The organism is Microcoleus sp. M2_D5, assembly GCF_036701935.1.
In the GTDB taxonomy this organism is placed as follows: domain Bacteria; phylum Cyanobacteriota; class Cyanobacteriia; order Cyanobacteriales; family Microcoleaceae; genus Microcoleus.
Genome location: NZ_JAUBRP010000009.1, coordinates 1 through 115,343, shown reverse-complemented (window position 1 = coordinate 115,343; position 115,343 = coordinate 1). Strand labels below are relative to the sequence as shown.

Sequence of the window (115,343 nt, the reverse complement as noted above, 5' to 3'; positions counted from 1 at the left end):
TGTGGCTGGCTTTTTTCCCAGCGATACGCCTTCTACTCTAGGAGGGTTGAGAAAGTGGCGATACTCTGACTGCCAAGCAGTATACAGAGAGGGAATTTGGGGAGAGGCAGGTAGTTGACCAGGAAGGGAGGTGTCGAAGCTCGCACCCTCTTCCCCAATGTACAATGTCACTGGAAAACCCAGTTTAAAGTCGCCGTCCCCAATTTTGATAACTACTAACTTTCCCATAGCTCGTATTTTGTAATCACTGATACCCAAAAAAGGGCGATTATATCAAACCTGATGCCATCATAATTATAAAGTGGGGCGGGCAGGAAAGCCCGCTATCCCTACAGAATCGCGGGCTTTCCTGCCCGCACCACAAAATACATAATTCCCATGTATTCGGAAATGATATTATCCCATATTCAGAGGTTTTCTCCTAGACTTCTACCATAGCAGATAATTACAGCAGAAAGCCCCAGAGGAAGAAAGGCTTTCCTCTGGGCGCGATCGCATCACCTTACGCTATTCTTAAGAACGAGCAGCGTTCAATGCAGCCCGAATTCCATCAGCTTGCACACTCTGTAACGCGATCGATCGCGGGTCAACTCGATGGTGTACAGTACCGCAGACGGGACATTCCTCTCGACTCTTTGCCGTTAACCAAACGCTTTGATAAGCGTACTGTCCGGGGGTATCTCCAAACACACCTGGATAAAACCAATAATTCGGAACCATCGACAGCGTGAGATAATTTAACCCCGCATCGATCGCCGGATTCAAGAAACCTTTAAGCTTCACCTCAGCATCCTCCGGCAACAGCAGCGACAGAGCCATTTTCACCGCCACACTGGTAACATGGTGAATATCCGCCGCGATCGCAACTTCACCCATCACTCGACCATTGTTGCCGTAATCCCCATCCGCACTCACCCGTCCCAAATCTGCTTCTGCTTTATGGCGGTTGGCCGTAGCACAAAGATAGCAGGGAGTTCGATCTGGGATAGTCACAATTACCTCTCCTCCTTCGGCACCTTTGTAAAGCCCCACAAACAAAGCAGGTTTGCCGTGAAAATAAGCAAAACGATTGAGAATGCGCTGGGCGGCGGGGTCATCGGTAGTAGCAACTATCAAGTCGGCTTGTTGCACCAAAGCATCAAAGGTTTCAACCTCATAATCCAACAAACTTTTAGGCTGTACGGTTAGTTCCAGCAGCGGGTTGATGTGCAGCAGCCGCTTCGCCAGCGCTTCCACTTTGGGACTACCCAAATCGGTAAAATCGTAGGTAGTGCGGCACAGATTCGCTGTTTCAACGGTTTCTGGATCGATGAGAGTAAGAACACCGACACCGCTGCGAACCAGTTGTTCGGCGAAGTACGAACCGACAGAACCCGTCCCCGCAATCAACACCCGTTTGCTGCTGATGTGCTGGCTGAGAATTCCTTGACTGCGCGCAAATAATCCTTGCTGGATTTCGGCTGCGGCAATTTTGGGGTCAACGCCCGAATACCAACCACTCCAGCCAGCCAAGCGCGCGCGATCCGCGTCGGCTGTAATTGGGGACTTTCCCAAAGGGCCGTACACCTTCTGGTAGGGGCCAGAACCTGCGATCACACTTTTGACTGCTGTTAGCAAACGGTCTTCTGGTGGCGTTTGCAGCGACCAATCTAACTGAATTTGCTCTGTGTTTCCTCCTTCTGGTGTCACCATCAGCAGAGGCGGCGTGACGGGATAAGACTCGCTGACGAGAAACAGCAGTTCCAAACCGCCGTCGAGAATAACGCGACCGGCCGGCATCGCCTTTCCTTCCATTTCGGTGATAAATACTTCCGGTGGTTTACTGCTACCAAAAGTACGGCAAAGTTGCTGTAGGTTTTCCAACAGCGGTATGCGTTTGGGTGCAGCCGTCGGTTCTAGTGTTTGCAGGATACGGGGTAAATCGCGATCTGACACTTCCTTGACTGGCAGCATTTCTACTCGCAAATAATTGCGATCGCGGGAAGCGACATAACAGGAAATTTTACCTTGTGCCATCGGCAATTCATGTTCGCGCAATTGCCCCCAAGGACGCTGTAAAGTGACGATCGGGGCTACAAAGTAGGGAATGTGAGGATTGAGGTTCAGCCCTTCTAGCATCGCAGTTTCATCGGGGCCGGAAGGTCGGTCTAGACCGCCTGGGTGCGAGTGGATAACGCCTTTAAACTCCAGTCCTTGATTGAGTTCTAGCTGCTGCACCCGCTGAGTTAATTGCGGGGATGGCAAGTAGCTAGCACCGCTGGTATGGGCTTCTTCGTCCAAAAGAAAGCGGGTGATGATTGGCTGACCTACGGGGCCTAGAATGGCTCCTCCGCGTTCGGGAGGATGGTTGGCGATCTCAGTTTCAATGTCGTGCAGAACTGACTGTGAAATGTATAACATCATGGTTTTAAGTTGAGAGTAGGTAAATTTTGGGAACCCAGAAACCGGGTTTTTGGCTAAATACTTCGTTGCAGCCGACAGATGCGGTAAAAACCCGGTTTCTTTGGTCGGAGTGGGTCGGCTGCGATCGCCCTTTTAGAGGTTGTTGATGGAGAATGGGAATAGATCGGTACGCAGATAACTGCTGAAGCCAGTTGCCCAGAGGACTGATTTGGCAAAGGCTTGTTCTAATGTAGGCAAGCCGCCTCCATCGCCGAAGCAGATGCGACCATCGCTAAACAGGTGGGCATCGTGGACATTGAACTTACCGGCAACTGCTGGGAACAAAACCATCACTTGGTATAGGCTGCCGTCGCTGTAAGCGAACATGGTATACTGGTCGCCGAGTTCGCTGGTAATGCTGTAAACCCAGCCTGTAACGCCGCTGACGGACATTTCCTGGGTGTTGTTCGGGAGTTTTTGAGCTACGATTTGGCGATCGGCTGTCACAGTGGCTGCGAAGGTTTTCTGGGGAACGCGGGATAGTTGGCGTTCGGTTCCGGGTTGGGGGCGGAGGATGATGTTACCTTCGGAGTCTACAAACACGCTGCGATCTGTTGAGTTGGGCAAGTCGGTGCCGCTGTGTTGGTTGGTGAGTACGCGGTTTCTGACTTCATTGAGATCTACTTGGTTCGTCATAAGTACCTCTGGATTGTTCTCTGTTATTGAGTCCTGTGGAGTTTTCAGTTTTATGCAGCGTTAGCCTGGTTTTGTTGGGGCTAGTTGCTGTGGAATCGCCTGATATTGCTTTATCGCTGGTGGGTGGGGGAGTTATGCGAAGTGGGGGGAATTTTTTGGGGTGCGATCGCCACTTGCTGCGATGATATGATGGCGGAATAGTAATTAATAGCGATTGGTTAAGCATTTTCGTGGCTATGATATGTCAGCTAAAGATATTTTTCACAATGCTGTTCGTTCAGCTTTAGAAAAAGAGGGATGGATGATCACTCACGATCCTTTCTTTATCAAGGTAGAGTAACTTGATTTTTTTATCGACTTAGCAGGGGAGAAAATTTTAGCAGCAGAGAAAGATGGCTTCAAAATCGCTGTAGAGATTAAATCTTTTATCGGTGCATCAGATTTAGCCAGCTTTTATATAGCTTTGGGTCAATTTCTCAGCTATCGTTCTGCCCTGAGAAAAAAGCAACCAAATAGAATTTTGTATTTAGCAATAAACCAAGATGTTTATAACGATTTTTTCAGCAATCGTTTTATTCAAGAATTAATCGCTGAACATCAGCTCAAATTACCCATTTTTGATGCTATTCAAGAAGGTATAATTTTATGGAAAGAATAGATTACAAAGAATTAATCCAAACACTTCTCTCTCAACACTCAAGGAATGACTTGGATACTGCAACAGAAGTTCAATTACTTTTTGATACCGAACGAGAGCATTATCATGTCGTTCATTTGGGCTGGGACGAGCAAAAACGGGTTTATGGCTGTGTGATTCACGTCGATATAAAAGATGGTAAATTTTGGATTCAGAGGTATAGAACGGAATCAGGAATAGCGAATGAGTTAATAGCCGCTGGGGTTCCCAAGGAAGATATTGTTTTGGCTTTTAAATCTCCTTATGTGCGTCAATTTACTGAGTTGGCAATCGGGGAATTGGGATAGGGAGGATTTATTTTTTTATCAATTAGGTATTTGAGAGCGATCGGCTATCGATACTAATACGAAGGGTTGGCGAGCTAGTGCCATCATAAGTTTTTATGTTTTTCAAGTGTAGATTGAATCAAATTTAATTTATTTTTTAGGGTTATCTTTTCACTTTGGTCAACGGACTTTTCTATGTCTTTATTTAATTCTTCAAGAGCCGTAGTATTCCAAATCTTTGTTTTTACCGGGATAAGCAAACCATAAATAGTTTCAGATTTTAATTTTCCTATTTCTCCTCTTGGGTTATGATAGTAAACTACAATACCAATCAAATCTCCTACGCTGCCTACATTCCCACTGACAGTATTATGATAACGCAATAAGAAAGATCTGCTTTCTCCTGGTTTTATTTCAAAAGTGCGATTTTGTTCTATAAAAGGTTTATCAGGCGATATCTCAACAATCTCTCTTTCCGTAGCTGATACTGCTGTTTGGTTGCCAAGACCGTAACTAACTGTTTGCAAGTTAAATATCTTTATTGGTATATTTTCATTGTTATAAATAGTAAACCTTATTTCCAAATCAGAACGCTCTATTTCTCCAACTTTTTGACCATTTACAATATTACTAAAGCGTGTATCTTCAGTTAAAAAAAATATTTTACTGTTCTGGACAAACAATTTTTCCCGTTGTTGTTTTTGAGCTCGATTGTAGTTAACATAAATATTCCTATAAAAAGGAATAATAAATGGATTTGTATGTTTTAAAAATAAGTTAATAGAAAACCAGATAATAGCTCCACTTACAATTAATGGAAGCCAATATTTTTCTGCTACAGACTGTAACAAGCGGTTTAGCGGTTTTTTAAGACTTATATGTTTTACATCTCGAAGAGAGAAAATAACTGGCATCCAACTAGCACAGGGAAACTGACTTTCCAAACTTTGCAATCTTTCCCGCGCCTCCCTTACAGCTAAATAAAAAGACTGACCCTCCGAAAAAGAACGAAGAAAATATTTTAAAAATTCCTGTGCTACTTTGTCAGGAACAGGCTCTCGCATGACAATCATTTGAGGTAGATTCAAATCAGCTAAATCCTGAGCCAAACCCAAACCATCACAAGAGTTAAAAATAGCCAGTTGCAAACCTTTTTCGATTGCTTTTTTTAACGCATACCTTAAATCAGGGATAGTTAAACTCTCAGTTTTATTAATATATATGATTCCTGTCTCTCCTTGCGTGCAGCTATGTCCTGCAAAAAATAGAATTTCCCAAGACTGTTCCCATAGTTTGTTGGTCACTTTTTCGCGATTTGGGTTAACCAAAAACTCAACTTTAACCCCCGGAAGAGAATTTAAAAGTTTTCTATCTTGTTCAACATTAATCCCCTCAGAATCGCCCAAAATTGCTAAAATATTCACTTGATTATTAACAATTTTGGCTGATGTGACTTCTTTGAACTTGGGTGCACTGACACTAATTTCTGCTTTAGGATAACGTTCCAATATATCCCAAAGATGCCAGGGAAGTTGCCGTAGCTGAATATTTGAAGTTTGGATAATCAACCGCACTTCATCATCTTGTTTTAAATGGGCAACCAATTCTTCTCTAACATGACTAAACTGCTGCGATTTTAACCATTGATTAAAGTTTTGGCTCAAGTTCTTAGCTTGGGCATTAACCTCACCAATTGAAAAATTAGTAGTTTGTGCAACTTTTGCTTCTAATTTTCTAACCTTTACTCCAATAAACCCATAATAAGTTACCTTCCAACTGGTGTAGGAGTCAACCAGTTCTGGGTTTGGCGGTAAAGATCCCATTTCCTGAAGAGTCGCAGGTTTCCCCTCCTCCCCTAGTTGTAATGTGACCGAAAAACCTTTCTTGTCCAAGTCCCCTTCTGCAAAAGTCAGCACCACTAACTTCCCCATCACTTTCTCCTGATTAAATTAGATAACAAAATTTTCCACGATACTCGCATCACCTAAAGCTACTTTAACACTAAACCGCTCCCCAGGCTTACCGCTGAACTCCATCCAATTGAATCCAATTATCAGATTACCCCGATGATCCGATCGCACTTCCAGAACAAACTACCAGTATTATCTAGTATAATCAGCGTAGTGCTTTTAATCTATGAAACCTTTTGAACAAACCCTCTTCATATTTTCTCAATTTATTTCCCTGCCAAACGAACTTGCAATAACTTATGGATAAACTGATAGCGCCCGCCAACTCGTTGCAAAAACTTTCGTTCGGTAGCATAATCTAAGAAACGCGCATAGTTCCAAGGTATGTATCCATTGCACCAAAGAATTAAACGCAAGGTGAAGTGTTGAATGCCTGCCATCCCTGCTTGAGTAAATCCAAAAAGTGTGCCAACAATAATAGCCGATAGCACAATATTTGCCATACCAATTTTATTCTGTAAAACTGATGATTCTACGATCATCGCCAGAAGCTGTTTGCTCATCATCGCTGCTGGTATTGCCATGCTAGTTGCACCGATAAGTGCAAATAAACTCGCATTTTTGACTGATTGCCAAATACTTTGATTGGGAATTTTTATTTTCTCGATATTAGAACCACTTACTCCATAAATCAATGCTATAACCAATCCGACGCTCAAGAAGACCATCATTCCTGATAATTTCCAAGTAATTAGTCCAGCTATCAAGCCTCCAATTAAAGATTGCAATAATTTTTGGTACGAAAAAATTAGAGTTTCCACAGGTTCTATTGTTTCAGCTTGCCCAACTGTGATAAAAGCCCAAAGACTAGATGGTAGCATTACAAATAGCGCTAAAGCCAAAACGAGAACCATTCCCCAAAAAGGCTCAAAAAGTACGCCAACTGTTAACCAAACAACGCTGCCAACAATCAGCGCCAGACTTAAACCAAAAATTAGTCCCACTCCCAAAGCATAAATTTGTTTATAACCACACGGCAACCAATGTGGCTGCATTTGTTCTAGCCAATGGGGCTGCATTTGTTCCAGCGAAAATCCTGAAAACTCTGTCTGAGACTTGTCCTGATATTTATTAGCTAGAAATGCCAGCCACTTCTGAGTTTTTTTAGCGGATGGTGCTGTTTGTTGCGAATAAGATACATTTTCAATTTCCTGTTTTAGCATTTGCTGAATATAGACATCCAACAGACTTTCTTCTAGTTCCTGAGTCGATTTGAACGTTACCTCATCTTCAAGTAACATTTCCTGGCCGACTAAAGCCATAAGATTTAGCATCAGTGGAGACTCTAACAATTTCAAGAAAGCGTCAGAGTTTTTAATTTGTTGCCAGATTTTGAGGCACTTGACATCGGCGAAATATTTTTCAACTTCTGCTTGGGCTACTGGTTGCAAACAGATTGCTCCGTTCAGTTTGAGCTTGGCATTAATAAATTCGTATCCTTCCCTGCGACTGCATACAACTAAACCCGGAGGGCGATAGGCACTTTCTCGAAATTGATTAATCGCTTCTACACAGCTTTCTTGCCAGAGTGTTTCATCTAAGCCGTCAAGCAGTGGCAATATGCGGTGATTTTCTAACAATTCCTCAGCAATATTTAGGCTGACATCATATTTAGAGACAAGTTCAGCAATCAGCCACTGGAGTAGAGGTTGCTTTTCATCTTTCCAGGATGAAAGGTTTAACAAAACAGGAATTGCCCGATTTGTGTCGTCTTCCGCCTGGGTAATTAGCTGCTTTGCTAGTTCTAACAAAGTAATTGTTTTACCGTTTCCTGGATCACCTATAATTAATAATTTGCTATCGATATTACTCTGCTGAAAAACATCGACTAATTTTGTTTCTGGACTTAAGAGTTGATTTGGCAAATGATTGAGTCTGACCTCTACACCCCAAGGTGTTTCTACTTGTTTGGGCTGAAGTTCTTTTGGTTGTTGAATAACTACCCGATTGTGCAGTGACTGTGCCCAGCGACTCTCTACTTCATCCTTTATCTTTGCTAGTAAGCGATTTCGCTTCTCTGACTCTTGAGAATCGCGGTTTCTAGTCCAGATTGTTGATCGAGTTTTTGTGCCTGAAGCCCCACGCAACTTATCCCAAGTTGGCATTAACTGACTCGGATTTTGGCAAATGACCGGCAACCAAGAAATACTAGGCGGATGTGCATCTAAATATTGCAACTTTTGCCGTGCTTCATTGACTGATAGATAAAGCGATTTACCGCTGGCAAAAGCATTCAGAAAATACTTTAAAAATGCTTGAGCTACCTTGTCGGGAACTGGCTCTCGCATAACGATAATTTGAGGAATTTGCAAATGTGCGAGTTCTTGTGCTAAACCCAATCCATCACAGGAGTTGAAAATAGCTAATTTGAGACCTTTGTTAATTGCTTTTTCAAGGGGTTCTCTTAGCTCGTTTATTGTTAAGCTATCAGTTTTGTTGATATATATCCGGCCGCTTTTACCTTCAGTTTGACTGTGACCGGCGAAGAATAAAATATCCCAGGAATATTTTAAAAGATGGTGATTGATTTGTTTCCGACTTGGTTGAGGTAAAACCACGGTTTCGACACCGGGTAATTGCTCTAATAATTCTCGGTCTTTTTCGGTGTTAATCCCCTTGCTGTTACCTAAAATGGCTAAAATTCTGACTTTATTTCGTGATTTTTTAGCTGAGGATACTTGACCGTAGTTTGGTGCGCTTAGGGCAATTTCTGCCAAGGGGTAGTCTTTAAACAAATCCCAAAGATGCCAGGGAAGTTGCTGTAGTTGAATGGTTGGTGCTTGAATAATAAACCGTACTTCATCATCGGGTTTCAGACTGAGCACCAATTCCTCTCGAATCAGACTGAATTCCTGGGAGTTCAGCCATTGATTCATGGTTATAGTTAAATTTTCTGCTTGTGCGTTAATTTCACCAGTAGAGAATTGAGACTTTTGTGCTTTTGGTTTGTCTAATCTGGGCGTGCCTACTATATGAGTATGATATGCTGACTGCCAACTTCTATAATAATTGGGAATTTTTGGGTTTGGCGGAAGATATCCATTGATAGGCGTAGACAGGCGTTCGCCCTCTAATCCAATTTGTAACTTGACAGGAAAACCTTGCTGAAAGTCTTCTTGTTCTAGAGTCAAAATAACTAATTTACCCATTGTTTGCTCTCTTACCTTGCATTAGATAACAAAAATTTTTACGATACTGGCATCCCGTTAACTCAGTTCATTTATCCAAGTTTGGAGAGCACCCAGGAGGTTAGGTTGCTGTGGGGGAAAACCGCGCAAAGGTGCATCGAGGGGTGTGTCGGTTATCCAGAGGATGTGCAAACCCAGGTTAGCATCGGCGATTTTGCGGCAGCAGGTGATGAGTGTTGGATGAGGGGTACATTCATGTAGAATTAGGGCTAGGTGGCGTTTTTGCAGTTGGCGTTTTGCGGTGAGAATGTGGCGTTTGAGTTCGGCGAAGTTGTTGGCGGTGGGGATGTCTGTATCAGGGAGTGCGAGGTAGTAAATTTGGGTGCAGATTTCTTGGTAAATAGCATTTATATCTGTTTCGTCTGCTAGGGATTGAATGTCGATCGATAGTGGGTAAGTTTGGGGAGTTGGTTGTAGTTGAGAAAAGTTTGGGGTGATTTGGTTTTCGATAGATTTAGTTAAAATAGTGTCACCAACTGGGATGTTATCGGGTGCTTCTGGATGAGTGCTTGTCAATTGGTGATGCCATGCGGTGTAGAATTGTGGGTAGGTGAGATTTTGAGAGCAGTCCCAAAGAAATTGGTAGCAATCGTGGTAGCCGTTATAATCGCTTTCATTGACATTATCTGATAAGCAATACCTCAGTCCAGAGACGAAATCTTCTAGCAGAGTACGATTATTAATTTGCCTCAAGCTTTTCGCTGCTTTCCAACGAGTATGTTTATCCTCACAAGTGGAAAGTAGTTGAGTCAGAGCATCAATTGCCTCTGCGTTGTCTGGGTTAATTCGCCTCAAGATATGAGCAGCTAGCCTGCGGGTTTTCTCGTTCTGACTGGTGCGTAGCATTTGAGTCAGCTCGACGATGGCATCTGGGTTTGATTCGCCAATTACCACTAATCCATCGGCTATTTCCTCACAAGTAACTTCATTATTACAGGTGTGTAGCAATTGAATCAAGATAGTAATAGCCTCTCGGTTAGATTTGCAAATTTTCACCAAAGCAGAAGCTGCACTGCTGCTTATATTCTTATTTTCACTGGTACGCAGCAGTTCAGTTAGGGCTGCAATGGCATCTGGGTTGCCTGAGCCTATTTCTCCTAAGTTATAAGCAGCTCGGCTGCGGGTTTCCTCATCCTCACAAGTACCCAGCAATTGAGTTAGGACAGCAATGGGATCAGAATTGCCTGGGTCAATTCGCCCTAAGTTATAAGCAGCTAGCCTGCGTGTTTCTTCATCCTCACAAGTATGTAGCAATTGGTTGAGAGCAGCGATTTCGTCTGGATTAGATTTGCAAATTTGCACCAAATTATAAGCTGCTAGCTTGCGGGTTTTATTATCATCATTAATACGGAGTAGTTGAGTTAGGGCAGTAATAGCATCTGAGTTTCCTGAGTTAATTTCCCCCAAGCTAGAAATAACTAGCCTACGGATTTTCTCATCTTCACAGCTATGCAGCAGTTGAGTTAAAGCTGCAATGGTATCTGGGTTGTCTGTACCGATTTTTTTTAAACTCGTAACACATTGCTTCAAAATATATTTATTATTACAAGTACGCAAACAGTCAGTGAGAAGATTAATTATATAAACACTATCATCAAGATGAGATTTTTTTACAGGTAGTAATAAAAAACAAACTTGCCAAATTATAGAATTATCTTGACAATTATGTAGTAAGTTTCTAAAGGCAGCAATAGCATCTAGATTATTGGAGTCAATTTTGTACATACTCTCAGCAGCAAATAAAACTATTTCTTCATCTTGAGAAATGTTGAGCAGTTCAGTGAGAGTCTCGATAGTATCTAGATTACCATTATCAAGTTTCCTATCGTTAGGGAAATTTAGACGATTAATTTCACGCAAACTATCAGCGAGCAACCAACGAATAAACTCATCCTCAGTAGTATGTAGTAGTTTAGTTACGATCGCGCTCGAATCTGGGTTGTCCGAGTTAATTCTACCACCTATAGAAGCTACGAACCAACGAATTGAATCGGTTTCACAGGTATGCAGCCATTCTGCTATGGTATCTGCACGAGCCTGAGCGAATTGAAAATGCCTGGTATGCATAGCGCAATCATTATAGTCTTCACAACAATTCTCCCGATTTGTGAGAATCCAGTTCCATACAGTAAATACTAGGCGAACAATCTCACTTGGGTTACTAATAAAAGTTTGTACCATACCCTCAATCAAAGCTTTTTTAAAAGCTCCGTTATAAAGAAAATTAGTTTTTACCTTGCTAATTAACAAAGCTCTTGTATCAGTTATCCCGTTGGGGTTGGATTTAGCAAGTTGGGCTAACACATTAGACCTTAGCAAAGTTCCTGCCTCTGTATTCAGAAGCATGGCTATATTAATTATGCGTTCATAAACAGCTTGACTGTCAATATTTTTACGATCTAAACGCATAATATCTGCCAGTAATATAAGGCTGTCGGGGGTGTCTATACAAACTTGTATAAAACTATACATTAAATTTTTTTGGGAATCAATAACTTCTTCTTCGTTACCATGAGATGAGATATATAATAGCGAAGCCATTAGGATGTTAAAAATTAATTTATCATACAAAACAGATTTAAAAAGAATTTTTACCTCATAAAAATTATAAGATATAAAGTATTGATGAATTTCATCGCTCTCGAATTCTGGGCTGTCAACATATTTAATTAATTCATCACTAATTATAGCATGATATGAATTTGCTTTCTCTATATCAATTCGCCACAATATATAAAACACTTTGTAACGAGTTTGGAAGTCATGACAGGTGTGCATCGCTTTGATTAGAGCGTCGCTCACTTTTTCGGGATTCATCTGTCGCAATGCTGCCAGCGTCGTCTTTTTAATTATTTCAGGAAATGTAAACCATTTCTGTTGGTCAGGCTCAAAATATCCACACCTCCACTTGACGATTTGTGCTACAATTTTATCATCCAGACTGCAATTTATAAACTCAACAACACACAGTGCTGCCAGAAAATAAGAGCGATATAAATAAAAATTTCCGCAATTATCTTGAAATTTTGTTAAACCATCTATCAACGTTTCTTTAGCTTCTTTCAGCACATCGTCTCGCCCTATCCACAATAAAATTACCTCTTTCCAATGTTTATCAAAAATTCTGTAATGCTTGTATTTACCCGTTTCATCCTTAACAGGTTTATCGACGTGGTTGCGTGGCAAGAAAAAGTCCCAATCATCCACACCCAACGCAGCAAAATACTCCTGAAAAGTGGGATGATAAAACGCATAAACCTGTTCCTCTGGCCTTTCCGCCGCCACACCCACCCGATTAATCCAACCCAACTGCAAAGCTAACTCACACAAAGGCTCATCCGCTTCCCCCAACACCTCCCGCACCCAACCCTGACGCAACCGAAACCGCGATTCTTCTTCTTCCATTCCCCGCAAAGCTAACGTCGCCAAAGCTTTATTTAACTCCCGTCGCTGATGGGAAGTTGTGGGGAATTTCTCGCGCTTCCACTCATACACCGCCTCGGTAAACTGCGCGTATAAATCCGCCTGAGTTTTAGTAGTAAAATCTCCTTGACGGATCTGCCAAGCCAAACATAACAACGTCAGCCGCAAAGGATTTTTCACCGTATCTCGCAACCGCGCATTTTCTGATTCTGCTAACTTATCGCACAACCTTTCCCCTAAATCTGACTGCTGAAAAACACTTCTAATAAACAGGGGAATTTGTTCCTCTTCATCAAAATCCAAATTGCGATAAACATCAAAATCAGCTAAAGTATTTTTCCCCGCATCCCACACATTGTAGCGACAAGTCAACACCACCCGCGCCTCAGCCATCCATCCCCGCAATTGCGATTTAATCTCATCCAAAGGATTGCCCGCGCTCATCTCATCAGCAGCATCCAGTAATAACCAAACTTGATGATTGTTAAACAGCGTCACCAAATCTTGGCGCATTTGAGCCGTGACATCCGCTACATTTAAGGCAACTTTCAGCCACTTTTGCAGTAGATAATCTTCTAAACTGAATTTACCCAAATCCGCTAAGGAAATCCAAACGGGCAGAGCTTCAGTTTCAGCTAACACCCAATCCGCGATTTTTTGCAATAAAGTCGTTTTTCCCGAACCCGGTTCGCCAATAATGCCGATGCGTTTGCCTTGACTTTTATCAGTTTGTCCTTGCTTTAATACTTGCTCAAAAAACTCATCATTTTTAAATGTCTTGGTAATTTCATACTGAGTTTCTGCTCCGTATAATTGGGAACCTTTTTCCGATATAATTTCTGGATCGCGTTTATCTTTCTCCTTTCTCTCCACTAAACCCAAGGGTACATAAACATCATCGACATTCAAATTCAATCCATCATTCGCCACCAGCGAATTACTGGTTAATTTACCTCGATCGGGTATGCTTCTGTGACACGCATCACGCCAATTAATCCCCGGTGCAATCCCCCGTAACTCTTGCCAACTCACGGATTTTTCTGCGGGATTTTGACAGATTACAGGCAACCAAGAAGCACAGGGAAACTCTATTTCTACTCCATGCAACCTTTCCCGCGCTTCTCTGACAGCTAAATCTAAAATCTTACCGCTAGAAAAGGAAGTTAAAAAATATTTCAAAAATTCTTTAGCTACAGAATCGGATACAGGTTCCCGCATCGCGATAATTTGGGGAATCTGCAACTCGGCTAAATCTCTGGCAATTCCCAACCCATCGCAGGAATTGAAAATCGCTAACTGCAATCCTCTTTCGATCGCTTTTTTCAGAGCTAATTTTAAATCTTCAACCGTCAAACTTTCTTGAGAATTGATATACATTTTCCCGGTAGTACCATCAGGTTGACTGCTACTGTGTCCGGCAAAAAATAAAATATCCCATCCCCGATCGTCCCAAAGTTGCTCGTGAAATTCGTGGCTTTTTGGTTCAACCAAAAATACGGTTTCCGCATCGGGCAAACTATCCAAAAACTGCTTGTCTGCATTGATATCGAGGCGGATTCTAGTTCGAGGATCGGGGGGAGAGGAATCGCCTAAAATAGCCAATATCCTCACCTTAGCTTTGGGCTGCACCGATTTGTGAGCGCGATCGAATGTAGGGGAAGAAAGCGCCACTTCTGCGAAACGGTAACTTTCAACAAATAAGTTCCACAAATACCAAGGCAATCGCCGCAACTGGGGATTTTCAGTCTGGACAATTACTCGCACAGTCTCTCTGGTGTTTACCTTTTCCAGGAACTTCTCTTTTATGGGGCGAAATGTCTCGGAATTGAGCCAGTTATTTAACTCGTCTTTTAAAAGCTTGCTGTTTGCGATTAAATCAGTATCTGAACGGTTGCTGACTTGTGCTGGATTTGGTTTCATTCTGCCAGACACCTTTTGGCGGTAATCTGACTGCCATCGATCGTACAATGAATCGATCGCAGATGCCGGGATTTTTCCGAGGAAGGAGGTGTGAAAACCGCCCTCTTCCCACACCTGTAACGTCACGGGAAAACCCCGTTGAAAGTCTCCCTCTCCCAGACTCAAAACAACTAATTTACCCATGACTTACCCTTTACTCTCAGTTAGATAACAAAATCTTCCACAAGACTCGCATCGCCTAAAGCTACTTTAACACTAAATCTTTCCCCAGGTTCGCCGCTAAACTCCAATTGTATCCAATTATCCGCTTGGCGCGATCGCGCTTCCAAAAACACCTCACCAGCATCATCCAATACAATCATCTGCACGTCGGGCGGCAAGTAAGTTTGACCGCCACCTGGTCTTAACTGTAAAAGGATATTCCATTTATTGTTTGATTCAGGACTTAAATAGACAATTAATGCGACCGGATGACCTACTAATTGAATTCCTAAATCTATCATTCTACCCCGTGCTTGGGAAGGTCGATCGCCCTCATTTCCTCCCGATCTATTTTCCCCTCTAGCTGATGCAAAATTGACACCGTGAACTGCCACTAATTCATCCAAAAACAACCACAAGTTAGAATAAATACTTTTAGTCAAATTCACAAGTTTTTGCAGGGCATCTTCCTTTGCTATTCTGCGATTATAAAGCTGTTCCCTCAAATCCTCAACAGCTAACAGCGCCCCCCACTGGGCAAAGGGTATCTTCAATCTAGGTGAATAAAGTGAAGGTTTGCCCAAATCACCTATGAACCTTTCTATTTGGTTATGAGATAATGTCGGTAACGGTTGAATTTCGGCTTTCTCGGCTGGACAAAGTTGCTGAGAAACCCAGAGAGTATTCAGGTTTTCAAACAGATCCTCTACATCGAGGGAATAAGTGCGATCGCCCGCATCATATCTCCCTTCAGTTTTCAGTTTACGATGGGTAGTGAAACCCCACACCCGCAACCATCCATCCTCCAAATTCACCTGCACAGCCAGATAATAATCCGCCGCCAATGCAGGAATATCCACCCATTCTTGAGGCACGGAAAATTCATCAGTATCGATGGTTTCACTGGGAATAATTACTAGGCGACTTTTGCCCAAATTCAAGGCAAAACCAGTCACAAATTCCCACAGGTTTTCTGAGGATGCAAGTTGGACAGAGGTTTCGGATGCGGCTGAAAATTCAGGTAACAAAACTGCCAGGGTTAGCCGATTTAAGAAAGCGCGATGACGTGCTGCTTCATAGGAGTAATCTTGGGTTACAGGCAAAGCTGTTTTCTGTTCGCTTTCGGAAAACTCTAGCCAGAGTTGATCGGGACAGGCGAGGCTTAATTGTGCTAAGGTTAATGTCATTGTAATTATCTCCGTTGTAGTGTTAACAGGGCGTAGGGGGCGTTGGCTAAAAATTGTTCTACTAACAATGCTGATGACTTATCGATCGCGCTGAGAGAACAGGGTTTGAGTGCAAGATTTTGGTGCAACCAATTGTGTAATTCCGTTTGCAAAGTTGTTTTAACTTGCACTAATTTTCCTTGCAATTCAGTTGGTGTTATGTTAAGATTGTGGGCGATCGCTCTTTCGTCTACTCTCTCACATCCATAGTAGCGGCACAGCAGCGTAATTTCCAACTTCAGGGCTGGATGCAGCTTTAACGTGGTTTGCAAGAACTTGTACAGAATTGCATTTTGGCAATACCAAGTCAGCCATTCATCAAGGAGAATTGATAGGCGATCGACAGTTTCTACACTCAAGGTAACATTTGCTTGGGTTTGACTCCACTTCACCAAACTTGTTAACAGATATTTTTTGTAGCTAGTTAACTGTCGCGAAATTTTATATTGCTTGATGCCAAATTCTTTACCGATGTAACTTTGGTTAAATCCAGTAAAGCCATGTTCTAAGATTAACATTTTTCTGGCATCAGGAAAGTCACGAGAGAGGGAGACGATCGCACTTGCTAATTCAGTTGTCATCTGTTGCAGGCGATCGCATTGCTCCATGTCTTGCTGTCTGTTCGATGCTTGCTGCTCGGATTGCTCAGCCGTTTCTGATTCTAAATTCCAGTTTTCTGCATCCAGGGAATCAAATTGAATGTGAGTAGATGCTCGTAGTGCATCTACACAAGTTTGCAAGAATGCTTTGACTTCTGGCACCGTGAATGGTTGAATGGAGTGGGGGAATTGTTGTTCGGTGCAAAATTGGGCGATCGCCTCCCATTGTTCCGCTGTTGGCTCCGGTAATCGCTGATTTATGCCTGCTTTAACTGGGGCATAAACTGCTAAAAAACCTTGCCAAGTTAGGAAGCAACGGGATAAATTTGGCTCTGGAATTCCGAAGTTTTGCAAAGCACTTTTCAGACCTTTTTTCGGGGTACTCCGTAGCAACCCCCAGTCACTTTGCCTTTGTGTTGGTTCGTTTTTACGGACTTGGCTCATAATAGCGTCGCGCAGAGGAGGACTGAGATAGGTTTCGATTTTGCTTTGGGTGCGATCGAACTTAGTACACAATTCTACCGCTCTGTCAACCATATAAAGTTTGGCAATTTGCAAATAATCTGCAAAAGTCAGCTCCGGTGTTTGGAAGGCATCATAAGTGGATTTCGCCGCCGAATAGCAAGCAACATCCACATAAGCAAGTAGATGATATTTCGCTAATGAGTTCGAGTTATTCTTAGCAGCTTGGTTGCAGAAATATTTCAGTAAAACTGTTTCATCATTTAGCTCTGGATGCTGTTGCAGCAAGCGTCTTAGATTTTGTCTTAACCGACAATCCTGCACTGCGTGAGGATGGGAATTGACTTGATAGTAAGTCGAAAATCGATCGATTATGTTTGTCATTCTATGTGTCATTCTAGTGACTACTCCCAGATCAATTTTGAGTGGCTGAAGTTATATCGATCGCGATCGGGAAAATTATGCGATGAGGAATTAGCTGAGGTTTTTGGCGGCGACTTCAGTTTTAGTAAGGATGGGGAGTTGGGGATTGGGAGGGGTATTTCCAGCAGGGGTTTTCCAGAAACCGGGCTATCTGGAGTAGGGTGGCGCATGAGTACCTCGTTGGGGGGCTGTATGGCTTGCTATATATGTATCGTGACGAATTGGAAAAATTATGCAGTTTGGTTGGGAACTTGTTTTTGGGGGGTGTTAGGGATTTTGGAGCGATCGCCATGTCGGGGGCACTTCGGCGGGGTTTTGGCAGATAACCGGCAGCCAAGAAGCACAAGGAAAATGATTTTCTAGACTTTGCAACCTCTCCCGCGCTTCTCTGACTGCTAGATAGAAAGATTTACCGCTGGCGAAGGCGGTGAGGAAGTTTTTCAAGAATTCCTGTGCCACTACATCCGGCACCGGTTCTCGAAAAACAATAATTTGTGGAATGTGCAATTGAGCCAATTGATTCGCTAATCCTAAACCGTCGCAAGAATTGAAAATTGCTATTTGCAAGCCCCTTTCAATGGCTGTGCTGAGAGCATTTTTTAGATCGGGAATACTTAGCTTATCCGTATTATTGATATAAATATAACCAGTGCTACCATCCATTTCGCTCGAACTGTGACCGGAAAAACAGAGAATATCCCAACCTTTTTCATCCCACAATTGTTCATCTAATTCTTGGCGGCTGGGCTTGACAATAAAAGATTTTTCTGCATCTAAGTGTGTTAGTAACTCTTGGTCTTTATTCAGATTAATTCCTTTATCGTCGCCCAAAATTGATAAGATTCTGATTCTGTCTCTGGTAACAGCAGTTTTTAAAGGTCGATCGTAAAAAGGTGAACTTAAAGCAATTTCAGCTTTGTGGTAAGCTTTGAAAAAATCCCACAGATGCCAAGGGAGGCGACGCACATCGATATTTTCTGATTGGATGATTACCTGAACTTCATCATAACGGTTTAATTTCTCACGCAGGATTCGATCTATGAGCCGAAATTGCTCGGCATTAAGCCATTTATTTAGTTTTTCTTCTAACTCTTCAGCTAATTTGTCAATTGTAAATTCAGAAGCATTGGTTACTTGTATGATATTTTTTTGCATTCGAGCTGCTTTTTTTTCTACTTCTATAAAACGGTTATATTGTGAATGCCAAAGATGATAAAAATCAACTAGATATGGTGCTGGTGGCAACTCACCTGGATGTTGAGTAGGCAATCTTTCATCCTCAGTCCAAATTTGAGCGATGACAAAGGGAAATCCTGTTTCAAAGTCACCAGATATCAGTGTGAGAATAACTAAATTAACCGCTGTTGGGCCTTCGGCTATAGCTTGAACTTCAGACTCGTTAACGGGAACATTAAGGGCTGGTTTCGCCAGGATATCAATAATTTTTTCCATATTGGAACTTTGCTGAATCTCTCTCTGACGAGAATCTTCTAGCTGCTGGCGATAAACCGTAATCTGCTCATCTTTGCTTTCTAGTTTAGCTTGATATTTTTCCTCTATGGCTTTGAGTGCAACTTCGTAGTTTTGGGTAAATTCCCTATGAATCTTTTCTTTGTTGGTATCTGGGGGAACGCTGACTCTAACAACCACAACCCCATCGCCTTTGTTTTCGATGCTTTGGATAGTGAGTTCGGTGTCTTCATTCTCAACTTGCACTTGTTGGAAGGCGGGGATAAAGGCTTTCCAGTCAACGCCGTTGCGGAAAATTAAGTCAACAGTCGTGAGAACTTCTTGGAATAGTTTGGTAAATTCTCCGGGTGCAAATTCACCACTGTTGGGACGGCGTTCGCGGTCATCGGTTCCGGGTTTTGAAGATTCTAAAAGATAAATATATCGACAATCGACATTATCCAAATTAGTATTACTTTCTATATTCCAGGCTTCAAGGGAAGCACCTGTCATTTGAGCGCTGGTAAAGTCAGTGCCAATTGCTTCAGTGAGCGTTAAATTTGCCGCTTCTAAATTAGTGGCTTGGAAATTAGCCTCACTGATATTAGCTCCTTTTAGATTAGCGCTATTTAGGTCAGATCCTATCAAATTGGCTCCTTTGAGATTAGCGCCAAGGTAAGATTTTCCAGCACCATTGCCCGTGACGAGTAAGTCTCGAATCAATGGCTTGGCTAAAATAGTGTTATCTGCTTTAGCCCAATCTAGTTTTTGTGCCTTATTAAACCAAGCGCGCGTCAAATTTGCGTTGCTAAAATCAGTATTATTGAGAATAGCTTTAGTAAAATTAGCATGGGTTAAATCGCTTCCTTGAAAGTAAGTACCTTTTATAGCTGCATATTCGACGGCTAGATTTTTTAGCCATAAAAATCTGATATCTTCAGCTTTAGCTCTCCAGCTAATATAAGTGGATATAAAAGTAACACTATAAGTACCAAATAGCATCCCAATTGCAGCCCCTGCCCTCACGTCTGCAAATTGGGGACCAAAAGTTACAAGTAAAAGCCCGATCGCAGAGCCACACAACGTCAAAGTTACAGCAAAAGTAAACTTTTCAGCTACAGCTTCAGCAAAAGTTAAAGCTAATGCTAAAGCAAAGATAAAAGCCAAAATTAAAATTAAAACTAAAGCAAAACCTACAGGCCCAGCTACTTCTACGGACAAACCAAAACTAAATGTTAAAACCAAAACAAAGGTAAAAGCTATGCCCATAGATAAAGTAAAAACTGATTTAACCTCCTTAAAGACAAGAAGGCTGATAAAACCGATGCAGGCTATAAAATAAAATATGCCCGGATAGGTGAAAAACTTTTCATATTTAGTGGCTAGAAAAGAGCCGACAAAAGCGCCCCCAACGGCGGCGGCAAATCCTGCTAAAAATGCGACAACTAATGAAAATGCTAGTAGTAAAAATTTCCATTGGCTTGGTAATCCTGCTTTAGCATGGCTAAAGTTCGCACCTATCAAGATAGAATCAGTAAAATTCGCCCCTCGGATATCTGCATAGGAGAAGTTGGCACCCGTGGAGTCTTGACCTTTAAAATTGCGTCCTCGGAGATTTTGACCAGAGAAGTCTTGAGTCATATTTAGTTACAAATAGGTAAGTAAAACAAGCAGTTATGGCAGCTATTACAAATGAGGCGAGGCAACCAAGAAAAGCGATCGCGCTCTCCAAAACCCACCAGTATCATTCAGCACAATTCATTCCATAATACCTCAGTACAGAGTTAATATTCTTAACGATTGCTACTTGGTGCGGCTCCAAGATATTGTAGAATTTTAAGGTGGTTTACATCCGTGTTAGCCTGCGAAAAAGCAGTTGAGCATTGATAGAGAGGAAATAAATTTGGACAATTGGCCCTTAGAAAGTGGAGTTGAGTTAGCTCATTCATTGAAAATTCGTGGTTCTGGTGTCCTTGTAGGAGTATTAGACACGGGTATAGATGCCGATCATCAAGAATTTCGCGATCGAACAGTAAATTACTGTTATGTTCCCTTGAATTCCGGTCAACCACGGAATGTACGCGGTTTTGATACAGGCGGTCATGGAACGCACGTATGCGGTATTATTGCAGGAAAAAATATCGGTGTAGCACCTGAAGCTAAATTATATGTTGCTTCAGTGATTGAAAGCGAGACGATAGACAGAAGTTTATTGAGAATCATTTCGGGTTTGGACTGGTTGCTGGATAAATTTAACGAGTCGGAAAACTCAGAACCTCCAGCGGTATTAAATATGTCTTTGGGTTTTCCATCAACCAGCACACAATCTTCAGCAAATAGACAAAAACTTGAAATCCTGCAAAACAGGTTAATTAAATGTGTAGAAAAGTTGAATGTACTACCTATAGTTGCAATTGGTAATGACGGTCAAGGTACGTATCATTATCCTGGTGCTTTTAAAGAATGCTTTAGTGTAGGTGCTGTAGATTTCCAAGGAAATATTGCCAATTTTTCCGGTAGTGGTATCTCTGAAGGCAGGGTCAAACCTGATTTAGTTGGTTATGGAGTAGCTGTCTACTCAAGTTTAGAAAGAAAATGTGACGGCCAATTAATCTATAAAAAACTCAGTGGTACAAGTATGGCCACTCCCTATGTAACAGGAATTGCAGCGCTTTATTTGTGTGAACAACCCCAATTGAAAGCTAAGGAGTTGAAAGTAAAGCTGATAGAAACTGCTTTTCCGTTACCAAATCAACCTCCTGAGCGTGTTGGTGGGGGATTGGCTCGATTTGTTCCTCAGTTAACAGATCGAGTTAATTCCCTTAGCGAATAAGTTCTATGTCTTACCCATCAGGTAAAACAAAATCTACTCCTGGGTAAGATTCAATGAGATGGGCAACTTTTTGAGTACATTTGAGCATAACTACTGGAAAAGTCGTTGGAGGTGCGATCGCCTTTACTTCGGACATCGCTCCTTTTTTTCGCAACCAATTCTCCAATTCTCTCTGAAATTGAGTGGTTCTTTCTTTTCCAGCTTGATACAAAGCACGTCTTCCCATCGTTTCCGGTAAATCTTCCTGAGTATCTTTTAGCATTACCACCCAATTTAACATTTTTGATTCAACTCCAACACCCGGTAAATCTTGCCAAGTAAAAGGCAATAAAGATGGATTTTGAAACAGAACTGGGAAACAATTAGCATAGGGGAAAACAGCTTCTATACTTTGCAACTTTTCTCTGGCTTCTCGCATCGCTAAATGCAAAGGTTTACCGTCTGAGAAAGATGAGAAGAAATACTTTAAAAAAACTTGAGCGACAATATCTGGAACTGGTTCACGCATAGCAATTACATAAGGAATGTGCAATTGGGCCAACTCCTTTGCTATTCCCAATCCATCGCAAGAATTAAAGATTGCTAACTTTAGCCCTAGTGATACAGATTTTTTGAGACTATCCTTTAGCTGAGAAATCGTCCTACTTTCTTCGGGATTAATAAATATTTTACCCTGCTTATTGGAGGTTTCTGTCACGCTGTGGCCTGCAAAAAATAGGATATCCCAGCCCCGATAATCCCAAAGTTCCTTGGAAAATTCCTCGGAAGTTGGCTCTGTTAGCATTACTATTTCTATATCGGGTAATTTTTCTAAAATTATGCGATCTTTTTCTAGATCGATTCCTTTACTATCACCAAGAATTGCCAGAAGTCGTCCTTGAGTTCTGAAAGTGAAAAGGTTTCTAGTTGGGAGATTGAACTGAGGAGTGCTAAAAGCTATTTCTGCTTTTGGATATTTCTCAAAAAATTCCCATAAATGCCAAGGTAAGCGTTGTAGTTGTTCGTCTTCAGTTTCTACGATCAATAACACTTCTTCGGAAGTCTCTATTTTAAACATTTTATTTCTAATAGAAATAAAGTTTTCTGTTCCTAGCCATTGATTAAACCGAGCAGCCAAAGTGTTTATCACATCTTCTGGGGCAGATTCTGATACATTATGAGGAATAACGTTTATTTTAGTTAAACGAAACCCCGTTCCAATTATGCTGTTATATCCCGATCGCCATTGGGTATACAGTTGCGGAATTTCAGGTGCAGCAGGTAAACTCCCTCTCAATTGTGTTGTTAATACGCCATCTTCATCGAAGATTTGGAAAGTAATACTCTGAAATCCTTGATGGAAATCACCATTGCCAAAATCTAAAAGAATTAATTTGCTCATAGTCAACCTGTTTATTAAGTTAATTGTCAGCTAAATAACAAAACTATAAGTTAAGCTGTCAATGCCAAGTGCTATTTTGATGGTAAATTTTTCTTCTGCTTCACCCCTGAATTCTAATTGAGTCCAATTGTCAGCATTCCGAGCTGTAGCTTCTAAAAAAACATCATCTGACTCATCTAATACTATCAATTGTACACCTTGCGGTAGATATGTATTCTCACCCACGGGATACAATCTTAAAAGAATATCTCGCGTCTGGTTATTCTCTAATTGACAACTCAGTAGTAAAGCTAAATCTAGCTCTGCAAATTTTACTACTTGAACTCTAGTTGCACTGATCGAAGGTTCTTCCGTTGCGCTGGTGCGAGAACGAGGAGCGCTGGCAAATCGAAAGACTTGATTACCTTCCAGAGAATTTAGAAAATCTTCTAGTTTTCGCCAGCCATGCTCATAAAGAGCATCAAGATTTTGCAACCATCGACTCAAATTAATGATTCCTGGTTGTTCTGTGGTTGTTTCAAATTTCACAATTAAAGGTTCTTCTGACTCTTCGCTTCCCCAAATTTCATCTAACTTTTCTAGCAACTCTCCAGCTAAATCTTGAAACTCTTCTAACTGTCCTAGATTAAATTCTTCTCGATCTACAAATGCTGCAACATTCTGGGAAACCTGTTCTGGAGTTACAAAACTTGCCAAAAAGTCACCGCCTGCATACCGTCGTTCGTATTTGTTATAGGTGCGGTATATCCGCTCCAATTGAGTAGCAATCTCTGAAATTGACTGGTCTACTAATCTTTCCCTAACCTGAATTGCTACCTCTTCATCGCTTTGCAAGAAAAACTGCGCTGATTCCAGGCGATCGATATAATTAATCAATGTTTCTATTGGTTGAAGACGGGAAATTTCTATTGTTTCAGGCGGTAATTGTGGGTCTATTGCTGGATAAAATCCCAACAACTGCACTTCGTTTAATTGTTCCTGAAATTGAACTGCAATATAAGCAATTCTGTCCTCAGTTACTTCGGGTGGTATAGAAATAGCAGTTTGTCCAGGTAAAACCGGACGACATTCGAGTTTACCTAAATTGGGAATTACTAAATCAGCCACATCATTAAAGCATCTGATAACAGAATGCCAACTGTCGCCTGCGCTCAAATCAGTTTCAATGCCCAGCCATTGCAAGAAATGACGAACAGCATAAACTGCCAAAGTATTTGTATAAACTTGTTTGACATTTTCTGGTGTTGATTGTTGAGAAGCAAACTTATGAGCATCTTGGTGAGCTTGCTTAGAGAGTTGAATTGTCAGTTCACAATTATCTATATTTTTCACGTTCTTTTTCCTACTTGTTACTAGATTTTTTTGAAAGCTCTTCTAGACGTTTTTTACATTTTCTATTCCAATGAGCAGTGACTGTTCCATAGGGTATTTGTAATTCTATCGCTATTTCCTTCCATTGCTGAGGCGGGGTTTTCAGCAAACGTCTTTGAATCAGTTCATAGCAAGTACAATGAGGGTATCCCTCTGGATAACATACTAATGTTTTTATAAGGCGTTTTAGTTCTTGTTCTTGCTGTTGATTCTCTTGCAATTCTTCATCGGCAATAAGAGTTCCAATGCCATTAAGACTTTGTTTATCTGGTATAGTATCTTCTATCGTTCCTCCTTGATTGATACCTGCTGGATCGCTCAGGCTCACAGTTCTTGGTCGATTCTTTTGCCCGCGCTTGACATCGTAGCAATCTAGCCTGAGAATCATCATTACCCAGCTAATAAAACGTTTGCGAACAATAGCAGTCTCAGAAGCATTTTGACAGTCTGTAGTTTCCAAGTTCAAGCGGTATATTTGAGGAAACTTATTAATATTACGCTTAACATCCCTTTCTGTCACCGGGAGAGCTTCATCGTAATAGGGTAGCCAACCTTTATCGAGATATCTCTTAACTTCCGGCAATTGGTCGATCGCGAATGCGAGTATCTCTGCCTTTTCAGGAGAGTGTAAAGCTTCTCGGATCAGTTGACATAACGACGCATCATCCATAGGGGCGTGAATCAGAACAAAAAAGGGATGCTCTCAATTATACCAAGAGAACACCCCCCACCTCACCCAATCCCGATTCTCTTAAGCCGCGTCGCCCAAGTCGCCCCCAAATTCCTCATGACCTTCCTTCCAGTTGCGGTAGGCTTCGTCATACCGCTGCTGCGCCGCCATGATGTCCTCCTCACATTGTTTAATTTGCGTTCCGTAACGGTGGGCGATTATTTTCAAATCTTGCCCTAAAATCTCTTCCAACTCAGCGCTTTTCTGCTGCACCCACTGCTGCCGCATTCGATCGACCTTTTGCTGCTTTTCCTTGATTTCGTGAGGTGCACCAATCATTTCAATGTCTGGCGCAACAAAGGCGTTTTCCAGATCGGTTTTGTCGGCGCGAGATTGAAATAACCGCTGTTCGATCGCCCGATCGCGCTCCAGTTCCAACTCTTTTTTGCGATCGCGACCCATGCTAATATCATAGTCCGCTTCCGCCATCGCCATATTCTTCAGCCGCCCATTGCTATCCCCCTCAGCAATGTATTTCATTAAATAGTCCAAAGATGCTTCTTGGCTTTCTTTATCAGCCAGGAGTTTTTCAACTTCCGCTTCTGGCATTCCTTCGCGGGGGAAAACACAGCCAAAATACTTTTCAATTAAACGGGCATACTGTTCTGGTAACTCAAAGCGATCGCTCTGAAAAGCAGCGGCCAACCAAACAATAGTAACAGGCAAACTGGCGGCGATCGCTTCGATTAAAATTCCCCCCGGCAGTCCCATTTGTACTACAATCCACAGCGCTGTTGAAAATTCCGCCGCACTTAGAGTTCCTGCTAAAATGGCATCGATAGCCAACTGTTTCTGTAGATTTTTGCCTTCGACTTGTTGGATCAGTGCCTTTTGAGTGCGGTAAAACAGTTCGTCTAATTCATTAACAGGAGATTGTCCTTGCTGGGCGATCGCGCTAATTTCCTGTTTTGTACCGTGAGCAATTCGCATATTTGTAAATACTTTAGTAGCGCGATCGTCTACTAAAAAACTAGCCAATGCACCGCCTCCCATTGCAGCAGGTAAAGCAGCCGGGCCCAAACGCGAAGTTAGCACTTGCGTTCCCGCACTGAAGGTAAGCGCACCTATTACTACTACCACAAATTTTGTGGCTTGTTTGGTAGTCGGTGAAGATTGCCGGGAGACTATGGGATTCATGTCTTGAATGCGGGCTTCGGCAATCCGAGTTTCTGCTGAGTTGGCAACTCTTTCGCTGACATTTGCCCGCAATCCTCTGGGGAGGCGTTTAACTGCTTCTTGGGGAAATTGCCGCCAGCGATCGACTATTTGCCAGATATGAAGTTGAATTTGATTATGTTCGTTATTCTGCGGTTGATTTGAATTCATGGTCTTTCCTTTGATTTTGCTGACAATGTTTAATCGTTTAATTTGTGAGGAGTTATGCGAATTTTTGAGGAAGTTACTTAGTCCTGGATGCACGGGGGGCAGAAACCGGGTTTTTTATTGAATCTGCGGGATGCAACAAAGTGTTTTAAGAAAAACCCGGTTTCTTTGGTCACATTGGAGGGGCAGAAACCGGGTTTTTGACTGAATCTGCTGGCTACAACCAAGTATTTTGGTAAAAACCCGGTTTCTCGGCTCCTATCGAAAACCCGGTTTACGAGCGGTTTCCAAGGCTAAACTGACACAGTTAGAAATGTCTTTGAAATCGCAAATTTGCACCTTGCCTTCGGATGTTAAATTAGTCTCTAGCTGGTTTTTGAGGGTTTCGTCTTCAACCATGAAGGCGATCGCCCCATTGTTTTCGGTAATGTTGTGGACAACGGTTTTAATCCGCTGAACGTCTTTCGGATTGGGTTGGTTTGGGCCCGGCTCGTCGTCTTGAATGGCGATGGTTACTACGACTGGTTTTTGATTCTTGCGGGCGCGTTCTTTTTGGACTGTGTTTTGGATGCGCTCTAGGAGTAAAATTAAAGAGGTTCCTGGGTGTTTGTTGGCGATCGCCCGTTTTGGATCTTTACACTGGCCGAGTAGAGATAAACTGTTAGAAATGGAGATATTTTGGGTAGTGACAGGGCGATCGGCAAAAGACATAGAAATTGCTACATCACCAGGTTTATAATGTTGAATGCTGGCTTGACAGTGTTGTTGCCGCTGAGCTGTATAAGTTTCAGCCGAATCGGAATTGTCATCAGCCCGGATGTGGATGATGCGCTGGGTGGTAAACTCAACAAATAGGGTAGCACCGACTATGCCAATGCCGAGAAGAATTGCTGATAGAATCAGGGGGGATTTGAACCAAGCTTTGTGAGTCTGGGTAGGTGCGGCTGGGGATTGCAAGCTGCGACTGGTGTAGCGCGTGGGATGATAGTATCGGCTCATGGCTGTTGGTTTGCTAACTGTGCTACTGGTATATCGAACAGAGTCGCGACGGTTATGCCGATTGGTGAAAATGATGAAAATGCCCCCAGGTTTTCATCTGGGGCTATGTTAATTTTCTAGTAAGAATTTGATACTAAATCCAGCTTAAATACCTCCTTTGCTTCTTAGTCTCGCGTTGCGCGGACTTCGTTTGTGTAGACGCGGTTTCAACCGCCGAATCATAAACAAACATTTTTCTCTTCATTTTTACAATTTGATACTAACGCAAACCGGAACAGATGAAACCTGCCCAATAGTAAGGCCCGGCAAAGGGTAATTCTTCTCGACATAATTTTTTTAGGTTTTCTTTGATTTTGAAAATGCGAGAAGCGATCGCCTCCCAATGTTTATATTCTTCATCCCATCGCTGATACTCTGGCGTTCCTTCAAATAACCGTTTACAATTTTTCTTTGCTTTTTCACACTTCTCTATTGCTTGTTGCTGTTGCTGTTGCAAGTGAGTTTCGAGTTCACTTTTGTACTCAGTAGCTAGGATTTTTCCTGATAAAGTCCTGAGTTTGACTTGCGCTTGTTGCAGTGCTTCAGTACGGTTTAAACCTCGTTGACGATACTGATAGTAAAAGATGGAAAATAAGGCTGTAGCCAAGTCATCAACTGCCCATAAGGTACTGACAACACTCCGCGCTCCCGCACATAAAAAGCCAGTGGATAATGATAAAATATCATCAGTAATGCCAGCAACACCGAGGTTTGTTTCGCAACAGGAAAGGAACACATCGGAGAGATAGGGAAGTCGAAAACCGGGACTCATTATTTGACCTAAAGTAATATTCCCATCGGCAAGAATTAGGCGCGATTCTAAGGGATTATCGAGGCGTGATGAGGCGTGATGGCTAGAGTGTAAGACTTGCACTTGTTTTGCAAGTTGGCGATAATTGCTGACTGTAGCTTGGTCACGACCTTTTAAGCGTTGGTTGGCTGGAATGTTGTAGAATTTGGCGATTTTCTCGCATTCAAATTCGGCGTTGGGTAGCGTACTATCGGGGTTTTCCACTGTTCCGTAATTAATTTGAGAAAGTGGGGGACGCTGTTGGCAATATTGCAAGATTTGGCTGCTGGGAACGTAGCGAATGCGGAATTTATCACCTAAGTATTGGGTTGATACTATTTCTGTGTCAGTGGGAAGTGTACCGCTGATAGTTTTTTTCCCTCCTCCCAGTCGGGTGAAGGTTTCGATGACTTGGCGGATCATTCCTGATGACTGGTTTTCCGGTGGCTGAGAATTGACTTGATTGGGAATAGTTAAAGGCAAAGCGGAAAAGGGGATTTGATGCCAAAATAAGTGCGGGATAATAATCAGTTCCTCAATCTCAGTCATATGGTTTTTGACTAGGGTTATGAGTTGCAGTTTTTCGGCTAATTTTTGCAAAAACTCAGAGATTTTTGTGTACCAAATACCGCCATCGTTTTTTTTGTCAAGATAGGGGTTTAACCACTCGTTAACGACTAAATCGCGCAAAGCTTGATAGCCAAAGCCGGTGCAGGTGTGCAGTTGCGGTGCTTTGTCTTTGTAGATGATGAAAATGTGCGTGTCGTTGTCGCTGGTGAAGAAATTGAGAAGGGCGGTTTGGGGTTTGTCGATAAGTTGCTGGATGGTGGGAAAATCTAGGGGGGTTACTTGAATTTCTCCGGCTAAAACCGGATCTAATCGGCGCATTTGTTCCCAAATTTGTTGTTTTTGCGCTTCCAAGTTTGCGATGGTTTCGGTAGCAGCTTCTAAAGCAGCGCGAGTGAGGGAAACAGTGCCTTTATCTGTTTGTTGTTTGCTAGAGTCAGATTGGCGGCGGAGGCGTTCTCGTTCGGCATCAATTTGTGCTTGCAGTTCGTCGTGTTGCTGCAAATATTCCCGGACTTGGGGAGGAATTTCACCGCTTGCGTAGAGGTCGTTACTTGCCATTAAATCTACCAGACGTTTGGAACGAGAACGATCTACATATTCAATCGCCTTGTCAATTTGACCTTGGTTGATGTAAGATTGCACAATATTGGCATAAACTTCAATTGCTTGAGCAATTATTTCCTGGCGGCGATCGTCACTAAGCGCTTGGCTACGACTTTCTTCCACTGCATCAATCGCTTGTTTGTATCCTTCAATAGCAATTTCCCACTTGCCGGCGGTGAATGCTGTTTGACCTAAGTTGTTGCCTGTTCTGAGACACTCTATGGGGAAAGTTGTAGGAGTGTGGATCTCTAGGGCCAATCGCCAATATGCGATTGCCTTTTTCAAATTATCTGCTTGCTCTCCCCTAAGTCTATTTTTGTAAGCAAGTCCCAAATTATATTGAACTCTCGCCCAATTTTGGGAAAATTTGTCTTGTTTTTGTACTTGCAAAGCTAGTTCGTAACAGGCGATCGCTTTTTCCAAATTTTCCGCTTTATCTCCCCTAAATCTGTCGCTGTAAGCACATCCCAAATTATTTTGAACTCTCGCCCAATCTTGGGGAAATTTGTCTTGTTTTTGTACTTGCAAAGCTAGTTCGTAACAGGCAATCGCCTTTTCCAAATTCTCTGCTTGCTCTCCCCTAAGTCTATCCTTGTAAGCAAGTCCCAAATTATTTTGAGCCGTCGCCCAATCTTGGGGAAATTTGTCTTGTTTTTGTACTTGCAAAGCTAGTTCGTAACAGACGATTGCCTTTTCCAAATTATCTGCTTTATTTCCCCTAAGTCTGTTGCTGTAAGCCGTCCCCAAATTATTTTGAGTCTCTGCCCAATCTTGGGGGAATTTGTCGCGAGTGCATTCCAGTAAAGCTAGTTCGTAACAGTTGATCGCCTTTTCTAAATTCTCTGCTTTATCTCCCCTAAGTCTATTGTTGTAAGCATTCCCTAAATTATTTTGAGTCGTTGCCCAATTTTTAGGAAATTTGTCGCGAGTGCGTTCCAGTAAAGCTAATTCGTAACAGTTGATCGCCTTTTCTAAATTTTCTGCTTTATCTCCCCTAAGTCTATCCCTGTAAGCATTCCCTAAATTATTTTGAGTCGTTGCCCAATCTTGGGGAAATTTGCCACGAGTGAGTTCCAGTAAAGCTAGTTCGTAACAGTTGATCGCCTTTTCCAAATTCTCCGGTATATCTCCCTTGAGTCTGTCACTGTAAGCAGCCCCTAAATTAATTTGAATCATTGCCCAATTTTGGGAAAATTTGTCGCGAGTGAGTTCGAGTAAAGCTAGTTCGTAACAGTTGATCGCCTTTTCTAAATTCTCTGCTTTATCTCCCCTAAGTCTATTGTTGTAAGCATTCCCTAAATTATTTTGAATCATTGCCCAATTTTGGGAAAATTTGTCGCGAGTGAAGATATTGAGAACTAATTCATAACCTATAATCGCTATTTCTAAATTACTCGCTATATTACCTAAAGGGAAATGCTGAATTAAAGTGCTAAAATTGACCAAATACACTGCAATATTTTGATCTGGTGCAGGTTCGACTTGTGAGAGAATACTGTTCACCCAATCTGGGTACAATGTAACTAAGGTATCATTCAGTTTACCTTGGTTAGTCGCCAGAATGGGATAAACGACTTGTGGGTTGCCATTACTATGAGCAGTTGCTTGCAATACTTCAACTAAAAAGGCGAAATATTCTTCTGGGGATGCTGCCTCTTCTGGGGATGCTGCCGATGAGGTGTTACCCAAATAAGCTGCTATTCCCTGTGCTAAATCAGTTAAAAATCTGGCATTATTCTCATTCCCCTGTTGCGCTGCCACTTGTGCCATCACCTGCACTAAATCTGCATCGATCAGGTGTGGATGGGTGTTGATAATATTACCCTCTTCCCCATTGGGACAATCAAGTAACGCTTGAATCAAATTAAGATAATCTTGCTGGCGCTGTTCGTTCATGGTTGTATTTCCTCGATAAAGTTGTAAAAACAGGACTTACGCACTTCGCTCGCACAAACTATTTTTTTAACCAAATCTACGAGTTACAACCGAAATCTTTAGTAAAAAAACCAGTTTACGCTACCCCGCACGCAAGTCCTAGAAAATCAAAATTTCTCATCCCTAAACCTTGCAAATCTTCCCCTGAATCTCCTCCAAATCCACATAAGAATCCGCCACATCAATCAATGCCTCACTCGTCATCGATCGCAAACTCACCACCTCCACCCTAGCCCTGCAATCGCTTACCTTATCCAGCGCGCAAGCCAAATCTCCATCCCCACCCACCAAAACCACCGTGTCATATTGCCCCGCCAAACTCACAATATCCATCGCCATCTCTACATCCAAATTCGCTTTCTTAGATCCATCCGGCCGCTGCAACACCGGCTTAGACACCACCCGGAACCCGTGATGCCGCAACCATAACAAAAAGCCCCGCTGCTTCTCATCCGCAGCCTCTGCTCCAGTATAGTAAATAGCCCGAAATAAAGTATCGTCTCCTACTAAATATTTCAGGAATTTGGTATAATCAATTCTGATTCCCAATTCTCCGATCGCATAAAACAGGTTAGCGCCATCAATAAATATGGCTACTCGCCCGCGACCTGTTTTTGCCGGTACGGATGTTAACCGTTTGAGTGCGGCTAGTTGCTGCTGCATTTCATCGAGTTTCTGAGTTCGATCGCCCAATTCATCCGCGCGATCGTCCAAATCAATTGCCCACTGTTGCAATTGCGTAATTTGCTGCTGCAACTGTGCTTGTTCCAAACTCAAAACTCGTTCTTGAATCGAACTAATTTCCATCGCATCAAGCCGATTTTCCATTGTGCGAACAGTCGCTATTTCCGCTGTCGCAGCCGCCAGACGCTGCTGCAAAACTTCCTCAAAACGGCGGCGGTTAATTAAATTCAACCCGCAGCACAAAGATAGGGGAATTGCAACCATTGTCTGTTGGGAAACCGCCGCGATCGCCGCTGTTGCCAAAGTCCCCCAAAACGCCGTCTGTTCCGCGATTTTGAGTTGCTGCGAGCCGATCGCCCGCAACAGCTTTTTACCCCAAAATTCATTTTCCGACAGTCGCAGCCCCTCAGACGGGGCGGTAACAGGTGGGCGCCGAAGTGCGATTAGATTAGCCATTTGATTCACAATCCTGAGTAGTAGTTATGATATTTAATCGACTGGGTACAGAACATTTATGCAAAACAATTCATGCCCAGGCGATCGCAGCAGCCACAGAAATTACCCAAAAAAAACCGGTTTCCACCAAAAATCGTGCATTTCTCCGAGAAATATTGAGGTAGAAACCGGGTTTTTAGGCCCGGATGCGTAAGTCCCGATCCATTTAGCTATCGAGTTGGCGGCGATGGGCGATCGCATCTCCCAGCAAATTCAACAACTCATCGGGCATCCCATCTAAAAGCTGTTCGGCTAAATCTTTTCGCCCCGGATCGACACCCGTTGCTAACACCGCATTTAATCTGGGCATCGCGTTCGAGTCCACCAACTGAATTAAACCGCTCAAACACCGATTAAACAAGCATTCTGTTACGTGGGCATCCTCAATCGGCAACTCAATAGAAGCGCGAACTTCGCCATCCGTAGGATCGTATTCAAACCGCAGCATCTTGACTTCCCAGCTAATAGCCAGCATTGTCTGAAACAGGAGGCCCTTATAAAGGCAGTCTTTCACTGCCAGCAATTGCGGCGCAACGAATTGCAAAAATTCGCCATTTTCGCTAAGCTGGATGAAGATTACAAAATTATCGACATTTTCAGCTTTGACACCAGTAATGACGCGAGTATTATCAGCATCAAATTTGTACTTCCAGCCGCGTTGTTCGAGACAGTGGGCGATAAAAGGGAGTGTGGTAGCCATGAGTTTTGTGTTCCTAATATATAGATGATTTTCAGGTTGACAGCAGCGCCTTTGTGCGCTGCTATTTGTATATCGGTTAAGCAATCAAGAATTATGCGATCGATTTCTGTTACTTGCCCCCAGGTGGAGTTCTTGGACATTCGCATTGCGCTGTAGTAGGGATAATAGATGAAGGGCGATCGCCCGGTGCAGCTACAGCAGCATTTGTTTTCGGTTCTAAGTACATACCGTTAATCAAATTGGCAACTAACACCGAAATCAAAGCTGTTTCTAAGACTGTAAATGGCCTTTGCATAATTGACTCCTACTTCAACAGGGGTAAAGAAACTTGAGGTTTTGCTTCCCTCTGTTTAGATATCGGTACTATTGGGAGTTTTTTATGCAAAGGCGATCGTTTAATATCAAGTCAGCAAGGTTTGCCATCCCACGGTGGGCGGGTTTATTAATAAAACTGAGATATTGCACCCGCCGCCAAAAACTTGTAGGGGCTGGTTCACCAATAGCTTTAAAAGATACCCAAAGACTAAAAAACCCGCCCCCATCCCGCGCGAGAGTCCTTTGGGGATCTAACAGCTATCGCCCCGATTTTTAGCGATCGCGGATAAAAATCTTTGTAAATCAAGGTTTTGGGATACTTGTCACCCCATCAGTCCCTTGAACTTCCAAGCGGTTTTTTGCTTCAATAACCCACTTGTCGAGTTCCGGCTGATATTTTTCCTTTGGAGCGTATTTCAGGCAGCTTTGCCAAGCCGTAAATGCCCCGCTGCGATCTTTTTGAGCTTCTCGCACCCGCGCTAGCAGACAGTACGCAGAAGCCCGATCGCTATCAAGTGCGATCGCGCCATTTAATTGTATTGCCGCCTGCTGATAATCCCCCATTTCCAACAGTGCCCAGCCCATATTCTTGTGCAAAGCCGACTTTAAATCCACTTCTTTGACAAGCAGCAATCCTCTTTTCAGTCGAGGAACAGCAGCCGAATACCGTTTTTCCAGAATATCCAATCGAGCTAAATTATTCAGGGATTTTTCAGGAATATTTTTGATAGAAATTTCATAGTTATTTCGAGCTGAATGAAAGTCTCTATTTTTTTCAAAAATTAAGCCTTGAATATAATGAGACTCCCCCAAGTTCGGATATAAAATAAGTGCTAAATTTAGACAAAACTGAGCGCGATCTAACTGCTCGGCTGTATAATTATCAGCAGCGCAATTATTCAAAGAAACAGCCCACTGAGGTACAAAAAATTTAAAAGTGGTAATTCCCACAAACAGCGATACACCTACCCCTAACCCAATCAGACGATAATTTATCTGATTTAATCCAATGTAAGGGTAAATAAAATTAATTTTACTTGCAGCTTGACGAAACCAGTTTGAAACAGTTAGATGGGCGCAGTCAATTCGAGCTAAACGCTGTAAAACTGTGCAGGAATTTTGAGGACGGCGCTGAGAGTCAACAGCCATCATCTCATCAATTAAATCTGCCAAATTTACTGAAATCTGCGGTGCTAATTCTCGCCAAATTAATTGTCCAGTTGCAGTTATCGCTAAACAATCTGGGTGCTGGTGAGTTAACAAATATACAAAAGTTCGCCCCAAAGCAAACAAGTCTGATTTAGGAATAGCAGCGCATTTTATTTGTTCGGGAGGTGTATAACCGGACGATACAATTAGCGTAGTATCGCTATTTTCATATTTATCAATATAGGTATCCGAAGTAATTTTCGTGGCAGCACCAAAGTCAATTAATACTAAGCTTCCTTCAGGAAGGCACATGATGTTGCTCGGTTTAATATCTCGGTGAAAAAAACCTCTGCTGTGCACCCCATTCAAAATTTTTGTTAGTTGCTTCAGCCAATCAATGGCTTGATTTTCAGAAATTATTCCGTTTTCTTTCAGCCATTGTTTGAGATTTTTACCTTTAATATGTTCCATTGCTAAACAGTGCAGCTTAGTACCATCAATGGTTTCAAAAGTAAAGTATCCTCCAGGGAAAACTTTAGGTACTTCCAGAGATTTCAGACACCGCAATATCAGTTCTTCTTGCTGAAACAGACGAACTACATTGGGATTGCTATCATCGGTTAGCACTTTCAAAATTTTGGGGATATCCCAACCCACTTCCCGAAATTCAAAATCTTCTAATTCAAAAATTTTGGTGCGATAGCTTTGATGTAGCATTCTCACCGCTCGATAGCGGTCGTTGATTAATAAGGACGTGCCACAAGCAAGACAATTCTCGGAACCGCAAGGGTTTTGATTCTGCTGACACCTAGGATTAATGCAGTAGTTAACAAACTCTTCTCCCAACATTTGCTCATCAAAGCTATCCATTATTTCTTCCTCCTAGACTTCCGCTCAAAGAACTCAATATTATTTATGTGACAAGTGATTTATGCTGTTTTTTTCGATCGCCTTGTGTGAGATTTTTTTCGTCTACTTGCATAACTGCTAGCAAGTTTTGGAAGTTATCTTGAATGTATCCTCTTTCTAGCAAAGGCTGATTTTTAAGCAGAGAATAAACTTTATTTAACTGATCGTAGCCTTTGCTATTACTTTTAAACAACTTAGTCAGATGATTCTTGACAGTAATGGCGATGGAATTTTGTTCCATAGCAATTTTCTTGGTTGGAACTAGCTGCGGATTTTTCAAGACCAGATGGCTTGTGAGTAGTTTAATTTTGTTTTCATCAAGTTTGGGTTTTTTAAGGATCTCAAAAATTTCAGTGCAAATCTGGCTCGTCAATTGCTCCGTCACGTATTGCATTAAAACTTGATGCAGCATGAACTCAGTTTGACCGCTGCAAGCATTTTTATCAATCAACTCCCGTCGCAAAAGCGAAGATAAGGCTTCTAAAATCTCCGATTTAGATACCGGAAATAAAAGACAGTCGGCTAACTGCTCTAAAGAAACGGGAGAACCTTCGATAGCCAACCAATAGAGAATCGCTTTTTCTAAATCTTCCAATCGTTGAAACTGGTCGTTCAATAAAGCTTTGATTCCTCCAAATACGAAAGTTTGGCGTTTGATAAATTCGGAAACTTGACCGCTAAATAATTCGCGAATAGCGGGAGCGACAATTTTTAATTCTAAGGGATTACCTTGATAAATATTAATGAGTTCTGTCCATTTATCCTCATTTAACAAATTTTGAGCTTGAAAAATATATCGTGCTTCTGTCTCCTGCAATCCTGTCAGTTTTAAAGCTCGAACTGGCGAAGGATCGCCCACCAGCAGCTCGATCGCTTCTGGCATCTCCCGCGTTACTATTACTACGCAGCTTTTATGCTGTTGTTCTGCCATTCTTTGGATTAATTCTCCATACTTCTCAAAGCCTTCTCGATAATGTCCGGCTAGCTTAGTTGGCTCTAAGATTGTTTCAAAACCGTCCAACACGATCAGACATTTGGAAGAGTGCAAATTTGCTATTAGTTGCGAGATTCTTTCATCCACATCAACTGGTAAGTTAATTTGGGGCGATCGCTTGAAACATTGCATCAGGTCAGTTAACAAATGGGCGAGTGTTGGTGCTTGACGGAGCGATCGCCAAATCACGCACTCAAATTCCCCCTGAAGTTGTTGGGCTAGCTTTACCGACAGAGTTGTCTTGCCAATCCCGCCGACTCCACTCAACACTACCAAGCGGCAATGTTCTGTGACAATCCACTTTTTGATATCTTGTAGTTGTTGAGTGCGGCCGCAGAAAATCGGCACATCTGGGGCTTCACCCCAATCCACTCGCGGGCCTTCAAGAGCGATCGGGCTTTCGCCTGAAACGATCGCAGAGTCGGACGCGGGCCCTGATTGAAGCTGTACTTGTGGTGGGGCTGGTAGCGAGGGCGATCGCCACTGTCGCCCCAGGGCAGCCCGCAAGTTAGCTTTGCTGACTTCCTCTCCCAACACCTCTGAGAGCAACTTCCAAAACTTAGGGCCAATATCTCGCATCAGGTAATTCAGCTTATATTGAGAACCCTCGGCCATTTGCTCGTAGGTCATCCCCAGACAGGCCCCGCGCAGAATCGTTACTTCCGGGTCGCTCAGGTGCCTGTCCGTTTTGACAAAAACGGCTGTATCCACGAGTTTTAGGGTTTCTTCAATATCCATAGCTTGATTTTTCGTTGCGACGCACTGTCCTGACTGACTTCACCATAACCCTAAGTTAACAAAGCTTGAGATTTATGGAATTTTTGTTAACTTATCCGAAAAGTGTATGCTAAAGTATGTTGAGAGCGTTATAAATGAAGTACGTGTGTATGGGCAGCCAGTTAAGGCAGCCAAGTGCTTTTCAGTTGCCCTGAGACTCCTTGCCTGCGATCGCATTATTAACATTCTCTCAAAGCCTGCGGAAAAATGATGAACGACTTGTTGCGGGAAAGTTTATGCAAAATCATTGAACAAGATCCATCTCTGAACGCCGATGCAGGTCGCTGTCGGGGCACGCTCTCCGATGACCTCCGAGGAAAGTATCCTAAAGAGATTCAACTTATAGTTGAAGCTATTAACTATGGTATTCCCGCTAAACTGCTGGCATTAAAAGGTAAAACCTTAACCCAAGTACAGCTAGACAGTTTTAAACAGGAGTTGCAGGACAAGTTGTATCTAGAAAAAGCCGTGGCTCAATGGATAATAGAATCTTGGGCATTGGCACTAGGAGTAATTTTAAATAAAGAGGCTTCTTCCCAGACATCAGGCACTCCTCTTCCACCTACATCAACTATTCGCAAAAAAACATTATTAGGTATCTTAGGATCGGTTACTGCTTTAACATTAATAGCTGTAATTATCGGCTATGCGGCAGACAGAGACAGAGAAACACCCGATCGTTCTGTACCACAACTAACTTCTACCCCGCCGAGCTCTGTTTCTGTTCCCGAGCCAGTTGGAAAACCTCAACCCACAAAAAAACCTAAACCGATCGAAACTCCCGCGCCGCCAACCTCTATTTCTGTCGCACCTACTACCGTTCCCACACCTGAATCTACAGCAACAAAAGAAACTCCTAAACCGATCGAAACTCCCACCTCCCCAACCCCTATTTCTGTCACCCCTATTCCCGCTCCCACCACTCAACCTACCAAAATCAAAAAGACTCCTGAACCGACAGGAGTTCGTCCCTCAATCAGTTCTCCCGCTGTCTCGCCTATTCCTAGTCCCAGCCCTTCAAGAGTCGTTAAATTACCCCCACCACTTCCTACCTCTGATGAAATTAACCAGGCCATCTCTAAATTACAGGCAATGAACCCTAATGAGGTATTGGAGTTCCCTGTAGAAGAAGACCCCAACTACAGGGTAATAGGATTTAGAGATAAAAGTGGTAAATATTACGGTTTGAGTGCAAAAACTGTGGAGGATTTTCTTCAAGATAGCTTGGAGGGCAACGGCAAATTCTCAGAAGCAGAGCGAATGACTCTTATTGTCCGCAATCAGTCAACTAATCAGCGATTAATTTTGAAGCCGATTTCTAAAAATAGTCCCCTCGGGATATTTGTCAGGTCGCTAAATACGAGTTAAGTTCAATCCTTAACTAACTTTGTCCTTGACCATTGGCAACTATAAAAAACACGAAACAAACTAGGAGAATATCGCGTGAACAAGCTCAAATTGTTTAGAATATTAGGATTGCTGGGGCTGGTAATTACAGCTTTTTCTTTATCAGTTTTCTTAGTTCAACCCTCAGATGCGACAATGGCAAAGTATCAAAAACTTATAGAGCTAGGCATAGTCGATGCTGTTGTAACGCCTCAAGAAATAGCGCTCGACTATTTACAGCAGGAACCAATTGAGCTTAGTGCAAACCCGGAACTTTTGAACGCAATTAAGCAAGCAGAGGAATCTGTGTCTGTCATGCCTGAAAATATAGCTTTAGCAATTGATGGAGGAACAAACTCACCTATTCGGGTTGGACAAATACCAGATGATACTGGTACGCCATCAGAAGCAAGAAATGTTGTATTTGAAGGTATTGTTTCTCAAGATGGACAACCTCGCAATCTTACTCCCGGCAATATTTCTCCTATGTTTAACACCGAGCGTAACAACGGCGGAAACTTAGCTAGGATAGCCTCAGCGGAACAGATTTTGTTAGCAGATGCTAGCGGAACATTTTTACAAGCAAAAAGAATTCCTGTTGTCGATTTAATTGTTCGCAGCAATAATCGGCGGTATGTAGTCCGTAATGTGAATGCAAATGCAGTATGTCGAGATGCTCTAAATGCAGTTTTTAACGGTAAGCTAAGGAGAGCTAGCCAAGTATTTAGAAGCTAACTCTGAATTCGATATCGAGCATTAATCGGAAATCCAGATGAGATTACAGCCAAAATAATGAAGTGGAAAGAGCGAGCATTTTAATCTTAAATTATACATTGCTCCTCTAATGATTCAAAACTCCCCTTCTCTTTGGGAGGATGGGAGTTTTTTATCCAAAAACAAAGCAGTCAAAGGATAATCGATCGTGAGAAATATGAATTTATTCAAAAAAAATTTTATAGTGATAATAGCAGGGCTAGCACTCTCACTATCAGTTTTGTTGGCTCAACCATCAGATGCCACAGGTGCTAAATATCAGACGCTAATCGATCGAGGTTTAGTCAATGGAGTCAGAACCCCTCAAGAGCTAGGTCTAGCCTATTTGCAACAAGAGCCTGTCCAACTTATTGCTGATAATAGTATTCTGAATTCAATATATCAAGCAGAAGAAACAGTAGCAATTTTACCTGAAGATATTCCTCTGCGATTTGATTTAGGCACTAATTACCCAATTCGGACTCGACAATTACAAGATGGGGGCGAACTAACAACTAAAACTGGTTATGACGCCGTGGGATATGTTGATCGCTCTGAAAACGTAAAAAGTTTCAATGCCCCTGTTCTGAGGGCCATGTTTGCGGTTGAAGCTCGCAATGGCGGTAATTTGGCAATGACACCAAAAGCACAGCACATTTTAGTTGCTGATGCTAGCAGGAGATTTTGGCAAGCAAGTAGAATACCTACAATTGATTTAATTGTTCATTCAAAGCAAGCAAACCAACTTTTTGTATTGCGTAATGCGAATGCAAATGCTGTTTGTAGAGACGCAGTTAATTCAGTTCTTAACCGAACTTTGCACCAAAATAGAGTGTAAAACATTAAAAATAAATTAAAGGCAGTATGAAAAAAATTCCAAGAATAGCGTTCTCATTGTTGGTAAGTTTTGGTGTCCTGGCACTAGCGCTGACTGTGTTAACTTCATGCTTTTCTCAGGGGCGATCACAAACTGGACCGAGCGATCCCGATCGAGAAACTGGAGAACAAAATCCCCTTCGACAGCGTAGCGATATTCTCGAAAATTATCACAAGGCAATAGAAGCACTATCTGTTATGCCACAAGATATGTCTGTAGAATTTCCTATAGGAATTAACAGTCCTATTCCGAGCGGGCAAATCTCAGATGATACAGGTAAGCCAGGAGAAATTCGAGACAGTGAAATTTATGCTATTGGCTTTGTGAGTAATGATGGAAAACCACAAAAATTTACACCGACCAATCTAACTGTAATGTTCGAGACAATTAGAAATAACGGTGGCACTTTGCCTCCGATCGATATGACACCTAAAGCACAAGAAAACTTATTGGCAGATGCGAAGGGGAGAAAAAGGATTCCTGTGTTTGATTTGATTGTTCGCAAGACAACCAGCAATCGGAAGTATGTTGTTCGTAACGTCAATGCAAACTCTGTCGATCGAGATGCACTTAATGCAGTTTTAAACGGTACTCTAAGGAGAAGCAACGACAAATGAAGCGAGTAAAAGTGAAGTTTAGTTTGGTTTGGTTGCTGATTGTAGTATTTTGTCTGAGCAACAGTCATTCAGTTTATGCAGAGACTTTGGATCGATTCTCGTCTCCCAATTCCTTCCAAATTAAAGACTTGTCTTCAATTATAAAAATAGGAGCTCCGATCGCATTGGAAGAACTAGGATTAGAAGATTGGAATCAAACTCCCAAATCTACACCAACTCAAAATCAATTACTTAGATTGAGCATCCGGTTGCGAGACATAGCCAGATACCTGGGGCCGACGTGGCCGATTGTTGTTGCAATTCCTGATGCTAAGACTGAAAATAACGGGACTGAATCTGACAGTCATGCAAAACGTAAAATTACTGATTTCAGAACAATTGACGGAAATTGGATAACTCTAACATCCGGTCATGCTTTGAGAATGGTTGCACGGGAATTAGAAATTTTAAAAACCTCTAGCAAGCAACCATCAGTCGATTTTTTAGTGAACGATGAAGTCACTGACAGCTATCGCCCGCTGCTAAATGTACCTTTAGTTCAATACTGCTCGGCAATCTTAAAATTGTTTGAGTTATAAATAATTTGATTATGATTTGGGTCGCTCTTTAGTTGCTAACTAATATTTGTCATGACACAAGAAAGCAGAAGGGATGAGTTTTGGAAGCATATTAGAGGATATGTAATTAGCCTAGTTCTGACATTGGTTCTAGGTTCTTTATTTTCCTGTTCAATTTATAGATTTTTGCTCGGCTCGGAATTGAGGTTTGCTAAAGGTTTAGCAGAAGCAATTAAAAATGTATTCGGGAACTCTGGTATCTGCTATGTGGAAGATCCTCAAAGCTGCGAAAGTTTCAAAGCTCCGAAGCCAAGTCGCGAAAAAGTTTTCAGCGCCATTTCTCAGTTGAGAAAGTTAGAAAAACGCCAAACTCTCTCGATCGAGTTACAAAATTGTCCTTATAGAGCGATCGGAACTTTTGAAAATTCCAATCGTTACTATGCCCTCTCGGTGGAAAAAACCATAGGAATTTTGAATGAGTATCAAAAAGGTAATTCAAACTTGACAGTCCGACTGATTGTTAAAAACAGTACATCCAATCAAAGACTGATTCTTAAGCCTTTATCCATCAATGAAATCGTTCCCGAATTAGTTAACTCTATTGAGCGAGAATACTACACAACGGATTAATCATGAAACTCACAAAATACGTGCAAAAAATTTTATTAATGACAGCGATCGCTTTTTTATTTACCTTCGGCAGAAGTGGTTTTGCCTTGGCTCAAAACCAATTAGTAGATGATGCCATCCCTTACCTCAGCGATCGGCTAAAACAACAGGTAAAATTGGCAGCACCCTACGGTCAGGGGCTAGAGTATTTTACCTTACCTGAGTCATCTAATTTAGATAAGATTCCAGCCGACCCGCAAAATCCGCTAACACCTGAAAAAGTGCGGCTAGGGCAACTGTTATTCCATGAAACTGCATTAACGATTAATCCTATAAATCCCCAACACTGGCAACAAGGAAGTTGTGCTTCCTGCCATTTTGCACAAGCAGGATTTCGCTCAAACTTAGCACAGGGACTAGGAGTAGGAGGTTTAGGAGCGAATAAATCTAGACATAGAGATCCTGAGACACCTCCAACAGAAATTGACAAGCTCGATATTCTAGTGCCTTCTGTACTTAATAGCGCCTATCTAGAAGCAGTACCTTGGAATGGCAGAGCTGGTGTAACAGGTCTCAATGCAAAAGAACCTATAATTCAAGAATTTGATATTAATCGATTTCAGGTTCAAGGTTTAGAAGCTCAAGCGATCGAAGGATTAAATGTTCACCGGATGGGAACAGCCGCGATCGCCATTATACCAGAATACCAAGAATTATTTGCTCAGGCGTTTCCCGATCGCCCTTATGTTGGCGCTGAGGTAGAAGATATCAAGAGGGCAGGTCTAGCGATCGCTGCATACAATCGCACCCTACTCGCCGATCAAGCTCCTTTTCAGAAGTGGTTGAAAGGCGATGAAAATGCTATGTCAGCCAAAGAAATCAGAGGAGGAGTTGTGTTTTTTAGTTCCTCTTGTGTTAAGTGCCATACAGGACCCAACTTAGCCAAGGCTGAATTTCATGCAGTGGGATTTGCCGATCATCCTAACGATTTAAGCGGGTTGAATTTAGGCAGAGGAAGCGCAACCAGACGAGCTAAGGATGACTTTAAGTTTAAAGTTCCCCAACTTTATAACCTAGCAGATAGCTCTCCCTACGGGCATGGAGCCTCCTTTAATACTTTACAAGAGGTGGTTGAGTATTTTAATCGGGGAGAACCCCAGAATTTTGCTGCAAAATATTCAGGAAATGTCAGTAGAACGTTTCGACCACTAAACCTAACAGAACAGCAGATCGATGACCTTACAGCTTTTCTGGAAACAGGACTGCGCGACCCTAACTTGACCCGTTATACACCAGAGCGTTTACCTAGCGGGCTCTGCTTCCCTAACAACGATCTCTTGTCTCGAAAACAACTAAACTGTGATTAAACTTGCTTAAGTCTCACAGAACCAGTACCACCTTGACACGACTATGGTCAATATCTGGCATCAGGTAATTCATAATTTATGTAAACAATTCCTAAAAGTAGGTTATTCTAAAGTATGTTAAGTGAGACGACAAAGTTAAGTCTGGCGTTTAGAGTCCCACGTCTAGCAACTCACGATCGCCCTTATTTTTTTTAGTCCTGTCGATCCTAGTAGCCATAGTCTCTGTGCTTATGAGGCTGCGATCGAGCCGATTTATCCAGAAAGCGATCGCAAAAATCGCGTTCGCATTCGCAAACAACCTATTTAATCAAGCTCTTCTAATTAAAAATTCAATACCGACCTCACATTGAAATTCTCAAACTAGACCCCCTTTCAACTCAGCAGGAAAGTTTCTGATATGCAGCTAACAAATGTAGTTGAACCATTCGGTGAAGTCAATGTCTACAAACAAAACAACGGTGAAATTAAAATAGTTACTACCATTCTCACAGTACCTGATATTGAAGGAGCCAGAATGGGTCTAGCACTTGACGGTTCTGCATCAATGAAAAAGATGTACGGAATTAGCGGTGTTGTCGGTGGAGTTTTTGGCAATGCAGCGGGCGCTCCTAACGTTGTCGAACCCGTTACCAGAACGATGGTTAATTATTTAGCTAATTTTTCTTCTAATGGCAAAGTCGATCTAATTTATTGGGCTTGCAGTCCCGATGGATCGCAAGTAGAAGCAGTAGGAGAATTTAGCGATCGCGATATCCAAAATGTAGCAATTATTGGACCCAAAAAACTTGCTTGGGGGAGAGGTACTAAATTACTGCCCCCCTTAAAATACTTCCTTGACAAGTTCAAAGGAGCCGAGGCGCTGGGAGTCAAAAAGCCTGCCGCTATTTGCGTGTTTGTCACGGACGGAATTATCGAAGATTTAGCAGACCTCAAACAATATTGCTTTCAGTATGCTCAAGAAATCACCCAGAAACAAAAACCTTTTATGAAGCTGATCCTAATCGGCATCGGAGACGAAGTAGACGAAGGGCAGATGGAAGAGCTTGACAATATGTTTGAAGATAGTGGCATCAAGGATAGCTTTGGGCAAGATATCGATCTTTGGGATCACCAGTTAGCCAGCGATATGAATAAACTGGAACAGGTATTTAAAGAACTTGTCTCAGAAGACATGATTGTGATTGGGTCAGGTCGCATCTTAAATCAATCTGGAAAAGTTTGTAAAGAATATGCCGATGGAGTCCCTGCTTTACTCCGATTTACTCTGCCAAATAGCTCAACTTCATTTACTTTAGAGTTTCCCGGTGGAAGTGTAACTCAAGATATTTCTGAGGCAGTATCAAAACACTAATTATTTAGATAGCAATGGGTGATAAACATGACTGCACAAAGCCAAAACTACGGGTCATTAAATAAACCTCGAAACCAGCAATTACCTAGCAGTATAGTTGCCAAAGAATTTGGTGAGGTAAACATTCGGAAGGCGGGTCAAGAACTTCAAATAGTATTTACCATCCTAATGGAACCTCAAGGTGCTGTTGCTGAAGGCTGGAAAACAGGTATCGCCTTAGATGCCAGTGCATCTATGAAAAGCTCTTACGGTCGAAAGTTGGAAGGGAAAGTCCCTCCAGATGTGATGGAAGATTACGAAAAAAAAGGATGGGTTGAATCCCGTGTTGAAGACGGAAACCGCGTCAAATCATTTCAAAAAGCAGCCTATGAAGATGCTATTCAGCAAGGGTATTTCAAACCTAGTCCTAACATTGTTCAACCCCTAGCTCAAAATTTTATGGCTTACTTAGCCGATAATTTAGATGCTGATGGGGGAACAACCGTTATTTATTGGGCCTGCGGTAAAGGAACAGAAATCGAATTTTTAGGAGATTTTACCCAATCCCAATGCCACAGCTTAGATGTGAGTGGTCCGGTCAGTGTTAGTTTGGGGTCAAGCACAATACTCATGCCAGCGGTTAAATACTTTGTCGATCGCTTTGTAAATACCAAGCGAGGTATGTATATTTTCATTACTGACGGTCGCATAGATGATTTAGAGGATGTCAAAAAATATACAGTGCAGCTTGCCAAAGAGATTGCATTTGGGAAGCGGAATTATGTTAAATGCGTTCTCATTGGCATCGGGGAGGAAATTGACGCTCACCAATTAGAAGAGTTAGACGATCTGGATACGGGAACTAATGTCGATATCTGGGATTATAAAATAGCTAGCGAAATGCAAGGATTAGTGCAAATCTTTGCCGAGGTAGTGGATGAAAATCAGATAGTAGCACCGACAGGGATTATTTACGATTCGGATGGAAATGCTGTCAAAAAATATACAGATGGGCTGCCCGCTAAAGTATCTGTTTCTCTCCCTTCTACTTGCCAGTGGTTTGAAGTGGAAGTTTACGGTCAAAAAATTCGTCAAACAGTCATTTTTCCCCAAGGATGAAGAGAGGTAATTATGGACGAGCAGGAAGATATGTATGTGATGGCAGATCCGCCGCCTACTAACAGTACACCGATCGCACAGCCGAATCGCGGTTTTAAATTGATCGGTTTGGCAGTAGCCGGCATTATCATTATTGTTGGAGGTATAGCTACTTATGTTGCGATCGCTAGAAAGCCAATCTCAAATCAAGCAACTGTTCCTAATCCTGCTGCTGTAGTTTCTGCACCCCCAGTATCGCTCTCACAAATTCAGCCTGTTCAAAAGGAGAAAACAAGCTCCACATCAAAGCCTCAATCAGCCCCAAGTAAGACTATAACACCTACTCAAGCTGTGACAGAAAAATTTATCATCTATTTTCTCTATGATGATACCCAAATTACTCCGCAGCAAGCTTCTCAAATCAGTTTATTCGGGTCAAAAATTCAGGGAAAAACAGGGACAATCACAGTCGAAGGACACACAGATGATTTTGGGGAAGAAGATTACAACATCAATCTTTCTCAAAACAGAGCAACAGCGGTAGTTAGAGAGTTAGAAACAATGGGTTTTAACAATCAATATCAAATTATCCTTACAGCTAGGGGGGAAACAATGCCAGTAAAAGACAATAATACGGAAATAGGAAGATCCTTGAATCGACGCGCTGTAATTTCTTTTAGTAGTGACAAGTAATTCCATAAAACCGATTATAAACATTGGGAAGATTAGGATTTAATTAAATGAAAACCTGGAATAAAATTGTTATTTTCATTGTCTGGGGCGGTGCTGGTGCTTTTGTAGGTTCTCTCTTAGGATATCCAATTGGAAATAGTCCGCAGGGAATAATCCGCACTTTTATAGGTGTAGGAGTATGGGATGCGCTGATCGGGATTGGCATTGGCTTGGCTTTAGCACTTTCACAAAACAGGTATCTGAGAAGAATTAACGCCGGATACAAAGATATAGCCAAATCAACATTGCGATGTGCCGGAGCCGGATTTGCTGGAGGGATAGCTCTTGTTGCTTGCAGAATTATTCTGGGTTCATCCAACTTTTCTACCACTATAGCTTGGGGATTTGAGGGATTAATGATGGGATATTTTATTGCTCCTCTCATCCCCAACTTGCCCCTAAAAATAGCCTTAATTGCAGGGGGGACATCGGGGATAATGGGTGCAATTTTAATGATTTTATTGAGTTTGGGTTTAGGCGTACAAGCTATTATTAGTGTAGCGATCGGCGATTCTTTGAAAGGAATGCTTTTAGGAGCTATGCTGGCTTTTGCAGAAACTTTAGTTAAAAAAGCATGGCTAGTAGTCCATTGGGCACCCAAGGAAGAATCAATTATTCTTTTAGGACAACAACCTATTCTCATAGGCAGTTCTTCTGACTGTCAAATATATTTGAAAAAGTCTCTAGGTTTTCCCCCTATTGCGGCAACTATAGCCTTAATACAAGGTCAGATTATATTAGAGGATAAGACATCAGGCAGCCAACGATATTTGGCAGATGGAAATAAAGTTCAGATGGGCAATCTATCTATTGAAGTCCGAGCTAAAAAAACTTGAATATTAAGTTTTAGCATGAAAGAGAGTTGTCTCTACTGAGGAATTTACAACATTCCCAAATCAACAAACGGAGTTCTCAGATGCTTGGTCTATTTAATCGCTTTTGGAATGTCATACCCAAGCCTTTATTATTTGGCTTGTTAGCAGCAATTGGATGCTTAATTGGCGCTATTTTAGGAGAAGTATGGCTCGCCGCTACCCAACCTCCCCCCCCACCGCCGCCACCGTCTAATGCAGTGTCTTTGCTCATCGATACTTCTAGCAGCATGAGCGGTGCAAAATTACAAGAAGTAAAGTCAGCAGCTATGCAGTTTATTCAACGCCGCAATTCTTCTAATTTGTCTAATTTGTCGCAAGACAGCATTGCTATAGTAGGTTTTGGAGATAATGCTTATGTAGCAGCAACACTAACAAACAATCTAACAGAACTCGACCAACCAATTAATCAGTTGACGGCTAAAGGAAGCACAAGGATGGATCTTGGGTTACAGGTTGCTTCCCAACAACTTCCTTCTAGTAGTGCTGGAATGAATCGCAGCATTCTTTTGTTTACTGACGGTCAACCTGACGATCGGAAATTAACCTTAGATGCTGGACAATCAGCGAAAAGCCAAGGTATACGCATTGTAGCCGTAGCTACTAATGATGCTGACATAAATTTGCTCTCCCAAATAGCTGCTAATTCTTCTTTAGTTTTTTCAACCAATATTGGCAATTTTGAACAAGCTTTTCAGAAGGCTGAGGAGGCTATTTACCGCGATGTTCTCACCCCCAATGCTACTCCTATCGATCCGAACAAAAAGCCATCTCAGGAAGACTCATTGCGACGCATTGGGGTATGGACAGCCCTGTTATCCTTGGGGGCTGGATTAGCCCTCATCATCAGTCAAAATATTTACTTGCGGAGCCGCCTTTTGAAATTTATCCGACAAGGATCTATTGGCTTTGTAGGCTGCTTGGCTGTTGGTTTTATAGCAGGATCTGGTGGCCAGTTGCTTTACGCAGTCGCGCCTAATTTATTAGTTTTCAGCCCAGGAGAAACCAGCAGAATCATCGTAGCTTGGACTATTTTAGGTGCATTGTTAGGCTTAGGCTTGGCTTTTTTTGTGCCGAATCTCAACCCCGCTAAAGCACTCTTAGGCGGTAGTTTGGGCGGTATTTTTGGCGCTATTGGTTTTTGGTTGGCAGTGGCAGTATATGGCCCCTATGTAGCTCGACTGCTTGGTGCTGCCATCTTAGGATTTTTTATCGGTTTAATGATTGCCCTGCTTGAGTTGGTGCAAGAAGCATCGCTAGTTGTGCATTGGGGGCCAAAAGAAAAAAGCATTATTGGATTGGGAGTGCAGCCTATTATACTTGGCAGTTCAGACCAAGCGCATATCTACTTGCCTAAAGAGCAGAACTTTCCACCGATCTATGCCACAATCTGTTTGAAACGGGGCAAGATAGAGTTTGAGAATAAACTGAATGGGCAACAACAAATGTTAAAAAATGGCAGCAAGTTGAATATAGGTCATTTGACAATTGAGATCAAATCTAGCAAATGAAAAAAGGTGGGCAAGATTGATAAAATTTAGCACTAAAAAATGAGATGAAATTTAAAGAGATCATAAATGTTTATGTTAGGGAGGCAAAGAAGTGGTAAAATACAATCAAGTCTTGATATCTATATCAGGTTCAGAAAATGAGATTCATCAATTAGTTAATCAAGAGAGGAAAAAGCATGGATTAATAAAATTATGCGGTGACAGTAAATTATCTGATATCGCGAGGGGGCATAGCAAAGATATGGCAAAAAGAAATTTTTTCAGTCACGAAACTCCCGAAGGTAAAAATCCTACAAATAGAGGGGTACAAGTAGGTTATAATTGTCGTAATAATTATGGCAGTTACTACACTGAAGGGTTGGCTGAGAACATCTTTAAAAGCCATCTTTACAAGTCGATCGCCTACTACAATGGCGTGCCTTCCTATGACTGGATGATTCAAAGTGAAATCGCTCAGTCTACAGTTAGCGGGTGGATGTCCAGCCCAGGACACCGGAAGAATATACTCACAGCAACTTATGACAAGGAGGGAATCGGTGTAGCAATATCTTTAGAGCGAAATGAAATTTACGTTACTCAAAATTTCTGTTGAAGCCAAAAGTGCATTTGGCTGACCGCACGGTTAACAGTAGGGTTAATCTGTCGCCTTCCTTGGCACAGTTAAAACCCTTTGAATCATCAACAAATTTGTCCCTTTCTTTCAGGAGAAAAACTATGTCATCCCGTCGTTTACCCGTTTATCTCGTATTGGATACCTCTGGGCGAATGTCGGGCGAGCCAATTCAAATGGTTAACCAAGTAGTCAAAACACTCTTAGGAGAGTTGAAAAGCGATCCTCAAGCAATAGAGACAGCCTACCTTTCAGTAATCACCTTTGGTGATGGCGCTCAACAGGTGTCTCCGCTCACAGAACTTGGTGCATTTCAGCAACCTAACCTTGTAGCAGGTGGAGGCGTTGTTCTAGGTGCCGCACTGAGACTTTTAGCAGAGTGCATCGATCGGGAAGTTCAAAAGCCAACTGCTACATCGAAAGGTGACTGGAAACCATTAATGTTCCTCTTTATCAGTCAGCAGCCTACCGATTGTTGGCAGCAAGCGGCAGCCGAACTTAAGCAAAAAAAGCTAGGTAGTATTATTGCCTGTGCGCTTGGCGACAGTGCAGACGAGTTTATGCTCAAACAGATTACCGAAATCGTTGTCAAACTCAAAACCCTACAACCAGATGACCTAAAAAGATTCTTCGAGTGGGTATCTCAGTCAATTAATAACCACATATCCCAGACTGTAGATATATCCCAAAGTGTGGATTAAGTGAGGACAGAAAACCAATCAATCAATCAATCAATCTGTCACTACCACTATCAATGTTTAAATCATCAACAAATTTGTCCTTTTCTTTCAGGAGAAAAACTATGTCATCCCGTCGTTTACCCGTTTATCTCGTACTAGATACCTCTGGCTCAATGTCGGGCGAGCCAATTCAAATGGTTAACCAAGGAGTCAAAACACTCTTAGCAGAGTTGAAAAGCGATCCTCAAGCAATAGAGACAGCCTACCTCTCAATAATCACCTTTGAAAGCACCCCTAAACAGGTATCTCCGCTCACAGAACTCGGTGCATTTCAAGCACCTAATCTTTCCGCTGGCGGAGGTACCTCCTTGGGAGCCGCACTCAAACTGTTAGCGCAGTGCATTGACAAAGAAGTTCTCAAAGCAAGCGAAACCCAGAAAGGTGATTGGAAGCCTTTAGTATTTTTAATGACTGACGGCCAGCCTACCGATAATTGGCAGCAAGCGGCCGCCGATCTAAAGAATAAAAAACCAGCACCCGCTAACATTATTGCTTGTGCTGCTGGCGAGGGTGCAGACGAGTTCATGCTGAAGCAGGTAACAGAGATTGTTGTCAAACTCAAGAGTCTTCAGCCGGACGATCTGAAGGCATTTTTCAAGTGGGTAACGCAATCAATCAAACAGACATCGCAGAGTGTAGCTCAGGTGATGGCAGACAATCAACCAATTAATCTGCCACCGCCACCTCCTCAGATCACCATTATTCCTTAAGGGATGTCCGCTCAAAAATTAGTGTAGTTTAGCTTAACTATTTCTTTGATTAAATAGCTATAATTCACACTAATTTTTGAGATAAAACTTGATAATTACCTTCCAAATTTGCCAGTTTCTTGTTTAGCCATGTTTAGAAAACTTTGAAGCAACAATATCAATAGGAACAATCATGGAAATTAAAAACAAGTTGGAAGAATTGATTAAAGCTGTTTCTTGGAAGCTTTATGTTGAACATCAATCATTGACTCACTATAAAGAAACATGGGATAGTTTTTCTCATGAAAAAAGCTTTCAACAGCAAATGAAAAAACTCTGCTTGAGATTGGAAGAAATTTTTTCTCAAATGTTGAAATATAGGTTGGGTTTAATTTCAATTGATGACCAAGTTGAACGCAAACAAATTGAACTTCTTGAAACTTTGTGGAAGCGTTTTCTAGAGGTAGGGGGTACTATCGATCCTGCTAAAAAAGAGGATTTTAGTAAATTTATTCGGAGTGTGATAAAGGAGGTTTTATCGTCTGAAATCTCCTCCGATTCAGATCAGGCTGCTCCCACGGGTATGGGAACTCAAGAGAGAAAGGATGAAACTGTGACTGACAATCAGGAACAGCCAGAAGCTAAGCCTACATCAGTTAGGGATGAAGGCAATAAGAATACTGAGCCTGTTAATCAAGAGGTTAGCCAAAGAGATACACCTCCACCTCCCTCTCTGTGGAAGTATCTGCCGGTGTCAGATGAGCTTGAGCGGCATTCTGAATACGATTGTAAATCTAACACATCCCCAGATGGAATGAAGCTAATCGGCGCAAGAGTGCGTGGAAAATCACACAAACACGATGGAACTAACTGTGATGATTGGTTCAAGTTCACTGTGAGCAATAATTGGACAATTATTGCGGTATCTGATGGTGCCGGTTCTAAAAAGTTCTCTCGTGTTGGCGCTAGGGAATCTTGTGAAGCCGCCGTTAAGTATTTAGCTGAACAACTCAAACAATGCAACATAGATGAGCGAACTACAAAAGAGCAGTTATCTGCCGATCTCAATCGAAATGCGAATTGGGCTTTTGTAGGGGAAGATATAGAGTCTGTTCAAAAGACATTACACAACGCAATGCAGGTTGCTTATGAAGCTGTTGAAGAAAAAGCTAACGGCTGCCAAAACGAAATATCATACTTCCAAGTTCTTAATAAGGGGGTAAGCGCTGAAAATGGTAGAAAGCTTGAAGTTAGGGACTTTTCCTGCACATTACTACTTGCAGTACATACCACTGTAAAAGTAGGAGGAACTGAATGTAGTTTGGTGCTAACTTGCCAGATAGGTGATGGTATGTTGGCTGCTATATCTCAAGAAGGCAAACTTAAGTTATTAGGCAAGCCAGATAGCGGAGATTATGGAGGTCAGACAGAGTTTTTGACATCTAAAAATAAGTTAGAAAAGGAAAATCTAGTTCAAAAAACTTTTGTATTCCCTGGTAACTTAAAAGCTTTAATGGTGATGACAGACGGCGTGGCAGACGATTACTTTCCAAACGATCCAGGTATGTTGCAGTTATATGGCGATTTAATTCTCAATCAGGTGATTGAAATTAGAAAACCAGAAGAGAGCGAGATTAATAAACAGTTAGAACAGACAGAACTGCGTGATAGCAATGGTGTCAAAGAAGCTAAACCCAAGTTTCAGATACAGGAAGAAGTAATCACCAAAGATGACATCAAACAAGTACGCATCAGCTATGTTGAGCGTTACGCACAAGAACTGGCTCGCCAAATGTTAAACGTTATAGCTTCTCCTGCCCTGTTGTGGGCTGGCGCTTATCTTGGAGAAGTGATGTACAATGAATCCGATAGTATGAAGCCGGAAGAAAAATTACAACTTTGGCTTGATTCTTATTATCGGAGAGGTTCATTTGACGATCGCACCCTAGTTGTCCTTTATCGGGAGGAAATTTAATGAATACACTGACAGCAACTCTCGCCGATGGTAGCACCCTTGACTATCTCCCGCAAGTAATTGGCGAAGGTGGTATGAAGCAAGTCCACTTTACCGCTGACAAATCATCGGTCATTTGCTTCTACAAAGATCAAAGTGCAGGCTTAGATGCTAATCGACTGGAACGGTTAAAAAAAATTTTGAAGGACTACAATCCCACAATCGGTAAAACTGGCGACTATTTTAAGCAGTTATTCTGCTGGCCGACGGGTATTGTAGTTCAACCTCAATTAGGTATCCTAACACCTACTTATCCGGGTAACTTCTTTTTTGTAACCGGCCCATTTGCAGGTAAGGAGAAGGAAAGTACCTGGTTTGTCAGACCAAAACCCCGTTCTATGTTACCGGAAGCAGAACGCGGTACTTGGATTAATTACTTTCAAATTTGCATTCGTTTAGCCCGTGCAGTTAGGCGGATGCACCAAGCCGGTCTAGCCCATTCCGACTTGTCGAATAAAAATGTCTTGATCGATCCGACATCTGGACAATGTGTTGTTATTGATATCGACTCATTAGTGGTTCCAGGATTGTACCCTCCAGATGTTTTGGGAACCAGGGGATACATCGCACCAGAAGTGCTCGCGACAATTCATTTACCCCTCGACAATCCGCATCGGCAGAATCCCTCTGCCGCCACAGACCAACACGCTTTAGCAGTTCTCATTTATCAGTATTTACTGGGCAGGCATCCCCTTGAAGGGCCTAAAATCCATCGAGCAAAATCTTCTGAAGAACAGGAGCGTCTCGAAATGGGGTCGATGGCTATTTTTGTCGAACATCCTGTTGACTTGTCCAATCGACCTTCAGATTTAAAGATACCATATACGACGCTTGGGCCAGACCTGAGCAATCTATTTCAGAGGACATTTGTTAAAAGCTTGCACTCACCTAATGAGCGCCCCGCAGCAACAGAATGGGAGCGTGCGCTAGTCAAAACTTGGGATTTACTTATCCCATGTCACAACAATTATTGTCCCAGTCATTGGTTTATTTTACATGAGACCAATAATGTACAATGTCCTTTCTGTGGGGCAAAACCCAAGGGTACAATACCGATTTTGAGGCTGCGTTCAGAACGTCGCCCCGGTCAGTGGACCCTAGATAAGCAATTGGTTGTTTACAACAATTTATCCTTGTATAAATGGCACGCCTTTGATAACGTATTTCCAGGTGAAGAAGCTGATAAAACTCCTCAAGCTTATTTCGTATTGTTTAATGGACAATGGCTGCTGATCAACCAAAATCTCAGGTCGCTAACTTCTCCAGGCGGTAATAAAGTTGCACCGAGTTCTCAGCCAGGACAGCCCGGGCAAGCTATTGAGTTAAAAGATGGAGTTACATTCAAACTTTCTCAAGAGCCTCACGGGAGGATGGTCGAGGTACAGATGATTAACTTATCTGGCTGAATTGTATTGATTTTTTTTAGATGTACCGGATTTACTACTGCTAATCTATGTTAAAAATAGAGTTACGATCGGGTAAAAAGACTTTTTAAGGTGACTATTAATGGTAAAAGTTGTTGTTCTCAAAATAGGCAATGGTGATTTTGAACGCGGTTTTCCAGTCTCTCTACAAATTGGAGAAGATGGTTTTCATCCTTTTACTGAACCCAGGGGTCAATTACCCCCGGCTCCAGATATTGTCACACATTACACCTGTTGGCAGTCAAGTTATCGGCGGATAGTAGATCCTTTTGGAGTACGACTTGGAGCTGAAGAGGGACAACCAACTAATCCTCAAGAGCTCAACAAACAGAACGCCACAGCTAGCGAACAGTTGGGAGGCAGCCTCAATAAATGGCTAAAATCGGGGGAGTTTAGCTCCATCAGGGAAAAACTCAAACAAGTATTAAAAACAGATGAAGAAGTTCGGTTTATTGTTGAAACTGACGATATTAGATTACAGCGTTTGCCCTGGCATCTTTGGGATTTTTGGGAACAATATCATCAGTCAGAACTTGCTTTGTGTTTACCAGAATATAATCCTATATCAAGAATACCAACAACTACTATTAAAGAGCAAGTGAGGATTTTAGTTGTTTTTGGAGAACTTTCAAATAATAACTTTTTAAAAATGAATACTGAGGCTGATTGGGAAATTCTGACAGCACATTTCCCCGATGCCGACATGATTCGGTTGGATCAGCCAAAATTGGAGGATTTAGGCAATCTCCTTTGGCAAGAACAACTGGATATCATCTTATATTCAGGTCACAGTTCTAGTCAAGCCGATGGATTAAAAAGTTGGCTGGTTATCAATGAACAAGAAAATATAGAAATGCGAGATTTAAAGTACGCTTTTCAAAAGGTAGTTCGGCGAGGATTACAACTAGCAATTTTCAACTCTTGTGACGGCTTGGGAATAGGAAGACAACTGGCTGATTGGCACATTCCACAAGTAATTGTAATGCGGGAGCCTGTACCAGATTATGTTGCTCAGAAATTTTTACAGTATTTTCTTGAGGCATACGCCCGTGAGGGAAAATCTCTCTATCTAGCAGTACGAGTGGCACGGGAAAGGTTGTCGTTTTTAAAGTACCAATGTCCTAGTGCAACTTGGTTGCCTGTCATTTTTCATAATCCAGCAGAACGCCTTCTAAGTTGGCAAGAAATTTGCAGTGTCAGCACTAACAGTAAATCCCAAAATTCATCTTCATCGGCTATAGATAGTGAAATAACGAATCAGGTTGCGGAACAGCGATCGCCAACAGATATTAGTATTGTAGATGATACTCAGGTAGTTGCTCCTACAGGACTGCTTGCAGTGTTTGCAAGCATAGTTCCAGGCTGCTACAAAGTTATCCAAAATCTCAGCAAAACAGGATCTAAATTAATGTTGAAAATTTTAGAGCAAGTAAAGCGTTTTTTTGGCAATACGCGAGTTGACAAAAATGAGGAAGAAGTGCCAAACTTTGAGTCAGATAGAGGGCAAAAAATAAAAGTTACTAGCCTTCAGCAAGAAATTGATTCCCAACCAGATAACGCAACGCTGACATTACGACCTCGCGGTTTTGAATACGAAGGGCCACTTGTCATTAATCGTCCGATTATTTTAGACGGACAGGGTGCAACTATTTCGGTGATTAAAGGGCCTGTGGTATCAATTCAGTCCGATCGAGTCAGCCTGGGAAATCTGAGAATTGAAGTTACAGGAGAAGAAGACAGCAGTAATCCTGAAGAGAATTGTGCCATTTTGGTTAAATCAGGACAAAACTTACAGTTTGATAATGTTGAAGTGCGAGGAACAGTTATGGGATTACTAGCAGAAGAAGGCGAGTGGAAGTATCCAAACCCACTGTATCTTGGGCAACTGGCTCACGGCAGCGAGCACGATTTGCTTCTGCGAATTGTTGTTCCACTTGCTTGTAAAATTGTGTCAGATGTATCGGGACTAGAATTTGAACCACGCAATCTTACCCCAGGACCGAATGAGATTCGGCTTCATATAGAAAAACTTCCCAAAAATACCTTGATCGATGGCAGTATTTTTCTGGTTTCACCATCTTTGAAGCGACGCATCGCTTTAACTGCCCATATTCTCTATTTACCAAACAGTCAAATTTTGCCAATTCCCAATATTGTTTGGGAACCGGAAGATTGGTCAACTTTTGTAGCGGGTCAACTACCTCAATCTTTTGAGCCTGAGCCAATTATGGTCGTATCGCAGCCATTAATCCCTACTTTACCATCCGCTGATATTAGGGTACCCCCAACATATCCTGAACCCGAAGAGAAAGTGCAGTCGAGTCAGCCCTCAGATCCGCAACGACCCAAAATACGTTGGGGCGATCGACCTAATCCTGAGATTTTCAAGTCGCCGGAGCAAAGTGGGGCTTCTGTAGATATCGATCGGGATGTAATCGATACCCCTAGCTTCGAGAAACCGCAAATTTCTGACATATTTATTCAAAATCAAAAAAATATCGAGAGTCAGCCTTTTTCTTCAGAATCTCCCAGCATTTCACAGCCTACTTCACCTTCATCTCGTCGGGTGCGATCGCAACCTATCAACCCTATATTTAACTCAACTCCTACCTCTAGTGTTCCTTTGGAAAAGCCTGGAAGTGATTCGGCTGAATCTGTTGAAGGGTGATAGAAACCCTCACTCCCCCTCGGCAATTACGCCCCGAGATCACCCCTTTAATTCAGGACTTACCCATAAATATCAAAGAAACCGGGTTTTTCACTTTTATTAAAAGCTGCGACGCAGTATTTTCGTAAAAAACCCGGTTTCTGAGCCCCCATGCGTAAGCCCTTTAACTGAACAAGTTATTTTAACCGGCATGAGAACGAAGGTAGAGGAGAGATTTCAAACGGCCGATGAACTCATTGATGCGCTTAAAGGTCACTTTATCACGCCTCTGCACAGGAAATCCCTGGATTTTGTTAAGCAAGGAAACTTGGCAGAAGCTGTTGAGGCTTACGAAAGATGTTTAACTGTAGTTTAGACTAAAAAATGAGCACAGCTAAAAGTAGCCACCTTTGAATCTCAGGCAAGCTGTTGCTCAAAAACTCAAAAAGTAGAAGATTAAACAGCTAATCTTGAAGACTTTTTACGTCGAGAAACCCGTTTTTTGACAGTGGGATAGCACGGTGCCTTGGTACGTACCTTTCCTTTTTCCCAACCGGGAGATTTTCCCCTATGTTTAGGGATTTTTGTTGGAGTCCCAATGTCAACTAAAAGCGAAAACATTGATTGGGCAACACGTCCAGGGGTTAAATTGATACGCTTCAGATTGCCAAGGAAGTCTATTCTCGATTACTAAATCTTGTGCCAACCAGAGTTGCCAACTCATCAACGGCATTAAATCACTCCAACGTTCAGATTGTTCAGGAGTTCTCAAGTTAGGCAATGTCCAATGTAATCGTTGCTTCGCAAATCGATACCAATGATCCACTCCAAAACGTCGTAAATACTTAAACCAAACAGTTTCTAAGGGTAGAGTTCGTTCTCCAACCCAAGCCAACCATAAGGGTGGAAACGGCTGACCGTTTGACATGGGCTTCATTCTTTCCACCAGGATTAAGTTGACTTTTTGTCCAGGGGCGCGATAAAAATGCAAGTCAATCCATTGTCTGACTCGGACTTTTCCCAAATCTGGATGTTCGTCAATTTCAATCGCAGTATCAGCTTCGAGCCATGTGGTTGGGTCGCCCGGTCTCATTTTTTGCCCATGTTTGGGTGGTCTACCGCGACCACTATAGGCTGGTGGTGCTGACCATAAGCAGGCATTCTTTCGGACTCTCATTAAGCAATCAGCTTGAATATCAGAAGAGCGCTAATACCCAGGTTGCATTGCCATATTCTCGATCCAAAACTGCTAAAACTGGGTTGACACTCTGTTCACAGACAAGTTTGAGTTGGGAAGCTGCTTGAAGTATGGGTGAAGACCCACTACTAATTCTTTCATGGAGTAGGGGTAATGCCCAACTTCAAGAGTGCTTCAGGTATCCACGCAATGGTACTGTACCCCTGTCCAATAATGGAGCCCCTCTGATATTCATGAGTTCTGTCTTTTAACGTTTTGGCATCTCGTCTCCCCCATGCAGTGTGGTCGATTGCTACTAATATGTGTTCTGTTGGGGGTGCTTCTTCCTGTAATTGCTTCAGATACAGCAGCATCAGTTTTTTCCGATCAGGTCTACAGTCTTGTAACGCTTCATAGATGCTTGGCCATTGACGCTTGAATAATGGATTGAGTGAAAATTCCGCTAAACATGACGCATTCGGAGTGGTCATCACTGCATCCATCAGCTCGAATGTTGCATCTTTCGCCAGCACCAATAACTCGTATGCTGCTCCCAGGAAAGTCCTTTAATCGTTCACTGTTCATTTAAGGAGTGGATAGGTTTTATTTTTCACCCTCATTCTCTCCTAGCGCGGTGGCTCTAGTTCTTCTTTTGCCACCGTTCTCATCTTTGGTTAGTCTAAACTACAGTGTTTAACTACTGAGCCTAATAATGGTGAAGCAGCGGTAGAATTATCCCTGGTTTTGATTCACCTCAATCACTCTCAAACAGAAGTTGCTGCACAGAGAGCGATTCAATTGAAACCGAACAGCAGTTTTGCCTGGGGTTTTACAGGCTGGAAACAAGCTTTGCAGGGGCTATGGACTGATGCTATTCCTAATTTTGAAAAAGCGGCGCGCTATCCACAAGCCGCTGCTTGGGTATTGAAAAATTTAGGCATTGCTCGCGAACAAGTCCAAAATATTCCTGGTGCTATCCAAGCTTACGAAGCTTACAATCAGAAATTTCCACCCCATGCTTTTATCCAATTTCGTTTAGGTACATTGTTGGGGAACCAGAGACAGTGGCGGCCAGCGCGGTCATATTTGGAAAAAGCGGTTCAGCTACAACCGGACTATGCTGAGGCTCATCATAATTTAGCTTGGGTTTTGTTCAATCTTAAAGACCAAAAAGGTCAAATTGAGAATTTGCGGGCCATGCGATCGGCTTATCGGACAAGTTTTGAACTCTACAGCCAACAACAAAAACAGGCTTTAGCTCAGGGCATTAAACAAGCTTTCCAAATAATCGACGTTGAGATTTAGTGCGATTTTTATCATTTTAAGCTGTCCCGCATCTAAATTGTATTTTTAGGGCGGGCTAGGAGCAACAGAATTAACTTATGGTGAGCATCACTACCAGCATTATTTTTCAGGGCGTATTTGCTTTATTGAAGTTTTGGAATTGTACATATTTTATAAGGCTATAATTCCACGGCGTATATGACATCAGTGCACTTGCAAAACTTGACTCTCACCGATTTCCAGCGACGCGCTATCGCCTCTTTCCTAAGATTTATCTAATTGAGAATGGTGCAAGATATCAGTCCAACCAGCTTTATTCGCGCTACAACATCACGAAGGGAAATTCTCTCTTTGTCCAAAGTCCAATTACATTTGTGACTTGCTTTCCATCTTTTTCCATTACTGTGTTGTGCGAGCGTCGATCGCACCTGGGCAATCTTACTCAGTTGGTTGTTAGCGCACTCTCTCCGGCTCCAACAGTGAGCCAAGATCGGCGAGTTGCGAACAATAAACTGTTGCCCTGGTGAGTGACAACACTAGCGAGGAACGAGTCTGTCTATGTTTCTAGTTGCGAACTCCCGCGTCGAACTCACGTTTTTCAGGTCGCACTGGACTAAAAACGAATCGCATTTTTTGGCAGCGTTCTCACGTCGCTCCTCCATCCGCCAGCTCTAAGCGGCGAGCATAAGTGTGGACGATCGCACCCGAAAGCAACGATTTCACCATCACTTGAGCGCCTGAGACAGCTTTAACCACATATTTTTGAACCTCACCAGCAAACCGCACTAGCGCGCCCACTTTCAATGAGTGTCCTGCGATCGCAGCTTCATCTCCTGGCGGCACACCCTCCGATATCTTTATATCTTTATCCGACCCTGTGCCGCCAGGAATCCCTTCCAAACAAGGAGCCACAGCTTCTGCCAAAGAGATAGCCTTCTCATCCCGCTGCTGCCAAGCCGCAAAAATCGCCGACCTACCGTCGTTGGGGAACTGGAACTGGTAAACTCGAATGCGCTTAGACCTGCCCAAAGCATCTCGTTCTTCCGACCTTTCTTGGCGAACCCGTCGCAGGGTAAAGCCCAGTTTCCCCTTCAAAACGTACTGAACCACCTCCATTGGCTGGGCATTAGGGTGAACCCTGATACCCAGAAAATCCTTCACATCCGCAGAATACTGCTTGACCCTTTGAGCAAAGGCTATCACCTCCGGGTCAGTCCCTCGATACTCCCTGTCTGAGTCAAAGAACTCCATCAGCCCCAACTTCTTGAGAGCTTCCACAGAAGCTTTCAGGAAGCGCAAATCTTGCGGGCAAACCTTCCCTTGACCCCTTTCTTGATGCCCCGCCAAGTGATTTTTATCTCGTTTCCTGACAAACTCTGGGTCATGGGTCAAATAGTAATGCAGGCGAATTTGAGGCAGCCAGCCGTCGTCGTCCTTCAATTTCAGCTCAGGCGTCACCGACACCCCATAAGTCTCTTGCAGTTGATACTTGCGCTCTTGATTGAGTTCGCCCCGAGTCTTGGAGCGCTTGTCCTTCAACTCCAGATACTCAGACAGAGTAATATCAGGAGCATCAGCAACAGCATCCGCTTCTACCCTGCAGTTCTCTCGCTGAATTGACTCAGCCTCTTTCTTAGCCAGAGCAGCTCCAACATTTCGGAGATTTAATTCATTTAACCCAGCATCAACCTTCTGGGCAACCTGCTGCAATAGCTTCCAGTTTTTAACCGCGCTGGCTGCTATTTGCTGCGCTAATCCCTCTAAAAGGAGTTGTTCTAGCTGATTTTCTCGGCACAGTTTTACCTGAAACCCTTCAGCTTTTAGGCTGTACCTAATCGCCTCCCTGTAATGCCACATTCCGGCATTAATTCTAGCAGCCATTTTTGCCCAAGTTCTCAGGTGAACCGGGTCGTGGGCCGCGTCGATGTCGAAGTCAACTCCTTGCAGCAAGCGAATATTGGCTTTGATAACCTTCTGCTGGGAAGCGAGGAGAGCTCGATAAGAAGCGTTGCCGTTGCCAATTTTGCCAATGCCAAAGGGCGCTGTCCAGACAAAGATTGGAACATTTTCATCCCTGACTCGAGCGAGACTTTGCAGGGCATCGTTGACGGCAATTGCTCCTTTAAAAATGCCGAATACCGCTGCAAAATAACCGCGAATGTCGATGCTAACTCCTGTGCCAATGGTGGGGCTAGCGATGATGATATCGTAGTTTTGAATGGTGGCATTAAGATTCTCAACGCAGCCACAAGCGGGGTGGTTGGGGTCGGCTACTGACTCGCTATCAATCCTGAGAATGCGCTTGTTGGGAAATCGTTTTTGCAGTTGTGTTTCTAGGTTGCGACACGACCATTTTCCTTTGACTTTTTGCGAGTCTTCAACAACCATAATGTGGGGCCTGTTTCGATCGAGCGGGCAGCAGAGGGCGCGACTTTCAAGGTCGCAGCCGGTGACTTCTCGCGACAGAATTTGCTCCATTTGAGCGAATAGTGGTGCGGGACTTTGAGTGGCGTAGAAGATCGCGTCCCGCTCTTTTTTAGGTTTCCATTCGTTGACGGCAATCCAAGGTTCGAGAGGGATGCCAGCAAGCGCCTTCAAGTAGTCGATCGCGCAATCAGATAAGTCAGCATCCTGGGCAACGATTAAGCCGCCGGTGGTTAAGACGGTGCGAATGAGTTCTTGCAGGGTTTGCAAGATGGCGACGCGGTTTTCGCGGCAGGTGCTGGAGTTCAAGGCGTGCCAGATGACTTGTTCGCACTCATCAATGAGGACGATCGCCCCAGACCAGTTTTCGGGGTTGAAACGGGCCATTGAGTGGGGGTGGAGGCTGTCTACACACAAGCCGTACCCGAATAATTTGCCTTCCGGCGAGTTCTTGGTTTCGTCGATGTAGTTGATTCCCAACCCGGCGCAGATGGCGCGGCCGAGCTGAATCCTGTGGGTGATGACTAGCACGCGGCGTTCGCCCGTGTTGAGGGCGTGGGAAACCAGGTGGGCGAGGGAGCGGGTTTTGCCGGTGCCTTTGGGGGATTTGATGCAGGCTAAGCCGGCCTCTGGATAGGGGAGTTCTCCCAGATAGCGAGAATTTAGCGTTAAAGACGCGGGATAGGTTAAAAGCCATGATTCCCTATCCTGCCAAAATTGGAAGCCTCGTGCTGCGTTTTTAAGGGCAATGAGCGCATCTTCGCCTCTGGCTACCACGAAATCGTCGATGCCTTTCTCCGGTCCTGGCAGAGTGATGACGCTGACGGAGCATTTGGCGGTCGTGAACAGGCGGCCGAGTTTGTCAATCTCGCGGTTGACGTTGAGGACGGTAGAGTGCTTGCTGTCGCGATCGAAGCCGATGTAGATTTCCCGCCCTGGGGTGGCGAAGTGTTGGAGTTCGGGGATGAGATAGGGGTTGCACTTCTCCCCTAGCGCGTTCTTGGTTCTGACACCCATTGTGACGCCGGGGAGGGCAATGGCCGCGTAGCCCATTGTGAGCAGGCAGGCGGCTTTTTTTACGCCTTCGACGATGGTGACGGGGATGTTGTTGAGCCAAACCCATTCCCAGAATTGAGGCGGGTTCGTGGGGTTGCGGAGGGGCACAGGGGCACAGGGGAGATTTTCATCTTCCGTCTCCCCAGTTCCCGTGTTCCCCATCTCTAAGTCCTCTGGGTTTTCAGGGTTGATGGGGACGCCGTGGCGTTCTGCGACTTTTGCCCAGATGTGGTCTGGGACTTGCAGGAAGAAGGCTCTGGTGGGGCTTTTGGGGGGGTGTTCGTATTTGACGGGCTTGGTTTTACCGTTTGGGTCGAAGCTGTTGCGGGGCTGATAGGGTTTGAAGCAGCCCCAATACATGGGCTGCCAGTTGTTGAGGGGGTCAAGGCCCGAACACCACCAACCACCGTGCTCGATGTGGCTGTAGTGTTTTCTGGCCCACCGCCATTGTGCGTCGGGGTGGACTCTGCCGGAGGCGGCGTTAATTTCGTAGAGGAGGTAGGCGTAGGGGGCGTCGCCACTAAGAGTTTGCACGTTGAGGGCGAAGATGGCGGAGTCTACGCCGCTTTCTTGCCATTCAGTGAGGGCGGACTTAGACAAGACCATAACGCACCCCCATGTTGGCTGTGTTGACCTTCTGGCCTAGTAGCAATGCGAAAGGCACTCCAAGTTGCACCCGAATCTGGCTACCGCCAGAGCGCCTCATGAACGGGTCAGATGGGGTTAAGTGGACTATGAGTCTCTGTGAGGACTGATTTTGAAGGTCAATGCCTGTGCTATCTCGATAAATCTTCACCGGGCTATTCCTTGAGTGGGGAACATCCCTTTGTCTCATGTTCTGAAAATCGCTGCTTGCACGCCGATCAAAGATAATTAATTAATAGTTAATCCGCGCGTAGTAAGGTTCTGAAATGCTTGCTAGTCAAGAGTTTCAAAATTGAGTTGTCACCAGATCCGGGAGTTTTTGTCACCAGATCCGGGTGTTTTTGTCACTAGATCCGGGTGTGTCCGTAGTAAAGTCATAAGCCTTGCCTGGTAAAAGTTTGAAGGTGATTTTGAGGTCATTTTTGCCTTACTACGCAAAACTCCAGCCTTACTACGCTTGGGGCTGGAGTTGGGGTCAAGGGGACGGGAAGCTAGATTGACAATTCTGGTAGCACTTTAGGCAAGATTTTTTTGAGGTGGGCGGCGGTTTTGGGGCTAATTGGCTTGCCGCGCTGAAGCTGTGAGACTAGCTGCTGAGATATGCCCAGCTTTTCGGCGATGACTCTTTGCTTCGTCCAATCCTTTGCTTCACAAGCCTTCTGTATCGGTTCCCACTCTAACGGGGCAGCAAATGCTGATTTCCGTTTCCGGGGCAAAGATGCTGATTTTTTAGCAGCTATCAAGGCAGGAATTTTACCGGGAGGCTTGATGGTGACGCCAGCTTCTAGCAGTAAATCAATAATTCTTTTTTTGCAATCTTTGGGTTTACCTGTTGTACTTCCAGGACGCAACCATTCTGGGTAGGTTTCAGAGTCATATATATATAATCTGCCAATCTAACTCAGCTAGCTGCATTAAGGCTTTATCCCAACGTTGCTTCAGCTTACCAGCGTAGCGATGATCCTTACGGGCTAATTCAATCTCATTTTTCGGCATCACCATCTCTAGCACGGTCTTAACCGTGTATTTCCCATTTGTATGAATGGCGCTTTCTGTTGTTATATTGATGGCAATTAAGAATGCTAGCTCATCATGATACGGGTTCATTTTGAGCGTCGCTTCTGAAATCCAACCAAACTCATATAAGGCAACTGGAGGCCTGGCATTCTTGCCAGGTTTATTAAAGAAAAAGTCAGCCCATCTACCTGCCCGAATGAAGGCTACTATTTCTGTTGGTTCATCAATTTCATCTGTGAAAATGTTACGCTGCCCGTAGCGCTCCACAGCAACGTCCCAAATGAGGGAATTCATATCGCATCCTAGCTTCCCGATATTCCATTTAATGGTAGCGTCCAGCCTTCTCAGAAGCTTCAGGCATTGCTCTATCCTGAGTAACTTCTGGGAAGTGGTCATATCTTTACGCTCACCCCAACCCATTAAGTCTATGAGGTTAGTGCCGCCATTTTTCCCAGTTCCAGCTAGCTTAATTTCAGTTCTCCAAGGCACAGCCTGTTGAAAAACATAGGCAGATAGTAAACAGTGGAGTTTGGCAGTATCTTTCCCCAAATTGCCAAATTCCTCAAGAATTCCCCAGGCTGCCTTGCCTGTAAAGTAAAAATATTCTTTAGTAACTGGGTCTTGATCCTTTAAGGCTAACTTAACAAAACCCGTGCTGTAATTATCTCGAAAAAACACATTTTTATGGGTATCTTCTTGCCAATCCCAAATTCGTAATAAGGACTTGCAAGCCGTTCTAGGAGGGGCTGAGGTGAGTATTTGAGTGATTGTGGTGCTGATAAATAGCTGGGGTTCGGTTGCGGGAACTGTTTTTGAAGCCAGCCCCAGCATAGCGGTTAACTCATCTAGTGTCCGATTGGATAAATCGAGTGGCTCTAGAAAAATTAAAGCTGAATCAAGTGCCACGTTTTTCCATAAATTTTCCTCGGTTCTACCTGCCTGAAGCCAGAGGGTCAGATGATTTAATATTTCCTCTGCTTTTGTCAAGTAGAAAGCATCATCAACTATCTGCTCTTTGAGAAATTTTTTGAGTTCATCAACACACTTATGACTAAAGCCTTCTAATGTTTCATCCCTTTTAGTAATTTCGGCATGAATCCCCATTGCTACATTCAAGGCCAAAGTTTCTAAAAAATTACTCTGGCGTAGCTTCTTGGCGTACTCTTGAATGCGGTCGCCATCTATCGTGGTGGTGGTGGTGGTGGTAGTAGATAACTCCATAGCCTAGCCTCTTTATGCCAATAATAGTTACAGGTTTGATAGACAAATATCTCACTTGCTTTCTCGAACCGTTTTGTAAGGAGTAACCCGAACTTTCCGTACTACCACGCCTTGTATCCCCAAAGCATTTGCGTTCCAGTGGTGGCGAGAAATAATGTGTTTTTCCACTAAGTTCACGATCGAAAGTTCTCCCATATACTTGTCCCAATTCGCTCGTTACTACAGTTTACCATAACGCTATTGTTTTAACATTTTCCAGTAATAATTTCCTGCTAGATCGCTGTTAATTTCTGCCCGAGACTAAGAACTGTTAATACAAGCTATTGTCAAATCTCAATCATCACCTAACCCACAAACAGCCTTCGCACAGAGGGACGTTATGCTTCCGGTTTTTCCACTAATTTCTCCTACAAAGCACATCTCTAAGCGCGTAGCATCGGCATAGTCATAGTTATTAGCATAGGGCGGCGAGGTAATGATTAAATCAGCAAAATCATCATCCGGTACGCCAAGACAAGTCGGAGCATCAGAGCGAACGCTCTTAGCAGTATTAGCGGGTGCATCTCTATGAGTGCAAGGGCGAAGCATTTCGGCAGACAATTTATTAGTGAGAACCAGATATTTACTACCGAAATGCTTCGCCCCTACGAATATATTTGCAAAAATGAGATGCACCCGTATTAGCTGCTGTTTTTCCTGCAATTCTCATGTCTTGAACCTGGGTTTGAACCATTAGCTCAAAAGCTGACATCGGCTACAATACAGATTTTTTATTTTTTGTTAGGTAAGATGTACTGCCAAGGGGCAGTTCCAACGCAGGAAACATGGCAGAGAATGGCTATAATTGTCAGCCATACCAACTCGGATTGAGGAGAATCGTCAGCTAATTGTTTCCAAGCCTGCCACAATCGATTTAAGCCTTCAAGGGAGCGATCGCTAAAACAAGAACGAATCAGAGCCGGATAATTATCTACACAGCCAGGCAAATTTTCGGCACGTATTTTGACCTTTCTGATATGCTCTAAATAAAGAGCGGGGTCAGTTCGATATAACAACTTGGCTGAAGCAATCCTAGCAACGAAGGGATGAGCTTCTACTCCCAAACATTCAACCCCCATTTTCTCAGCAGCAAGCAGCGTCGTCCCCGCACCGGCAAATGGATCGAAGACAGTCGCACTCCGGGAGAACCAGCTAGCTCCGGGTTCGATTGGCATTTCACCCGCACCGGCAAATGGATCGAAGACAGTCGCACTCCCCCGTTCCAAGGCTTTAGCAATAACGGTTTCGACCCAAGAGGCCGAGAAACCCACACGCTCATCTCGCACCAGCGGTGAACGGGCAACTTCATGTTGTCTGTAAAGGTTGAAAAGGTGCTGTTGCCCTCTTGAGAGAGGGGGCGGCGCTAGCGGCAGAACTTCCCCAAGAGGCAGCTTTAATTGTCTGACCATCAAAATTTATGCTCGTTCACTCAATTGCAGCGAGCGCCGCTGCGCCTGCAAGGTTTTGGAGCCCGCCGCTCATCATTAGTACGCTCGCCGAACGGACTGGTAAATTATCCATCTTTTTGCACCCCAGATTCAGGTAATCTGGTCTGGAAAGCCAAATTATCAGGCCGGGTATGGACTTAGAACACGTTACTAATTCCTTTGGAGAGATAGCTTCGACGCGCGACCTAGTGGCAGAGCTGTTAGCTGCCAAGCGCTCTGTCAACACTAGGCGTGCTTATGAGAAAGATTTGTACGATTTTTTTACGACAATGGCGAAGCAGGAACCGCACCCGGCCTTGGTGCGCGAGTTCCTGCGGCTGAACCGCTTCGCCGCTGTCGCGCTGGTTCTCAAGTATAAAGCCAAACTAATCGACAAGGGACTAAAGGAAGCGACGATTAATCGGCGGCTGGCGGCTATCAAAAGTTTGGTGAATTTTGCTCGGAAGGTGGGCGAGTGCGAGTGGAGTTTGGTAGATGTTGAAGGAGAGAAGGTGGTTCCTTACCGGGATACTACAGGGTTTGGCCGAGTTGCTTCTGAGAATGTGGTGGCGATGCAGTCGGTGTTGTCCATTCCTGACCGGAGTACGCCCCAGGGAAAGCGCGACTATGCAGTTCTTCGGCTGCTGTGGGACAATGCGCTGCGCCGGGGGGAGATCGGCGGAGCCAATATAGACGACTTTGACCCGCTAGCCCGAACTCTGAACATTTACGGCAAAGGTAGGGGAACTCAAGCGCAGCTAATTGACTTGCACGGCGCGACGGCAGATGCGATTTCTGATTGGCTGAGCGTGCGGGGAGCTGCAATGCCCCTCGATCCTTTATTTATCGCTTTGACAAAGCGGGAATACGGATTGAGGTTGAGCGGGTACGCTATTTACAAGCTTGTTTTCTCAACTTGCTCTGCTGCGGGAATTCCTAAAAGAATCAGCCCGCACAGAATACGCCACGCTGCAATTACGACGCTGTTAGATGCAAGCAACGGCAATACGCGAATGGCGCAGAAGTTGAGCCGCCATACCAGCTCGAACGTCCTTAATTGCTACGATGATAATCGGCAGAGCTTGCAGCGGGAAGCGTCGGGGCTGCTGGCTGGTTTGGTACGCTAAGTTGAGATTTGTATGTTCGGATGGTAATCGAATACAAGACTATGGGGAAACTCATCGAAACTGTTAACTTTCGTCTGACACTCTAAGATTAGTTGGGTGCGACTGGCTGAACCTTTACCAGTTACAGCAGTGCATAACTGCGTTATTAGCAGGCAAGCTGATAGAAGGGATGCGGGGCAAGTCAACGAGCGACGGTTGCAGATAATGCAGCAAAGCAGTTAGACTAAAATTCAGAAGGCGCTTGTCACCCCCTGAACAAAATAAGATTGAGTAGATTCAGGGAGCGAGAGTTAAGAAAGTAGTTTGCTCTGAACAAACCCCGACGAATCTGCGCCAAGTCATAACTTTTAAAAATCACCCAAGGAAAATCAACGAAGCCATTGCCGATGGGGAGAAAATCAGTAGCGGGGTACAAAGCCTTGACATAACGCTCCAGTAACATACGAAACCTGTGGCTCACAAGCGAGTTTTCACTCTCTTCTGTAAATGAGCGTCGGAGAGTTTCATCAGCGACCAAGAAATGTAGGGGGACAGCGAAATACTGATCGCTGAAATTGCTAGAGTCGCTAAGTTGCTGCGTAGTCTCCTCATTTTGCTTCAGCTTTTGGATGAAATCAAGAGCGAAGTAAATTTCATTTTTTATATCTTGTGGGTAATTTTTGCGCCCGATATTTTCCAAAGCATTTATGAATTCTGGCGTCGCGTATTTACTGACTTGGGAATAAGGATCGAACCTGTAAAGGGAGGTCACTGTGTTATTATTCATTGGGACGAGCAACAGCGAACCATCCACATAAAAAACCTGCGGGCTGAGTTCGATATCCAACAAGTCAGCCATGCAAGAGCATTGGTCAAATAAGAAATCAACGCCCGACTCCAATAGAGACGGTAAGCTGATTTTCTTCCTTGTCTGTTCGTAGGAAACAGCAGAATTGGGTGAGCAAGTAGACTTCTGTATAAAGAATTTCGCAGATTCAAAAAAACAAGGCAAATGTTCGAGAGCAAGTTTAACATCTCGATCCTCTGGATGTAGACGTTGATGGCTCCGCAGCCGCTGCATGAGAGACTTGATACGGGTACTAAACGTCTCGCCCCCCGAATACATCCCTTTTCCGCCAATGGGAATCATTGCTGTGTTGCGTCCGCAGAAATATCCTGCACCCGTAATTCTCGTCATTATCGCTGTTCGCAAGACGAGCAAGGAACCTATCAGATTTGCGACGCGAGCGATCTGACTTTGTTGCTTGCTGGGCACATTGGTGAATACTTTTTCCACAATGTACACCGTCACTTTCTTGGGTTCGCGATCGTTATTTTTTCCCTCGCCCAAATCGCCCCGACCTCGATAGATGGTCTGAATAATTTCCATCAGGTTGTTTTCTATCTGAAACCTAGGTAGCTCGACGATTATGTGTTTTGCATGAGGAAAGGAAATGCCGCGAGAAGCTGATGATGTCATAAATACTACTCTAACCTGGTCTTTACATTCAAGGCGGCTTTCCTTGTCTGGATCTGACAGGGAATGTATTTCCAAATAAGCCTTATTTTTATCGAATCGAGGCCGCCTCTTTTTGACCAAATCTATTAATTGTGTCAGACGTTGCTTGTCCTGAATGTAAACCAGTAATTGGTCTGAATTTGGCTCAGAAACGTGGTGGATTATTTCGGTTACTAGGGACTCGTCCCGCGCTGACTGACCCAGTTTATTTTTAAGAGAGCCATCCTCATTAATTTTACAAGTCTCGAAGAAAACTTTGTAAGTGAGTTCAATAAGTTTTGCTGGATATGAGTTGGCGTTAATAATGGTGGAATCAATAATTCCTCGCCGTGCTGACTCATCAGTAAACGACTGAAAACTAAGCTCTAGTGGCTCTCGCTCATTCTCAACAGGAGAACAGTAAATCTTAGCTGGCTCTGCTTCCCTTGTACCGAGGTGCGGCTTAACAACTTCAACACCTGTTAGGGAAGCGTCAGCAACAATCAATTTAGTGTTAAAACCGTGCGATTTATCGAATAGCTCAAGCTTTTTATCCAACCATTTCTGCATGGCGTGAAACCACTCAACTCCAGCGCTATCGCCCGTGACTTCGTCAATCATAACAATGATGTTCCTTAGGCGGGAGGATAATTTAATCATTTCCTCTGAAATCACTTCACCCTGATTTGTAACCGAACGAAATAGTCTCTGAAAGTTATCTAAGGAGTCGCCGTATTTATTCACTTTACGGAGGGACTGAGTAGAGCAGGTAATCACAATTTTACTCACGCCCTTATTGATGAGAGCGTGACCAGCATCGCACAGGCTCCTAATCACTCCCGTTCCTGATTTTTTATCGTAGCCAAGCGAATTTCCTGAAAGACGACTTATTTCCTGTCTCGCTCTTGTGAGATGCTTTCCCTCATCTCCAACGCCAATAAATGTCACCCCTGACCAATTAGAAGTATTAGTATCGGCATTAGAATAATATTTGACTGTTGGCAAGCCGTTGTTGGTGGCAATAATAGCGTGGCTGGTATAAATGCAGTACAGGTCATCAGCAAACAAGCGCCCCGATTCAGTTCTAAATTTATTGATTGTGTCTTCGTTAACGGATAGTCGCGGACTGACGTAGAACAGCAGGAAGCCCTCGTTAACGCGATCGCGAAGAAAATCCACCACTGTCGTTGTTTTCCCAATACCCGGATTTCCGGTCAGGAACAGATAGCGACAGGCGGATGACAGTTGTTCCTTTATTATTTGGGTATGAGCATTCCTTAGCGTAATTTTCTGAGGGAGGTTGTATTTTGAAGTAATCGAATCATCCAGAGAATCCGATGGATTGTGAAAATTACTAATTATTTCAGTGAAAGACACGGTTCTGTCCGCAGTGGTATTCATATCGCACAGCGAGTCAACAAATTCTTTTACTTTTTGCTCTTGGCGATCGCTCTTGAGTTCGCATTCTCCTGCTGCACTGTTTTCAACGCTAACTCCCATTCCACCAGGTGCGTACAATAAACTATCCGCGACACTTTGCTTGATTAAATTGAGCATCTTAACAAGCGTCCGCTCATAACTATCAATTGAATTCTCTGTGTCAGACTTTTCCTGTCTCTTCATCGACTTATATGCTTCGGCGCAACGATCAAGGATGTCTAAATCTTCCCGTCCGACATTCAGAGTGCTAATTCCCTGCGTCGTGTAACCGATCGCCGTGACTTGGACAGTTGCATCCTTTGGTATCCTGTTCTCTGATTCGAGAAACTTGACAAAACTAGCGGAGTACGATGCCGCCTGCACCAACTTAACAAAGTCCTTGTCGTAATAAGAAAAAGCTGTCAGGTAATCCTTTATGTCACGCCCAATTATTAATTCTCGATTGCTTCCTTCCTTTGTGTCAATTTTTAAGTGATGATAAACACTTTTGGACATTAAGCGGTGCAGTTCCACTCCGAGAGACTCAAGGATTGATAAAGCACTCGATAAATTCCACAAATCGCAATGTTCTCGTTCATCAGTTGCACCCTGATTTTCCCCTTCGTTCAACTCGCTGCTGTCATTGCTATCAACGGTGAATGCAGACAAATCAACGCAGACGATGCGATATTCCTTTTTTCCGCCTCCCTCCCCCTCTTTCGACATCAGCATTAATGTGTCCGCCTTTAAAAATTCCCCCGTTGTAGCGTATTTATTTATGTATGGGAAAACCTTATCTGGGGTAATGCCCAACTGGGAAAGGATTTGAGAATAGCGGTCATGTTCGTTTTTTTCCAGCGTTCTCATGCTGGTTGCATCCGAAAGACAGCACTGCACGTACAGCAATTCCCAATATCTGCTTGTATTAGAGGAGTACCCGAACGCATCCATCAGTTCGTGCCATAAACCCAAACCGCCAAGATGACCCCGCAGAAGTAACAACTTGCCCCATGTTGTCCATATTCGCTGACTCTCCGCGTCAATAAATCCCTCTTTCAATTTCATTTGGACGAGGCTATTGACGACTCCTCGATGATTGAGTTTTTTCAAATCATCGATGAATAAACCCATGTGGGCATATTTCATCCCTGTTTGATGAATCGCCGTCAATATTCCCGCGTTAAATGCTAGCTCGAAAAGATGTCCTTGTGCCTCTCTTATTTGCATTTACAGATCCTCTAAAACTTACAGATCCTTTAAAACGGGACAATATCGCCGTTGCTAATAACCCACCACTGGGGAGCGATTATCGATTCAACTCGCTCCTTAAGCATCGGATTGGAATAGGACTCAACCAAGCAGTCAACATAATGTTGAGGCAGCTCATCGGGAGCGCTTACTTCACGATCTACTAAGTAATTCTTAATTTCATCGAGAAGCAAGAGAGAGGAGTGAGATAGATTAATGTTGCTATTAATCGCATTCTCTTCAGAAATTGGAACGATCAATGCGTTGTACACTTCTGTGAGAAATGCGATAGAATTCATTTGCACCGAAGAGATGCAGTGCCGACTTTTTGCTGCTGACCTGCCAATTGCATTGTCGCCGATAATATCATTTAGGGGGTCGAGTTTGAGGAACGATTTCTCTGCCTTAGTTTGGCTTTTTTCGTATTTTGAATAATGCAAGAGCGTTAACCCAAGCATGAGGTTATTTTTTAGTTCTCCCTCTTTGATGAGACCGTCCATTACCTTATTCACGTCAATTACGTCGCCAGGGTGGGCGTTGAGCAAGGTAGAATAAGTTGTCACAGTGTTGTAGAAAATACGATCTCGCTCTACAGCCTTTCCGGTGAACAAATTGAAAAATACTACCTGGGAGCGATTGGGGTCATTAAATACGTTACTCAACTGGCGCACGTCCTGAACGTACAAAGTCTCTTCTTTCAGTTCCCCATCAATCCGCAAGGCGCTGTAACTGTCGTACAGAACCGGATATATTACCAGATCATCAGCAATCTTGAGGTATTTGATGAGTTCCGGCGACATGAAGAACAATTCATTTTGTTGGTCAGTCACGCGCAGGTGTTCAGAAAAGGGACTGCTAGCTATGTATATAACGTGGCGAAACCCCTTGAGATACATATCGCTAATTGTGTCGCGCAGCACTGCTGGACAGCGATGCAGTTCATCTCCTCTGTAATTTCCCGCCAGAGTTTTCACCATGCTCACTTTTAGGCCTGTTTTTGTAGGCTCCACTGCTACAACTTCACCTGTCAAGTTGGCAATGTAGTTTTCTCCCCAACGTGAGGAACGGGCGTCGCATTTGTTACTTGAAACCATCACTATTAACAATGGCTCTATGGTTCTATTGTTATTGTTCTTAATTTTGTATTCCTGTGGCAACACCGAGTAGAGCGAACACTTGGCATTTGGGATTTTATAACGGTTAATATTCGGCATCACTATTCCTTGAGAATTCATCAACAAGGAGTCGCTCAATACATAACTCCATTCCTCCACTATTTGATGAATCAATGTTTCCTGCTGCGTTGTTTGGGCTTCTGCTGTTTGGTGCAGCAGCCACTGACATACAAATAAATTTTTATTTTTTCGCGCTTGAGATGTCATAATATCTAATATTATGAAGCCAAGCGTCCGCCAAGTAAGCTCGTATATAAAACGCCCCCGTTCTGTGGCTTTTTCTAAAGGTACTTCAGTCACTTTAAACTCTATTAGTGAGCCCGGAAATACAAGGCGACTCATGTATTCCGATGCTTCATCAGCATTTTGGGGCAGGTTACGTTTCCCCCCTAATAAGGGTGCGAGCATTTCGATGTTCTTTTTATCGCGAGCAAATTGCTTGCTTGTATCTTGACTTGCAAAACTATAGAACACGGGAAGCATTTGAATGTCGCCAATTTGATAGCTCATGTCGAACTCGCGCTTCTTACTCGTGCGGTAGAAGTTATCCGTCTCAAATGTCAGCGTTACAGGAAACTGGATGATTGCGTCTTTATTTGCCACCTGTGCCGAGATGAAAACATACTTGAGGCATTCCTTCAGATTCTCCGACAGTTCATTCCCGAAGAATCTACCCGTATTGCTGATTTCGCTCAAGTCTGACAGAAGCAATGTCCGTGACAGCCCTATATTTACCTTTCTTTCGGCAGAAAACCCAAGTTTTTCTTTTTTTAAGTATTCTTTAAGAGCCTTTACCACAGCTTCCAGTTTGTCAGTAACTAAGTATTCACTCATTTCACCAACAAACTTTATCATTAAATTTTTCTTAGCCTCATCACTGTCAAGAGCTTCTTCTTTCAACTGAGGCAATACTTCTTCCGTAAATCTCCCGATTACATCAAAATTTAGAACATCCTCGTAACAATAATTTGGCGCTAGAGGGTTGGGACAGGCAAATGCAAAGTAATAAAGAACGAAAAACTTAACTATTTTCTCAATGTGTTTCTTGCGCCTCTCCTGCGTTAGATCGTCCAAATCTATGTTATGCAACTTTGAATCCGGCTTAATCATCTCAAGCCCATACACAAATGAAGAATCGTAAAGAACCGGATTACTGACGCGCCCGTTTAACTTGAATTTGAGTCCAAAAGTTATTGAGGTAATGCTCTGATGTGGATCGTCTGTTTCTCCAATACAGCCATCGATTTTGCCCAAAAGAGGTAACTCGGAGAAGGCATCCCGCCCAGAGAATAATTCTTGGATGTCTACAAGTACGCCCTGGTATGTTACTTCGTAATAAGCCTCTGGTTTCTTTTTGTCGTTGATAAATTTTTCCAGTGATCTAAGACGCCGGCTGTAGTCCCTCAAATAAAACGAGGCTTCGTCGAGTGATATTCCGCGTGGCTGTTGTTTCCCTTTAAGGGCAAACTGATGTATTAACTTACTTTTTTGCTTCGAGTCTCTAACGCGATCGCAATCTTCACCAATTATATTTGCCAAGGATTCCAAGTAAGTTACTTCCGCCTCTCTTTTCAGGCGACCGATTGTTTCCTGATTAAGTAATTTTTCAAGTTGGCATAATTCATTAGAACCATTAGTTTTGAGCAAATCGAGGCTCGTTCTCACGTTTTTAATTACAAAATCAGGATAATTTGAGTCCTGTTGTATTTTCAAGAATTGAACATAATTTTCCAGCCCAGTCACCACAAATTCGCGGAAGCGAGTTGCACTATTTATCTCTATTGTTACTTTGTGACTCCTGATTGTAGGAGTCTCCACTTCATAATCCAAGGTCAAATCCTGCGAACTCAACCCAGTCATCGAAGGGAATTGCCAAGCAAACAAGGAGGGCTGCTTTGGCATTGATGCCAGGGGTACAAGCATTGACTTGATTAATTCATCAATTGTCACTTCTGAGCTTTCTCCATCAGGCTCTGAGCTTTCTCCATCAGGCTCTGAGCTTTCTTCATCAGGCTCTGAGTTTTCTTCATCAGGCTCTGAGCTTTCTTCATCAGGCTCTGAGCAGTGGGCTTTCCTAATGGCCTCGATTAATCTATTTGATAAAGCCGTTTTGATTTCTTGAATTTTTTCTCCGAAGGTTTCACGGCCTTTTTCAACCATGTTTATTGTCGCTTTATAGGCTTTTTCTCCTGGGTCTAATGGAGGTCTTAATTCTTGATTTTTTGCGAGTTGAAAAGCCAAACAATGAATGTCTATAATTAACCTAAATCTTCCTGAAGGGATATCTTTTTTTAAGCAAAATATTGCTGCTCCGGTTTCTCGATTCAGTTCGTCAATAGTTTTTGCTAGCCAGTCGCTATAATCCAGCCTCGCCAGTTCATTCCTATCTTCTTTTAACTCATTTTTCACGGGAACTAGCTCCTTCTTTTATGAGAAATGGTTGCGGATTGTTCACTGGTTAAGGGGATAAATTATTCTCATACAAGTAGAATGATTCAAAATATCATTTCATGTTCGCCAAAATAAACCATCTCTGGAGGTCGGTGTCGAGCTTACAGTTACAACAGATTGCAGGTGAATAGAGTACACTTTAATCCCAAGCACCCACGAAACTGGTTTACAAACTCGCTATCCGACTCTCCTTTTACCCTCATCTCAAGCAACAGCAGGGTCAGTAACCAACGCCCTCATATAATAGCAAAGAGGTCGGACATTGTGGGGCAAAGAACTGCAACTGAGTAAATCCCGATCTTTGCAGGGGCTTTTCAGCACCCAAGAGCTATCCTCTTTGAGGGTCAAGCCTGTTACGAATGGATCGTGGGAGCGGGAGTCAACATCAGTAGCACTCCGGTGAGACCGGATTGGGGAAGAAAGCGCCGATCGAGCAGGCCGGATTGCGAAAAGGCTCCTGAGCGACTTGCGGTGATGAATGGTTTGGCTCAACTTTGCCAAGAGGAGTCTAACTCGAAGTTGCGGGGGTTTTCCAGTACCCAAGAGCTGCTGAGGGGCTGATATTCATAACTTGAAAAGGGGCAAAAGTCATTAGATATTTGAGCAGTTATATTACACAGCAGGCGAAACTGAAACGGTGTTGGCGGTTGATTTACTCGCTCTACACGCACTTCTACAAAACTAGGATTCCTCAAGAGAAGTTCAAAAATCTCACTATTCAAATATCGCGGACAATACCCGACAATATGGTGGTCTTCTGTATTTAAAGTCAATGCTTTAGAATCATAATGATTTTGAAATTCGTGAGCCAACCACAACTTTTCTCCAGGTTCTAAACAGTTAATTCGCTCAATCGCACATTGTGGCAAGTAGCGCAGTCCGTGCAAGAAAAAGTGAAGGCGATACCGCCCTTCTGAATCTGGTTCAGGAATGAGAAAAACAGTTAGAGTATCTGTTTCTCGCCGCCCACCGCTGCGGGCTAGCATGGCAATTGGATCGCTTTCATCTTGAGGAAGATTTAGCCAGTGAATAAAACTTGGGTAATCGGGGCGATTTTTCGGCATCAGCCGATTAACAAATACGGAAAATAAGTAGGTTGATGTATATACTTCACCTAAGCGCGGAAACGAGGGCAAGGGTTCAAAACCGCACTTCTGTTGAGCTTCTAAAACGCCTTGCGTGTAGGTAAATTGGTAGTTGGTTCCGTCAAATGTTAGCCTGCCAATGGGAAACCAGGAACGGCTGTTTGGATCTTGCCAAGCCAAAAAAAGCGTTGAGTGTGTTTTCACGGTAGCGTTTTCCTCAAGTTAAGCAGTCTGTGTTGATTGAATTCAAGAATTTTTTGGGCAAACTCGGCTGCAATCGGTGAGATACGAGTGTTAGGAATTCGATTAAAAATAAACGCCGTACCCGCAAGGCACAGTGTAGGTAGTTCATGTAGCTTTACTTTAAAATCAGCTTCAATTTTCCAATCCCTCACCCACCAATGCTTCCAGTTCAGCTAACAGCTTCTCTAGTTTCTTTTGCTTTTTGGGATGATCCCAAACCTTAGACTTTTTTACTCGCTGCAAAGCTGCATCTACGCGACTTTTAAGCGATCGATCCGGTGCAGTAGCCTCCTCTAGTAATTGCGAGCGATCGTCGAGATCCTTAACTCGGGCGATCGCTCTGGCTTTGGTATACTCAATCCGTCCTTTCCGCAGCACTCCAATCACATCATCTGGCAGGTTCAGCAAGGGGAGGCGATTGGTTCGGAAACTCTCTGGAGTGTACTTCCCGACGAGTGCAAATATATCGCTTACTATTTGCCAATGCGAGCTGTGGATAACGTTATCCACACCCGTGCGTTCCGGGTGAGCGGCCGCTCCGAGCAAAGCAATAACTGACGAAGAGGTAGAGTTCAATTTCATTGCCAGCAATTGCAAAATTCCCTCGGTTTCCTCAATCGCATTCAAATCTTCCCGCTGCAAGTTCTCCAGCAGTGCAATTTGCAGGGCCTCTGCGTCTGTCAGTTCCCGAATCACAACAGGAATCTCAGTCAAGCCTAACGACGACGCGGCTCGATAGCGCCGTTCTCCCGCTACCAATTCGTACTTGTTGCCATCTATGGGGCGTACCAGGAGCGGTTGCAGAATCCCTAGCTGCTTGACTGACTCCACCAGTTCTTGCATAGCTGTCGGCTCGAAATAGCGGCGCGGTTGCTGCGGTGGCAGGACAATTTTGTGTATTGAGACAAGGGAGGATGCGACATCTTCGCTGTCGCTGGTTCCTAACAGAGCCTCAACCCCTTTGATTTGATAAGGCTGATTGTCGCGTTTTTGATTCATCGATGTTCCCCCGTAGAGCTCCCAACCAGGGACTCACCGACACTTACAACCGCTTCCACAACCCGGACGAACGCCACCCGGATATAATAAAACTGCGCCAACTGCATCAAGAATGCGATCGAGCCGTATCATAAAACATTAAACGCCTACGGTTGGACAGACATCCCCACCGACTGTGAATTCATCCTCGACTACGAAGAAGAAGAGGAAGAAAGCGAAGGAATTAGCAAATGCCAGAAGAAAAAACCTTGGCGTTTCCCACTCGGGCCTATAACGGCATTTTCAGCGAACCTATTGGCGAACTCGCCATTACAGAAATACCCTTAAATTTGGTAGTAATCGATTTAGTTAGAGGCATACGGAGCGATGAAAACGGCGAGTGTTTCCACTCGATCGATTTTAGCAAGCAGACCGATCGAAACTTTGCCGTTATTTCTCAGTATTTTGCTTTAAAACCGCCTCAATTTCCGCCAGCTTTTGGCGCAAAACCTCCTGCAACTCCACAAGTTGGTCAACCTCAGCTTGCTCCAACACTTGAGGTGAGAGCTTTTTCAAATTCCCGGCTGCCAACTTAACCTGCTTGAATTGGCGGGCTGCCCCTGGGAAATCATCCAGATTAGAATTGATAATTTCTTGCACCAATTTACGAGTTTGAGTCACCGACAATTTCTCGGCAATAACTCGATCGGTTGCTTGAACTCTAATCGGCTGCGCTTCTTCCTCTGGCAAGACTAAATTTTTAGCAGAGAGTTTAGAAAGAGCCATTGCATGAACCCCTTTAAGTCCTAATTGCCTGATAGCAGTCTTAAGGTCATCAGCCAAAGACAGCATCGGGAAAATGTTGGCATCGATAGAAGCGGGATTGAGCTGCAAATCCAACAGTGTCCGCAAAACGGCCAACTCTTGTTCATCCAAACCCACAGCGGCCAAACCCTGTTGCTGCTCGTCAGGTGCCACCGTCACCAACTCGGAAACCAAGTTCATTCGTTTTTGCGCGTTCAAGCGTCGCACCACTGTCGAGAGAATGCGGGGGATAGTTGCAGCTTCCAAACCCGTATTTTCAGACAACTCCCGCACAATAGCTTCTGCTTTATCGAGGGGATTGAGATCTTCCCGGTGCAGGGAAGTCAGCAGTGCTTTGCGGTGCAAAGCCGCGGGTTCTGGAACGATCACAGCTTGTAAAGTTTCCCAGCCTAGATTTTTAGCGCTGCGCCAGCGCCGCTCTCCATCGAATATCACCAAATCCCCCCGTTGAATCAAGATAATGGGTTGCAGTTGTCCGTCACTAGCGAGGGAACGGGACATGGACTCGATACTTTCCGGCAAAAATGTCTGTCTGGGTTGTTCAGGATTAGGCTGAATTTGTAAGAGTGAAATGGAGAGGATACCGCTGGCGGATTCTAGTTGTTCTCGCAGTGCAGTCAATTGAGATTCCAATTCCGTTGAACCCGATTTTCGCAGTTCTTCAATTTCTGCTTTGAGTTCCTGAATCTCGGATTCAGCTTCAGAGAGGTGCATTGACTGCTTGGCGGATGAAAAATAATTTCCCAAGTCGGGAGCTTTACGGGTGGCCATAGCGATTTTAGATTTTAAATTGGGGATTGGAAGAAGTCAGTTCATGGCTATAAGCCAAAAACGAAGGATTCGTTTTCGCCGGCGCAAGTTGTGACTGTGAATCAAACACTATTTCTTTTTTTTTCCTTTTTTGGCAATAGCCGGAGCAACTCCATTTCCCATTAAAGTAGCCAGGTGCTTAACAATTTCTTTGAAGTCGCCTAAAGCTGGGTGAAGCGGGCGATAAAGGTGTAATGGCAACCCTTGACCGCTGGCATTGACAAATTCTGCACTGTCCCGAATAGGTGGAAAAACGCGGATATTCATCTGCTCTAGCTGGGCTGGCAATGACTCTAAAAGTTGTCGGTGGACGGCTCGTTTCGTATCGTATTGGTTGGGTACAAACCCTAAGATTTCTGGTTGCGGCTTGAGGCGTAATTGTTTGCAATGGTGGTAGTACCACTCCAGCAGGTGAGCTGCTCCTTGAATTGATTTTGGTTCGAGCTGTACGGGCACTATTATATGAGTGCAAGCAGTTAGTGCCATCAAGGGCAAGGGGCCGAGGGTAGCGGGGCAGTCGAAGATAATTAGGTCGTGATCCATTGGATAGTCACTCAGGCAATCGCCCAGAAGATAAGCGCCACGCTTGTGCAGAACTAACTCGTCTGCTGTTTGCGTCAGCGTCATTCCGCCTTGACAAACGGTTATATTATTGGTGTGGGAACTCCAGCTAGGAGTAAGAGGCCAAGAGCCATTGAAGCTTTCTCGCATTATGGCGGACAGTGTGTGTTCTGGCTCTGGCGGATTTAGACCGCAAAAAAGGGTCAGGGAGCCTTGGGGGTCGAGATCCATAATGGCTACTTTCAAACCCCTTAACCCCAGTTCGTAGGCGAGGTGAACTGAAAGTGTGGTTTTGCCAGTGCCGCCAGCATTGCTGATGACTGCTAGTCGAATTTGCATGGTTTTGAATTAAGTAGATGATTTAAGTATGATATATCGAGAGTCGGCATCAGATATCGATATATGAGAGGGCATCGCCGCTAACCACCGTTCTGCCTTACGTTGATCCAGCAAGTTAATATTTAGTCTGACGAGTAGATTATCGTCAAGTTTAGTACGGGGAAGATTGTTGAAAAGAATTTAAGTTCGATCGCTAGACTGAAACACGGAACGTCATATATCGATATCTGAGGTATAGGATCTAACCGCCGAGTTAACTTCGATCGCAGTCTTGGGACGGTGCGAGCGTACAATGTACTAGGGAACTTCAAAGGCACGGAAGGGTTGGGCGAGTCAACTGAACAATTTGCATTAAAATACCTAGAATTAGTTGAATGTTTTCAATAAAATGCTCTGTTGTTTCAATATAAACCGTCCTATCTTCTAGTTTCATGAACCTCCAGATACTGCCTGTTGTCACTGCACCATAAACACAGGAAATGCTGTTATCTTTTTGAATATTAAAAATCTGGGCTGCCAACATTTCTGCAATGCACTGGGCAATTCCCGATTTGATATTGTCATTCTTGGCTTCGACAAGTGTAAACACGGGAGCATTTAAAGATAATTGTTCTGGTGAATGACTAATCATAAAGTCACAAATGCCATTCAGTCCTTTGACTCGATCAATATTAAATTCCGTACCGGAAAAGAGGCTGATTTGACGATCGCACCGCCTGCGGAGTTCAATCAATACCGGAGCGACTATCATCTCCGATCGCGCTTTTTCCGTGTCAATTCCCAAGGCTAAGGGAATATTTTCGGCTAAGGTTTCCTTTAAAAGCTGACTGGGTGCGATCGGTTCTACAGCCGTAATAACTTCAGAGACTTCTCGAATTGTCAATCCGAGTTTATTTTTAATATCATCTAGGGAAAATTCGCTATAAGACATAGTTCCACCTTTCACTCCGTCGTTCTAACTTTATACTTAGATTTAGATAAACACATTGCCATTTACCTGAATTTTCTCAGTCAGTGTTTTAACCTAAGAGCGTTTTTTAGGAGTGCAAGCATCCTGCTCGCTTGCATTTCTATCTCGCGAAAGAGAACTCCGGCTCGCACTCCTGTTTTTACTAAATTGGGATAATCCTAACAGATACAACAATAATAACCTTTGTTCCCCCTCCCAGTTCGCTCTGAATCTCCAAGTGACGTACTCCCACACTCAATCAAAGACTAGAGTGTGGGCTTCTCCTCCGAGAATTCCCGGATTCGCGTTTTATAGTGAGGCGAACGCCCAACCCCACTTTCTTTATTAGAATTCCAGAGTTCAGGTCACGAGGCATGAATGTACCACAAGAGCATTCATGCCACCTATCACTTAACTCCTTTGAAACTCTGTTGACGCACATTGCACAATGTTGAGATGTTCCAGCAGGATTAACTTTCACGACCAACCGCCCAGCTCTTTCAGCCTTGTACGGAAGGATTTCGTTCAAGAACCCAGCTATCCCCGCATCAGCAAAACTCTTGTTCAACCCGGACTTTGCGGATTGACCATTAGGCAAAAACTTACCCGATTCATCTTGCTTGGGTTTGTTGCGTTTTGCCATATTGGAAACTTTAAGGTCTTCTACAAAGATAACCTCAGCCTTGTTGACCAACTCACCTGCAAGCTCAAAATGCCATTGTTTGCGTTGTCTAGCTACCTGTTGATGTAACGCAAGCAATGCGTGACCCAAGTTTGCGACGTGCAGTAGAACCTTTTTTTCTTAGCTCTCTTTTGGTTTGCAGTTTGGCTAATTTCTCTTCGGCTTGCCGATAAAATTTAGGAGGTTCTACCATCGTGCCGTCTGAGCAGACGGCAAAATATTCCAATCCCGCGTCAACGCCAATACTGTTAGTTTCAGTCGGTTCAATGCCAATAGTAGGAGTGTCAGGGACTGATGCATCTTCTAGAGTCAGTGTCGCATACCAACCATCTGCTTTGAGAGTAACCAATGCTCTCTTAATGACAAAACTGTCAGGAATAGGGCGATGTTGAATGAATTTGATTTTTCCTAGCTTGGGAAGTTCAATTCGATTCCCTTGGATGCAGTCAGACTTCACTCGCTGATAAGCGAAAGTGCGATAGCGGTTTTTGCCTTTAAATCGAGGCTTCCCGCTCCGCTTACCATTGATATCACCTTTGATAAAACGAGCAAATGCCAGGTCTACTCGCTTCACCATGTCCTGCAAGACATCGGCATGGATATCTTTGTACCATTCTCTTTCTGTCTTGAGAGACACAAGTGAGCGTTTCTGTCCGTAATACTCAGGATGTTCCCTTGGGGATGCAATACTGCATACCAGTGGACAGGCATTAACTGAACACCTGTTCATTTCAAACCAATCAAATCTGTCTGCCAACAAAAAATTGTATTGATGCCGTAGCATATCGAGCCATTTGCTCATACGGCGTCTTTGGTCGGACGTTGGCAGTAGTTTGAACTGGTAGGCTAGTTTCATGAGACAATTGTACTGCATATTTAATGTAAATACAATCGTGAAACAAACAGAAACAACAACGTTTAGGCTTACTTCAGAAGAAAAAGAGGTTCTGGTCAAGTATTGCGAGTTAACATCTCGAACCCAAAGCGATGTGTTTAGAGAATTCCTACGAACATTACAAAAGAAATTGTCAAAGAAGGGGGTGTTGAACCCCCCTCTTTGACCCGCATTCCTCTCAACGCTGACCCTAAGAGGGTACAGCGTGAGGCTCCTGCGGCTTTAGCTGAGCGCTAATCTGCTCGACCCGCTGCCACATTCCACCCAGACCAAATCCGCTGACTTGCTACTGCGGATCGAACCCGCATCTGTCGTTACGTACAGACAGGTACAGCCGATAGCAGGGAGTAAACAATCAAGTGAGCGTGAGTTGTTAGCAGATTATCGGCTGTACCTCTGCTCGGCATTGCTCTGTCAAATCGTGCTGCTCTGAACAAAATCGTCCTAATGCTTTGCGAGCTACCGAACGTCATATATCCATATCTGAGGTACGAACTCTAAAAACCGAGTTAACTTTGATCGCAGTCTTGGGATTTGGTGATCGTACAATCTGCCGAACGTCATATATCTATATCTGAGGTACAGACTCTCACCGCAGAGTTCATTTTGATCGCAGTCTTGGGATTTGGCGCTCGTACAATCTGCCGAACGTCATATATCGATATCTGAGGTAGGGTTGTAAACACCCCGTCAACTTTGATCGCAATCTTGGGATGGTGAGTTCGCCTAATCTACCGAAATGCACTCGGTGAACGTCATATATCGATATCTGAGGTACGATTCTCAAAAACGAGTTAACTTTGAGAATAGTCTTGGGATTTGGCGATAGACTAAGGTTGAACTTCATATATTGATATCTGAGGTACGAATCTAAAAACCGAGTTAACTTTGATCGCAGTCTTGGGATTTTGCGATCGTACAATCGGCCGAAATGCAATTCTGAGTCAAATCGCTGATAATATCTAAACTCATATTTTCCACTAACTTGGTCAAAGCCCCAGCAATTTGTTTCTGGGAGCGAGGAATTCGCTCAATCAACAGCCTTACCGCTTGCTCGTCTCCACAAGCGGCTGCTTTATAAAGCTTCTTAATCGACTCCCTCGGCAACACAGACAGCGACTCAGAAGTCAGTTGCACAACAGGCTCATCCTGTTCGGACTTCCTAGACGACTCCTCTTCATAGATATAGCGAACTCCCAAATGAAGCGCCATCTTCTCAAAAATTACTGTTTCTCGGAACGGTTTGGCAACAAAGTCATCGAAGCCATTCGACAAAGCGAGTTTCTTGGTTTCAACAAACGCATTAGCGCTCAAAGCAATAATTTTTGTATTGGAGCCGTCAGGCAGAGAACGAATTTTTCGAGCAGCTTGAAAGCCGTCTAAAAGCGGCATTTTCAAATCCATCCAAATTAAATCCGGCTTGTACTTTTGCCACAATTTAACAGCCTCAGTTCCGTTATCCGCAAACCACAAAAGAAAGCCGGCTGACTTCAATATCTGAGTTAGTAGCAACCGATTTGCAGACTCATCGTCCGCTACCAGAATGCGATAATTTTGTTGGTTGGGTGCCAGTCCATTCACTTGTTTTTGAGGCTGGATGTCACGGACTTCGCTCTGTGTTGCACGACTCACTTTAATGTAAAAACTGAAAACCGTTCCTTTCCCCACAGAACTTTTGACCTTGATATCGCCACCCATCAGCTTGACGAAAGAGCGGCTGATGGGCAATCCCAAGCCCGTTCCCGTTTGTGATTTCCTGCCAGTTTCAGTTTGGACGAACGGCTTGAACAAACGGCTAATCTCTTCAGGCGCAATACCAGGGCCTGTATCCTTCACTGAGAACTGGAGAAAGAATTTGGGTAACGGTTTTTTTGCCAGCGGCTGAAGGCATTTTACAGTCAGCTTCACCCTACCCGCCTCAGTAAATTTAACAGCATTACCCAACAGATTAATCAAAACTTGACGCAGCTTGCTTTCATCAGTTCGGACATATTGCGGTACATCTGAACTGCGTTCAAAAACAAGTTGCAACCCCGACGATTGAGTTTTGAGTTGGAACATCCCTTCTATGTCATTGAGCAAACTGTAAAGGTCAAAAGCATTTGATTCGAGGGTAATTTGACCAGCTTCAATCTTAGACAGCGACAAAATATCGTTGATTAGTTTCAACAAATGCTCGCCACTGCGATTGATAATATCTAAACTCGACTGCTGTTCCGGTGCAGTTTTTTTAGAGTGCACAAGGAGGTGAGCAAAGCCGATAATCGCATTCAGAGGCGTTCTCAGTTCGTGGCTCATATTAGCCAGAAAGGTACTTTTAGCGCGATTGGCACTTTCGGCGGCAATTTTAGCTTGTTTTAGTTCCTTTGTTTTCTGTGCAACTTGCCGTTTTAAATCGCCAGAATATTCTTCTAACCGCTGGCGAGATGCTTTTAACTGGGAATTCATGCGCTTGAAAGCACAGGCTAGGGCTTCGAGTTCGGCAACGCCGCTACCTGAAACTGTTGAGTCGAAGTCGCCACCAGCTATCGCCTCTGTTGCCGAAATTAACCGCAGCAGCCGCTGTTCTATTCTTAGGGAAATGGACAGCAAAAGGCAGATAGAAAGAATCAAAGCCAGCAGTACGAGCAAAATAGTGTTGCGAGTATTGGCCTGAACTTTGTCCGTAAAATCGGTTTCAGGGACAACTGCTACAATCAGCCAGTTTAAGCTTGAAGAGTTTTCAAAAGGTCTGACTTGCAGTAAGTATCTAGAGTTGCTGGCAGTAAAGTTAAGATTTTGGCTGCTGTTAATAGCAGCGAGGCTGCCATAATGTTTAAGCAAATACTCTGTGGAAAGCTGGATTATTTGTTGTTGCAGAGCTTGGGTGCGAACTCGCTGCTGGGAGTCAACAGAAATAGACGGTTTTGGTTCAGTTACCTGGTTCCGAGCAACTAAATGTCCCGAACGGTCTAAGATAAAGACTTGACAGTTAGGGCTGATGTGGAAATCGTGCAAGTTGAACGTTGAGGTTGGGGTGGGAAAAGCAGAATTTGTTTTTTGTTGAGGCAATATTGTTTTTGGAGAGTCTGACTCATTTCTTTTCCCATTTGGTTTGATTGTGACTCCGGCTGTTTGACTTGGGCGAAGTTGGTTCACCGAACCTGTTTGCATTTTATTATAATTCCCTTCTCCTTTCCCAACCCCAACCCGTTCTTTTAAGTAGCTGTCAAGGCGGTCAGAGATGCGGCTCGTTGCTTCTCCCAATAGCTGTGCAACTAAGTCGTTCATTGTCTGCCGCCCTGTTTGAAAAGAAAGCCATCCCGTCAGACATAGTAAAGTCGAAATCAGGAGAGCGTTGGGAACTGTAAGCACAACACGCAGCGGGAGGGCAGACTTTTTTTGAACTGAGCTTTTTGGACGGAACATTGGTTAAAAAAAGGGAGTGGGAATGAGGAAAAAAACGTTCTTCCGAGAAAGTATTACTGCCGAACCGTTCAAAAAATATCTATTTAAGATGTCTATTCAAAACTGATAACTCACCTTCGCGTTGAGTAGGAAGTAGAAAAGTTCTCCCATCCTCACTCACTATCCCTGCTCACTTTCATTATGCTGTTTGACTAATTACTATTATTAATAGCGCAGCTTCAAACCAATCAAAATCAGTCAAAAGCCATAAGTTCTCAGAGCGAGCGGTTAGCGACACAGGCTCCCGCCTGACTCAGCGCGGGCAGTATGGAGGAGATGATTTGCATCTCAACTTTTCGATAATCGGATGGGTAATAGGAAGTTATGAGATTGCCGAGAGCCTCCCCCCAAGCGCTCTTCGGTTATGAGTTATGAGTTAACTACCTTTTTCCCAATTACCTTTTCCTCAACAATTTTGATGAAGCGGAATTTGGAGTGAGGAGACAGTCAGTCAAATTCTCTCCCATTCCCCATTCCCCATTCCCCATTCCCCATTCCCCATTCCCGTTACCTATTCCCGTTACCTATTCCCGCAGCTCCGGCTCCAATCAAAAAGTAGAGCGACTTTTAAGAAGCCGAGTAGTTCGGGCTGTTGGCGGTTGTCGCTGTTGAAATCTTGTTCCAGGGTAGTTGAATTCTTCTCGTGCAATGCGGCTCAGCTCGACAATCACAGACAAGTCTACTCCGGCTCGTGCAGCAGCATCGGCAGCCGATAGATTCTGATTTCTTACCAGAGCTAAAAATTGTCGCACGCTGTAGACTACTGGGTCGTTGGCTGCTGTGTAGCCTTTTTGAATGGCAATCAGCAATCCTTTTTCGACATCTGATGCTGCGGGGGCGCGACCTCTATCAACGTTCACAGTCGGCTCCATTCTCGGAGTTAGGGGAACGATGCGAATTCCTAAGTGTTCTGGTTCTTTGTTGGTAGGAACGATGTTGAAGTTGTAAAGTCGCTGTTTGCCTTTTGAATCTACAGTTTTGATTGAGAGATTGGTGATGGTAGCTGTGGTAGCTCCCGGAAAATTGAGCGCTTGAATGGGACGCAAGAAAACAGTTTTGGCTTGGCCGCTTGCCAACTGTGCATCGGTGCTGAAAACTATTTTTGAGGGGTCGGCAATTAAAACGTAGGCGAGAGCTTCATCGGTTGAGCTGAAGTCGATAGCACTTGCGCGGCCGGGATAGACTAAAATATCGATCGCACTATTGACGGCAATATCTCGACCCACAGTTTGATAGCCTGTTACTCTTGATTGAGCAAAAGCACAGTCGGGGTAGCTTGCAGCGGCGAACACTGCTGTGAACAAAAGCCCTCCGAGGGAAAGCATTATTGGAGATTGGATGCGATTCGTCATGGCAGTTATCGGTTGATGTTGAGAAAATTGTTGACAGTAGAAACGGGGATTTTATTTACTAATCGCAGTCGCGTTGGGGCGACTTAACCGTTTACCAACGCCTCGGTCAACGGTAAATGTTGAGAAAGCTGTTAACAGTAATAGAAACCGGGGTTCCCTTGTTAACCACAGCTACATTAGGGCGGTTTAAAAGTTCTTCAGTTGCTCTATCTGAGCGGCTTTCCATCCGTTTTGCCAGGGGGCTGAAGAAGCCATCGAGGACGGCTGACCAAATTTGGGGGTCTCGACTTTCAACGGTGGTTGTACTGCCCCCAAACCTACTGCTAATACTGCTAGAGCTCCTGACTTTAGGCTCTGCGAACACTTGACCGACTCGTCCAACTCCCGACAGCACTGCGGTGAGGATATCCTGTCCGGCAATATCTGAACCTGGGTCGAAGTAGCCTGAAGCAATCAACGGCCCAGAGCCCTCTCCTGCAATCAAAATTGCGCCTTCTGGAATGGGCTGCTGTTTAATCTGACCGTTTGTATCTGAGTAGACAATCGCCACAGCACTAGCTTGTACCATGCGATTGGTTTTGCTGACGGTGCTGGCTTTGGCAATGACAACTGTGCCGGCTGGAAAAGCAATAAAGCCGTTAGTTGCCGTTACGTTGTCTGTGAGGGTGACGGCAAATTTGTCTCCCTGCTGTTTGTTTGAGCTTTCATCCCACAGCAGGGGAACCGAAACTACGCCGTTGGCTGTGGTGCCCAGGGGAACCTGAGCTGTTTGGGAGGTTGAGCCCGTTTGGGGCGTGCGGTTGAGAATGCCTTTTACCCCTGGAGAGTTGACTTGTTCTGCGGTTGGGGAATTGGTTAAGGCTTCTGTTTCTGGAGCAGTTTCTGGGGAAAGGGTTTGAAATTCTGTATCGGGCAAGGATGTTTCGGACTCGCTCAGTCGAGTCGCAGTCTCGATTGGGTTATCGGTAAAATCGGAACTTGTTTGGGGAGAAAGGGCAGCCGGAGTTAATTGGTTAGTCGAGTTTTGGGAGTTGTCGGTGGTTTCGAGGCTGTCCTCTCCTGCGGGAAACTCCGGGTGTAGCCTTTCCCCGGTGACGTTATTTGGGCGGTTATAAAATTCTTGTGGGATTTGCTCGAAAGAAACGTATGAGGGTTGCGACTTTTGGTTGCCGATATTGACTGTTAGGAATTCAGTTGTGGGAGTTGGGTTCGTACTAGCGGCGGCGGTAGCACTTGTTGTCGCTGGAGTGCTTGGTGTTGCATTCACGGCATTCGCTATTCGGTTAGGGTCAAAATTTCCCCTAATTTGTCCGAGTTGGGCGAGTTGGTTCCACCGCTCAAACGGGTCGATTTTTTCTCCTGTTGGAGTTGGAATTAAAGGTAGGGGTACTAACGGTTTGAGTATGGGGGCCGGTGCGGGTGTTCTTGAGGGTACTCTTTGAGGTATGGGTGCGGGTAGTGTTACCGTCCGCACTACTGTTCTGGGTGCGGGTAGGGGTTCGCGTAGAGGAGTAGGTGGCGGTGCAGCGCTCCGGGTAGCGACTACACGCGGAGTTCGCGGAGTTCGCGGGGTTCTTGACGGTTTGGGCGACGGTTCTGTTTTGGGTTTTGCGGTTTTTTGCGGTTTTGAGGCTAACAGTTTTTGTTGGTCTTGGTAAGCTAATTTAGCCAGCAACTCCGGTTTTTCATCTTTAATGGTGGGAGAAGAGCTTTCTTTTGGTGTTGATTGTGCGATAGGTTCGCGAGGTGATTTAGGCTTGATAAATTGCCAAATCAGCAGTCCTAGCAATAGTATTCCACCAGTCAATAGCAGTATTGTCACTGCTCTAGGAACGCCTCTTTCGGAAACAGGCGGCGGCAGTGGTCTTTCCTCATCTTGAGCGAGTTGATATTGAGTTTCAAGTGTTAGGGGTGCATTGGGGTCAAAGTTAGCCATGAAGTTCTCGTCAATGTCATCGTCAGAAGGGGAAGGATTTGGAGAAGAGGAAATTGGGGAATTGATGTTGCCGTCATCATTATTTGGGGTAGATTCACTTGATGCACTTGCATGATTCATATTGGCTGTAGTGGTGAACTTACTATTATCAGGACTGGTATTAATTGGATTGTGTATTGATCCATTTGTTGGGTTAGTCATGGCTTGATGATTAATTGAATGTGTTGTGTTTGTTTAACTGTACAAAAAAAAGAAAAGATAGAATACTTCAAGCAAAGGGATGGAACATACTAAATGTTTAACTTATTTAGTTTTTACGGAAGGTTTTTAAATTTACCCACTTGCCGATTCGTCCCCTTTCCATGTCTCTTTCCTCTTCTATGGTTTGAATTCGACAATTCGGGAAATTTCTAATCCGGCTACTCTCAAAGAGTGAATAGTCTTCTCTAATTCATTAGCGTTTTGTTTGAGAGGGGATTTGGGAATTTCTACGGCTTTGACGGTGAAGGTTCGATTAAACTGTTCTCGGCTTTCTCCAATGCCTTGTTCCAGCACGACGCGAGTAGCAATTACATCTATTTCCCAAACTCCTCTTTTTATTTCTCTTGGTTCTGAGATGTGAGAGATATAAACTCCTGAGCGGGTTTTTCCTGAATAGATGGTGTTGGGAACGAGTTTGGCCAGTTCGACCAGGGAAGCTTTACCAAACTCTGATTCCATCATCAATGAACCCATCCAAGCAGTTGTAGGAACTTTGGCACTGCCTTTAACTTTAATGCCGGGGTCGGGGTCATTTGTGCCAGGAATTTTGCCTGACCAAGCCCAGGTTAAATTTACCCAACTTGATACGAAAGTTTGGATGATTTTCGGCTCTCTGTACACTTCATCTTGTTCTGCAATTCGTGCTGCGGTTCCGTCTTTTAACTGGACAAAGGTAACTTTTCTTTGAGATAAAGCTCTCAAACTGACTGTATTCACTAAAACAGTAATTGTCAGGAGGAAAACAAAGCTTGTTAGTAGAACAAAGCACAAGGCTAAGGTGTTTTTAGATTCAGGGAGTAAGGGTTGTGATTGTGGAAATTTCATATTATCGAAGGGGATGGCGAGATGGGGGATAGAGAATAGGGAGATAGGGAGGAAATGGATTGGGAAACTGGGTTTGAGTAGTGAGTAACAACTCGGTTCGGTGAAGAAAAAGCTATCGGAATTTCCTTCCCCTAGATCAGTTTTCCAGCAATAACGCCGATCGCGTTACTGGCAATATCTGTAAGTTGTTTGGTGCTATTGGCGATCGCACTATACAAAGCGGTTCCTCCACCCTTGGCAATTAGCACTGCAAGAGTAGGAGAAAACACAGCTAAAAAGAATAAAAAGGCGATGTCTGTAACTAACTCTGCATCGGATTTGACAATGACTACGGCGACTAATCCAACGACGATGTTGTAGCCCAATTGCACTCCAAATAAGGACATAAATCCTATTAACCAAGCCCAGATTGGTTTTCCTTGCAGCGGCAATAGCGACAAGCCCATTGCAATCGGCCCGAATAGAGCTGTTAGCAACAATGCTGCTTCTAAAATATTGACAAATGCCCACTGTACCGATCTAAGAATTAAGCGAATGATGGGCAAGACAGTAGACCTAAAAACTTGCCCTGCAAAATCGCCATTTCCTATATCCTGAAGATTGGCAACATTGCCTAAATTTTCGACAAATCGCTGTAAGCTTTTGAGAGGTCCTCCATTTTGCTGTTCGGCTGCCTGAAGGATTTGTTGAGCTGGCTGTTTTTTGCTGTTCCAACATTCCACTAAAGCCGATCCAACTTTGCCCTGACATTCGCTGTATAGTTTCTCAATTTCTTCTTTGCCAGCACTCGTGAGGTTAACGTCGCTCAGGGCAGTTCTGAAGGTCATTTCTCCGACTTGAATCTTCATAATTTCTTGCACTTGAGTGCTGCCTACAGCTTTGATGAATTTGACACTTTCTGCCAAAACTTTGCCGTTATTGCTCAGAAATACTACAATTACGAGTGGCCAGATAAACATGGCTACTAGCTCAGACCAAGACTGTTTTTCGATGATTTCTTTGCCACTGGTGACAGCGAGGTAAGTAACAGATATTCCCGCCAGAATTAGTCCCAGTTTGACTAAGGCAATCCAGAGAGAGGATTCTTGAGTGTTGAAGGTGTTAAACCAAACTAAATTCCACGATTCAACGGTTTTTTGAGAAACTTCTATGGCATCAGATAGAGTGTCCAGGGCTTGTCCTGCTGTGCTAGTTTGGGCGATTAGTTGTGTCAGCATCGCGGTGTCTCCTTGTTGTGATTTTAGTCTTCGCTTGCCCCCAGGGTGATGCCTCCCGGCATTTGAAACAGTCCGGCTTGAGTAGAAGAAGCGGTAGCAGCCGCAGCATCCTGCCGTCTCTGGGCTGTGTTAATTTCGTTGAGTTCTTCAGCTTGTTGAGCGTTGAGAATGTTGGCAAAACTGCGATCGATTTGAGCTTGCTGGCCCTGCATGACTAAGGCACTTTGATTTTCTGCTGATAAGGCTGCTTGCTTAGCTGCGATCGCACTTTGTTGAGATATGTTTCTCATAATGTTCTGGGTGACATCTTGACCTTCTGAATCAGCACCCAATTCCATTGAATTTTCGCTCTTGCGATTAGTTTGCTCTACGTTTTGCTGAACAATTTCTTTCATCTGAGCTTGCTTTTGTTGAGCTTCTTTACTGAGAGTGGCTTTATTGGCTTCACTAACAGCACTTTCTCTTTCTGCGAGTTCTGCGATGTTCTCTTTGAGGCTGTAAGAATCTTGCGGTCTCTTCTCTAAAGCAGCGGATAGTTTTGTCCCTTCGCTTTCGGAGGTGTTGCCGTCCATTATGCTTTTAACTGCTTCTTTTAGGTCTGGAACTTTCAGTTCTCCCAGGAATGAAGAGAGGGTTGACTCTATTTCACTGCTGAAATTTTCTACTTTGTTTAACAAATTATCCCAGATGCCTGAGATGCTGTCGGAGATGGTGGAGATGGTATCTGAAATTTCGCCTGTTATGCCGCTAATTGTGTTTTCTATACCTCCTATTTCTTTCTGGTTGCTCAAGAAGTTATTAGCTGATTGTTGGATTTGGCTTTCTATTTGTTGATTGGGAACTGTGAAGCTAGAGCGGTTGAAAGTGCTGCTGTTAGGATTGCTTAAGCTGGGAAGCTGTGTAGCAGTCGGATTGCTGTCAGATGTTTGAGCTTTTGCTTCAACAGAATTTAGTATTAAGCTCAGCCAAATTGCAGGAATGCCGAGGGCAAGTTTGACAAGAAATTTCGGTGATTTCATCGGTTTTTATCCGTCTAGCTAGCAATAAGGTCTTGATGAGATTTGTGTTCCTTGATATCTGTGACTGCATTCTTGCCAATATTGGCTAATGAACGTCCTTCTTTAACGGCTTGTACATATTCAGAGGCAAATTGTTTGAGTGCTAGCAATTGCCCTTTTACCGTATTGGGATATTGAGCCATCACTCGCGCACGAGCCATCAATTCAGCTTGATTGTTAGCCACACTTGCTAATATCATTTCGCCTGGATAGTATCGGCTTTGCCAGAAACGACCTCCTTTTTCAATTAGCCAATTTGAATAAAGGTCGGCAGCTCTGGGAAGGAAAGCTTCTGTGGCATTTTGGCTAATAATTTCAGCCGGATATCCCAAACGTTTGATCCAAGAAGTGGCTCCGTTTGATGTCAATCTTCCGGTAATTCGATACACCATGTTTTGCATAATCATAGTTCCCGCACTACAATCGCAAATACTGTCGATATCTTGGGATAGCAAGAGCACTGAAATGCCATTTTTTCTACCCACTGCACAGAGTTCGCCTACTACTTCAGCAAATCCGTCTTTTTTAAACAAAATCGAAAGTTCGTCTCCGATAAATAGGCTTTTAGGGTGAGAAAGTGCGTTGCGGATGCAAGCAGCGTGGGCGTTAATGGCCATTAAATACTGGTCTTGTTCGTTGCCCAGACCGCTAAGGGCAAAAAACTTGACAGCGGGTTCTGGTGAAAATGTACTCGGTCTGCCAATTGCTTTCCCTAAAGGTGAGGCTAGTAATGCGTTGCATTGAGTGATAATTTGGTTGATGGCAATGCGGTCGAAGTCGGTAAAGTTTTGTAGGTTTAGTTGCTCTTTTGTGCAGAATTTCAGGAGGTTTGTGAGGGTTGGCATTTCTTGCCACGCGGTCGATTTCCAGCCTTTTTCAAAGGCAGTATTGTAGCGCTCGATAATGTCTGGGTCTTCCAGAAATTTTTTCAGAGTTAGCAGCAAAATGGCATCGACTCGCTGCGCTAATTTGGGGTCGCGGACTTTACCCATGCTGATAATAGTCAGCGCTTTTCTGATAAACTCTTTCCATTGGTCTAGTCGGCGCGATCGCTCTTCTCGATCAAAACGCCTCAAATCGGGTATTTCGAGTAGATTTGAGCTGCCAGAGGTGATGTCGTAGTACGCACCTTCGTCTCCTAACAGTTTTACTGCTGTCTCAAAGGTGCTGCCGCTTCCTGCTGAGATGTCCATACCGACTACTGGGATATTAGCGGCTAAAGCATCGACCGCAAATCGCCATCCTACAACGCTTTTACCGCAACCAGACTCGCCTGTTATAACGGCGCGGCTAGTTTGGTTGTGCATGAGGTCAACGTACACGGGTTTGCCGCCTTTGGTGATGAATTCAACTCCTTTTGAGTCGATGTCCCTTACAGCAGTTAAGGGCAAAATACCGGGGACAGTTTCGGTGTCTAAGGTGAGGCGGCGTTCGTTAATTAGCGAACTGCTGTGCAGCAGCCAGCTTACAGTAATGGGCAAAGTTTCTAGCCACAGTTGCCAAGCAATGTTGCGCTCTCTTAATACCTTGGCAGAGCCGAAGCTGTGGGAGAGCATTTGGCAAGCGTGTGTTAGTTGCTCCGGCGTTGGTCGGTAGACTAAGAAGGTGACAGCAGCGTGAATTGCTCTTGCACCTTTGTACATTTTTTTCTGGGCTTCAAAGGATTCTTCCTGTTTGACTTCTGCTCCTACATCGCGACCTTGACCTTTTTCTAAAGCGCGTTTTTTGGCACTTTTAGATTGTTTAGCTTGCCTGGCTAAGTTGTCTTGAATAATAAAGTTGGGAGCGGTGCTAATTTCGACAACGGCTTCAGTATCGCGGACGTAGCTGTTGCTCATAATTTTCCAGAGCCATTGCAGTTGCTCTCTGGTATTGAGCCAGCCGCCGGGGCCCTCTTCCATTGTTAGCACGCCACATTCTGCGTTTCTGCCGGGAAGCAAAATGCGTGAGCTAGCTTTTCTGTGTTCTGGGCAGCTCGAACGGCCGCTCATACCTTCAATTAAAATGGTGCAGGCGTGTTTGTGACTGTTGAGGGTTTCGGTTAGTTTGTAGTCGGAGGCGGTTTCTTTTAAGGTGAGAAGTTGGGGAATAGGGGGTACGGGTGCGCTGTTGAATTTTTGCCACAGCCATCCCCACAATGCTTGGGCATTCATGGGTTGAATTTCCAGTCCAATTTTGGTGTTTAGCAAGAGTTCCCACCGGATATAGCCTTGCTCGAAAGCGTCGAGCAGCAGTTGTTTGTAAAAACGTTCAGAGTAGATGCGCTGGTTGCCTGTAAATTGTGCAGCAATGCTGTTGGCTGTGTTGACAATTCCATTGATGAATTTACTCAGAGGGTCGTTGGATTTGGAGCCAGATTGAGCGTTGAATGTCCAAGTGCAGAAAATAGTTTGGTTCCACAGTTGTCTGGTACCCGCTAAGTTGAGTTCTTGAATGCGTTTCTGTTCGTTACGAACAAGTACAGAAATGGGTTTGAGGTGACAGTTGTCAGCCAATTCAGTTAACTGTTGCTGGCGAAGGCAATCGCTGCTGTAGCAGCCGGTGTGAAAGGTCATTTTTTCGCCTGGGGCAATGTCTTTTAGCCCCTCTTCTAAGGCGGTAGCTGCATTATTTACTTCCTGGCGGTACAGGATGTTGTGAAAGCCAGCCGTCTCGAACCCGAATACAATTTGGTATTGACTGCCTTCATTCAGTAAGTAACCAGAAACTTCTCGACCATCCTTTTTGATAGTCACTAAACACAGGAGGTTTTGGTAGTTTTGGAAGGGCATAAGTCGGCTGTTACCTCCTTGTTGATTGGGAGCAACTTTGGGTTTAAGTTTGACTCGGACTTGTGAATCGCTGATTCGGTGGCGAATCGGGTTTGGTCGGTGTTGGGGAACGGGAGAAAGGTATAAAAGATTGCCGTTGTACCACTCGTTCCCCGGCGGAGGTCTAAACCTGTCTACAAAAAGGTGAGGTTTGTTACCTGTCAGGAGCCACCAGCTTACAATTAGCCAGAAAGTAGTGGTGAAAAACCAAGGCATTCCTAAGCTGAATAAGCCGTTGGTGAGGATGTAGGAAATTACAGCGATTAGCATCCACGGAATTAGCTGTTCCGCTGGGATGATGCCGATGCTGGCTTGTTTGCCGAGAATTTTATTGACAGAAATAAAGTCTTTATCTGGGTCTTTGAGCATAATTTAAAGGGTTTAGATTTGAGGTTGAGATGTGGGAAGACAAACCCTTCCCCTTTGGATAATTAAGCTCCACCTCCGCCACCGCCATTGCCAATGAAGAGGAAAGTTATTACGTCAATGGCAATTACAATGGCAAAAGCTAAGGCAACTTGAGTCACAATTGGTCGCCAGTCATTGCCTTGCTGCGCTTGGTTGTAAGCAAAAAGAGACGCGGCTGCTACTAACAAAAGGAAGGCTCCGCGAATTAAGTTGAAAATCAGTTCGATGACTTCGGCATCAATAGCTTCACCTCCTGCGGAAGCCGCTCCTTCTGCTAGCTCAGTCATAAATTCTTCTAAGCCGGAGAGGAAGATGGCGTTGGCGGGGGAATCGAGTACGGAGCACAGTGCAGTGGAGGTAATGATGGCAGTAGCAACGTGCCAAAATCGAATTTTGCAGCCGATATATCGCTCTACAATTGGAATTGCTTTAGCGGTGTGCCACAAACTCAAAAAGACTATACTGGAGCAGCCTAAAGTTGCAATTAAGAGCGGGTCGTGAAGGCTGAAGTAGATGAGTGAGGCCAGGCAAATGCCGATGAAGGGAATGTCGCCCAGTTTGATTTTCTGTTGTTTTAACCAGCGTAATAATGAGTTTTGATTTCGTTCATGTCTTGTTTTGTCTAAGTAAGTAGCCATGTCACTTGCTCGCTAAATTTATTGCTTAAATGCTAATTTAAGCTGCATCTACTGCCTGCAAAATCACCAAAAACGGTGATTTTATACAGTGACAGTGACCCCCTCCAAATGGAGGGTGCAAGTGAAAAAAGTTATTTCAAATCTCCATCTCGGCTTCAGTTTTTCTAGCTTTCTGCTTGTTGGAGTTATGGTTTGGAGCGAGTTGCTGTTGGGAGAGGAGATTTTCTACTTCTTCGGGTGGAATGTCGCACAGAAGAACCTCAACATTACCTTTTTGGAGGCTGGCCTCAAAAACTATCTCGCTGTGAGAGTTAAAGCCTTTGACAGTACCCTTCGACTTGGATTTATCGCTGAATTCGACTTCAAAGTCGAGGCGCGAGCCTTGGGAATCGGTAAAGCTGACTTCATCCTGACCGCTTCTATTTACCATTTCAGCTAGACGTTCTTGGTTGAGAGCTTGTTGAAAAATCTTTAAGCGGTCGAGTTCTTCTTTTTCTTCAGGTTTCAGGAAGTCGTTTGTCACTTTCCATTCTCCAGTTTTATCCTGTACTGCTGAGAACATTTCCTCGCCTTCCTTAGTTTTTAAGCTGACAGCGGTAGAGGAGTCAAGATTCGTGACATAAAGTTTGGCTTCTCCTAAATCAACTCCATCTTCTAATGCAATGCCTTCCGCATTTGCTTCTTCTTCAGCGAGGCTGTAAATTTTTGCCAGTGTTGCTGCAAGTTGGGCGTCCTGAGTAAGATTTTGGGCTGTCACAGTGATTTTTTTAGCAGTAGCGCTAGCGCTGTTGCTAGCTGGGATGGTTGATTCTAATGAAATTTTTTCACCTATTTCTGTTCCGTTTTGTACGAATTGGTCGCTGAGGGATGGAGTTGAGCTGTCGGGCGGTTCTAATTTTGGATCCCCAGCTTGAACGCCTGTCTCGTTTTTTTGAAGAGAAAGTTTGTTCTCTAAAGCTTCTATTCGCTCTTCTAGGGTATCGAGTCGCTTTTCAAGTCGGTTGAGTGCTTCATTTATTTGTACGAGCTGTTCTTCAAAACTCGCCTCTGTGTCAATCTTAATAGAAGCCGTTTTTTCAGAATTGTTGTCTCTCACACGACCGGAAATTTTATCAACTTTTCCGTGGACTTTGCTAACAGCTTTAGCTAAGAGCATACCGGGTGTTGAGACAAATTCGGCATCCGGTTCAGGTAAGATGTTTTGTTCCGGTTCTGGCTTCGGTTCAGCTATTGGTAAAGCTTCGGATTCGACCCTTGCATCTGCAACTGAATCCGCTTCAACCAAGTTGGTAACCCGCTGCGAGAGCGAGTCAGCTCGCTGGCTTTGAGCTTGGAGCCTTTTGACAATACCGGCAACTTGGCGCTCTTTTCCAGCCCCAAGAGCAGCTTCTATAATTTGAGAAGCTGCTTTTTTTCCCATCAGAGTAGCGAGAACCGCAACTTGACCGCTCAGGCCGCTGACAGTTGTACCTTCTACCTCACTTCCAGAAATGGCTGTTCTACCACTAACTTGTACAGCAGCATCGAGGATACTATCGATGTTCTGGTCGTTTGATTTTTTGCCTTGAGGTCGCTGTTGGCTAGTTCTGGTTTTGGAAGGTGTGACTGCTAAGGATTCAGCAATTTCTACCGGTTCATCTGTCTGAAGTTTTCTTTTGGTTTGGGATTTAGCTGATAATTCTTCGTCTTCCAAATCTTCTCGCTCAGAGTTTTGAAGGTGGCTTTTAGTTTGAGACTTATCTTTAGGTTGAGGTTTTTTGACTTCAAACTCATCTAACTCACTTAGCTCATCTCTCGGAGAGCGGCTTAAGGCTTTAGATTTAACCAGTGGTTCTTCCGACTCCAACTCCTCTACGTCATCTTTTCGGGATCTTCTTTTGGTTTGAGAGTTGGGTGATGGCTCGTCGTCATCCGAATTTTCTATTTCATCTTTTTTTGATTTGATATTGGCTTTAGATTTCGATTTGTGCGATGGTTCATCATCTTCTAAGTCATCTAGCAAATCGTCTTTTTTAGACTTGTTAACCGTTTGATATTTCGATCGACGCGAGGGTTGCTCATCCTCTAATTCATCTAGTAAATCGTCTTTTTTAGACTTAGTTGCAACTTTAGATTTAGACTTGGGGGAGGGTTGCTCATCATCCAATTCATCTAGTAAATCGTCTTTCTTAGACCTTGTTTTAGTTCGAGGCGAATCGAGTAATGCTTCAATTCCTGTTTTAGTAAATCGGTTGTCGTCCGGCTCTCCCAAGTGCTCCATCATGTACTTTCCTGTGGTAGAGCCGTACTCGGGTCGATCGCTCAAACTGAGGACGAGTCCGTTGTGCTTGACATCCACGCTAATGCCAGGTTTGCCGTCTGCTTCCGTTAGTTCTTCAATTGCATCGGCAAAATCTTCTACGCTGGTGAGTCCGTTTTCCAGGCAGTAATCTAAAGCTTTCTCGCAGCGATTTCTTAGGTAGTTGAGGATTTTCTTGCCCTCGGCTGTGTTAGGGGTGATGTAGTTTCCCTGGCTTCGGCTTCGGTATGCTGTTTTTGTAGCCATAATCTTTGTGGCGGCGTGAGTGGATATTTCCCATGAAATTCGAGCAGTATGGCTACTGACTTCACTCGGAAGAGCGGTTTTGGGGAGTTAAAATGACCCCCTCCAATCGGAGGGGGAATCGTCGCCCACTAATAATTAAGCTGCTACGCATCTAAAGTCTCTGTTGGTTGGGGAGGGGGAGAAAGAGAGGGGGAGAGGGGGAGAGGGGGAGAGGGGGAGAGGGGGAGAAAGAGAGAGGGGGAGAGACTTTGACGCTTTTCCCACAAAGATTGAAGTATACAATTTAAAGGCGCGACAGCTTATCCCCTGTTTGAAACTCCCTAAAAAACTAACTGTTCGGTCAACGAGCTTTCCTGGTGTTCACACCTACCCGCTCTTAGATGTAGGGTAGTTGATGTTAAAGTTGTGCATCTGCCTCTCTTTTTTGTGAAAATGTAGAAGCTAATTCAGCATCAACCTCTTTGAGGTATTGGATAAACTGAGAGCTGCTATTTTCCGAAAGCTTCTTAATAAATTGACCAGTTTTTAAGTCAGCAGCTAAGACCGGATTATCAGTTTCATCTCTGACTAAACACCTAACATTGTTGCGAGATTTGCTAATAAAAGCTGTCCAGTTTCCCACAGGAATTGTAGTTTCTCCAGTTTGGTTATATGCTTCAGAAATCGCATCTTTCAGCAATTGTGAGAGGTGGGCGGGGCTGGCAGCAATGTTTTCGGGTTGAGACGGCGGTTTGTTTTGGGTAGGAGTTGGCGATACGGATTGCGATCGCTTTTGGGTAGGGGTTGGCGATACAAGCGGTCGCTCTTGACAAGTGGTTGGCGATACAAGCGGTCGCTCTTGACAAGGAGTTGGCGCGACTTCTGAAAGTTCCTCAACTGATTCAATTAGTTGCACAGAGCTAGGGTTGATGTTTAAGATCAAAGCGCTGCCTTTAGGCGAGGGTTCAATAGTGGCCTCAAAGGTAGTGCCGATCGGCAATTTAGGTGAATTAGCAGAGAACATAGCTAATTCTTGTCCGTCAAGGAGGACAATAGGGCTGCCGTCGCGCCTCGAACCGCTACCGCTAACAGAACCCACCTCAAAAGTCAATGTTTTCTGCCTCCATTTGGGACTGCTAAAGTCAACATCTTTCAAGTCATTGTACTTCTGCCCAATCAGTTCAGCTCTGTCAAACTGAAAGGTTTGCAATTGCTGGCAAATTTCATCTGTAAACAAATTGAGAACCAATGCTGCTTTAGGTGTTTGGTTTTGGGACTCAAGCCAAGTATAATCAGCAGGAGCTACAATGCGTGAACTAACATCTTTGGTGCGACCAAGACCATCGCGGTAAGTTAAGTCTAAACTGTCGATGTCGTTGACATTTTCGCAAAACTTCTTCTCAAGAATTCCCACCAGTTTGTCGCTGGGTTCAATTAAGGCAAAATTGACCATTGGCAGGCTCGGATGCAAAGTTGCTTCATATTTAATACCTTTGCTGTCTAACAATTCTTTCCAATGTCCAGCTAAGTCTTTGCCAACTGGCTGTCGCTTCTTATCCCTGACAGTCTTATTGCTGCCGTCGAGTTCAAATTCCTCGAAAGGGACGCTCAGAACGTAAGTGTCTTTTGGCATAGCTTCGTGCAGTCGCTCGTACTCAGATTCAAGGTTGAATTCAATCAGCAGTTGGCGAGAAAGTTCCTTACAAGCTTTGCGAGGAACTTCTAAGTTGGGATTTGCGGTTTCGACGTGCCACATAGCACTAGCAGCTAAAAACCGTTCTTCAGGGTCAGTCCAAGCTTCAGTTACATCGGCTCTTAAGCTCTCGTATAACTTGCTGACTGCTTCTTTAATTGCCTTAGAATCGCCGCCGCACTCCAAGTGAATTTCGCCCATCCTTTCTCGATAGCGTTCCTTAATATCTTGCGCCCACCTGACATAATGTTTCTCCCATTTTTCTCGCTCATCTAAGTCAGAAGGAGACTCAAACAGGTAGCGAAATTCGTCGCGGTGGCGGCTTTTTAGACGAGTCGGTTCCCACTCTGGGTTAACAGCCTCCCTAGCAATGCAATTGATAGCGGTGCCGTCTCCTATAGGTAATGGCACCGTTTTGTAAAGCCTGGGGTCGTCTTTGTAGTCAAATAGGTAGCTTGGGTGCTGTTCTGACCACTGCTTAGCTTTGGACAGCAGGGTGGGGTGGTGGTCTTCGGTACGAGTAGCACTTTTGGGACTGTCCACTTCAATCTGCAGGGCATCAAACAGCTTTCCAAGAAGCTGCCGCTTCTGTTGATTGAATAAACTTTCTGGCTGTCCCGGTTCTGCTGCTGACGATTGCACTCTCCCGATTAAGGTAGCAACCCAGCCAATTTTATTTTGGGCGATCGCTACGGCAATTTGCCGCAATTTGGTATACTTGCGATCGCCATCACTATCGGTAGCTTTATTGTAGTCAACTTTCTCTCGCTTCTCAACTGCATCGTACTCATTCTCTTGATTAGCGTGTCTGGTTTCAGAGGCGATATTCGGCATTCGGGAAGCAGGCGTAACTACCAGTTGGTCGCCGTCAAAATCGCATTGATGATGCTGCATGGCTTGGTCAGAGCGAATGAAAACGCACCCTTTGTATTGCGTTAATTCGCGCTGGCTTTTGTTGTCTACTGTGTAGCGGCGGATGTTATCTTTACTGACAATTGGGTATCGGGTAACGATGACTTCTGTGCCGTGTCGCAAGTGGGGGGCAACAATTGTACCCGGCTTGAGGCTTTCACAAGGTTGAGCCATTGCTGAACCATGATGAATTGCTCCTTTAATGGCTAAGTCTTTCCACTTTTTAGCCAGTTGTTCTTGCATGAAATCGACGACTTTGGGAAAGTCGAGGAGTTGGCCGAGTTTGTCGTTCCTCAAAATTGAAATTAGCCGGGATTCGTTGCGCTGAGCTTTTTCATCTGCTTCGCCTTCTAACCCGATGCTGTCTTCGTGAAAGTTGGATTGAAAAGCTGCTTTTTTGTCGTGTTGCTCTACTAAGTATTTGGCAAGTTGCAGCCGGTTATTTTGCAAGTCAGCTAGCTTTTGGGCTGCAATTTTGGTCGGTGTGGCTATGTCAGCCCCAATAGCTGCTTCGGAATACCAAATCGAAAATTGCCAGGAATTTTCGTATTCAGTTACTTTGGCGTTACCTCGATTTCCCAGTATAGCTTTGGGAAATTCGTAGTCGCCACAGGGGATAAGTTCAGCTAATTGCTCTTTAGCAACTCCTTTGATAGAGGAGCGATCCATGATGATATCATAACCCAAGTCGGAGGTTAAATTAGCATCAGGCAACAGCGTTCCTTTGGCAAGAAAGCTAATTTCTGGAGTGTGGCAGTCTTCTTGTCCCCATTCCTGCATCCAGGCAAATCTGAATTGAAAAGGTCGGTTGTAATTCCCTCCCAAATGTTGGGCTAGTGCCGGTGAAATTTTACCGTGACAGTCTCCGGTTTGCCACTTATGAGCTTTCGCTTTTTCACTTTGGTCATCGCTTTGAGAATCCACAATTTTGAGTCGCAAGGTTTCGCCGTCAAGGGAGCTATCTAACAATTTGGCTCCTTGGTTGCAACTGCTAACTAGCAGTGAGCCGTAGCGACAGGCGTGGTCGGGTTGAGTTTTGAATACGCTCAACAGTTTGGTTGAGAGTTCTTTGTCTGCAAAATACACATTTTTGCCTGAGCTGAAAGCAACTCTTCTGCCAATGCCATCTCCGAAGTCGATGTTTTTGAGAGGGTCGAAGCTGCTATCATTTGGGTCTGGTTTAACGATGGTTAGGGATGCTAATTCTTCAGGTTCAAAAAGCAGTTCAAGCAGGGAGTTACGCAGCACTTCTGATTCAGCTTGGTACCGCCCTTTTGCTCTACCGTCAGCCAAGGACATATCAAAGACTGGGATTTTTAGTCCTTCCCCAGCTACCCATTCTGTGGAGCGATGTTCTGGGGTAAGTTTTCTTCTGCTCATTGATTAGCTCCTGAATCCTAGTTTTTACATTTTTAGGACTTACGCACAGTAATAGTCCAGATTTTGACAAGGTTGTTCCTTCACAAATTCCTGCTACTGAGTGATATTCACCCCCTCCAATTGGAGGGGTTTAGAAGAAAAAAGTAGCGTGTTACAATCAGAATGACAATCCCAATGTGGAGAAAAAAAGTGAAAGTAGTTCGCACAACTACGGCTATGGAAAGCCAGCGAGATTATTTCTCTGATAGCGATAGCGATACACTTGCCCGCGTTGCTTTTGGAGAAGGTGAAAACAGGCAGCAGTTTGGAGGTTTGAGCCTTGATCCTGACGGGGTTATTCAAGGTAGAGCGTCAAAGTTGTTCAACGTCACTGAAGAACAAGTTGAAAACCCTCAATACTGGATTGATTTGTAATAGAGCTAGTAATTTTCAGTATCATGAGGTACGCTTCGAGCCATCCTGAGTTTTGAATGCGTGAATTTTGAGTTGTGAGTTAAAGAAAACTCTTAAAACTCACAACTCACAACTGAAAATTCATAACTCCCAAGGTCGGTACAAGGTAATAGGTAATGGGTAATAGTTAATTTCAGGATTGGTAATTTTCGATCGTGTTAGCTACCAGCCCGGCATGGACGATTCATGCTCCCTTACCATGCCTCATTACGCATTACGTTGTACCAATTACGTTGTACCAATTACCTAGCTAACTGAAAAACGCTATATCGAGAGAAATTAAGTTTTCGCTCTTACAAAACAAGCGTTTCACATTCTTTTTCGGAGGTGTCTAATTTGGAGGGGTCTAATTCGGATATGTCTAATAATTCAGGTGTCAGATTAAGGCATTGCTGACACCTGAAAAGATGACTAACGCCGTTTTCTGGACTGCGTTTTATCCGAAGAACGACTCTCAAGCGTCTGGTTGGCTTGAAGAGAGTGTAAATTGTTACCGGGAAGCAAGCTGTAAACCACTTTGCGCTTGCGGAAAACCTTAGTACCATCTACAGGCATTCCTTGTTTCCAAGCGTCTGAAATCGCCTTTTTGTCGGCAGAAATTACGATTTTTGTTTCGACTCGGCGATAGGGTTCTGGTAGTTGAGATGGGTCAATCAAAACTTCACAGGTAGGCGGATTTTCCTTTACAGCAATGCGGCGGTGTTTGCCAAGAATTTCTGAAGTTAACACGCCGCACTCGTTGAAGTAGAGCACGGTTTTGTCTAAGCGCTCTCTCCACCCCTGGAGTTTGTTGAGAGCTTTTGAATGCAGTTCTATCAAATACTGCATCCGGGCTGTAATTCCTGCAATTTCGGCATCAATTTGGTCGGCTAAGTCGGCATGGGCATCAACAGCGAGTTCCTGGGTTTCTTGGGTTTGCCAAAGGGATTGCAGCAGTTGATCGATTTCTTCTGAGCTTTCTGCAGATTCTAGTTGATGCCAAAGTTGAGCCGCAGTTATTGAACTTTGAGCAAGCGTCGCTGTGGCTAAATTCATGCTTAGTATCCTCCGTTGATGCAGGTGTGATAATAATCGCGGCGTTCTTCGATTTGAGTAAGCGCAGCCATTGTTTCCGGGTCGGATTTAAGAGAGATTTGTTTGTCCTTTTGAATTTTGCTAACTGGTTGAGAAGGAGTTAAATTTTGTGAGTTTGACTGGGTGATTTTTTGCATACAATTCAAAAAACTTTCTTAAAAATAGCGCGACCGCGCTCTTAAAAAAAGGAGTATTTAAAGTTATGAATTATCCTATAGTTTTTTACCCAAAAGTGGTAATGCAATTCTGCCATCAATATCCTTTGCCAGAGGCAACTTCTAGTTGTGCCACCTCATCCCAACTTCAAGAAACTCAACAATTCGGTCAACCTGTTGTTTTGCTGACTCCGCCTCAACCACCTGTGGTGTTACCTGTCAAGTTGCTGTGGTTAATTTGGGTGTTTTGGCTCTATGGTGCGATCGTACTTCCGCTGTTAGCTATTTCTTGGGGTTGGCTGTGGTGGGAAATGCTGTTGGTAGTAGCTGCTTATTCATGTTTAATTGCGGCTGCTTATAGTTATGTGTTTGGTTGCCGTCAAAAACTGCTATCCAGGTATAAACAGCAAATTCTTGAGTACAACCAACAAAATATATTATCCCATCAAGATTTATCATCGAATAAACAGCAAGAATTTTCTAGTTTTAAGGTGGAAAAAGAAGGGTTGCAGACAGCTTTAAAAAGCGCAAAACTTGAGTTGGATTCCAGAAATCGAGCGCTCAAGGATTTGATGTTACTTCGCGTTAGTCCTAATGGCACATCTCAAGCTCGGCAAGGAGTGAGTGAACAACGCTTTTTGCAATACTTACAGCAATATTTCGAGGAAGTTGTCCAAGCAGCAGAGTTTAAAATTCCGTTATCTCAGAGGAGCTATTCAGCAGATTTTACTGTAATTCACACTCCATCTGGACTCGGAATTGATGTCGAGATTGATGAACCTTATGCTGGCCAATCTAAGAAGCCCACTCACTGCTGCGATGCTGACAGCGATATGCGTCGCAATCAATTATTCTTAGAGTGGAATTGGATTGTGGTTAGGTTTACTGAAAAGCAGGTGGTTCAGGCTCCTTTGAGCTGCTGTAAATTCCTGGCTCAGGCGATCGCCTTTGTAACGGGTGATCGCTCTTATTTAAAGCAACTGGAAACTGAGCCCGATTTGCTAAGCGTCAAACCTTGGACAACTAGAGAGGCAAGGGCTATGGCTAAAAGCAACTATCGCCTTACTTATTTATCTGGATTTGGCGTCGGTTCTGCTTGCAATCGGGTTTCAAAGTTTTGATGCGAGCGCACGCAATATCCGACTTATTGACTGCGATAAATGTTGATAATTAATACAAAGGAGATAAAATAGATATGCTGTCATTTGAAGAGGGGTTCATTGAAAGTCAACAGCTCAACCAAAGACTTCTGCAAACAATTCGTTTGCTTGGAGAATACAAGGGAAAGCAGGAGTTATTCAAACAACAAGCCTCACAAGTTTTAGGCACTTTGCGCCAAGCTGCGGTTATTCAGAGTACCGAATCTTCTAACCGCGTTGAAGGCATTACAGTGCCGGTAGAACGGATTAAGAAATTAGTAACAGAAAAAACAACGCCGCGCAATCGTTCAGAACAAGAAATTGCGGGTTATCGGGACGTGCTAACTACAATTCACACCAGTTATACCCACATTCCTTTTAGTACAGGTGTCATTTTACAACTGCACCGCGACCTTTACCAATTTGCTGTTAATACAGGCGGGCGCTGGAAAACAGTGGATAATGAAATTAGCGCTACTTATCCTGATGGAACTAAAGTGGTGAGGTTTCAACCTACTCCCGCTTATGGTACTCCTGCAGCAATGGAACGCCTGCAAGAACGGTTTAATCGCCTCTGGCAATCGGGCGAGATAGAACCTTTATTGCTGATTCCAACTTATATTTTAGATTTCTTGTGCATTCATCCCTTTTTAGATGGAAACGGGCGGATGGCAAGGTTGCTGACTTTGCTGCTGCTATACAAAGCCGGTTATGAGGTCGGGCGATTTATTAGTTTGGAACGGATTGTGGAGAGAACTAAGGAAAGCTATTACGATACGCTTTACCAATCTTCCCAAGGATGGCATGAAGGACAGCATAACCTGTTACCTTGGTGGGAGTATTTCTTGGGAGTCATGCTGCTATCAGCTTATCGGGAGTTTGAGCAGCGGGTGGGATATGTTACTTCTGCGAAAGGAACTAAAACGGCGATCGTATTGGATGCGATTAACAATTTGCCTCAAGAATTCTCGATTAGGGAATTGCAGGAACGGTGTCCAACAGTGGGAATTGATTTGATTCGCCGTCTATTGCGCCGGGAGAGGGATGCGGGGCGTTTGCAATGTCGGGGACGAGGGGTAGATGCGTATTGGCGAAAGCAATAGATATCTCCCAAAAAGACAGTTCAGAACAGGCCGTTGGGTTTGTTCCACAATCATTATGGGAGATGTCTAATAGATACAGGAATTACGGACAAACCACTGGGTGTTGAGTTTAAGTGCGAAACTTAACACCCAGTTGCAACTATTTATGCAAGCTCATGAAAGCGGTATAGATCGGAAAATTGGCTTCTTGGTAATGGGGAAAAAGGTAATCGGTCAACTGTATCTCACAATGTTTGAAAACTGTTATGTTTCGTCCTAGTGGGATTGCATTTCCTACAAAAAAGCTGATTTTTCCTTTCAATTTTTGCACAGAGGGCAAAAACGTTTGTGATTTTTTTGCATTTTGATTCTCCTTTCAAAACTTTTGTCTGCAACCCAGCATTCTGCCAAGACAAAGTTTATTCCGCGTTCTCGGGCAGCGGCACAAAATTTAGCACCTCTGCCTTTTTTATGTTTCCAAAGCCTTTCGTCCAAATCTTTTGTCCAGCCGACGTAGTGTTGGGCTGGATGAGTTGAACATATCGGCTTTTCAAAGTGCAGAAGATACACGTATCCTGCCATGAAAGTTTGCCATTTTTGAATGTGGTTTTAATGTTTGCTATTGGCGGCCGGAGAAACAAACTTGTCTCTCCGGCATAATTGAATTACCAGTCGATTTTTAGCTCGCAGTTTTTGTTGCTGTCGTTGCTGCTACCATTGCTGCTACCATTGTTGGTGTCGTTGTTGCTACGGTTGCTGCTTTCGAGAGGGAAGTGGAAGTTTAAGGCCAGCAGCTCTTGCTCGATAATTGACTTTTTGTCTAGGACTTTTTTGTCTCTCAAAAGTCGCAGAGCGTGGATTATTTTGTCGAGCGTTTGATAGCTTGTTTGTTGAAAATTTAAGACCAGTGTTGTTTGCCTTTCCATAATGTACAGTTGGTTTTCTGTTTGGTGGACCAAGGTTAAATTATTGAAGTAGTAGGTGTTGGTTTGCGATACTTCCATTTTTTATCTCCGATACTTTAATTTTTGGCGCGACAGCGCTCATTTTATTTGTACTAATTTTTAGGATAAAACGTATAAATAATTTATTATTAGCAAGGTCGGCTTACAAAAAAAAATGAGCAAGCGTCGTCTCAATTGACTTAGCAGATTAAGAAAAAATAGTTGATAAATCTATTCACAAATTTGTAATACTTAGTGGCAGCACTATCAGTAATTTAGGTCGTAAGCTGGAAATTTGTTAAGTAGCGTTTTTATTAAACACTACTCACTTTTTTAGGGAACCATAACTAATCCAGTTCAATGTCTTGGATGCGCTGTTTATACTGTTGGTTATTTTGTTTGTGAGTTTGCTGTTCTTGCTCAATTAATTGTATCCAGATATCATTCCAACTTGACGGTGGATTGACAAGTTCTGCATTCGGTAGCAACGAGCGCGCATTTCGAGCAAGCATATAATCTTCTGCCAGTGCTATAATAACGCTATCGAGTTCTTGTAAGAATTGTATAGGCAGTTGTGAAGCTCGTTCAATTCCTAGGTAAAGTGTCGCTGGTGCTGTTGCAGAGTTTTCCTGTTCAATAAGCAAAATTGAAAGGGCTTCTATTGGGTTACAAGCAATCACAGCTCTCTCAATTTCTCCAGTAGTAGCTACCCAGAAAGCAGCTTCAGATGGCAGGGGATGCGTTGTAGTCCAGTTGCCTCTTTCATCGAGAACAAAAGCGAACCGGGCTTCTCCCTCAAGCGTCCGTGCCGTAAAGACAGCCTTTTCTGAGCCGGCATACAGCCAAGAATGAGAGTGCAATAAATTAAGCAATTCTAAAGGTAAACTATACTCGACGGCTAGATGCGATCGCACTTTTTGCCACTGAGTTTCATTCCTTTCAGGCAGGATTGACAGTTGTAACTCTAACTCATTTGCTGTTGCAGGAGTTCCAGGTGTAGTTGTTTCTAGCTCAGATTGTGACCACTCTAACTCATTTGCTGTTGCAGGAGTTGCAGGTGTGGTTGTTTCTAGCTCAGATTGTGACAACTCTAATTTATTTGCTGTTGCAGGAATTGCAGGCGCGGTTGCTGCTAGCTCGGATTGTGACGACTCTAACTCATTTGCTGTTGCAGGAGTAGCAGGCGCGGTTGTTTCTAACTCGAATTGTGACGACTCTAACTCATTTTCCTCTGCCTCGCTGGGGGCGATAGCTAAGTGTTGTGGCTGGATTAAAGCCTCAATTAGGGCGTTATCTCGCCCTTTGTCATAGCTAACGCCTCGATGCTTCTGCAATCCAGAAAAAGTGTAGGCTTTACCCAACTGAGTACCACTTAAAGCGACCCCATCTAAATTGTAAGAAATGCCTTTACTCAAGCCGATTCCAGTTCGAGTCAATCTGACTTGCACCTCTGGGCCTTGTTGCTGCAACCGCTCAACGAATTCTGACATACTTGGGTTGTCTTGAGTAACTTCATCAATTAGGTCTTGCAATTGCACTCTGACACTCTTATTTCCCTTGCTTTTTAATTGCCTGTGTTCTCCTGTAGTCGGAGCTCGCTTGTCTGTTTCCCAACTGGGTGTAACAGTTTCCAGGTTGTAGTTCCGTTCGAGTTGGCGAATAGTTTCTTGGCTTTTATAATAGTCCCAGCTATCGTCAACAACACCTCCATCTAGGCAAATGCGACTGGCGACGATGTGGATGTGGTCGTGTTCTGTATCGCTGTGCTTGACAACTGCGTACTGGTTGTTGTCAAATTCCATCGCTTTCATGTAGTTGGCTGCGATCGCCAGCCAGCGTTGGTCATTTTCTTCAGAATCTTCGAGTTTCTCAATGCGATCGACAGATAAAGTGGCGTGAAAAACTGCTACTTTCAGGTTAGGTCTTAGTTGTCGGGCGATCGCAAATTCAGCAGCGAGTTCTTCAGGAGTTTGTCCGCACATAGTACCGCCAATTAGAGTGGCGTCTTTTTTGCCCAGCACGTAGTTCAGACAGCCTCGAAAGCCTGTACCTTTGATTTGTTTGCCAATCATAACCGAAAAGCCGTCAGTTGCACAGAATCGATTGCTCAGGCGGTAAAGCCCAGGCTTGTTAATAATTAGCGTATTGTAGACTGGGCGAGGTTTGCAACTATTGTTTTAATTGCACCCCCGTTTTCTCGAATGAGTTGCTGTACGCTTTCTAAGAGTCCTGTATTGACAACAACTGGTTCTCCCAATGCCACAGCACTATTACAAGCTTTAGTAATTTGATTGAGGTTGTTTCCTGCAATTTTCAATTGGGCATCAATCTTGCATAACACTTGATAGGCTTTTAAGTCAAATGCAGCTAGAGGGCGCGGCATGGTTCTGCTCAATGCTGCACGGCGTATGAAGTCGCTCATGCTCAAATTGACTTGCTCTGCTCTTGCTTTGATTTGATTGTAGTCTGAGTCAGACAATCTCAGTTCCAGCCGACTCGAAAGTCTCTGATTTTGCTGCTGTTGAGGAAATTTCTTGAGCTTCATAGCCATGATAATAGTTGAGTTTATCTCATTTTATAAATCTCTAACTACTTTCAACTTCACCCCAAAAGAGCAAACTAGGGGCGTAAAGTGACCCCCGCCATTTGAGGATAACTGGTTGCGAGCGCTACTCAATAACTGACCATCTATCCATTTGCTTAAAGTGTTTACTCGACAGGCGAGGGCGTTGTCAGCTCTTTTCTCCCTCTCATTTCTTATAGCTGTATAATATTCAGCTTAATTTGTATTACAGTTGGCTACATTTGTCATTAAAGCTTAAGAAAGTCTTAAACCTGACCTGGCGGCTAGGATTCCGCATTCATGAGGTGCATTGTTTTTATTTAAAAGTAATAAATAAAGCTTTGTACGGACAAAACCATTGCTTGCTACCGAGAGAGAACAGCCCTAACCAGTCCCAACAGGTCAAGACACGAACAGCACAAAAAAGCAGCAATTTGACCGAAAAATTCAGGTATTTGCAGGATATTTTCGGGTAAATACAGGTATAATGCAATCTCCGCTAGTGCCTGCATTCTCACGGATTTTATACTGGAAACGCCTGACTTTATACTGCACTTGCCTGACTTTAGGGCGCACAAAAATTAGCTATTTTTTAGAGTTTTTAACAACAAGTGAATTGATTTAATAGTCAAGTTGCAGCATCTGAATTGAATTAAAAATCAAGTTCCAGAAGTGTGAGAAAATTGGCAGCGCAGCAGCCGTTATGTCAGCCTTGACAGTTGCGTAAATTGTTGTTGTCGGCCTCGCGCTTTGCAAAGGTTGGTACCTCTTAACTAATTTATGGAATTTAAAGAGAGCGATCGCTACTTTTAAATGTCGTAGTGGGATTGAAGGGATGTTTAAGGACTGCAAGACAGGCGGTTATAATAAACGAGAAAAGTCACGCCGTAAGGATTCAGGTCAAAAAAAACTTCAGTGGCGGCATCTGGTAAAATAAGTAAATGAAAAAGCCCGCAGCCACCAGACAAAAAGAAAAAACCGAAATCGAGCAGTTGAGCCAAGCTGAACTGGTAGAAATGGTACTGGGGCTGCAAAAAATCATTCAAGAATTACAAGAAAAACTAGCTATTGCCGGGGGCAAAAGTCGAACCACCAGTCAGACTTCATCAAAACCCCCATCAACGGATCTGATCCAAAAATCAGAGAAACCAACAGCCCAACCAGAAGCAGACCAAAAAAAGAAACCAGGTGGACAACCAGGTCATCAAGGGAAAACCCGCAAAGGGTTTGGACGAGTAGACAGAACCGAAATTAGCTCACCCGACATCTGTCTCAATTGTGGCAGTAAAGAATTAAGTGAAGTAATTAACATCCACAGACAGCAAGTAGCAAGTCTAGTAGCAAAACCAATTGAAGTCGTCGAATATCAGACACAATCGTGTAAATGCCTCGAATGTGGTGCAGTAGTCAGAGGAGAACCACCCTTGGGAATAGTTCCAGGACAAGACTTGAGCGTTAATCTCCAAGCACTCTTAGTCTGGCTGGGGAATTATGGACATCTTTCCTACGCCAAGCTGACTGAATTGTTGTGGGAACTCGGCAGGATAGAAGTGGGAGTAGGAACACTCCAAAAAACCAATCAACGAGTAGCAGCAGCAGTCAAGCCAGCGCTCAATGCACTGTGGAAATGGGCACCTCTTCAATCAAATGTTCCTGTAGATGAAACGCCGTGGTGTGTCATGGGAGTCAAAGAATGGCTATGGACGGCTAGTGGAGAAGGATTCTGTTTATTTCATGCGGCAGATACCAGGGGGCGGGTGGAACTAGAAACCATGCTGGGTACAGAATTTGCTGGAGTCTTAAGCTCAGATGATTTCAGTGTTTATAATGGTGGCACAATCACAGCTCAACAGAAGTGTCTGGCTCATTTACGACGGCATTTCAAGAAAGTGCTGGGACTTCCGGGCAACAATAATAACGCAGCAGTCGCTCAAATATTTCTGTCATTAATAGATGAAGCTTTTATCGCCCATGAGTCTTGGCGAAAGACGAAGGATAAACTCACCTACGACTCCTGGGCTGATGATTTCAAAATACGATTGAATCTTGCTTTAGCCACTTGGTTGAGCCAAGTTGGTTATGCCGCAGGTTTGTTACTCAAATCCTTACGAGATAAGGCAGAACAATGGTGGTATTTTCTCAATGACCCCTCGGTGCCTCCTGATAATAATTTAGCAGAACGTTCTTTACGGCTAGCTGTAACGAAACGGAAGTGTCTGGTGGCTCTCGTTCGATGAAGCGATTTGAGGAAACTGCTGATCTACTTAGTGTGATTCAAACCTGTCGTTTTCAAGCTCGCTCAGTAATGACTTTTTTCCGTGAGGCTCTTTCTGCCCATTCTTATGACTTTCCTCGGCCTGAGCTCATTCCCCTTTTTCAGACCTGAATCCTTACGTCACGCCAACGATCGGCGTTTAAAAAATTTAATTTTAATTATTGCCATTGCCTACACTTGTGCTGTGATCCAAGGTCAAAGACTTAAGCTTGGAAAGGTTCATAAGTCAGCGTAAACGCATCTTGTCAATAACGAGGGGTTTTAGCACTGCGGACTCGGGTTTATTGGTGTTTATTGAGAACGGTTTTTCCGCCTGTAGCGCTTTTGTCTCTACTCAAATGCTGTATATGGGAATTTAGAAATTAGATGCGCTTACCCTGGTTCATAAGTAACTGGAGTTTAGACTAAAAAAGAGAGAACGGTGGTAAAAGCAGGACTTGAGCCACCGCGCCGGGAGAGAATGAGGGTGAAAAAGAAAACCTATCCACTCCCTTAATGAACAGTGAACGATTAAAGGACTTTCGTCAAGCAGCATACGATTTATTAGTGCTGGCGAAAGATGCAACATTCGAGCTGATGGATGCAGTAATGACAACAAGGAATGCGGCTTGTTTGGCGGAATTTTCGCTCAGTCCGCTATTCAATCGTCAATGGTCAAGCGTCTATGAAGCCTTACAAGACTGTAGACCAGACCGGAAAAAACTGATGCTGCTGTATCTCCAGCAATTACAGGAGGAAGCACCCCCAACGGAACACATATTAGTGGCAATCGACCATACTGCATGGGGGAGAGCAGATGCCAAAACATTACAAGAAAGAACCCATGAATATCAGGAAGGCGTAATTATTGGACAGGGGTACAGTACAATTGCGTGGATACCCGAAGCTGAAGGAAGTTGGGCATTACCCCTACTACATGAACGAATTAGTAGTTGGTCTTCACCAATAGAAAAAGCAGCTTCCCAACTTAAACTTGTCTGTGAACAGAGCATCAACCCAGTATTAGCAGTCTTAGACCGAGAATATGGCAATGCAACTTGGGTATTAGCGCTAGCGCAAGCTTCCATTCAAGCTGATTGTTTAATGAGAGTCCGAAAGAATGCCTGTTTGTGGTCGGCACCACCAGCCTATAGTGGTCGCGGTAGGCCACGGAAACATGGGCAGAAAATGAGACTCAACGACCCAACCACATGGCTCGAAGCGGATACTGTGATTGAAATTGACGAACATCCAGGGTAATTGCTCAACCCCCTTGACAAGAAGACAAGATAGACATTAGATCAAGGAATGGAAAAACTCCCCGACCTAAAA

The 115,343-nt window shown here is 43.8% G+C and carries 82 protein-coding genes and 2 pseudogenes (1 of these 84 running past the window's edge); 31 read left to right on the top strand and 53 right to left on the bottom strand.

Translation table 11 applies throughout. The features are described from left to right. The 3 genes from QUA50_RS06345 to QUA50_RS06335 form a co-directional block, all read right to left on the bottom strand. Positions 1-228, bottom strand: partial view of a CHAT domain-containing protein gene (locus tag QUA50_RS06345; RefSeq protein ID WP_333261798.1) — the beginning only. Its footprint begins 1,458 nt before the window's first position; the window shows 228 of its 1,686 coding nt (coding positions 1-228); it begins with the start codon at positions 226-228; its stop codon lies off the left edge, out of view. A gap of 285 nt (positions 229-513) precedes the next feature. Further along, the gene (locus QUA50_RS06340) at positions 514-2,403 is read right to left on the bottom strand and encodes a ThiF family adenylyltransferase (RefSeq protein WP_333261796.1); all 1,890 of its coding nucleotides are present in this window, start codon (positions 2,401-2,403) and stop codon (positions 514-516) included. A 132-nt stretch (positions 2,404-2,535) separates the two neighbouring features. Next, positions 2,536-3,078, bottom strand: a complete 543-nt coding sequence (locus QUA50_RS06335; protein WP_333261793.1) for a hypothetical protein — start codon at positions 3,076-3,078, stop codon at positions 2,536-2,538. 241 nt (positions 3,079-3,319) lie between these two features. Between QUA50_RS06335 and QUA50_RS06330 the strand changes: the two are divergent. Then, positions 3,320-3,736, top strand: a pseudogene (locus tag QUA50_RS06330) (element excision factor XisH family protein). Next, positions 3,724-4,062 (top strand): XisI protein, encoded by a 339-nt coding sequence (locus tag QUA50_RS06325; protein WP_333261790.1) that lies wholly within the window; start codon positions 3,724-3,726, stop codon positions 4,060-4,062. The pseudogene QUA50_RS06330 and the gene QUA50_RS06325 overlap by 13 nt, the downstream one beginning before the upstream one ends. 83 nt (positions 4,063-4,145) lie before the next feature. Here QUA50_RS06325 and QUA50_RS06320 read toward each other — a convergent pair whose 3' ends face one another. The 6 genes from QUA50_RS06320 to QUA50_RS06295 all read right to left on the bottom strand — a co-directional run bounded on the left by QUA50_RS06320 (position 4,146) and on the right by QUA50_RS06295 (position 20,543). Then, entirely contained in the window at positions 4,146-5,972 is a 1,827-nt protein-coding gene (locus QUA50_RS06320; protein ID WP_333261788.1) for a CHAT domain-containing protein, read from the bottom strand. Positions 5,973-6,217: 245 nt separating this feature from the next. Further along, a complete protein-coding gene (locus tag QUA50_RS06315) occupies positions 6,218-9,160 on the bottom strand; it encodes a CHAT domain-containing protein (protein WP_333261786.1) in 2,943 nt (980 codons plus the stop codon). 57 nt (positions 9,161-9,217) lie between these two features. Then, positions 9,218-14,725: a HEAT repeat domain-containing protein gene (locus QUA50_RS06310; protein ID WP_333261783.1), complete on the bottom strand. Its 5,508-nt coding sequence runs from the start codon at positions 14,723-14,725 to the stop codon at positions 9,218-9,220. Between the two features lie 20 nt (positions 14,726-14,745). After that, positions 14,746-15,930 carry a DUF1822 family protein gene (locus QUA50_RS06305; protein ID WP_333261779.1) on the bottom strand — a complete coding sequence of 395 codons (1,185 nt, stop codon included), beginning with the start codon at positions 15,928-15,930 and terminating at the stop codon, positions 14,746-14,748. 5 nt (positions 15,931-15,935) lie between these two features. Further along, on the bottom strand, positions 15,936-17,414 hold the full coding sequence (locus QUA50_RS06300; RefSeq protein ID WP_333261776.1) for a hypothetical protein: 1,479 nt from the start codon (positions 17,412-17,414) through the stop codon (positions 15,936-15,938). A 306-nt stretch (positions 17,415-17,720) separates the two neighbouring features. Further along, a complete protein-coding gene (locus QUA50_RS06295; protein ID WP_333261773.1) occupies positions 17,721-20,543 on the bottom strand; it encodes a pentapeptide repeat-containing protein in 2,823 nt (940 codons plus the stop codon). Between the two features lie 262 nt (positions 20,544-20,805). Here QUA50_RS06295 and QUA50_RS06290 point away from each other — a divergent pair, with 262 nt between their 5' ends. Then, positions 20,806-21,735 (top strand): S8 family serine peptidase, encoded by a 930-nt coding sequence (locus tag QUA50_RS06290; RefSeq protein WP_333298598.1) that lies wholly within the window; start codon positions 20,806-20,808, stop codon positions 21,733-21,735. Between the two features lie 10 nt (positions 21,736-21,745). On the opposite strand, the gene QUA50_RS06285 is transcribed toward QUA50_RS06290, so the two are convergent. The 7 genes from QUA50_RS06285 to QUA50_RS06255 all read right to left on the bottom strand — a co-directional run bounded on the left by QUA50_RS06285 (position 21,746) and on the right by QUA50_RS06255 (position 32,616). Beyond that, positions 21,746-23,116: a CHAT domain-containing protein gene (locus QUA50_RS06285; protein ID WP_333261768.1), complete on the bottom strand. Its 1,371-nt coding sequence runs from the start codon at positions 23,114-23,116 to the stop codon at positions 21,746-21,748. A gap of 30 nt (positions 23,117-23,146) precedes the next feature. Beyond that, entirely contained in the window at positions 23,147-24,448 is a 1,302-nt protein-coding gene (locus QUA50_RS06280; RefSeq protein ID WP_333261766.1) for a DUF1822 family protein, read from the bottom strand. Between the two features lie 10 nt (positions 24,449-24,458). Next, positions 24,459-25,157: a hypothetical protein gene (locus tag QUA50_RS06275; protein ID WP_333261762.1), complete on the bottom strand. Its 699-nt coding sequence runs from the start codon at positions 25,155-25,157 to the stop codon at positions 24,459-24,461. Between the two features lie 81 nt (positions 25,158-25,238). Then, a complete protein-coding gene (locus QUA50_RS06270) occupies positions 25,239-26,543 on the bottom strand; it encodes a hypothetical protein (RefSeq protein ID WP_333261760.1) in 1,305 nt (434 codons plus the stop codon). Positions 26,544-26,798: 255 nt separating this feature from the next. Further along, complete coding sequence (locus QUA50_RS06265) at positions 26,799-27,539, bottom strand: hypothetical protein (RefSeq protein ID WP_333261757.1); 741 nt, start codon at positions 27,537-27,539, stop codon at positions 26,799-26,801. 259 nt (positions 27,540-27,798) lie between these two features. Further along, complete coding sequence (locus QUA50_RS06260) at positions 27,799-31,437, bottom strand: CHAT domain-containing protein (protein WP_333261754.1); 3,639 nt, start codon at positions 31,435-31,437, stop codon at positions 27,799-27,801. Between the two features lie 162 nt (positions 31,438-31,599). Beyond that, a complete protein-coding gene (locus QUA50_RS06255) occupies positions 31,600-32,616 on the bottom strand; it encodes an NYN domain-containing protein (RefSeq protein WP_333261751.1) in 1,017 nt (338 codons plus the stop codon). A 26-nt stretch (positions 32,617-32,642) separates the two neighbouring features. Between QUA50_RS06255 and QUA50_RS06250 the strand changes: the two genes are divergently transcribed. Continuing rightward, complete coding sequence (locus QUA50_RS06250) at positions 32,643-32,780, top strand: hypothetical protein (RefSeq protein ID WP_333261748.1); 138 nt, start codon at positions 32,643-32,645, stop codon at positions 32,778-32,780. 41 nt (positions 32,781-32,821) lie between these two features. Here QUA50_RS06250 and QUA50_RS06245 read toward each other — a convergent pair whose 3' ends face one another. From QUA50_RS06245 to QUA50_RS06230, 4 genes are all read right to left on the bottom strand, one after another. Continuing rightward, the gene (locus QUA50_RS06245) at positions 32,822-33,355 is read right to left on the bottom strand and encodes a hypothetical protein (protein ID WP_333261746.1); all 534 of its coding nucleotides are present in this window, start codon (positions 33,353-33,355) and stop codon (positions 32,822-32,824) included. A 109-nt stretch (positions 33,356-33,464) separates the two neighbouring features. Continuing rightward, positions 33,465-33,650, bottom strand: coding sequence for a hypothetical protein (locus tag QUA50_RS06240; RefSeq protein WP_333261743.1), 186 nt, complete (start codon positions 33,648-33,650; stop codon positions 33,465-33,467). 323 nt (positions 33,651-33,973) lie between these two features. Then, positions 33,974-35,689 carry a protein kinase domain-containing protein gene (locus tag QUA50_RS06235; RefSeq protein ID WP_333261742.1) on the bottom strand — a complete coding sequence of 572 codons (1,716 nt, stop codon included), beginning with the start codon at positions 35,687-35,689 and terminating at the stop codon, positions 33,974-33,976. Between the two features lie 43 nt (positions 35,690-35,732). Further along, entirely contained in the window at positions 35,733-37,460 is a 1,728-nt protein-coding gene (locus QUA50_RS06230) for an NB-ARC domain-containing protein (protein ID WP_333261739.1), read from the bottom strand. Between the two features lie 246 nt (positions 37,461-37,706). Between QUA50_RS06230 and QUA50_RS06225 the strand changes: the two genes are divergently transcribed. The 19 genes from QUA50_RS06225 to QUA50_RS06135 all read left to right on the top strand — a co-directional run bounded on the left by QUA50_RS06225 (position 37,707) and on the right by QUA50_RS06135 (position 57,708). Further along, the gene (locus QUA50_RS06225) at positions 37,707-38,867 is read left to right on the top strand and encodes a hypothetical protein (protein WP_333261737.1); all 1,161 of its coding nucleotides are present in this window, start codon (positions 37,707-37,709) and stop codon (positions 38,865-38,867) included. A gap of 75 nt (positions 38,868-38,942) precedes the next feature. Next, the gene (locus tag QUA50_RS06220; protein ID WP_333261735.1) at positions 38,943-39,620 is read left to right on the top strand and encodes a hypothetical protein; all 678 of its coding nucleotides are present in this window, start codon (positions 38,943-38,945) and stop codon (positions 39,618-39,620) included. 187 nt (positions 39,621-39,807) lie between these two features. Further along, positions 39,808-40,476, top strand: a complete 669-nt coding sequence (locus QUA50_RS06215; protein WP_333261732.1) for a hypothetical protein — start codon at positions 39,808-39,810, stop codon at positions 40,474-40,476. A 26-nt stretch (positions 40,477-40,502) separates the two neighbouring features. Then, positions 40,503-41,132, top strand: coding sequence for a hypothetical protein (locus QUA50_RS06210; protein WP_333261729.1), 630 nt, complete (start codon positions 40,503-40,505; stop codon positions 41,130-41,132). Continuing rightward, positions 41,129-41,710 carry a hypothetical protein gene (locus QUA50_RS06205; protein WP_333261726.1) on the top strand — a complete coding sequence of 194 codons (582 nt, stop codon included), beginning with the start codon at positions 41,129-41,131 and terminating at the stop codon, positions 41,708-41,710. The genes QUA50_RS06210 and QUA50_RS06205 overlap by 4 nt, the downstream gene beginning before the upstream one ends. A 51-nt stretch (positions 41,711-41,761) precedes the next feature. Further along, the gene (locus QUA50_RS06200) at positions 41,762-42,319 is read left to right on the top strand and encodes a hypothetical protein (protein WP_333261723.1); all 558 of its coding nucleotides are present in this window, start codon (positions 41,762-41,764) and stop codon (positions 42,317-42,319) included. Between the two features lie 2 nt (positions 42,320-42,321). Continuing rightward, complete coding sequence (locus tag QUA50_RS06195; protein ID WP_333261720.1) at positions 42,322-43,665, top strand: cytochrome c peroxidase; 1,344 nt, start codon at positions 42,322-42,324, stop codon at positions 43,663-43,665. A gap of 397 nt (positions 43,666-44,062) precedes the next feature. After that, complete coding sequence (locus tag QUA50_RS06190; RefSeq protein ID WP_333261718.1) at positions 44,063-45,016, top strand: vWA domain-containing protein; 954 nt, start codon at positions 44,063-44,065, stop codon at positions 45,014-45,016. Between the two features lie 27 nt (positions 45,017-45,043). After that, positions 45,044-46,114: a vWA domain-containing protein gene (locus QUA50_RS06185; RefSeq protein WP_333261715.1), complete on the top strand. Its 1,071-nt coding sequence runs from the start codon at positions 45,044-45,046 to the stop codon at positions 46,112-46,114. Positions 46,115-46,126: 12 nt separating this feature from the next. Then, positions 46,127-46,786 carry an OmpA family protein gene (locus QUA50_RS06180; RefSeq protein WP_333261712.1) on the top strand — a complete coding sequence of 220 codons (660 nt, stop codon included), beginning with the start codon at positions 46,127-46,129 and terminating at the stop codon, positions 46,784-46,786. 47 nt (positions 46,787-46,833) lie between these two features. After that, positions 46,834-47,661 (top strand): FHA domain-containing protein, encoded by an 828-nt coding sequence (locus QUA50_RS06175; protein WP_333261709.1) that lies wholly within the window; start codon positions 46,834-46,836, stop codon positions 47,659-47,661. An 80-nt stretch (positions 47,662-47,741) separates the two neighbouring features. Next, complete coding sequence (locus QUA50_RS06170; RefSeq protein WP_333261706.1) at positions 47,742-49,208, top strand: VWA domain-containing protein; 1,467 nt, start codon at positions 47,742-47,744, stop codon at positions 49,206-49,208. 91 nt (positions 49,209-49,299) lie between these two features. Then, positions 49,300-49,800 carry a CAP domain-containing protein gene (locus QUA50_RS06165; protein ID WP_333261703.1) on the top strand — a complete coding sequence of 167 codons (501 nt, stop codon included), beginning with the start codon at positions 49,300-49,302 and terminating at the stop codon, positions 49,798-49,800. 122 nt (positions 49,801-49,922) lie between these two features. Further along, the gene (locus QUA50_RS06160; protein ID WP_333261700.1) at positions 49,923-50,519 is read left to right on the top strand and encodes a VWA domain-containing protein; all 597 of its coding nucleotides are present in this window, start codon (positions 49,923-49,925) and stop codon (positions 50,517-50,519) included. Between the two features lie 101 nt (positions 50,520-50,620). Beyond that, positions 50,621-51,268, top strand: coding sequence for a VWA domain-containing protein (locus QUA50_RS06155; RefSeq protein ID WP_333261699.1), 648 nt, complete (start codon positions 50,621-50,623; stop codon positions 51,266-51,268). A 172-nt stretch (positions 51,269-51,440) separates the two neighbouring features. Then, complete coding sequence (locus QUA50_RS06150) at positions 51,441-53,222, top strand: PP2C family serine/threonine-protein phosphatase (protein WP_333261696.1); 1,782 nt, start codon at positions 51,441-51,443, stop codon at positions 53,220-53,222. Further along, positions 53,222-54,667 carry a protein kinase domain-containing protein gene (locus tag QUA50_RS06145; RefSeq protein ID WP_333261693.1) on the top strand — a complete coding sequence of 482 codons (1,446 nt, stop codon included), beginning with the start codon at positions 53,222-53,224 and terminating at the stop codon, positions 54,665-54,667. Before QUA50_RS06150 ends, QUA50_RS06145 begins: the two co-directional genes overlap by 1 nt. Before the next feature lie 100 nt (positions 54,668-54,767). Beyond that, positions 54,768-57,353 carry a CHAT domain-containing protein gene (locus QUA50_RS06140; RefSeq protein WP_333261690.1) on the top strand — a complete coding sequence of 862 codons (2,586 nt, stop codon included), beginning with the start codon at positions 54,768-54,770 and terminating at the stop codon, positions 57,351-57,353. Positions 57,354-57,543: 190 nt separating this feature from the next. Beyond that, positions 57,544-57,708, top strand: a complete 165-nt coding sequence (locus QUA50_RS06135) for a hypothetical protein (RefSeq protein ID WP_333298596.1) — start codon at positions 57,544-57,546, stop codon at positions 57,706-57,708. A 225-nt stretch (positions 57,709-57,933) separates the two neighbouring features. Here QUA50_RS06135 and QUA50_RS06130 read toward each other — a convergent pair whose 3' ends face one another. Both QUA50_RS06130 and QUA50_RS06125 read right to left on the bottom strand, forming a co-directional pair. Continuing rightward, entirely contained in the window at positions 57,934-58,425 is a 492-nt protein-coding gene (locus tag QUA50_RS06130; RefSeq protein ID WP_333261688.1) for a hypothetical protein, read from the bottom strand. 242 nt (positions 58,426-58,667) lie between these two features. Further along, positions 58,668-59,045 carry a hypothetical protein gene (locus tag QUA50_RS06125; RefSeq protein ID WP_333261686.1) on the bottom strand — a complete coding sequence of 126 codons (378 nt, stop codon included), beginning with the start codon at positions 59,043-59,045 and terminating at the stop codon, positions 58,668-58,670. 208 nt (positions 59,046-59,253) lie between these two features. Here QUA50_RS06125 and QUA50_RS06120 point away from each other — a divergent pair, with 208 nt between their 5' ends. Then, positions 59,254-59,814: a tetratricopeptide repeat protein gene (locus QUA50_RS06120; RefSeq protein WP_333261683.1), complete on the top strand. Its 561-nt coding sequence runs from the start codon at positions 59,254-59,256 to the stop codon at positions 59,812-59,814. 624 nt (positions 59,815-60,438) lie between these two features. On the opposite strand, the gene QUA50_RS06115 is transcribed toward QUA50_RS06120, so the two are convergent. The 6 genes from QUA50_RS06115 to QUA50_RS06090 form a co-directional block, all read right to left on the bottom strand. Next, positions 60,439-63,879 carry a plasmid replication protein, CyRepA1 family gene (locus QUA50_RS06115; protein WP_333261680.1) on the bottom strand — a complete coding sequence of 1,147 codons (3,441 nt, stop codon included), beginning with the start codon at positions 63,877-63,879 and terminating at the stop codon, positions 60,439-60,441. A 530-nt stretch (positions 63,880-64,409) separates the two neighbouring features. Next, positions 64,410-64,769: a helix-turn-helix transcriptional regulator gene (locus tag QUA50_RS06110; RefSeq protein ID WP_333261678.1), complete on the bottom strand. Its 360-nt coding sequence runs from the start codon at positions 64,767-64,769 to the stop codon at positions 64,410-64,412. A 22-nt stretch (positions 64,770-64,791) separates the two neighbouring features. Then, complete coding sequence (locus QUA50_RS06105) at positions 64,792-66,156, bottom strand: hypothetical protein (RefSeq protein WP_333261675.1); 1,365 nt, start codon at positions 66,154-66,156, stop codon at positions 64,792-64,794. 51 nt (positions 66,157-66,207) lie between these two features. Further along, positions 66,208-66,351: a hypothetical protein gene (locus tag QUA50_RS06100; protein WP_236508304.1), complete on the bottom strand. Its 144-nt coding sequence runs from the start codon at positions 66,349-66,351 to the stop codon at positions 66,208-66,210. Positions 66,352-66,489: 138 nt separating this feature from the next. After that, positions 66,490-66,744 (bottom strand): hypothetical protein, encoded by a 255-nt coding sequence (locus tag QUA50_RS06095; protein ID WP_333261672.1) that lies wholly within the window; start codon positions 66,742-66,744, stop codon positions 66,490-66,492. A 182-nt stretch (positions 66,745-66,926) separates the two neighbouring features. Next, complete coding sequence (locus QUA50_RS06090; RefSeq protein WP_333261670.1) at positions 66,927-67,604, bottom strand: DNA methyltransferase; 678 nt, start codon at positions 67,602-67,604, stop codon at positions 66,927-66,929. A gap of 170 nt (positions 67,605-67,774) precedes the next feature. Between QUA50_RS06090 and QUA50_RS06085 the strand changes: the two genes are divergently transcribed. Continuing rightward, positions 67,775-68,749, top strand: coding sequence for a tyrosine-type recombinase/integrase (locus tag QUA50_RS06085; RefSeq protein WP_333261667.1), 975 nt, complete (start codon positions 67,775-67,777; stop codon positions 68,747-68,749). Between the two features lie 244 nt (positions 68,750-68,993). Here the strand turns inward: QUA50_RS06085 and QUA50_RS06080 are convergent, their stop codons facing one another. The 4 genes from QUA50_RS06080 to QUA50_RS06065 all read right to left on the bottom strand — a co-directional run bounded on the left by QUA50_RS06080 (position 68,994) and on the right by QUA50_RS06065 (position 78,846). Then, entirely contained in the window at positions 68,994-72,872 is a 3,879-nt protein-coding gene (locus tag QUA50_RS06080) for a hypothetical protein (RefSeq protein ID WP_333261664.1), read from the bottom strand. A 29-nt stretch (positions 72,873-72,901) separates the two neighbouring features. After that, positions 72,902-76,477, bottom strand: coding sequence for a hypothetical protein (locus tag QUA50_RS06075; RefSeq protein ID WP_333261661.1), 3,576 nt, complete (start codon positions 76,475-76,477; stop codon positions 72,902-72,904). Between the two features lie 530 nt (positions 76,478-77,007). After that, complete coding sequence (locus QUA50_RS06070; RefSeq protein ID WP_333261658.1) at positions 77,008-77,808, bottom strand: HIRAN domain-containing protein; 801 nt, start codon at positions 77,806-77,808, stop codon at positions 77,008-77,010. Positions 77,809-77,979: 171 nt separating this feature from the next. Further along, positions 77,980-78,846 carry a ParB/RepB/Spo0J family partition protein gene (locus QUA50_RS06065; RefSeq protein ID WP_333261655.1) on the bottom strand — a complete coding sequence of 289 codons (867 nt, stop codon included), beginning with the start codon at positions 78,844-78,846 and terminating at the stop codon, positions 77,980-77,982. Positions 78,847-78,848: 2 nt separating this feature from the next. Between QUA50_RS06065 and QUA50_RS06060 the strand changes: the two genes are divergently transcribed. After that, entirely contained in the window at positions 78,849-78,980 is a 132-nt protein-coding gene (locus tag QUA50_RS06060) for a hypothetical protein (RefSeq protein WP_333248979.1), read from the top strand. Positions 78,981-79,275: 295 nt separating this feature from the next. On the opposite strand, the gene QUA50_RS06055 is transcribed toward QUA50_RS06060, so the two are convergent. The 15 genes from QUA50_RS06055 to QUA50_RS05985 all read right to left on the bottom strand — a co-directional run bounded on the left by QUA50_RS06055 (position 79,276) and on the right by QUA50_RS05985 (position 104,347). Continuing rightward, positions 79,276-80,421, bottom strand: coding sequence for a ParB/RepB/Spo0J family partition protein (locus tag QUA50_RS06055; protein ID WP_333261652.1), 1,146 nt, complete (start codon positions 80,419-80,421; stop codon positions 79,276-79,278). A gap of 108 nt (positions 80,422-80,529) precedes the next feature. Next, positions 80,530-81,360 carry a ParA family protein gene (locus QUA50_RS06050; protein ID WP_333033761.1) on the bottom strand — a complete coding sequence of 277 codons (831 nt, stop codon included), beginning with the start codon at positions 81,358-81,360 and terminating at the stop codon, positions 80,530-80,532. A 307-nt stretch (positions 81,361-81,667) separates the two neighbouring features. Continuing rightward, a complete protein-coding gene (locus tag QUA50_RS06045; protein ID WP_333261650.1) occupies positions 81,668-82,291 on the bottom strand; it encodes a hypothetical protein in 624 nt (207 codons plus the stop codon). 277 nt (positions 82,292-82,568) lie between these two features. Further along, positions 82,569-82,952 (bottom strand): zinc ribbon domain-containing protein, encoded by a 384-nt coding sequence (locus QUA50_RS06040; RefSeq protein WP_333261803.1) that lies wholly within the window; start codon positions 82,950-82,952, stop codon positions 82,569-82,571. 88 nt (positions 82,953-83,040) lie between these two features. Further along, positions 83,041-83,793, bottom strand: coding sequence for a transposase (locus QUA50_RS06035; RefSeq protein ID WP_333261801.1), 753 nt, complete (start codon positions 83,791-83,793; stop codon positions 83,041-83,043). A gap of 975 nt (positions 83,794-84,768) precedes the next feature. Beyond that, positions 84,769-87,156, bottom strand: a complete 2,388-nt coding sequence (locus QUA50_RS06030) for an ATP-binding protein (protein WP_333261647.1) — start codon at positions 87,154-87,156, stop codon at positions 84,769-84,771. Positions 87,157-87,881: 725 nt separating this feature from the next. Then, positions 87,882-88,685 carry a hypothetical protein gene (locus tag QUA50_RS06025; RefSeq protein ID WP_333261644.1) on the bottom strand — a complete coding sequence of 268 codons (804 nt, stop codon included), beginning with the start codon at positions 88,683-88,685 and terminating at the stop codon, positions 87,882-87,884. A 106-nt stretch (positions 88,686-88,791) separates the two neighbouring features. Then, the gene (locus QUA50_RS06020) at positions 88,792-90,741 is read right to left on the bottom strand and encodes a hypothetical protein (protein ID WP_333261642.1); all 1,950 of its coding nucleotides are present in this window, start codon (positions 90,739-90,741) and stop codon (positions 88,792-88,794) included. Between the two features lie 258 nt (positions 90,742-90,999). Further along, positions 91,000-91,653, bottom strand: coding sequence for a hypothetical protein (locus QUA50_RS06015; RefSeq protein WP_333299449.1), 654 nt, complete (start codon positions 91,651-91,653; stop codon positions 91,000-91,002). 185 nt (positions 91,654-91,838) lie between these two features. After that, complete coding sequence (locus QUA50_RS06010) at positions 91,839-92,924, bottom strand: hypothetical protein (RefSeq protein WP_333261636.1); 1,086 nt, start codon at positions 92,922-92,924, stop codon at positions 91,839-91,841. A 23-nt stretch (positions 92,925-92,947) separates the two neighbouring features. Beyond that, on the bottom strand, positions 92,948-93,943 hold the full coding sequence (locus tag QUA50_RS06005; RefSeq protein WP_333261633.1) for a hypothetical protein: 996 nt from the start codon (positions 93,941-93,943) through the stop codon (positions 92,948-92,950). Between the two features lie 14 nt (positions 93,944-93,957). After that, positions 93,958-97,161: a hypothetical protein gene (locus QUA50_RS06000; protein WP_333261630.1), complete on the bottom strand. Its 3,204-nt coding sequence runs from the start codon at positions 97,159-97,161 to the stop codon at positions 93,958-93,960. A gap of 62 nt (positions 97,162-97,223) precedes the next feature. Continuing rightward, positions 97,224-97,838, bottom strand: coding sequence for a hypothetical protein (locus QUA50_RS05995; RefSeq protein WP_172189735.1), 615 nt, complete (start codon positions 97,836-97,838; stop codon positions 97,224-97,226). Between the two features lie 136 nt (positions 97,839-97,974). Then, positions 97,975-100,383, bottom strand: a complete 2,409-nt coding sequence (locus QUA50_RS05990) for a hypothetical protein (protein WP_333261627.1) — start codon at positions 100,381-100,383, stop codon at positions 97,975-97,977. Positions 100,384-100,780: 397 nt separating this feature from the next. After that, positions 100,781-104,347 (bottom strand): hypothetical protein, encoded by a 3,567-nt coding sequence (locus QUA50_RS05985; RefSeq protein ID WP_333261625.1) that lies wholly within the window; start codon positions 104,345-104,347, stop codon positions 100,781-100,783. Positions 104,348-104,536: 189 nt separating this feature from the next. Here QUA50_RS05985 and QUA50_RS05980 point away from each other — a divergent pair, with 189 nt between their 5' ends. Next, positions 104,537-104,761 carry a hypothetical protein gene (locus QUA50_RS05980; protein WP_333261622.1) on the top strand — a complete coding sequence of 75 codons (225 nt, stop codon included), beginning with the start codon at positions 104,537-104,539 and terminating at the stop codon, positions 104,759-104,761. 450 nt (positions 104,762-105,211) lie between these two features. Here the strand turns inward: QUA50_RS05980 and QUA50_RS05975 are convergent, their stop codons facing one another. Together QUA50_RS05975 and QUA50_RS05970 are read right to left on the bottom strand one after the other, a co-directional pair. Then, complete coding sequence (locus tag QUA50_RS05975; RefSeq protein WP_333261620.1) at positions 105,212-105,835, bottom strand: siphovirus Gp157 family protein; 624 nt, start codon at positions 105,833-105,835, stop codon at positions 105,212-105,214. Positions 105,836-105,837: 2 nt separating this feature from the next. After that, positions 105,838-106,011: a hypothetical protein gene (locus tag QUA50_RS05970; protein WP_333261617.1), complete on the bottom strand. Its 174-nt coding sequence runs from the start codon at positions 106,009-106,011 to the stop codon at positions 105,838-105,840. Positions 106,012-106,076: 65 nt separating this feature from the next. Here QUA50_RS05970 and QUA50_RS05965 point away from each other — a divergent pair, with 65 nt between their 5' ends. Next, entirely contained in the window at positions 106,077-107,150 is a 1,074-nt protein-coding gene (locus QUA50_RS05965; RefSeq protein ID WP_333261615.1) for a hypothetical protein, read from the top strand. A gap of 74 nt (positions 107,151-107,224) precedes the next feature. After that, entirely contained in the window at positions 107,225-108,271 is a 1,047-nt protein-coding gene (locus QUA50_RS05960; RefSeq protein ID WP_333261612.1) for a Fic family protein, read from the top strand. Between the two features lie 297 nt (positions 108,272-108,568). Here QUA50_RS05960 and QUA50_RS29215 read toward each other — a convergent pair whose 3' ends face one another. From QUA50_RS29215 to QUA50_RS05945, 4 genes are all read right to left on the bottom strand, one after another. Then, complete coding sequence (locus QUA50_RS29215) at positions 108,569-108,832, bottom strand: GIY-YIG nuclease family protein (protein WP_366039513.1); 264 nt, start codon at positions 108,830-108,832, stop codon at positions 108,569-108,571. A gap of 83 nt (positions 108,833-108,915) precedes the next feature. Then, positions 108,916-109,254 carry a hypothetical protein gene (locus tag QUA50_RS05955; protein WP_333261609.1) on the bottom strand — a complete coding sequence of 113 codons (339 nt, stop codon included), beginning with the start codon at positions 109,252-109,254 and terminating at the stop codon, positions 108,916-108,918. A gap of 287 nt (positions 109,255-109,541) precedes the next feature. Continuing rightward, the gene (locus tag QUA50_RS05950; protein ID WP_333261606.1) at positions 109,542-111,266 is read right to left on the bottom strand and encodes a relaxase/mobilization nuclease domain-containing protein; all 1,725 of its coding nucleotides are present in this window, start codon (positions 111,264-111,266) and stop codon (positions 109,542-109,544) included. 65 nt (positions 111,267-111,331) lie between these two features. After that, positions 111,332-111,739 (bottom strand): plasmid mobilization protein, encoded by a 408-nt coding sequence (locus QUA50_RS05945; RefSeq protein ID WP_333299448.1) that lies wholly within the window; start codon positions 111,737-111,739, stop codon positions 111,332-111,334. 959 nt (positions 111,740-112,698) lie between these two features. Here QUA50_RS05945 and tnpC point away from each other — a divergent pair. Then, positions 112,699-114,143 (top strand): annotated as a pseudogene (tnpC, locus tag QUA50_RS05940) (IS66 family transposase). A gap of 384 nt (positions 114,144-114,527) precedes the next feature. Further along, the gene (locus tag QUA50_RS05935) at positions 114,528-115,271 is read left to right on the top strand and encodes a transposase (protein ID WP_333261602.1); all 744 of its coding nucleotides are present in this window, start codon (positions 114,528-114,530) and stop codon (positions 115,269-115,271) included. Positions 115,272-115,343 lie beyond the last annotated feature (72 nt).

Excerpts from the sequence above, each read along its gene's own strand:
- QUA50_RS06025 (WP_333261644.1), bottom strand. The coding sequence starts at position 88,685 with ATGACGAATCGCATCCAATCTCCAATAATGCTTTCCCTCGGAGGGCTT.
- QUA50_RS05950 (WP_333261606.1), bottom strand. The coding sequence starts at position 111,266 with ATGATTGGCAAACAAATCAAAGGTACAGGCTTTCGAGGCTGTCTGAAC.
- QUA50_RS06230 (WP_333261739.1), bottom strand. The coding sequence starts at position 37,460 with ATGGATATTGAAGAAACCCTAAAACTCGTGGATACAGCCGTTTTTGTC.
- QUA50_RS06060 (WP_333248979.1), top strand. The coding sequence starts at position 78,849 with ATGTTCCCCCGTAGAGCTCCCAACCAGGGACTCACCGACACTTACAAC.
- QUA50_RS06150 (WP_333261696.1), top strand. The coding sequence starts at position 51,441 with ATGGAAATTAAAAACAAGTTGGAAGAATTGATTAAAGCTGTTTCTTGG.
- QUA50_RS06135 (WP_333298596.1), top strand. The coding sequence starts at position 57,544 with ATGAGAACGAAGGTAGAGGAGAGATTTCAAACGGCCGATGAACTCATT.
- QUA50_RS06040 (WP_333261803.1), bottom strand. The coding sequence starts at position 82,952 with ATGGCAAAACGCAACAAACCCAAGCAAGATGAATCGGGTAAGTTTTTG.
- QUA50_RS06170 (WP_333261706.1), top strand. The coding sequence starts at position 47,742 with ATGCTTGGTCTATTTAATCGCTTTTGGAATGTCATACCCAAGCCTTTA.
- QUA50_RS06200 (WP_333261723.1), top strand. The coding sequence starts at position 41,762 with ATGACACAAGAAAGCAGAAGGGATGAGTTTTGGAAGCATATTAGAGGA.
- QUA50_RS06030 (WP_333261647.1), bottom strand. The coding sequence starts at position 87,156 with ATGAACGACTTAGTTGCACAGCTATTGGGAGAAGCAACGAGCCGCATC.
- QUA50_RS06105 (WP_333261675.1), bottom strand. The coding sequence starts at position 66,156 with ATGGAGTTATCTACTACCACCACCACCACCACCACGATAGATGGCGAC.
- QUA50_RS06185 (WP_333261715.1), top strand. The coding sequence starts at position 45,044 with ATGACTGCACAAAGCCAAAACTACGGGTCATTAAATAAACCTCGAAAC.
- QUA50_RS06270 (WP_333261760.1), bottom strand. The coding sequence starts at position 26,543 with ATGAATTCAAATCAACCGCAGAATAACGAACATAATCAAATTCAACTT.
- QUA50_RS06325 (WP_333261790.1), top strand. The coding sequence starts at position 3,724 with ATGGAAAGAATAGATTACAAAGAATTAATCCAAACACTTCTCTCTCAA.
- QUA50_RS06155 (WP_333261699.1), top strand. The coding sequence starts at position 50,621 with ATGTCATCCCGTCGTTTACCCGTTTATCTCGTACTAGATACCTCTGGC.
- QUA50_RS06260 (WP_333261754.1), bottom strand. The coding sequence starts at position 31,437 with ATGAACGAACAGCGCCAGCAAGATTATCTTAATTTGATTCAAGCGTTA.
- QUA50_RS06265 (WP_333261757.1), bottom strand. The coding sequence starts at position 27,539 with ATGAGCCGATACTATCATCCCACGCGCTACACCAGTCGCAGCTTGCAA.
- QUA50_RS06275 (WP_333261762.1), bottom strand. The coding sequence starts at position 25,157 with ATGGATGATGCGTCGTTATGTCAACTGATCCGAGAAGCTTTACACTCT.
- QUA50_RS06020 (WP_333261642.1), bottom strand. The coding sequence starts at position 90,741 with ATGAATCATGCAAGTGCATCAAGTGAATCTACCCCAAATAATGATGAC.
- QUA50_RS05985 (WP_333261625.1), bottom strand. The coding sequence starts at position 104,347 with ATGAGCAGAAGAAAACTTACCCCAGAACATCGCTCCACAGAATGGGTA.
- QUA50_RS06235 (WP_333261742.1), bottom strand. The coding sequence starts at position 35,689 with ATGGATAGCTTTGATGAGCAAATGTTGGGAGAAGAGTTTGTTAACTAC.
- QUA50_RS05970 (WP_333261617.1), bottom strand. The coding sequence starts at position 106,011 with ATGCAAAAAATCACCCAGTCAAACTCACAAAATTTAACTCCTTCTCAA.
- QUA50_RS06080 (WP_333261664.1), bottom strand. The coding sequence starts at position 72,872 with ATGCAAATAAGAGAGGCACAAGGACATCTTTTCGAGCTAGCATTTAAC.
- QUA50_RS06340 (WP_333261796.1), bottom strand. The coding sequence starts at position 2,403 with ATGATGTTATACATTTCACAGTCAGTTCTGCACGACATTGAAACTGAG.
- QUA50_RS06210 (WP_333261729.1), top strand. The coding sequence starts at position 40,503 with ATGAAAAAAATTCCAAGAATAGCGTTCTCATTGTTGGTAAGTTTTGGT.
- QUA50_RS06335 (WP_333261793.1), bottom strand. The coding sequence starts at position 3,078 with ATGACGAACCAAGTAGATCTCAATGAAGTCAGAAACCGCGTACTCACC.
- QUA50_RS06255 (WP_333261751.1), bottom strand. The coding sequence starts at position 32,616 with ATGGCTAATCTAATCGCACTTCGGCGCCCACCTGTTACCGCCCCGTCT.
- QUA50_RS06010 (WP_333261636.1), bottom strand. The coding sequence starts at position 92,924 with ATGCTGACACAACTAATCGCCCAAACTAGCACAGCAGGACAAGCCCTG.
- QUA50_RS06310 (WP_333261783.1), bottom strand. The coding sequence starts at position 14,725 with ATGGGTAAATTAGTTGTTTTGAGTCTGGGAGAGGGAGACTTTCAACGG.
- QUA50_RS06285 (WP_333261768.1), bottom strand. The coding sequence starts at position 23,116 with ATGAGCAAATTAATTCTTTTAGATTTTGGCAATGGTGATTTCCATCAA.
- QUA50_RS06050 (WP_333033761.1), bottom strand. The coding sequence starts at position 81,360 with ATGCAAATTCGACTAGCAGTCATCAGCAATGCTGGCGGCACTGGCAAA.
- QUA50_RS05995 (WP_172189735.1), bottom strand. The coding sequence starts at position 97,838 with ATGGCTACTTACTTAGACAAAACAAGACATGAACGAAATCAAAACTCA.
- QUA50_RS05965 (WP_333261615.1), top strand. The coding sequence starts at position 106,077 with ATGAATTATCCTATAGTTTTTTACCCAAAAGTGGTAATGCAATTCTGC.
- QUA50_RS06175 (WP_333261709.1), top strand. The coding sequence starts at position 46,834 with ATGAAAACCTGGAATAAAATTGTTATTTTCATTGTCTGGGGCGGTGCT.
- QUA50_RS06320 (WP_333261788.1), bottom strand. The coding sequence starts at position 5,972 with ATGGGGAAGTTAGTGGTGCTGACTTTTGCAGAAGGGGACTTGGACAAG.
- QUA50_RS05955 (WP_333261609.1), bottom strand. The coding sequence starts at position 109,254 with ATGGAAGTATCGCAAACCAACACCTACTACTTCAATAATTTAACCTTG.
- QUA50_RS05935 (WP_333261602.1), top strand. The coding sequence starts at position 114,528 with ATGAACAGTGAACGATTAAAGGACTTTCGTCAAGCAGCATACGATTTA.
- QUA50_RS06300 (WP_333261776.1), bottom strand. The coding sequence starts at position 17,414 with ATGACAAACATAATCGATCGATTTTCGACTTACTATCAAGTCAATTCC.
- QUA50_RS29215 (WP_366039513.1), bottom strand. The coding sequence starts at position 108,832 with ATGGCAGGATACGTGTATCTTCTGCACTTTGAAAAGCCGATATGTTCA.
- QUA50_RS06245 (WP_333261746.1), bottom strand. The coding sequence starts at position 33,355 with ATGGCTACCACACTCCCTTTTATCGCCCACTGTCTCGAACAACGCGGC.
- QUA50_RS06225 (WP_333261737.1), top strand. The coding sequence starts at position 37,707 with ATGATGAACGACTTGTTGCGGGAAAGTTTATGCAAAATCATTGAACAA.
- QUA50_RS06315 (WP_333261786.1), bottom strand. The coding sequence starts at position 9,160 with ATGGGTAAATTAGTTATTTTGACTCTAGAACAAGAAGACTTTCAGCAA.
- QUA50_RS06090 (WP_333261670.1), bottom strand. The coding sequence starts at position 67,604 with ATGGTCAGACAATTAAAGCTGCCTCTTGGGGAAGTTCTGCCGCTAGCG.
- QUA50_RS06095 (WP_333261672.1), bottom strand. The coding sequence starts at position 66,744 with ATGCTTCGCCCTTGCACTCATAGAGATGCACCCGCTAATACTGCTAAG.
- QUA50_RS06160 (WP_333261700.1), top strand. The coding sequence starts at position 49,923 with ATGTCATCCCGTCGTTTACCCGTTTATCTCGTATTGGATACCTCTGGG.
- QUA50_RS06035 (WP_333261801.1), bottom strand. The coding sequence starts at position 83,793 with ATGAGCAAATGGCTCGATATGCTACGGCATCAATACAATTTTTTGTTG.
- QUA50_RS06250 (WP_333261748.1), top strand. The coding sequence starts at position 32,643 with ATGATATTTAATCGACTGGGTACAGAACATTTATGCAAAACAATTCAT.
- QUA50_RS06295 (WP_333261773.1), bottom strand. The coding sequence starts at position 20,543 with ATGACTCAAGACTTCTCTGGTCAAAATCTCCGAGGACGCAATTTTAAA.
- QUA50_RS06045 (WP_333261650.1), bottom strand. The coding sequence starts at position 82,291 with ATGTCTTATAGCGAATTTTCCCTAGATGATATTAAAAATAAACTCGGA.
- QUA50_RS06000 (WP_333261630.1), bottom strand. The coding sequence starts at position 97,161 with ATGCTCAAAGACCCAGATAAAGACTTTATTTCTGTCAATAAAATTCTC.
- QUA50_RS05945 (WP_333299448.1), bottom strand. The coding sequence starts at position 111,739 with ATGAAGCTCAAGAAATTTCCTCAACAGCAGCAAAATCAGAGACTTTCG.
- QUA50_RS05975 (WP_333261620.1), bottom strand. The coding sequence starts at position 105,835 with ATGAATTTAGCCACAGCGACGCTTGCTCAAAGTTCAATAACTGCGGCT.
- QUA50_RS06140 (WP_333261690.1), top strand. The coding sequence starts at position 54,768 with ATGGTAAAAGTTGTTGTTCTCAAAATAGGCAATGGTGATTTTGAACGC.
- QUA50_RS06195 (WP_333261720.1), top strand. The coding sequence starts at position 42,322 with ATGAAACTCACAAAATACGTGCAAAAAATTTTATTAATGACAGCGATC.
- QUA50_RS06305 (WP_333261779.1), bottom strand. The coding sequence starts at position 15,930 with ATGACATTAACCTTAGCACAATTAAGCCTCGCCTGTCCCGATCAACTC.
- QUA50_RS06190 (WP_333261718.1), top strand. The coding sequence starts at position 44,063 with ATGCAGCTAACAAATGTAGTTGAACCATTCGGTGAAGTCAATGTCTAC.
- QUA50_RS06100 (WP_236508304.1), bottom strand. The coding sequence starts at position 66,351 with ATGGGAGAACTTTCGATCGTGAACTTAGTGGAAAAACACATTATTTCT.
- QUA50_RS05960 (WP_333261612.1), top strand. The coding sequence starts at position 107,225 with ATGCTGTCATTTGAAGAGGGGTTCATTGAAAGTCAACAGCTCAACCAA.
- QUA50_RS06085 (WP_333261667.1), top strand. The coding sequence starts at position 67,775 with ATGGACTTAGAACACGTTACTAATTCCTTTGGAGAGATAGCTTCGACG.
- QUA50_RS06205 (WP_333261726.1), top strand. The coding sequence starts at position 41,129 with ATGAAGCGAGTAAAAGTGAAGTTTAGTTTGGTTTGGTTGCTGATTGTA.
- QUA50_RS06180 (WP_333261712.1), top strand. The coding sequence starts at position 46,127 with ATGGACGAGCAGGAAGATATGTATGTGATGGCAGATCCGCCGCCTACT.
- QUA50_RS06145 (WP_333261693.1), top strand. The coding sequence starts at position 53,222 with ATGAATACACTGACAGCAACTCTCGCCGATGGTAGCACCCTTGACTAT.
- QUA50_RS06005 (WP_333261633.1), bottom strand. The coding sequence starts at position 93,943 with ATGAAATCACCGAAATTTCTTGTCAAACTTGCCCTCGGCATTCCTGCA.
- QUA50_RS06055 (WP_333261652.1), bottom strand. The coding sequence starts at position 80,421 with ATGGCCACCCGTAAAGCTCCCGACTTGGGAAATTATTTTTCATCCGCC.
- QUA50_RS05990 (WP_333261627.1), bottom strand. The coding sequence starts at position 100,383 with ATGGCTACAAAAACAGCATACCGAAGCCGAAGCCAGGGAAACTACATC.
- QUA50_RS06115 (WP_333261680.1), bottom strand. The coding sequence starts at position 63,879 with ATGGTCTTGTCTAAGTCCGCCCTCACTGAATGGCAAGAAAGCGGCGTA.
- QUA50_RS06130 (WP_333261688.1), bottom strand. The coding sequence starts at position 58,425 with ATGAGACCGGGCGACCCAACCACATGGCTCGAAGCTGATACTGCGATT.
- QUA50_RS06240 (WP_333261743.1), bottom strand. The coding sequence starts at position 33,650 with ATGCAAAGGCCATTTACAGTCTTAGAAACAGCTTTGATTTCGGTGTTA.
- QUA50_RS06065 (WP_333261655.1), bottom strand. The coding sequence starts at position 78,846 with ATGAATCAAAAACGCGACAATCAGCCTTATCAAATCAAAGGGGTTGAG.